Origin of the sequence: Pseudarthrobacter phenanthrenivorans Sphe3 (assembly GCF_000189535.1) — a bacterium.
Lineage (GTDB): Bacteria > Actinomycetota > Actinomycetes > Actinomycetales > Micrococcaceae > Arthrobacter > Arthrobacter phenanthrenivorans.
The window spans coordinates 3,177,489-3,288,602 of record NC_015145.1 but is presented as its reverse complement, the minus strand read 5'-3'; the positions used below and the strand labels follow the sequence as shown (position 1 = coordinate 3,288,602).

Below are 111,114 nucleotides of genomic sequence, written 5' to 3'. Positions count from 1 at the left end.
GGGCATGAAGTCCTACGGCCGGGCCCCCACGTTCCTGCTGGCCACCGGCTATGAGCAGGTCCGCTCCGTGGCCGCCGCCCTCGCCGGCGACCAGGACTCGGCCGACACCGTGCACCTTGAACTGCCCGAAACCGGGGTCTGCTCCACGGACGCAGGCAGCAGTTGCGACGTTCCGCTGGCGGCAGCGGCGGCGGATGCCACCGCGGACTCAGGCTGCTGCGCCTCGCCCGAACCTGTGCTGGTGGGCTTCCCGACGGGCCTGTCCCACGGGCGTTCCGGGGCAAGCACCTAAGTTCACCGCCCGCCGTCGTCCGCCCATCGCCGTCCGCAAACAAAAGGAAACAATCTCCCCATGCCCCAGGAAAAAACTCCGTCCGTCCTGTTCGTCTGTAGCAAGAACGGCGGCAAGTCGCAGCTTGCCGCCGGGCTCATGCGTGACCTCGCGGGCGGCAAAGTTGCTGTCTACTCCGCGGGCACCAAGCCCGCTAAGGGCCTGAACCCGCAGGCGGTGGAGTCCTTGGCCGAACTGGGCATCGACGTCTCCGGCGAGTACCCCAAGCCCATCACTGACGAGGCGCTGGACAGCGTGGACGCCGTCGTCGTCCTGGGCACGGAAGCCAAGCTGGAACCGCGGGAGGGCAAGCGCTTCGAGGTCTGGGAAACGGACGAGCCGTCCGAGCGCGGCATCGAAGGCATGGAGCGGATGCGCCTGGTCCGGGATGACATCAAGGCCCGGGTCCAGTCGCTCTACACGGAGCTCACCGGCAAGTAGGCGGGGGCCCGGGCGGACGCCCTCCCAACGCGGGCGCTACCCCCTCCGCCGGCCGAGCTTCGCCGCCGCCGAACTCCAGCCCTCGCGGTGGAGCTTGTCGAACCCCTCCAGGAGCAGGTCCAGCGCAAACTCGAACTCGAACTGGTCGTCGCACCCGTACCCCACCACGGAGTCCGGATCGTGGGGAGTGGCGGTGGCAATGGTGACGATATTGGGGTACCGCTGGGCCATCTGTGCGAACATCTCCGCCTGCGCCGCCGGGTCGGGCTGCGGCGCGTCAGGCTGCGGGGCCGCCGAGGCCGCTGAAGGTGCCGGCGCCGGGGCGTCAAACAGTTCCTGGGTAAATCCCCACATCCGCCCGCCGAGGGCATGCATGGCGTGGTGCGCGAGGTCGGGGGTGAACCCGCCCGCCAGGAACATTCCGGCAAACGACTCCTGGTAGTCGAGAACCGCGGCGGTGGGCTTGGTGCGGGTCTCGATCGCCTGCCGCGCCCAGGAGTGCCGCTGGAGTGCCCGGCGGGCAGACAACACCCGGTCGCGGATGGCCGTCTTCCAATCGGTGTTGGTCCGGGGCGGATCGATCTTGCGGATGATCACCTCCACCATCCCGTCCAGGAGGTCTTCCTTGTCCGACACGTGCTTGTAGAGCGCCATGGGGACGACGTTGAGCTCCTGTGCCAGGCGGCGCATGCTCAGCGCATCAATCCCGATGGCGTCCGCCAGCGCCACCGCAGCCACCAGCACACGGTCCCGGTTCAGCCGGGTACGTTCCGCCGCCTTCGCCTGCCGGGCCATCGGACTCCTTTGCTGAATCGACAGATCAACCATTGACAAGTGTACGCGGTACACCTTACGTTTCTCTTATCAAAGGTGTACGCCGTACACCTTGATCTTCACAAGGAGAAAGACCATGACCGCTCTCCAGCCGGGGACCGCCGCCCGCCGTCCCATGGCTTCACACCGGAAGACTTCCCTGGCCGCCGGCGTGCTCTACCTGCTGACCTTCGTGTCCATCCCCACCCTCTTCCTCTACGGCCAGGTCAAAACAGACCCCGCGTACATCACCGGCCCCGGCCCCGACACGTTGGTGGTGGCCGGCGGACTGCTGGAGGTCGTCGTCGCCCTGGCCTGCATCGGCACCGGCGTGGCCCTGTATCCGGTGGTTAAGCGCCAAAATGAAGGGCTCGCACTCGGCTTCGTTGCGGCGCGGATCCTGGAAGCCGGCGCCATCTTCGCCGGGGTTGTGGCGCTGATGTCCATCGTCACCCTGAGGCAGGCCGGCGCCGGAGACGATGCACTGGTCACCGGCCAGGCGCTGCTGGCCCAGCACACGTGGACCACCCTGCTGGGTCAAGGCCTCATCCCAGCGTTCAACGCACTGCTGCTCGGCTCGCTGATGTACAAGTCCCGCCTGCTGCCCCGGGTGCTGCCCGTGCTCGGCTTCATCGGGGCGCCGCTGCTCATCGCAGGTGCAGTCGGAATGCTCTTCGGCCTCTGGGGTCCGGTGTCGCCGCTGTCCGGATTCGGAGCCCTTTTCCTGGCCAGCTGGGAGTTTGGGATGGGCATCTGGCTGGTGGTTAAGGGATTCAATGCCGACGCCGTCGCCCGGCTGACCGCGCCAGGTACCGATGCGACGGGCGGGGCAGGGCGATGAGGGCCGCCGTCTACCGCCGCTTTGGTGGTCCGGACGCAGTGCGCATCGAGGAACGGCCCAAGCCTGCCCCGGGACCCGGCGAACTGCTGGTCAAGGTCCGGGCGGTCACTGTCAGCGCCGCGGATTACAGGGCCCGTACCAAGAAGGTTCCCAAGGGGCTGAAGCTGCCCACTTCAATCACCCTGGGCTTCGTCAAGCCGCGCATCCCGGTTCTCGGCATGGACCTGGTCGGCATTGTTGAATCAGTCGGTGCCGGCGTCACCCGCTTCAAGCCCGGCGACGAGGTCATGGCGATGCTCGGCGCCAAGTTCGGCGGCCACGCCGAGTACGCCACCGTCCCTGAGGATGGAGCTGTCACAGCAAAGCCCCGGAACCTGACCTTCGAGGAAGCCGCGGCGCTGGTGTTCGGCGGGATCACCGCCCAGGCATTCATGGGCCGGGCGGCCCTCCGGCCGGGGGCGAGGGTGCTCATCATCGGGGCGTCGGGCGCCGTCGGGACTGCCGCCATGCAGCTCGCCACCCTCGCAGGCGCCCACGTCACTGCGGTCTGCAGCGGCAGCAACGCGGACCTGGTGCGCTCCCTCGGCGCGCAGCGCGTGATCGACTACGCCACCGAGGACTTCACGGCCGTGGGGGAGACGTACGACGTCGTCATGGACTGTGTGGGCAACGTACCGTTTGGCCGGTTGGAGCCAGTGATCAAACCCGGGGGATCGCTGCTGTCCGTGGTCGCCGACCTGGCAGCGATGCTCACCGCGGGCAGCCGCTCCCGCAGGACGGGCAAGCGCGTCACTGCCGGCAACGTTCCCTTCACGGCGGCTGATCTCGCGCGCGTGGCAGAGCTGGCGGAGACCGGCCGGCTCAGGCCGGTCATCGACCGCATCCTTAGTCTCCCGGACATCGCCGAGGCGCACCGCTACGTGGACGCAGGGCGCAAGGTGGGCAACGTCGTCGTACAGATTGCCGGGGCGGAAACGGCAAACCCGTCTCAGACCTCGCCGCTCATCTGCGCAAGGTATCCCACGCAGAGCCCGCCGCCGAGCAGTGTGAAGATTCCCAGGCCCATGAGCAGCCCCGCACCCAACGGGGACGTGCGTGGCCGGACCGCCAGCACAATCGCCACCACCAGATAGACGGCGATTGGAAGGAATGCTGCGGGCCCGGCAAGGAAGGTCTTGTACCCTTCATCCGGAGCGATACCCCTTGTTGTCCCAAAATAAAGCGCATAAAGGGCAGGAGTCCCCAGCAGGATTCCGAGCACCATGAGGCCGAGCCCCCATTCAGGGCGCCGCTCCTCTTCGCCGGGCCAATTGTCATCGCTCATTCCACTGTTCCTTCCACCTTCGGGCGGAACGGAAATGCCTTCTTCAGAGGTCGTGGGGACATATTTCCGTGCCCGCCAGCTCAGGCCTTCCCTGCCCGAAGGAGGTGTCGTCGTCGCTTCCGGCCCAGACCAAACCGCCCTTGGGGCAGGACATCACAGCGAACGCCCGGCCATCGAGGTGCGCCCGGAGGTGGCGCCCGTCATCCTCCACCACTTGCCAGCCCGCCGCGGGCAGAGCCGCACGGTAGTGCTGCAGCACATCGGCGTCTCCCGGGAGCACAAACCCACGGCTGCAACCGCCCACGCCGCTCATGCCGCCACCGGTGAACTGGCCGATGTGAGTGATGGAATCGAACACCTGCTGGGACTCCCGGTCCGCGCTGGCCATCGGCTCATCCGTGCCCTCGATCACGCATTGCGGGGTCGAAGCGAACTGCGCCTGGAGCCGCTGCCCCAGGGCCGCGGGGGTGACAGCGAACATCCCGATCAGCATGAGGACCGGGATAGCCACGGCCGCAAAACGCATCCACCGCCGGGTCGCGATCATGAAACCGATGATGGCAATCACCGCCACCAGGCCCAGCCCCAATCCGGAGGGTCCGGCCGTGAGACCCCACGTGAGCCCCTCCAGTGCGGTCCCGCTAATATCGCCGTAAATTCTCATGAATTCGTAGTGGACCAGCACGGCCAGAAGAGCCAGGCCTGCCCCAATGACGAGCAGCACCGCGGCGGAAACGGCTCGGCCGGTCACGGGCATGGCTCAGTGTAGTCCTGGGCCGTCGCGCGTCAACAGGTGCCGATCGCGAAGGCTATATCGGGTGAGTTTTGCGGGTGGCCGGGCCCGGACCGGGCGGGCGATCTCGAGCTCCTGCTCGCATCCATCAGCTACATGCAGCATCCGCTTCTTGACCTCTATCTCTCATGTTTCCTAAGGGCGGCCAGGCCTTTGGCGCATGCGTTGAGCTGGTTGTCGATGGCCTGCTCCGTGCCCGCAGGTATGGAGACTGGGCGCGTTTTTTGCGGGTGGACCGTTCTTGGCGCAATAACGCCGCAGTAACGGCGGTAATGGTGCACTGTGGCTCATTGTCGGCACATCGCTGTTCTGGGCCAAAGCATGTCTTTCGGGAAGGGGCTGGACATGGAATCACCCGCAACGGAAGGGAATCCGGCCACGAATGATGGCAAGAAGCGTTTCTCCCTAAGCCATCTGTTGGAGAGTAGTGGATTCTGGGGAGCGACGGGCGCACTTCTGGGCGCCCTTGTTGGTGGCATCTTTACCTTCATGGCGGCGGCGATGTCCACGTCGGCGGAAGCGGAAAGAAGCCGTCACGCTTTTTTTCTGGCCGAACGGGTGGCGGTCTACTCAGGCCTTCTGGGCGATGCGCAGGCCTTTCAACTGTCCGCAACCCGGTACAACAACCTGGTGCGGCTGAACACCGAGGACACGCCGGAGGCGAAAGCTGTCCTCGAAGAAGCCAAAGCCGACTATGACGATGCAGTTGCTGCATGCTGGCAGGTAGAAGTTATCGCCACAGAAGCCGTCCAGGAAGCCAAGCAATCCATCGCGCGGGAATTGGATAAAGCCTGGAACTATCTCGATGATGAGACCACGGAGGCTGCCGAGTACTTCCAGACTGTTGACAAGGCCATGACCGGTCACACCACGCAGTTCGCCCAGGCTGCGGGCCAGGAGCTGGAAGCCGGGCGTTGAGGGCCGAGGCGGGCAACGCCCGACCATTCCCTGAGGTGCTTCTGGGTATTGGCTCGCACGTGAGTGTGTGGGAATGGTGCCCGCGTGTTGAGCGAGGGAACGGCATGTCCTGCCAAGGTGAGCGGGTCCTTGGAGGCGCCTCGGGCAGGAACGTACGACGACGGCACGCGCCTCGGGCGCTAACGGCAAGGGCCGCGGGGGAGGGTGAGAGAGCGTCAGGGGAAAAGCGACATCGAGTGAGAGAGCGTCGCAGGGAAACCGACATCGAGTGAGAGAGCGTCGCAGGAAAACCGACATCGAGTGAGAGAGCGTCGCAGGAAAACCGACATCGAGTGAGAGAGCGTCGCAGGGAAACCGACCTTGAGTGAGAGAGCGTCGCAGGGGGAGGGCACGCTTGACGGCCCCGCGGGCTTCCGCATATCCTGAACGAACGGTCGGTAAATAATTCCGCACGTCCCTGAAGGTCTTTGCATAGGAGCAACCATGGCAGCGCAGAACTTGCAGTCAGTGCCCGCTGAGCTAACCCCGGAAGAGGAGGCGGCAGGCCAGGCCAACTTCGACCGCGTCATTGCCGAGGACTCACGCATCGAGCCCAAGGACTGGATGCCGGCGGCCTACCGCAAGACCCTCCTGCGCCAGATCTCCCAGCACGCGCACTCGGAGATCATCGGCATGCAGCCCGAGGCCAACTGGATCTCCCGCGCCCCGAGCCTGAAGCGCAAGGCCATCCTCATGGCCAAGGTCCAGGACGAAGCCGGCCACGGCCTCTACCTCTACTCAGCCGCCGAGACCCTGGGCCAGAACCGGGACGAGATGACCGATGCGCTGATCGCCGGCAAGGCCCGCTACTCCAGCATCTTCAACTACCCGGCGCTGACCTGGGCTGACATGGGTGCCATCGGCTGGCTGGTGGACGGCGCAGCCATCTGCAACCAGGTCCCGCTGTGCCGCGCCTCCTACGGCCCGTACGGCCGCGCCATGGTCCGCATCTGCAAGGAGGAGAGCTTCCACCAGCGCCAGGGTTTCGAGATCCTGCTGGAACTCTCCAACGGCACCCCCGCGCAGAAGCAGATGGCCCAGGACGCCGTGAACCGCTGGTACGCCCCGGCCCTGATGATGTTCGGCCCGCCGGATGACGATTCGCCCAACTCCAAGCAGTCCATGGCCTGGAACATCAAGCGCTTCAGCAACGATGAGCTCCGCAGCCGCTTCGTGGGCATGATGGTTGAGCAGGTCAGGGTCCTGGGCCTCACCCTCCCGGATGACCAGGTCCGCTTCAACGAGGACAGCAAAAAGTGGGAGCATGGCCCGCTGGACTGGGAAGAGTTCCACGAGGTCCTGGCCGGCCGCGGCCCTTGCAACTCCCAGCGCCTTGAGCGCCGCAGGCAAGCGCACGACGACGGCGCCTGGGTCCGCGAGGCAGCCGCCGCCTACGCAGCAAAACAGTCAATGAAGACGAAGGAATACGCAGCATGAGCCCGCACGGCAACCCGGAAGTTCCCGCCAGCTCGGCCACCGAGATCAACCGCGAAGCCCCGAAGGCGTCCCCCGCACCGCAGGAGCACCACGACCGCAGTGCCTGGGGCCTGTGGGAGGTCTTCGTCCGGTCCAGCCGCGGCCTTAGCCATGTCCACGCCGGCTCCCTGCACGCCCCGGACGCCGCCATGGCCCTGCGCAACGCCCGCGACCTCTACACCCGCCGCAACGAGGGCGTGTCCATCTGGGTTGTCCCCGCTGACGCCATCGCCGCCAGCGACCCCGACTCCAAGGGCGCGTTCTTCGAGTCGCCCCAGGGCAAGGACTACCGCCACGCCACGTACTACACCAAGAGCGAGGGAGTGAAGCACCTTTGAGCACTACAGGCCACGGCGACATCTCCACCGGTGTGGCGGGCGGCGACTCCAACGCCTCCGCCACCCGCATCACCCCCGGCAACGCCCTGCGCCCGGAGGACATCGCACTCGAGGTCCGCACCGGCCTGGCCAAGCCCAGCGAGGACACGGCAGAGTACGCACTCCGCCTGGGCGACGACGCCCTGATCCTCGCCCAGCGCCTGGGCCACTGGATCTCCCGCGCCCCCGAGCTGGAGGAGGACATCGCCCTGGGCAACATCGCCCTGGACCAGCTGGGCCACGCGCGCAGCTTCCTCAGCTACGCCGGCGGCGCCATGACGCACGACGACGGCTCTGCCAAGTCCGAGGACGACCTCGCCTACTTCCGCCGCGAGCACGAGTTCCGCTCCGTGCAGCTGTTCGAGCAGCCCAACGGCGACTTCGCCGCCACGATTGCCCGCCAGTTCGTGGTGAGCTACTACCAGTTCCTGCTCTACAGCCGCCTCACGGAATCACAGGACGAAACCTTGGCCGCCATCGCCGCCAAGGCCGTAAAGGAAGTGGACTACCACCGCGACCACGCAGCCCAGTGGGTCCTCCGCCTGGCCGGCGGCACCGAGGAATCGCGCACCAGGATGATCCACGGCTTCCGCATCATGTGGCCGTACGTGGAGGAACTCTTCCGCGACGACGAGCTGACGGGCCGCCTCGCCGGGGCGGGCATCGCCGTCGAACCTTCCTCGCTCAAAGAGGACTTTGACCGGCTCACCGCAGAAGTCCTCACCGAGGCCGGACTCGAGGTGCCGGACGTTCCGGCAGCCCCGGGCGGCGGCCGGCAGGGCAGGCACTCGGAGTACCTGGGCTACATCCTGGCCGAGATGCAGGTGCTGGCCCGCGAGCATCCCGGAGCAAGCTGGTGACCGTCATGGACATTTACGTGTCGGACTTTGAGCCAAAGACCAAGAGCCCGCAGCAGAAGGCGTGGGACATTGCCGCCACCGTGGTGGATCCGGAGATCCCGGTGCTCAGCATCGCGGACCTGGGCATCCTGCGGGACGTGGAGGTGGCAGGAGACCACGTAAAAGTCACCATTACCCCCACATACTCGGGCTGCCCGGCCATGGACGCCATCCGCGACGACGTCAAGACCGCCTTCGAAAAGGAGGGCTACACCGACGTCGAGGTTGACCTGGTGCTCTCCCCGGCCTGGACCACGGACTGGATGACCGAAGAGGGCAAAGCGAAGCTGCAGGAGTACGGCATCGCCCCGCCCACCGGCCACTCAAAAGCAGCCCGCCACGCCGGCCCCATCCGCCTGAGCATGGCGGTGAAGTGCCCGCAGTGCGCCAGCCTGAACACCAAGGAACTCACCCGCTTCGGCTCCACCTCCTGCAAGGCGCTCTACGTCTGCCAGGACTGCAAGGAACCGTTCGACTACTTCAAAGTGCTGTAAGGAAGCCCCATGCCTGTTGTCCGCCAGACTGCCGCCGAGGAGGCGCAGGCCACCGGCCGCCGTCGTCCGTCCTTCCACACCCTCGCCGTGAAGGAGGTGCGCCGGCTCACCGAGGACGCCATCGAGGTTTCCTTCCATGTGCCCGCGGAGCTCGCCGGCCATTTCGACTACCTGCCCGGCCAGTACGTGGCGCTGCGCACCACGCTGCCGGACGAGACGGGTGAGCCCAAGGAAATCCGCCGCAGCTACTCCATCTGCGCCGAGCCGCGCAGCTTCGAGGACGGCACCAGCGAGATCCGCGTGGCCATCAAGAAGGACCTGGGCGGGCTGTTCTCCACCTGGGCCAACGCCGAGCTGAAGGCCGGAGACACGCTGGACGTGATGAGCCCCATGGGCGCGTTCGTGTCCAAGTTCGGCCGCGACGGCCAGGCCATGGAGCAGAACCGGATGAACTCCATGAACAACCCGGAGGAGCTGGCGGGGGACGTCGCCTCCCAGGGGGAAGCCAGCTTCGTGGCTATCGCCGCCGGCAGCGGGATCACCCCGGTGATCGCGATCGCCCGCACCCTGCTGGCCAAGAACCCGGACTGCCGGTTCGACCTGATCTACGCCAACAAGGCCGCCATGGACGTGATGTTCCTGGAGGAGCTGGCGGACCTGAAGGACAAGTACCCGCAGCGGCTGGCCATCCACCACGTGCTGTCCCGCGAGCAGCGGATCGCGCCGCTGCTGTCCGGCAGGATCGACGCCGAGAAGCTCCAGCAGCTGCTGGGCACCGCTATCCACGCGGACGACGTGGACGAGTGGTTCCTGTGCGGGCCGTTCGAGCTGGTGCAGCTGTGCCGCGACACCCTGGCCGAGCGCGGCGTGAAGCCGGAGAACATCCGGTTCGAGCTGTTCACGTCCGGCAAGCCGGACAAGCCCGAGGGGAACGCCGGCCGGCCCGTGCTGGTGGACGAGTCCAAGGAGACGTACAAGATCACGTTCAAGCTGGACGGCCTGCAGGGCGAGGTGGCCAGCCCCACCCACGCCCGCGAGTCCATCCTCAACGCCGCGCTGCGGGTCCGCCCGGACGTGCCGTTCGCGTGCGCCGGGGGAGTGTGCGGGACGTGCCGGGCCAAGGTGGTCACCGGCAGCGTGACCATGGACGAAAACTACGCGCTGGAGCAGGATGAGCTGGACAAGGGCTACGTGCTGACCTGCCAGAGCCACCCCACCAGCAAGGAAGTCACGGTCGACTTCGACGTCTAAGCATCACCAACCACCACAAGGAGTCCCATGATTTCCCTCTCCATCAACAACGGCGTTGCCGAGGTGGTGCTGGACGCACCGTACAAGCTCAACTCGCTGGATGAGCAGGCGCTGGCGGAGCTGTCCCAGGCGTACGACGACGCTGCTGCCGCCGCCTCGCGCGGTGAGGTGCGGGCGCTGCTGCTGAGGGGAGAGGGCAGGGCCTTCTGCGCGGGCCGGGACATCCAGAACGTGACCCCGGAGAGTGACGACGCCGCCGCGTACCTGGGCGGGCTGGTGGCTCCGCTGTTGAAGAAGATGGCGGCTTTCCCCGCACCGACGTTCGCCGCGGCGCACGGTGCGTGCCTGGGCGTGGGGCTGGGGCTGCTGCTGGCCACGGACGTGGTGTACGTGGCGGAGAACGCGAAGTTCGGCTCGCCGTTTGCCAAGCTGGGGGCCACGCTGGACTCGGGCGGGCACTGGTACTTCACCGAGCGGCTGGGCATGCACCGGACGCTGGACCTGATCTACACCGCGGACCTGATCTCCGGGGCCGAAGCCGTGGCGCAGGGACTGTTCAGCCGGGCCATGCCCGCGGAGTCTTTGCTGGAGATCACGCGCGGGATCGTGGGCCGCGTTGCCCAGGGTGCCACGGGGGCATTCACCGCCAGCAAGGAACTGGTGGCGCACATCCGGGACCAGCGCCTGGGCCTCTGGGAGGCCATGCAGGAGGAGAACGCCGAGCAGGCCCGGCTCTGCAAGACCGACGATTATGCCGAGGGTTTCCGGGCGTTCCAGGAGAAGCGCGAGCCGCAGTTCGGAAACCGATAGCAGGGCGAACTCGAGGTCCGCTGCCACAGGTCAGCGGACCTCCAGCCCCCCAAAGGGTGGGACAGCCTCCTACCGGGCCGCCATTTCTGATTCCAGTACCTCGTAGGCCGGTGTGGTGAGGAAGTCGGTGTAATCCTCGGAGAGACAGATCTCCGAAATGATGCGGGATGCCGGCTCGTAGTACCGGCTGAACAGTTCCTCGCCCACCTCGTTGCGGAGCTTTTCCGTTTCCTCGGCCAACAGACGTTCAACCAGTTCCCGGGTTGCCGTGTTCCCGGTGTCCGCGTAAACCACTTCGTTGCGGATCTGCTGCCAGACTTGCGACCGTGAGATTTCCGCCGTTGCGGCGTCTTCCATGAGGTTGTGGATGGCGACGGCCCCGTTCCCGGACAGCCATACTGCAGTGTAGGCGACAGAAACGTACAGGTTTCCGCGGAGACCGGCCTCGGTGGCCTCGCCGGGCGCCGACTCTATGTCGAGCAACTGTTCGGCGGTGACGTGGACCTCGGGGCGGGTTCGCTGCACTTGGTTTGAGGCGTCCCCGAGAACCCCGTCGAACACCTCCATACAGATGGAAACGAGGTCCGGGTGTGCAACCCAGGAGCCGTCGAATCCGTCGTTGGCCTCGCGGGTCTTGTCAGCCCTTACTTTTGCGAACGCCTCTTCGGTGACTTCCGGCTGGCGGCGGTTCGGAATGACGGCTGCCATGCCGCCCATGGCAAACGCGCCGCGCTGGTGGCAGGTCTTGACCAGCAGTTCGGTGTAGGCGCGCATAAAGGGAACTGTCATCGATACCGCGGCACGGTCAGGCAGCGTGAACTTTGAACCGGAATCGCGGAAATACTTAATGATGCTGAACAAGTAATCCCAACGTCCGGCGTTCAGCCCGGAGGCGTGGTCGCGGAGTTCGTACAGGATCTCGTCCATCTCAAAAGCGGCGGGAATGGTTTCCACGAGCACGGTAGCCCGAATAGTTCCCTGCGGGATGCCGAGGGCGTCCTGCGCGAAAACGAAGATTTCGTTCCACAGACGGGCTTCAAGGTGGCTTTCCATCTTGGGCAGGTAGTAATAGGGGCCATGGCCGTTGTCGAGGAGCCGCTTCGCGTTGTGGAAGAAATGTAGTCCAAAGTCCACCAGGGCGCCGATGGCGGGCTTGCCATCGAACTCCAGGTTCCGCTCATCCATGTGCCAACCGCGGGGGCGCATGATGACGACGGCGGTGGGCGCGTCGGTGCGCAGGGCGTAGGTTTTGCCCTCGGGCGAGGTGTAGGCCAGGGTTCCGCGTGTGGCGTCGTACAGCGAGAGCTGGCCGTCGATGACGTTGAACCACGTTGGGCAGCTGGCGTCCTCGAGGTCTGCCAGCCAGACTTTGGCTCCCGAGTTAAGGGCGTTGATCGCCATCTTCGCAGGAGAACAGGGGCCGGTGATTTCCACCCGGCGGTCCTGAAGGGCGGGCGGCACCGGGGCGACGGTCCAGTCACCCTCCCGCACTGCTGCTGTCTCCGGCAGGAAGTCCAGGGTGCCGGTCTTTCCGGCCTCTGCGCGGCGCTCCTGACGCGCAGCAAGACGCGTATCCCGTTCGGAGGCGAAGCGCCTGTGGAGTTCGGCCAGGAACTCAAGGGCTTCCGGCGTCAGGATTTCCGCCGCGCGGTGGAAGGGCAAGTGGGCGGGTGAGGTCAGGGGCATTACAGAATCCTTTCGAGCGAGTTTCACGATACGGACATTATGTTCTACAAAACGAAAAAACAAGGGTTTCGAATAAATCGGTCAGACCATTGACGATTGGTCAGACCGATACGTAGGGTTTGTCCACGAGGTAAAACTTATTTCTCACATGGTGGAATCTTGTTTTCGCCCCACGTGTGAACCTCGAACCCGTGCCCCATCCTCCCCGCTCCAAATACAAAGGAGTTTTTTGTGAGCACCTACCAGCAAGTAGTGGACCCTCTTTGGGGTTCGCTCGGCCTGTCCGCGATGTGCGCGGCCCTGCCGTTGATTCTCCTGTTTGTCCTGTTGGGCGTTTTCCGCGTGAAAGCGGCCAAAGCCGCACTCGCCAGCCTGGCACTGTCCATCATCCTTGCCCTGGCGGTCTGGCGGATGCCTCTGGACCAAGTGTTCAGCGCTACGGCCGCCGGGGCGTTTTACGGATTGTTTCCCATCCTGTGGATCTTGATCAACGCCCTCTGGGTATACAAGCTCACTGTGGCAACGCCTTGGTTCGATGCCTTGGGCCGGACCATCCGCTCCATTTCCAACGACCTCCGGATCCTTTCGATCCTGATCGCGTTCTGCTTCGGCGCCCTCCTGGAATCGCTCGCAGGGTTTGGTGCGCCCGTTGCCATCACAGCGGCGATGATGATGGCCGCGGGCATGAAGCCGCTGAAATCCGCGATCGTCTCTCTCCTGGCCAACACCGCTCCGGTTGCCTTTGGCGCCATGGCCGCGCCGATCATCGCCCTGAACGGCGTCACGGGCCTGCCGCTGGATGAGCTGTCCGCGATGGCCGGCCGCCAAACCCCCTTCATAGCACTAATCGTGCCACTGCTGCTCGTCTTCATCGTCGACGGAAGGCGGGGCCTGAGGCAGACCTGGCCCGTTGCGCTGGTGGCCGGCGCGGTGTTCGGCCTCTTCCAGTTCATTACGGCCAACTATTTCGCGGTGGAATTGACCGACGTCGTGGCGGCTGTGGCTACCGTTGCTGCCGTGCTCCTGATGCTTCGTATCTGGCAGCCGCGGGAAATTATCGATATGTCCGGGCAGGGTGGCGAGTCAGGCCAGCCGGAGGAGGAAGGGCCGCGGTCCGGCCACTCCCGGCCCGGCCGCGGCGCCTCCGGAAGGGTCCCGGCGTCGGCGTCCGTTACAGAGGCCGTGTCCGCGGCAGCCACCACGCGTGTCCTGACGCCCGCTGCAGGACCCGCGCAGCGGCCCGGCCGCCGGGAGATCTGGATGGCCGTAGCGCCCTACCTGATCATCATGACCATCTTCTCCATCGCCCAGATCCCGGCAGTCAAGACCTGGTTAAGCGCCGCTGGAAGCGTGAGCTTCGCGTGGCCGGGACTGGACGTCGTGGACGCCGACGGGAAGCATGTTGCCGCGCAGAAGTTCAAATTCGACCACCTCAAGGCAACCGGCACACTGCTCCTGATCTCCGGCCTCATCACCATGGCCTTGTACCGCATTTCGGCGGCCCAGGGCCTGCGCATCTACTGGGAGACCCTGAAACAGTTGCGCTGGACCATCCTCACGGTCACCACCGTGCTCGCCCTGTCCTTTGTCATGAACCTGTCCGGGCAGACTACGTCTCTCGGTCTTGCCCTTGCCTCGGCCGGCGGCTTCTTCGCCCTCCTCTCGCCACTGATCGGCTGGATCGGTGTTGCGCTCACTGGGTCAGACACCTCGTCCAACTCGCTCTTCGGCCAGATGCAGGCCACCGCCGCTGAACAGACCGGACTCTCGCCGGTGCTGATGGCAGCGTCCAACTCCTCCGCCGGCGTCATGGGCAAGATGCTCTCGCTGCAAAACTTGGCCGTCGCCTCGGCCGCGGTGGGCCTGGAAGGCGCCGAGGGCACCCTGTTCCGCAAGCTAATCGGCTGGAGCCTGGGCCTGCTGGCTCTCATCACGGTCCTGATCTTCCTGCAGTCCACTCCGATACTCGGCTGGATGATCCCCTAAACCCCCATCTCCATGAAAACTGCGGCCAATAAAACGGCGTGCAAGAAAACAAAGAGGTTTCCTTTCCATGAGCACAACCACAGCTGTCACAGCATCAGCAGCACTCCTCACTGCAAGCGCAAACGCCTCCACAGACCTGGATGAGCGAGTCAGGGTAAGTACGGACCGGTCCGGTTACGTTCCGCCGAGCCTTCCCGACGGCGTTGTGTATGCCACGAATGAAGAAGAGGTTGTGGCAACCATGAAGCTTGCCGCGGCCCACAACGTCCCGGTGGTTCCCCGCGGCGCAGGAACCGGCCTTGCGGCCGGAGCCTCGGCCCAGGCCGGCGAAGTGGTCCTCGACCTCGCCCGGATGAACCGGATCCTGCACATCGACCCCGTGGAGCAACTGGCAGTGGTTGAACCCGGTGTCCTCAACGCTCAGGTGAATGCCGCCGCCGGGGAACACGGACTCTTCTACGCGCCGGACCCCGCCAGCACGGCAATCTGCTCCATCGGGGGCAACATCGCCACCAACGCCGGCGGAATGTGGTGCGCAAAGTACGGCGTGACTCGCGAGTCCGTACTGGCGCTCCGCGTCGTGCTGCCCGACGGCCGGGTGCTGCGGACCGGGCGGAACACCATCAAGGGCGTCACTGGGTATGACCTGAATGCGCTGATGATCGGGTCCGAAGGAACACTCGGGGTGGTGGTCGAAGCAACCCTCCGCCTTCGACCCCGGCCCGTCCAGACTGCCACCGTCGCCGCCTATTTCCCCGATGTAGACGCCGCCGCCCTGGCCGCATCCGCGATCATCGCCGCCCGGCTGCAGCCCTCGGTGCTGGAACTCATGGACGGACCCACTTTGGAGGCCGTCGATACGGTGCACGGCACCAACCACCGGTCAAAGGGAGGCGCATTCCTACTGGCCCAAACTGACGGTTACGGTGCGTTCCTGGAGCAGGACGTCCTCCTCCAGGCCATCCAGCCGTTCGCCACCCACATCGAGAAGGCAGTGGATCCGGCGGAAGCAGACGCCCTCGTGGCCACCCGTCGGGAAGCGATCCCGTCGCTTGAAAAGCTCGGCCGCGTGTCCATCTGCGACATCGGGGTGCCGCGGAACCGGCTGGCCGACGTCTTCGCGGGACTGGAAGACATCTCCCGGAAAACCGGGGTCCGGATCTTCAACGTGGCACACGCTGCGGACGGAAACCTGCACCCCATGATCGTGGTCGATCCTGACCAGTCCATCACGGAAGGTCCCGCTAAGAAGGCCCTTGGCGACATGTTCTACCTGGCACAGCGCCTTGGCGGCACCCTGACCGGGGAGCATGGCGTCGGCCTGCTCAAGCGCGACTGGCTTGAGGACGAGCTCGGTGCCACTTCACTCGAACTCCAGCGCTCCATCCGCAACGTCTTCGACCCCCAGGGGATCCTGAACCCGGGCAAGGCTATCTAAGCCGACGCCTGCGCCAAGCACGAGGAGTTTTTGGGCGGGTAACGGGTCTTTCCCAATGGTTAGGCCTAGTTATCCGTCCAAAAACTCTTGCTGCGAGGGTTCCCGGGAGGCGGCGGGCGGAGCGGGGGCGCAGGTTGTTAGGGCAGGATGGAACCATGACCAAACCTTCGGTGGCTCCGGGAACCAGGCGGACGTACGACGTCCTGGTGGAGGACGTTGAGGCGGGGCTGCGTTCGGGCCGGTTCAAAATCGGGGACCAGCTCCCCGGGGAACGCATCCTGGCGGAGACTTACGGCATCTCGCGTGCTTCAGTGCGTGAAGCCATGCGCCTGCTAGACGCGATGGGGGTCCTCCGGAGTTCCAACAGGTCCGGCCCCAAATCCGGCTCGGTCATCGTTTCGGAGCCGTCAGCAGGCCTGTCTTCCACCCTCCGCCTGCACATCGCCAGCAACCGGCTTCCCGTGGAGGAAATCGTCGAAGCGCGGATCCTCCTGGAGACCTGGGCAGCCCGCACCGCGGCCCAGCATGACGACCCCGCCGGGATCCAGCACGCCAGGGAACTTCTCGAAGCGATGGATGCTCCGGAAATGGACCCGGAAACCTTCCACGCCCTCGATGCACAATTCCACCTTGCCCTCAGTGCCCTGGCTGGCAACACGGTTATCGAAACGATCATGGATTCGCTCAGCGGTTCAATCCGTGGCTATATCAAGGACGCCCTGGATTCCCTTGGACAATGGCCGGTTGTGCTGGAGGAGCTGAGGGCCCACCACCACGGGATCTTCGGGGCCGTGGAGGCGAAGGATGCTGACCGCGCCGCCGAGCTGCTACGGATGCATATCCTCTGGCTGTACGAGAAGGCGACCAACAAGGCCAGCTAGGCCGGTTTACCGGGCTGAGAGCTCGTAGGGGAGGTCTGCCTCCGGCCCGGCCTCGCCGCCCATCGCGGCCACCAGTCGCTCCCGGGCACGTCCCAGGTGCTGGTCGAGCAGTCGGGCAGCCTCTTCACCCTTGCCGGCCTCGATCAGTTCCAGGAGCTTCTGGTGCTCGGCCTGGATCAGGGCGGTGTCCAGCAGGTGCAGCGACTGCACCCGGGACATGCACAGACGCACTTCTGCAACCAAGGACGAGTACATCCTGCTGAGTCGCTCATTGCCCACGGCATCGATCAGGCTGGTATGGAACCGCATGTCCGGCTCCACCACGTCCAGCGGCGCGCCGGTGGTCAGCGCAGCGATATCCCGGTTGGCCTGCACGGCCCCAGCGGGAACGGTCCGCGCCGCGGCAAGCCGTCGGAGCACCTCGCTCTCCAGGTAGGCCCGCGCCAGGTAAATGTCGCGCACGGAGGACGGTCCCAGGTCCGCCACCCGGGCGGTCTTGTGTACGCCGCGGACCAGCAGCCCCTCGGCCACCAGCTTCTCGATGGCGGCTTTGGCTGTGGGGCGGGCCACCTCGTAGGACGTGGCCACCTCGGTCTCGGTCAGGGCCTGCGCAGAGGCCAGCTCGCCGGAGAAAATGCGCAGCCGCAGGTCGGAAGCCACGGCTTCCACAATGGATACAGCTGAAATACGGCCCGCCACGGAGTTCCTTTCGCAAGGGGTTATCCGGTTCATTTTGCCAGACAAGTGTTCACGCGTCTTGACGCACATGTGTACTTGTTAGACAATCATTGAGTCGTCACGCCGCTGTGGCGCTGCTCACGTTATGGAGTCCTATGTTTCAGCAGATCCTCGATCCCATTGCCGGATCCCTCCTGCTTTCCGCCTTGTGCGCCGCCCTTCCCCTGGTGCTGTTGTTCGTCCTGCTGGGCGTCTTCCGGGTCAAAGCCGCCAAGGCGGCCATCGCCAGCCTGGTCCTGTCCCTGGTCCTGGCCGTCGCAGGCTGGCAGATGCCGTTGGACCAGGCCCTCAGCGCCACGGCGGCCGGCATCTTCTACGGGCTGTTCCCCATCCTGTGGATCCTGATCAACGCCCTCTGGATCTACAAGCTCACCGTGGCCACGCCCTGGTTCGATGCCCTGGGCCGGACCATCCGCTCCATCTCCAACGACCTCCGGATCCTCTCGATCCTGATCGCCTTCTGCTTCGGCGCCCTCCTGGAATCGCTCGCCGGCTTCGGCGCACCGGTCGCCATCTCCGCGGCGATGCTGATGGCGGCCGGCATGAAGCCGCTCAAGTCGGCCATCGTCTCGCTCCTGGCCAACACGGCACCGGTGGCCTTCGGCGCCATGGCCGCACCGATTATCGCCCTGAACGGCGTCACCGGCCTGCCGCTGCATGACCTGTCCGCCATGGCCGGACGCCAAACACCCTTCATCGCCCTGATCGTGCCGCTGCTGCTCGTCTTCATCGTGGACGGCAAACGCGGCCTGAAGCAGACCTGGCCGGTAGCGCTCGTCGCCGGCGCCGCGTTCGCCGCCGCCCAGTTCGTCACCTCCAACTACTTCGCTGTGGAACTGACCGACGTCGTGGCCGCGGTGTTCACCGTGGCGGCGGTGCTGCTGATGCTGAAGGTCTGGCAGCCGAAGGAGTCGGTGGGCGTCGGGGGAGCGGTGCAGGACGCTGCCGTCCCCGCACTGGCCGGCGGGAAAAGTGCCGGCACCAGCGGAACACAGGGCAGCACGACGGCGGGTTCCCGGCTGGAGAGCACCGCGGCCGGTTCCGGAGTCCCCACGGACAACACCCGCCCGGCGCCCCGCGAGGTGTGGCTCGCCGTCGCGCCCTACCTGATCATCATCGCCGTGTTTTCCATCGCCCAGATTCCGGCCATCAAAACCTGGCTGGGGCAGGTGGGCAGCGTGACCTTCGCCTGGCCCGGCCTGCACATTGAGGACTCGGCCGGCGAAGCGGTAGCGGCCACGAAGTTCAAGCTGGACCACCTGAAGTCCACGGGAACGCTGCTGCTGCTCTCCGGCATCATCACCATGGCGCTGTACCGGATCTCCGCGGGCAAGGCACTGGGCATCTACCGCGAGACGGTTGTCCAGCTGCGCTGGACCATCGTCACGGTCACCGCCGTGCTGGGCCTGTCCTTCGTGATGAACCTGTCCGGGCAAACCACCACGCTGGGATTCGCGCTCGCCTCGGCCGGCGGCTTCTTCACCCTGCTCTCGCCACTGATCGGCTGGATCGGTGTTGCCCTCACCGGCTCGGACACATCCTCCAACTCGCTCTTTGGCCAGATGCAGGCCACCGCCGCCGAACAGGCCGGACTCTCGCCGGTGCTGATGGCGGCCTCCAACTCCTCCGCCGGCGTGATGGGCAAGATGCTTTCACTGCAGAACCTGGCCGTGGCCTCGGCAGCGGTTGGGATGGAAGGCTCGGAAGGAACGCTGTTCCGCAAGCTGGTGGGCTGGAGCCTGGGCCTGCTGGCCCTCATCACGGTCCTGATCTTCCTGCAGTCAACCCCCGTACTCGGCTGGATGGTGCCCTGATGCAAACACTCGACCGTTTCCGCCAGGCTGTGGCCGATCCGGCGCAGGTGAAGACCCGCGCGATTGACCTGCACGCCAACGCGCACGACGCCTCCCACTTCCTGCTCATCCCGCAGGCCGTTGTGATGGCAAAGGACGCGGCGGAGGTGGGCGGCCTGCTCCGCGCCAGCGCCGCGCAGGGCCTCCCGCTCACCCTCCGGTCCGGCGGCACCAGCCTCAGCGGCCAGGCTGTCACGGACGGCGTGCTGGTGGATGTGCGGCGCAACTTCCGGGACGTGGAAGTGCTCGACGGCGGTGCGCGGGTCCGCGTGCAGCCGGGGGTCACGGTGCGGGCCCTGAACGCGCGGCTGGCGCCGTACGGCCGAAAGTTCGGACCGGATCCTGCCAGCGAGGCCGCGTGCACCATCGGCGGCGTGGTGGCGAACAATTCCTCCGGCATGAACTGCGGCACGGTGGACAACGCCTACCAAACGCTTGAGTCCCTCACCGTGGTGCTGCCGTCCGGCACGGTCATCGACACCGGAGCGGCGGACGCGGACCAAAAGCTGCGGACGCTGGAACCGGAACTCTATGAAGGCCTGGTACAGCTCGCGGCAAGGGTGCGGGGCAATCAGGATTCCGTGGACCGCATCCGCCAGCAGTTCAGCATGAAGAACACCATGGGCTACGGACTGAACTCCCTGCTGGACTACACCAGCCCGGTGGACATGCTGGCGCACCTGATCGTGGGCAGCGAAGGCACCCTGGGCTTTGTGGCCGAGGCGGTGTTCCGCACAGTCCCGCGCCTGCCGCACGCCGCCACGGGCCTCCTCGTCTTCCCGGACCTGCAGGCCGCCAACGCGGCCTTGCCGGCGCTGGTGGACACCGGCGCCGCCACGGTGGAACTCCTGGACGCCCTCTCGCTCAAGGTGGGCCAGACGCTGAAGGGGACGCCCGCCGTCGTACGCGACCTGGCAGTCCGGGAGCACGCGGCGCTGCTGGTGGAATACTCCGCCGGGCAGCCGGATGAAGTTGCGGCACTGCGGGAGGTGGGCGAACGCGCCTTGGCCGGCCTGAACCTGGCTGCACCGGCGCAGTTCACGGATGACACGTCCGCGCGGGCTCAGCTGTGGCACCTGCGGAAGGGCCTGTATGCGTCGGTGGCGGGTGCCCGGCCGCAGGGGACCACGGCGCTGCTGGAGGACATTGTGGTTCCGGTGCCGGTCCTGGGCCGCACGTGCCGTGAACTGATCAGGCTGTTCGAGAAGTACCGGTACGAAAACAGCGTGATCTTCGGCCACGCGAAGGACGGCAACGTCCACTTTATGCTCACGGACGGCTTCGCCACGGGGGAGGAGCTGGACAGGTACAGCGCCTTCACCGAGGACATGGTGGACCTGGTGTTGGGCGAGGGCGGGTCGCTCAAGGCGGAGCACGGCACCGGCCGGGTGATGGCCCCGTACGTGCGGCGGCAGTACGGCGACGAGCTGTACGGCGTGATGCGCCGGATCAAGCAGCTGTTCGACCCTGCCGGCATGCTCAATCCCGGCGTCCTCATGGACGACGACCCCCAGGCGCACCTGCGCCATATCAAAACAGCCCCGCCGGTGGCCGAGGAAGTGGACCGCTGCGTCTCGTGCGGGTACTGCGAGCCGGTCTGCCCCAGCAAGGACATCACCCTGACACCGCGGCAGCGCATCGTTACCCTGCGCGCCATCGAGGCCGCCCGGCTCGCCGGCGACGCGGCGCTGGTGAAGGAGCTGGAGAAGGACTACGACTACGAGTCCGTGCAGACCTGCGCCGTGGACGGGATGTGCCAGACGGCCTGCCCCGTAGACATTAACACCGGCCTGCTGGTCAAGCGGATCCGGCGGTCCGAGGCCGGCCCGGTGGCCAACGGCGCGTGGAACGCCGCGGCCAAGCACTGGGAAGGCGTGACCCGCGGAGCCTCACTGGCCCTGACCGTGGTGAACAAGCTGCCAGCCCCGGCGGTCGTGGTGCCCAACAAGGCGGCGAGGGTTGTGCTGGGCACGGATACGGTGCCGCTGTACTCGCCGGAGCTGCCGGGCGGCGGTTCCTTGCGGAAACGTCCGACGCCGGATGGGGCGCCGGACGCCGTCTACTTCCCTGCGTGCGTGGGGACCATGTTCGGGCCGGCCGGTCCGGGCAAGGCTGGTTCTGCCGGTGCCTCCGGCAGCGGGCCTGACGGGCGCGGCGTCCAGTACAGCTTCGAGCAGCTGTGCGGGCGCGCAGGCATCACGCTGCTGGTGCCGGAGGGCATCGACGGGCTGTGCTGCGGAACCCCGTGGTCCTCAAAAGGCATGGTGGCCGGCCAGGAGACGATGCGCCAGAAGACCCTGGCCACCCTTAGGGAAGCCACCCGCGATGGTGAACTTGCCATCATCTGCGACGCCTCGTCGTGCACGGAGGGGCTGCGCCAGGCGGTGGAATCGGATGTTCCGCTTGTGGGCCAGCGGCCGCTGCGGATCGTGGATGCCGTGGACTTCGCCGCCGAGCACATCCTGCCTCACCTGCCGGACCACGCAAAGCTTGAGTCCCTGGCCCTGCACCCCACCTGCTCCTCTACGCGAATCGGGATTAACGGATCCCTGGACGCGGTGGCGGCTGCAGTTGCGGAGAGGGTGGAAGTGCCGCTGAACTGGGGCTGCTGTGCTTTCGCCGGGGACCGGGGCATGCTCCATCCCGAGCTCACGGCATCTGCCACCCGGAAACAGGGCGAGGAGGTTGCGCAGCTGGGGTCCGCCGCCCATGCCTCCTGCAACCGCACCTGCGAGCTGGGCATGACCCGCGCAACCGGAGCCGACTACCGGCACGTGCTGGAGCTGTTGGAGGAAGTCACCCGCTAAACGCCCGTGACCAGGACAGCCGTGCCCAGGAGGATCAGCAGTTCGGCGAGGATTCCGGGCAGGATGTTGCCCAGCAGCACGAGTGACAGGATCTGGCCGGCCCAGGACAGCGTGACGGCGATGACCACGAAGGCTGCCACCGGATGCCGCTTGATGAGTGCCAGGGGAGCGGCAGGGGAGGCGTTCATCAGCCCGCCCCGGACAGCGGGCGGATGTTGTTGACCATCTCGTCGATAAACACGTCCTGGTTGTCGGCGCTGCCGAGGCCGTGCCCGCCTTCAAGCCAGACCAGCTTCTTGTCCGGGGCGTTCAGGGCGTTGTAGTACTCCTCCACCAGGGCGGCCATGGCGTTGACGTCGTGCCGGCCGACGAAGAAGTACACCGGCACCTGCAGTTCCCGCGCCTGTTCCTTGAAGTCCAGGCCCTCCAGCTGCGGGTACACCACGTTGAACGTTTCGATCAGTCCGCGGGTGTGGTTGATTTTGTCGATGTAGCCGTATTCGGGGACGAAGAACGGGATGAGGGGCACGATGACCGTGAACCGCGGCGTGCCCATGATTTCGTTGAGCACGTTCAGGAAGTCGACGTAGGGGGAGACCACGTTGTCCCCGCGGTAGGGCGGTGGGCCGTTGCGGCGCAGCTGCTCCGCCCGCCCGGTGTCGCCCTGCTGGTCGAGGTGCCGCAGGGCCAGTTCGTAGCCCATGCGGTCGTTCTCGGTGGTGTTCACCATTTGGCCGCTGCTGACGAACGCGTGGTAGAGCTCCGGGTGTTCCTGGACCAGCCAGATGCCGATGATGCTGGACCAGGACACCCCGTAGATGAAGATCTTCTGCTGCCCGAACCGGTCCCGGAGCAGGTTGGTGAGGGCCACGGCGTCGGCCACGTACCGTTCCTTGTCCAGCTCGCTGAAGGGCACGGCGCCGTAGGATTTCCCGGTGCCGGGCTCGTCCCAGCTGACCACGGTGAAGTGCTCCTCGAGCGGCCGGAATTCCGGGGCGTTGAAGAATCCGCCGCCGCCCGGGCCGCCCATGCCCAGGTTGAGCAGCACCGGGTTGGAGGTGTTGCTGCCCCGGACCAGGATCGACTGCTCGCTGCCGTTCAGCTCCACTTTCTCGACGCTCGCGATGCTGCCGGGCAGGGGGCGGCCGTCCGCGCCGGTGATTGGCGCCGTCGTCGTGAAGACCTGCGAGGCGAGGACGGCAGCGGCAGCGATGAGCACCAGGACCCCCAGACCGGCCGGCTGGGCGTAGGGCTGCCGGCGGCGGACCACCAGCCAGGCCACCGCCGCCAGCGCCAGCAGCAGCAGGGGCAGCCACGCCAGGACCGGCACCCCCGTGGTGAGGGGCAGCAGCACCACCGGCAGGAGCAGGATGACGGCGGCCACCAGCGCGAGGGCTGTCTTCCAGCCAATAGCACGACGGCGCCGCGGCGGGACGGGCGCTTCCGTGGCGGTGGCGCCGTGGGCTGGCATTGTCTGATGGGGGTTCATGGCATAGGGGGAGTTCGCTCGGGGAAGGGTGGCAGGGGATGGAGCGGGTGGACCCCAGCAGGTCTTCTTTCGAGGATCCGCCCACCGGAAGCCAGCTTCTAGGGCTGAAGGTCCTGCTGTTCCCGGCGCAGGCTTTCCGGGGCGAGAATTGCCTTTGTCCGCTGCTGATTTGTAAGGTTCACCTATGACTACGGGGAAAGCTATCACCAAAGCCGTCATTCCTGCTGCCGGATTGGGGACTCGCTTCCTGCCCGCCACCAAGGCAATGCCGAAGGAAATGCTGCCGGTTGTTGACCGGCCGGCCATCCAGTACGTCGTTGAGGAAGCCGTGAAGTCCGGCCTCACCGACCTGCTGATGATCACGGGGCGCAACAAGCGCTCCCTGGAGGACCACTTCGACCGTGAGCCGGGCCTGGAGCGCGCCCTGGAGCTCAAGGGCGACAAGGACAGGCTGGAGTCGGTGGAGCACGCCTCCGAGCTGGGTCCCATCCACTACGTCCGCCAGGGCGAGGCCAAGGGCCTGGGCCATGCGGTGCTGTGTGCCAGCCAGCACGTGGGCAACGAACCGTTCGCTGTGCTGCTGGGCGACGACCTCATTGACGAGGCCGAGGACCTGCTCACCACCATGATGGAGGTGCAGCAGAAGACCGGCGGTTCGGTGATCGCCCTGATCGAGGTGGACCCGTCCCAGATCAGCGCTTACGGCTGCGCGGACATCACCCCTGTGGACGGCGAGGATTACGTCCGCGTCAACAGCCTGGTGGAGAAGCCGGCCGTGGGGGAGGCCCCGTCCAACCTGGCCGTGATCGGCCGCTACGTGCTGCACCCGTCCGTGTTCGGCATCCTGGAGAAAACGGAGCCGGGCCGTGGCGGGGAGATCCAGCTGACCGACGCGCTGCAGACCCTGGCCGCAGCCGAGGGCGAAGGCTCGGGCGTGTACGGCGTGGTCTTCAAAGGCCGCCGCTTCGACACCGGAGACAAGCTGAGCTACCTCAAGGCCGTCATCACGCTGGCTTCCGAGCGCGTTGAGTTCGGCGAGGACCTGAAGACCTGGATGAAGGGCTTCGTTAACTAGCTCTGAGCTTTCACTGACCTACTGGAGGTCCGCTGCCGGAAGGTGGCGGGCCTCCATTTTTGTAAGTGCCGCAGCGGCCAGCAGGGCGCCGATCACAGCGCCTGACGCGTTTGTCACAAGATCTTGTGGGGTTGCAGAGCGGTTGTGAAGAAACAGGAGCTGTCCCAGTTCCATGCAGCCGGAGATCAGCAGTCCAAAAGTAGCAATGTGCCACCATTGCTTTTCAGGAAAAGAAAGCTTGCTGACAATTCCGAGGGGTACGAAGAGCAGTACGTTCGCCGAGGCTTCGACGAATCTGTAATTAAACCAGGTTGGAATTCCGATTTCGTGCAGGGATTGCAAGATGTCCGCCAGTTGGCCTTGAACGGGCTGATCAACAGGGGTGGGCCAAAAGGCGATGAATGCCAGCGGGATCAACATAGCCGCAAGGAGCGCCTGCCAGAGCCTGCGGTTGTGGAGGTACCTCAAGCCGGGCCTCAGGAGGTCCGTAGTAGGGCTATTGCTGCGGTGCCCAGGGCGGAGACGGCGAGCAGAAAAAGAAGGGCGTAGCGGAGAACCTGGGGGCGGGGGAGTGGTATCGAGAAATCGTACTGTCTTGGTGCTTTTCGCCAATGTCTCCCCATAGTCCTAATTGATACCACAGCAAGCTCGGTGCCTGAGCCAGTTGGCGCCCTTAAACGCAGAAGGTGGGTGGGTCTCCGATTCCGGAGACCCCCCACCTACTTTGGTATTTGTTCGGGGTTTGCCGCTACGCAGCAGCCTCGGCCTTGGCGCGGCGGCGGACAACAACAACGGAGGTTGCGCCGGCGGCAAGTGCGCCTGCGCCGACGAGGGTCCACAGGACCAGGCCGGAGTCAGCGCCAGTGTTGGCGAGACCTGCACCGGTGTTGGCCAGTGGTGCGCCCCCGGTGTTAGCGAGTGAAGCCATAACGGTGACTGAGACCGGACCGACGACAACACCAGAAGTGTTACCCGTTGCCGTAATGGAGTAGGTACCCGGTTCGCTAATGGAGATCGGCAGCGAGAACTTGCCCTGTGCATCGGCGGTGGTGGTGAGGGTGCTGGGCGCCATGTACAGGCTGATCTTCCCAACCACTGCAGTGCCACCTGCAATGCTTGCGCCGTCAGAGGCAGGGGCGTCGCCCGGAGTCACGGTGATTGTCAGAGTTTCGCCAGCCAGAAACCCCTGACCGCTAAAAATGAAATCTTCACCCGGGCCCACGACGCCATCGGAGACGGCAGCCTGAGGCGGCAGAGCAGGGTAGGTTGCGGCCATGGCGGGTGCCGAGCCAATGAGTGCAATGGAGCCCGCAAGTGCGAGTGCAGCGAAAGCCTTCTTCATGTGTCCCCCCGGAGACGTTTATTTTTTGATATCCGATTTTGGGGAGTGCCCCCTCTGCACGAGACCTGTGCAGAACTACGGATGATTATCCCAAAGAGACGGTACCACCCAAGACTCGTTGTGAGCAATCTCAATCAAGACGGTTTACATAGTGTTAACGCGCAATCCATTCACCTAGCCGCAGGTTTTCATTTCCGTCGGAAGTGTCACGTCTTTTACGTCCTGAACGGTAGGCGTGACAACTACGTTAGGTTCGGTGTGCTGAACGATTTTTCCGAAGGTGAACTCGACCGTCCGGCTTTCACCGGGAGCCAGGCGGACAGCCAGTATGCCGACAGGCCGATTGCCGTGGATGTGGGGGGCGAATCCCGTTTTCTGGCCATCCAGTTTGGCTGACTCCACGTGCGCCTGAACTGGACCGTAGGCGACGATGTTGGTTTGAACGCTGCCAGGAGGAACCCCGAAGATCCCATCTCCCGTTACATAAGCCGGCAGGGAGGTTGCAGCATCAGCCGGAGCATCGTTCGTGCTAATAACGCGGACCGTAGTCTGCTCATAGCCGTCCTTGGGGCATTCCTTTATCAGCTGGACCGTGCGCTTGACGTAGTAGTCCATCTTGGCTCCTGTCCCGTCATTGAAGTACACGCCGAATTCTGCTGGGGAAATGCTCGAGCCAGCTATCGACCCGCTGACTTTGTAGTTTGTAAGAACTGATTGCTCGTCCGAGACGCTAGACCAAACAAGAACGCGACCTTCCTCTGCTCCACGTGATACTGCTGCGATGAGGCTCTTCGCGTCCGCCCCGCCCTCGGAGATTGCCGTGAAGATCTGTTGGGCCACAGCGGCAAAGTACACGTCTTGCAGCTCCGGTTGATCGATTTTTTCGTACACATCTGACAGCAGGGTTCGAACGACATTTTGCCCATTCAACTCACTGGGGAGACCAAGTTTCTTATAAGAGTCGAATTCACTACTAAGCTCCACTGGTCCTGTCGACTGCAGAATGTAACTCAAGGCCACGGGATCGATTGACAAGACACCGTCAACCCGTTGCCCCATTTTCCGTTCCCACATGGCTTGAGCGTATTCCGCACCCGTTGGAAAATCAGGAGTGAGGTTGATGTCCTGCATGAATCGACCCAGCCGCGACGAATAAATTTGCTGCTGTTCTCGCTCCACTGGCAGCGCTGGCTCCATCACGCCGATCTCCCCAGCACTGCTCTGGGTACCGAGAGCTAGCTTTCCATCGTTTATGGACAGAATCGCCAACGCCCCAGGTATTCCACCAGAAGCGCGTGATTCTGCATTGTTCTGGATCATGAGGAGATAGTCTCGCTCGCCGTGTGCGCCGAGCATCGCAGGAAGTACATGAGCAGCATCGGCGGCCGAACTGATAGTGCCGGAGACAGAACGCAGCTGTTCACGCGCGGCTACCAATGGTTCTGCAACCTGCGACAGGAGAGTGTCCTCATCTATCGATTCGAGTCGTTCTGCCGACATTTTTACGGCATCTGCGGCGTTCGAGACGACGGGAGCTGCACCTACAAGGGGGCCAAAATCTGATCCATCAGCTTGGGGCAGTAACAAGTCCCAGTTCAAGGAATCGAATATGTTCACCAAGGGAGTGACGCCCAGGACAGAGATATCATCAGCTGACCGCGCTACTTCGGTCAGTGCAGCGAAGTTGGCGCCCAAACCAGGGATGTTGGCGGCAAATCGCCATAGCGGGTCCTCTGACGCTTCGCGGGCAGCTTCTGTATGACGCCGGAGCTCCTTGGCGGACGCTATCGCCTTCTGCTTGTCGTTAGCGACGACCTCATCCTTTAGCTCTGCGACCACCTGGGAGGACGCGCGCAATGAGCTGCTGATGGTCGAGGCCTTGGCGGCCAGCCAACTTGTGGCCCCAATAAAAACGGCAAGGATTGGGGCGGTCCAGACCAGTATTATCAATAAGCGTTTCCTGTGTGCACGACGCATTTTGAATACTCGTCTAGGAGCCTGGGCCTGACTTGAGTAGTTGTTGCTTGGTTCTGGGCTGATAAGCACCATGGCGGCATCCCTTCCGGAGCTGGATGGTGGGGTGGCAGGCGGGAGATTCTAATAGGCCCCGGTGCCATGAAATACAGCACGAACTGTCCGTAAAAGAATCACCAAATCGGCTGCCAGCGACCAGTTCTCTACGTAATACAGATCTAGTCTTACCGAGTCCTGCCAGGACAGATTGGAGCGGCCGCTCACCTGCCAGAGCCCAGTTAGTCCCGGCTTCACCAAGAGCCGGCGGCGCACGTCGCTTTCGTACGCCTCCACTTCACTTGGAAGTGGTGGGCGGGGTCCCACGAGACTCATGGCGCCGAGAAAAATATTGAAAAGTTGGGGCAGTTCGTCCAAGCTGAATTTTCGCAAGAACCTTCCTACCCGAGTGACGCGAGGATCGTCCTTCAACTTGAACAGGACGCCGTTGCCCTCGCTCTTGTCCATTAGGCCGGGGAGCAGCCGTTCCGCGTCCACAACCATTGTTCGAAATTTCAGCATCTTGAAGCGTGCACCTTCAATTCCCACACGATCTTGCCGAAATAGGACGGGACCGGGACTGTCAATCTTCACCAGTAGCGCCAAAAGGGTCATCAGCGGAAGAGCGAATATAATCAAAGCAGCTGAAACAATTACGTCGAACAACCTTTTTACCACCCGCTGGCCGCCCTCTAGGGTCGGAGTGGTTACGTGTATAAGTGGGAGTCCCGCCACCTGTTGTGTGTGTATTCGGGGACCAGCTATGTCCGTGAGCGCTGGCGCCATTATGAGACCAACATTTTTGGCAGCTAACTCCCACCCTAGGTGCCGGAGTGTTTGGGGATGCAGCTGCACCCCCGCTGATACCGCGACAGCGTCCGCTTGAGATTTATCAATCGCTTCGAGGATGGACGATATCTCGCCTCGTAGCCCCAGAACCGGCAGTCCGGAGATTTCCCGTTGTGCTGACCCTTCGGAAACGCCTGGGGTATACGCGGCGATGGGGAGATAACCTGCATGGGGCGCTTCAACCAGTGTCTTTGCCAGATGTGCCACCGCGCTCGGGCCCCCTAGAAGCAGTAAGCGGGAAACGCGGTCACCGCGGAGACGATCGACATTAAGGTGCTGACGTAGCAGCCACCGCGCTAGTAACAGCCCCGTTAGGCCTACGGGAAGTGCGAATCCTACATATCCACGAGCAGTGTCAATTCTCAGGACGTACGAAAAAATTGCTACGAGACCAAAGAGCCAAAGTGAGGCGGCGGCGACCCGTTTGTATTCCTCCGGACCCGATCCCAAAATTCTACTTTGTCGGCTGTTCCAGGCCCCTAGCATGAACCACCAAGCGATTATGAGTCCTAGAGAAAACAGTCCATAGGCTGCGTCACTTCCCAGAGTTTCGAAATTAGGTTCCAGGCCGAACCGTACGATGTAAGCACCTGTCACCGCCCACACCACGACGAAGGCGTCGACTACACTTAGTAGGCGGGCAGTGCGCACACGCCAACCGCCTTTATCCCCCATTACGGCTAAACCTTTCTTAGAACTCGAAAGTACTAATTGCTGATCTCGGATCGGCGTCCTTTAGACGCCGCAACTGAGCGTCGTTCGGGTGCAGGATAAGTTGACTTGTGGCCCTGAATATACGTAGAAGCCGAGGTTTCGGGCTCCGACTCGTAACTGCGGTAAGAGTAGGAATATGCATCGGTCCCTTTTGTTGGCACTAGATTCAGTACGACGCCCAACAAGTCGGCGGAAACCATTTCTAGTGCTGCAAGAGACTTCTCCACCTCTGGAAGCCGAACTCGTGAAGAGCCAACCACTAGAAGTACCCCTCCAACTTGTTGGGCGAGGACCGCCGCGTCTGTGACGGGAAGTAGCGGTGGAGCGTCGATTATAACGGTATCGAAGGCTTGTTCCAGTCGAGCGATGAGCTGACCCATCGCCTCCGAACCTAGAAGCTCGCTCGGATTTGGCGGAATTTGACCTGCGGTCAACACCTGCAATCCATCTTCACCCCAGGGTTGCATCAAATCGCCGACGTCTGCAGCGCCAATGAGAGCCGTAGTTAGTCCCGCATGCCGGTCTAGCCCTAGGTACTCGTTAACCCGCGGACGTCGCAGATCTGCGTCGATAAGGGCGACGGTTTGACCTGATTGAGCTAGAGCAATGGCCAAATTAGTAGCAGTTGTAGTCTTGCCCTCACCCGGTAGGGAGGAGGTAACCAAAGTAGCCCTGGACTCGTTGCCGACATGCGCAAACTGTAGGTTGGTGCGAAGCTGTCGGAATGATTCCGCTCTGGGGCTTTGCGGTTGCGCCTGGGTGAGGAGGGGCTTCTTGGCGGCATTGTTATCAAAAGCTATTCCGCCGAGAATGGGTGCATCAGTTGAGCGTCTCAGATCTGACTCGCTGCGAACTTTTGTGTCGAGCATGGCTCGAAGAACTGCTGCCACCAAACCAATGGCAAGTCCAAGAATGGCGCCGATCGCGAGATTCAACTTTGTGTTGGGCGTGGACGGCGAAGTGGGAGCCGTTGCTGGCGTGACTACGGACAGCTTGATAGGAGACGTTCCGCCTTGAGCCGGACTTTCCAATTCATTCACTGTTGCGACAAGGCTGGTTCCAACTGCTTGTGCTATTGCTGCTGCCTGTACGGCGGAGGTGTCCTCGGCGGCAATCGATATAATCACCGTGTTCAAGTCAGAGGAGGCCTTGATCTTCGATTTAAGAGCGGCCGGTGTCTGCTCCAGGCCCAAGCTTTCTATTGCTGGCTGGAGGACGGCAGGAGTACTGACGGTTTCGACGTAGGATCGAACACGGGACTGACTGAATGTATTGCCTTGCTGGAGTTCAGAAACCGAGCCTGATCCTTGAATTGCGACGAAGAGTTTGGTTTCTGCCGTGTATGTAGGTTTAACGATGAACGACACCCCGGCTGCCGCCAATATGCCGAGCAAGAAAAACGCCGAGATCAACATCCAAGTTCGACGCAGGACGCGCAGGTAGTCGCTCAAATCCAAGGGAATGGAACCTTTCTAGCCACTTGTCCGTGGTCCCTCGACCGAGAGCCCAGATTGCAAGATTCTATCGGCATTAACCGCTTACTGGTTTCACCCAGTCACAAAGCCCGTCTTCCGGCGACGCAGCGGGATGTGGACACACTGACAGCCCATCGGTCCGCTGTGGTTCAACAAGCCTGGCACTGGGCGCATGTTCGGCTGGCATCGGCCTGTTCTTCTTTCCCCTGGCGACGGAAACACGACTAATAACCGGGGAAGCCATGAACCCAAGGCGGTCCCCTCCCGCCTCACCTTTTCAACTCGATCGTTGTGGCAAACTTGATTCGACAGTTTAAAGGTTACGGGGATGTCATGGCTTGTTAAGAACAGCGAGCAGGGCGAGCTCTACTCTGTCAGAATATGGTGTCTGCGCAGGAGCGTCGGCCGGAGCTTTGGGGGATTAGTATTGTCAGAACGCGTGGTCGCCGTGATCCCGGCAAGAGGTGGATCAAAGGGAGTTCCCAGGAAGAACGTAACCCGAGTGGGCGGAGTACCACTTGTACATCGCTCTATCGACGCGGCCCTGAAGTCGGACATCGTTGATGCCGTATACGTCACAACCGACGATGCTGAAATTGCCGCGACGGCCAGGCGAGCGGGCGGAAAGATAATAGACAGACCCGCGGATATAGCGGGTGATACGTCCTCTTCAGAGGCTGCACTTTTGCACGCACTGAAAGTGCTAGAAGTAGCTGGCAATCTTCCTGAAGTCATGGTTTTTATGCAAGCTACTTCACCCTTCATCGACCCCGAAGACATCCATGCTGCTGTGACTCGTGTTTTGACTGGTCAAGAGGATGTGGTCTTTTCCGCCGTTGAAACTCACGCCTTCTTGTGGGAGGACACTGAAGACGGAGCAGTAGGCGTCAACCACGACCACAATTGGAGGCCGCGACGCCAGGAAAGAACCCCGCATTTTCAAGAGACGGGGGCATTCTACGTCCTGCGCGTTGACGGCTTCCTTGAGCGTAAATTCAGATTTTTCGGGCGTTTAGGGATGCAGATTGCCAAACACGAGGCCGCCGCTCTCGAGATCGACAATCCCGATCAGCTAAGGATTGCTCAAGCGTGCGCCGGCCTACTGGACGTTAGCCATGAAGCAATCGACGTCGACGCGCTTGTCATGGATTTTGATGGGGTCCACACTGATGACTCGGTCTCCGTCAATGAAACTGGCTCTGAATCCGTAAGGGTAAGTAGGTCTGACGGTATGGGCATAGAAATGCTGCGTAAAGCAGGTCTCCCCATGCTGATCCTGTCGAAGGAAAAAAATCGTGTGGTAGAAGCCCGCGCGAAAAAACTTCAAATCGAAGTGAGGCAGGGCATCGAAAATAAGATCGACACGCTCATGCTCTGGTGTGAAGAAAAAGGTATCGATATAAGACGAGTTGCTTACGTCGGCAACGATATAAACGATGCCTCCTGTCTTGAACGCGTCGGATGGCCTATCACTGTGGCTAATTCACACCCAGATGTAGAAAAGCTAGCGAGATTTCGGCTGCGCGCCCAGGGGGGGCGCGGTGCGATTAGGGAAATATGCGAGTTGATACTTGCCAGTCGAAGGGAACTAAAATGATCAAGTCTGTCAAAATTGGGGAAAATGTAATTGGTGACGAGTCTCCCGTATACGTGATTGCCGAAATCGGGCTCAATCACAACGGCGACGTCGATCTTGCCAAGCAGTTGATAGATGTGGCCGCCGAAGCTGGTGCACAGGCCGTCAAATTCCAGAAGCGAACGCCTGCCATCGCCACCCCTGAGCACATGAAGGACGTTCCCAGGGAAACACCGTGGGGTACCATGACTTACCTCGATTATCGCTATCGGGTTGAGTTCGAAAGTGAAGAGTACGGCGAAATTGCCTCCTACTCTAAAGCAAAGGGTTTGGACTGGTTCGCATCTCCATGGGACGAAGCCTCCGTTGATTTCCTCGAGGAAATGGGCGTCGTCACCCACAAGGTTGCTTCAGCGTCCGTTACTGACCTTGGCATGTTGCGACGGCTTCGAGACACAGGAAAGCCCATCATTCTGTCCACGGGTATGTCAACAATTGAGCAAATTGACACCGCAGTAGAAATCTTGGGTACAGACAACCTCGTCATCATGCACGCTACCTCCACCTATCCGCTTCCTGCAGAGGAGGCAAACCTTCGAATGATCGAGACACTCAAGGACCGCTACGCAGTTCCTGTCGGCTACTCAGGCCACGAGCCAGGTCTGCAAATTTCTATTGCGGCAGTTGCGCTTGGTGCGCAGGCACTCGAGCGTCACATCACACTCGATCGTGCCATGTGGGGTAGCGACCATGCTGCGTCGCTGGAGCCTAAAGGGTTCAGCGCCCTGATTCGCGATACTCGAATCATCGAAGAGGCCCTGGGTGACGGAGTAAAGCGAATCTTCCCCGGCGAACTGGCACCCCTTAGCAAACTCCGGCGAGTAGATGGGTAGCATGGCAGGCAGATCCCAGCCGAGTATGGCGCGACTTCTTTTCGTCGCCGTCGGAGAAAGCGAGGTGCCGGCCTTTGAGAGTATCGCCGAGCACCTAGGTGCCGAAGGTTCTGAAACGCGCTTGGTGACTTGGTTACCCCGACTGGCAGCGCCCAGGACGGAGTCTCTCGAGCGGATGTTGCCTTCCTTGCCGCCGCCACGTACGGATGCGGCAGAAGTCTTTGCCGGATGCGGTATTTCGGATCCCTCGATGGCAGCTGACTACGACAGGGATTGGCACTTTGCAACTGTCGGCCAGAAGACAAAACATGTTCGCAACGTGTATTCAGCGCTGGCAGACGTTTACGACGAGTTCAAGCCGGACTTGGTAGTCTCTTCGGTCGGTGGAGAGACTACCCGTGTTGTCAGCGATGTGATCGCAAGGGCACGCGGCGTGCAAACGGCATACTTCAACGCGGTGCCTATTCCGGGCCGATTCACCCTCCTGCGTTCCATGGATGCTCCATTTGTACCCTACGAGGGTTCCAACACAAGTTACAGGCCACTGAGAAGGGCGAGCAATGAACCCCGTCAAATTTCAGGGGTAAATGGCCAGTCGCCCCAGGCTTCATCCCCTCTCGAAGGGATTGAAAGATTGTGGGCGCAGACAGTCGGGCGGGAAAAGAGTTATCCAGTTTCTTGGATCCCTCGAAAGACTGCCGCGGTAGTCAAGCAGGCCGCATTGTCGCGATGGAAGACAAAGAGCGGCGAATACAAGGCAGAGCATGTAAAGGTTCTATATCCGCTTCATGATGAGCGGGACTTTCAGGTAGCGGTCCGAGAGCGACACGCGATACCACAAGCCAACTTGCTTGCTTACGTCAGCTCGAGCCTGCCCCCAGGCTTCCACCTGTACGTGAAACCCCATCCGGAACATGCTGCTGCCCATCACACCCTTCTTTGGAGGGATTTGGTGAACCGACCAAACATCACCTTTCTGCCTCCGGAAATGTCGGCGAAAGAAGCAATACAGAAGTCAGATGTGATTTTTACCTTGGCTTCTTCATTGGGGTTTGAGGCAATTCAAGCAGGAAAGCCTGTTGTTTGCTACGGTCGGCCCTTCTACGGCAACCGCGGCCTTACGCTGGATGTGGACGATCCGCGTCAGATCTCCAAGGCTATTCAAGAAGCGCAGAATACAAAGCCCGACCAACAAGCCGTTGATGAACTGAGGTCGACTATGACGTCTTGGTCTTGGCAAGGCAGGTTTACGCCGCTTGATCTAGCCCCCGCCAATCTACGAGAGCTTGCGGATGCGGTCAAGGAAGTGATTTTACAACTGTGAGAAACTTCGCACGACAACTCCGCGTTATTTTGCTTGCCCTGTATGTCTTTGTGGCAGCGAAAATTCTTGCCCTTACTAAGACCAAACGTATGCGCCGGGAACATGTTATGCCCCGAATTTTACTGATCGGCGCATACGGAAATGGCAACTTCGGCGATGACATCATTGGTCAGGCCATAGTGCAGAGCATAGGTGATCGAGGATCTGTCCTTATCGCCGCTCGATTGAAGGATACCGCTAGGTTAGTCGCTGATGTAGGTGATGCGGTCGAAGTTGGACAAGGACTTGGAAGTATCTTTAGGACCTGGAACCTCGCGCGGCATACCGATATGGCAATTTTGGGTGGTGGAGGCCTTCTTGAAGGCCGTCGCAACGATGTAAATGTGCACAGGCTAATTCTTGAATACCTAGGAAAGCTGGCAGCTTGCGGGCTACGCGGTCAACGAGTGGTTATTCATGGGATAGGGATCTCACCGAACCTTTACAGCAATCATATGGTCAATGCCGCAGTACGCGCCATGCTTCGAGCTGTCGATATAGTAGGCGTCCGCGACCCTGCGAGTGCGGATGCGGTCCGCGAAAATGGAGGGAGGGCGTCCCTGATACGGGATCCCGCCATAGCACTGTTTGAGGACTGGGCACCCTCCATACGACGCGAAAAGGAAAGCGTTGGGGTTGTTCTGTTGGATCATCATCGATGGCCAGCATTCATTAAGGCAAGCCCAGAAGAAGAAGCAGAACGGCAACAGGAACTGTCTCATCTTGTGGCTGAGCTACTGGTACATGCTTCCGGACGGAAGACGGTCAGACTATTTAGCTTTCACTGGAGCGATGTCCAAATTGTCGATGATGTCCGGTCTATGTACTTGGCAAACGGCGGCGATCCCGCTTTTCTTGCAATTGAGCCGTACGAGCAAAAGTCCTCTGCAACACCATTCAAGAGACTTATGGCATGCGAGGAAGTTATCACTATGCGGTTTCACCCGGCTCTGGCTGCGCTTTCCGCCGGGGCAAAAGTCAGAATCTTCGGAAAGCTGCAAAAGCTCGAACAATTACAATCGTCAACTGAGTTTGTGGATGGTAACTGGCATTATCCCGAAGTTTATGGCGATCCGGTTGCACAATTGAGTCGCGCACTGTTTCCGAATCATGCCGAACGAATTGTCGCCTCTTCAGAACCATTTGAAAACTCCTAATGAACCCTGGTGCTCTTGGCCGGCTGCTTTCCGTAATAGAATCCGGAAGGCGGCCGGTCTATTTCTCATTATTATCATCGGCAGTCCTCGCTAGTCTTACAGGAGTTAGGTTTCTTGTTCTCGTGGGCAGTATCCCCCCGAGTGAATACGGCATACTGAATCTGCTGACACTACTGTCGACGTTGATGCCGCTAGTGCTTAGCCTCGGCCTGTCACCCCAATATCAGCGTGTTGCTCACGTATTTGGCCCGCGCAAGGTTCCATCGCTCCTAAGGACCAGTGTGCAGGCGCTGGTCGTAGCAACGATACCTGGATACTTAGTTCTGTACTACATTAGTTCACCAGTGCTTGAAGGCGATGGGCTGCTTACAGCGTCGCTGTTCGTTCTTGTCATTTCGCTGGCAACAGCGATAGCGACATTTGCTTCGCAAATAATGCTCGGCTTGAATTATCGGTCAACCGCTGCGCTGATCATGTTCGGGGTCAATAGCGGCGCCACAGTCGCCTTGGTGCCAGCTCTAGCCTTTGACAATATTGAGGCAGTTTCCATCTTGGGGTGGTGGGCGCTTTTTAGTACTTGTGCTGCCTTGGCGTCTTACGCGGTAGTTGGATCACAGTCGACGCGGGTAAGAAGCAGGCGCCGAGTGGTGTCGTTTCGTGAAGGGATGTTCAGCATCCCTGCGCAAATTGGCCCCTGGCTTTTCATCTTCATGGTTCGCTATATGATCGGAATTAATATTGATCCTGACTCCGTGGCTGATTTTGCGATTACATCCACTGTCGTTGATATGGCCTTTCTGGTATCGGTGTCGATATTGAGCTATTTTTCGAATCGTGTTATGGTCGGGCAACAAAGTCCAGCCAAAGGTCTGCTATATACAATTCCGATATTTGTCGTTATGTCTTCGATTGGTTCGGTAGCGGTTTCGTGGATCTTGCCCCACGTAGGACGACCTGGTTATGACTTTAGCTTGGGATTAGCATTGGTTCTTACTCTCGCCGGTGTAGCGCGCATCCACATCAGCGCTTGGCGGGCGCGAGCTCTCGGCGCAGCGAAACTGCATATCTCATCCGTTGCGTATCTTGCAGTAGTTGGCGTTTCACTTCTTGGATTCCTGCTCTGGCCATCGACATCACTCGAGGTGTACGCCTGGGTAACGTTGGCTGGATTCGTTACTGTTGCAGTCATCCAGCAAGCTAGTGTTCATAAAAGATAGTTCGTGATGCTTCCCCCATATGAGCTTGGGGTTCTGCCGGCGCTGAAGTTATGCTAAGCCGATTCCTTGCGATCCGTTGAGTGTTCGCAGATTTCTTACCGGCCGTCTTCGAGGCGTTGCTATACATGGATTCCCTTGAAGGAAGATTGTAGGCGTAATAGGTTAGACTTGACGTCGTCGTCTCCCTCCTGATTTGAGCCCGTAAGGTGCCAGGAGATGCTGGCGGTTATTCTCGACTGAAATCCAGACAGGTACGGTCCCACTAGCGGGGTTCCTTCATTCAGACCTCCTGCTGGCGAATCGGCAAACTGTACGCCTAGGCGATCTGGGTATACGCCTGGAGGGCAAGGAAGAGATGGAACTGGATCGATTGCGGGTGCGCCGGAGGCGTAGTCGTACCGCATTGGTATTTGGTGCGGCACTCCTGGTTGCTAGTACAATCCAGAAGTTCCCCGTTCCGCTCGGCGGTGCTAACGTCTACCTTCCGCATTTGGTCGCAGTCGTTCTTTTTCCGATCTTCTTTTACGGCGAACGTATTGTTGGTAAAGTCCGCAATGTTCTTCTCTTCTTCGCTATTAGCGCCATCGTAGCTGCTTTGCCATCCCTGACTTTGGAACTGTGGGATGTTCGCCTTTCCCTCATCCTGCAGATACTTCTAAATGTTTTTACATTTATTGTTTCGTTTGCCCTCTTTCGGCAGTTGACCATCCGTGACCTCGAACAATTGATCATCGGGAGCTCCCTGGTACTTGTGCTAGCTGCTGGGGCCCAATTGGTGATTGCTCCAGGCGTCAATCCGAGGACGGAGACGACTTTCGGTTTAGCTCATCCGATTCTACTTTTTAATGAGGAGACGTGGCTTGCGCTTTTTGCAGCGCTTTTAGCAGTATGTGCATATGGTATCGGCGCCCGGAAAGCAGGTCACTTGCTGAGCTTGATGGTCATATTCATTGGTACTCGGTCAGCAATGATAGTCGTCGCTGTCTCTGTGGCTATGACCGTGCAAGGGCTTGCAACGCGAAAGTGGGTGCGATTTTTATGCGCTTCCAGCCCAATCGCTTTTGCTCTTTGGTTCGTGTTTGATTCAGTTTTTGCGACAACTGGCCGTGTTTACAACGACACGCTCGATACGCGGGCTGCCGATATATCTGCCGTACGACAGGCAAATAACGACGATTTCTTGCCCTTTGGTGGCGAAGTTGTATCTGTTTTCGATTTTTCCCGGTCGCGATTGGTCCCAGCGACGAGCAACGTTCAAAGTTTTGAGCTTTTTTGGAAGTTTGGCCTTGGTGGCTTAGCTATTGTCGCACTATTTGCGGCATTGGTTTCCGTAATTCTTCCCCGACTCGCGCTATCGTCTAGCTCCAAAGGGGGATGGCCGGTCTGGCTTCCCCTGATGGTTTGGCCCGCAATGTTGCAGTTCAACAATGCGTTCGGATTCCCTTGGATGTGGGTAATGTTGGCATTGTGTATAGCTGTTTTGGCAGTGGAAGCCCGGGAGGAGATATCAAACGCATCCACGCCGCAGACTATGACATTCGGGCGTAATCGGACGTAGATCCCCGTGCTCAAGGTGTTGAGCACGGGATTTCCGCGGGCCCGACAAAGTACTGAGGAATTTTATCCCAGTTCCAAGATCCGACGCGGATCATTGATGCCGACGTCTAATGCCTGGCTCTTATTCGTTTCTAGTTCATCCGGCAGTAGCGATACGCATTGCTGTGCGCCAGCTTGAGTCCACTTTGTCTCGGTATTCAATGAATGTTGAGCTGGCATCATTGCGATGTTCGACAGCGTACTCGAGCGCGCGGATGACATCATGCGTTGACCTCGCATCATCTATTATTGAGCGGCTGGCTGAGCCCATTAGGTCTTCAACGAAAGAGGTTCTAGGACTGACTGTTAAGGTCCCCTGCTCGAGAGCCCTGACAGCCACACCGCTTTGGAAGTAGAGGTTATATGGTAGTAGAACAGCCCAAGCTTCGCCCAACAGGACGTCCATTTCGTCCTCTGCTATGAAGGAGTCGGTTACTGTCCAGCCTGGTATATCGAGAGGCCATCCCCTTCCAATGATCTTTGGTTTTATACCTTGGGCGAGGAGCTTGGGACCCACTCGCCCCAGCATTGCGAGATCCCGTTCCGGCTTGTACTGCCCTGCCACGACCACGCTGGGTTCAGCAGATTTTTTATGGGTTCTTTGAGAGCTCAAAATTGGATGTAGGGCTTTGAGCGTCTGGTGTCTCGGGAGCAGTCCACGGGTAGCCCTCTGTGCATCCTCCGAATGAACCATGATGTATGGGGCGTTGATTCGGCTTCCGTTGGCACTCCAAAGCTTGGACAAAGCATCAAAACCCACTTGCTTTCTCAAGGGGACTGGATCATGGAGTAGGACGATGTTCTTGCTTTTCCTCGATTGCCATAACCTAGCTTCAAGAAGGCCAAGACTTGGCCAGGCCTGAAGGTGCAGCTGCTCCGAGTTTCGGTAAGCAACCACATTACGGAATGCATCACGAAGCATCCAAAGCTTGCCGATCACTCTTGCTCGGCCCTCAACCTGATGTGCCGGCACACTTTGAGCGCTTAGTCCGCAGCGAAGTAATGTGTCGGACAGTTCCCGTTCATAATGGGCCAGCGTGCGGCTGAGCGGGTTGCTGAACGTTACGTCGGGCTTCATGCGCTGGGTTCCTTTGCAACCACATGAACCAATTTCAGAAGACTCTTTTCGTACCTGCTGCAGACCGCATTCCAGGAATACTCGGCCGTGGCCCGGGCGACTGCGCGCGCGCTCAGCCGTTCTTGCTGGACATGATCCTCAAGCAGGTCCCGCAGGTTTTGTACTATGTCCGCTGCAGCGGGGCGTGTAAAGATGCCTGCATTTTGCAGAACTTCTCGGTTATAGACGGTGTCGCGGGCCACTGTAGGAGCCCCCACAGCCATGGCTTGCACTAGTGCTGGGTTTGTGCCGCCAACACTGTGACCGTGGAAATAGGCTCCTGCGTGTTGCCAGAGCGCAAGGAGCTTCTGATCGTCGCTTACATGACCGAGCCAGTGGATGCGTTCATAGGCGTCGGTTAGTTTTTTTACTCGCTCGTCGAGTTCCCCGCCGTAGCCGCTGGAACCAACGATGACGACGTGGTAATCCTTTGCCAGAACCTCCGCTGCTTCGATAAATTCAGGAACCGTATTCTCCGGTACAAAACGAGCAACCATGAGGATATATTTTCTGTGCTCGAGTCCCGGCTCGAGGGGGAGTGGCGGGGAAGGGTCACCGCCGTACGGAATGAAATCTCCTTCTACGCCGAATTCTGAACGCCAGCGAGCACCGATCGCTTCCGCATCGTAAACCATCCGAGTTCCAAAGATGGCAGTCAGCTTGGCACCTAAATGAAAAATCGCCTTGGCTAGGCGACCCCATTTGTCTCTATCCCATTCAATGCCATCCACATTCACAAGTGTCGGTATGCCGCGAGCCCACAGTATTGGGAGCCAAAAACCATTTGCCACATTCATGACCAACGCAACATCCGGCTTTCGCCACGCTGCGTCGAGGCAAGCAGTAAGCCCATACGTCAAAGTGCTTAGAGACTTTGTCTCCAGTCCATGGGTAAAACGACTAATGACGCGATTATCATACGTAGGGTCATTGGGCGTCGTCGCCCCCTTCCGGCCGTACACAGTTACCTTCCACCCTTGTTCTGCAAGGAACGGCGCAAGCTTTCTGACGGCCGTCTCAAACCCGCCGTAATAACTGGGATAACCGCGAGTTCCTATAATGGCTACAGTCGGTTGCACTCGATATCCTTTCGATTCGTATTGCGCTGCCCTACGCTGCCTTCGTGCACATCTGATTATGCATGCAACGATAGGGACAATACGAAACACTTCGAAGGAAGGCAGCCTATTGTGCAGGACAGATGGGGTGTTGTTTGCGCAGTGTGTTCGACAACAGCGCAAACTTCAGGCCCTTCTTGCACCTCTGGGGTGCCAGTTGAGCGGTGATTTGGTTCAGTGGAGCTGATTTTATCCTGTATCTACCACGCGACCAACTTTTTATAACTTCATGCGCAGTTCCATCAGAGTAGCTTCAGTAGTTCCGTGCTACGAGACCGAAACACTTCTAGTGCGCGAAGGACAGTTACTGCTGCCCCTGGGCGCGTCGGGCAGGGTGCGGGGTGAGCTGCTTCGTCCGAGCGTGACAAGACAGGGCGAGGTGGTCCAGGGAAGAACCAAGGCAAAACTTCCTGCCCAGCTTTGACGCTATCGCAGGAAATAGGCTTTTGATCCTGCAAGTCGCGGCTTGGAATGTTGATTCTACCCCGTCACATTGTTGGCTTTTACGGTGCCTAGGCCCCAATCGACAAGCCGCCCCTGTATACGATTTGCCTGAATAACGTTGTTTGTGGCGCCAGCGCTGATTGTAAGCTCGGACTTGATTCTATTGCCAACGAGCGCCCATCCCGAGGCATTGAGCACATACCCACCGGGCTTACGCATAAGGCAGCCGCGCAGTTCATTGTCCGTGTATGAAGCAAGCGTGCTGGAGGAATCATTAAAAAAATCTCCCTCAATAGTGCAGTCGGAAAAGAGGAACTCGGTGATAGATGTCTTGGCCGGCGATGTTACATCATCGAAATATATCGAGCCGTCAAATATATCACCGATAAACGTTATGAGCTGGTAGTTCGCTTCCGCATTCTCGGCGCGGGTCTGGAACTTAAGCACGCGTCGGCTCCTCGTATGGCGGTCTCGATAAACGTTACCGCGAGAGCGGATGTTGTGAATGCTGTAGGAACGGCCTACCGTTGGCTCTGTGCGAAGGAATATTGCGCCGTTGGAAACACTTGGATGTATTGCGTCGTCCGCTTCAAATGTGTTGCACACAATGTCGATGTCGTGGGCGCCAGCTGCAATGTTCAGGCCTGAGTCGGTATAGCTGACGTAGTTCTTCTCAAAGACTATGTTTTGTGAAAAAAATATGGCCTGTGGTCCCGCGTAGCAACGTATCATCCTGTTACCAACGCATCGCGCTCCGTTGGTTTCCGAGAATTCAACCATTTTGTTGCCACACAAAGTCAAAACACAATCCTGTACAAGCCAGTTCCGAAATTGGGCTTTAATGCGGTCCTGGCCTTCTTCTAGGCCATCGCCGCCGTCCTTCGAGGCGCAGACTGCAATCTGCGTGTCATGGATGTGGCACCGCCGGACTGTGATGTTGTTCGAGGATGCTAATTTGTTTCCTGTGTGACGTGCGCCTATTCCAAGTATGGATCCGCCGCCGATGGAGGCATGATTCGCCGTCAACTTCAGATCTTCAACAACCACGTTATCGGCGCCACTGTTCTCAGTCCCGATGCGCAAGACGTGGTATCTGGTTGGGCTTGGAGCGGTTCGCGGATCGAGGAACAGGTGAGTTACGGGGCCAGAACCACGTATGACGACGTTCGGCAGTAGGAGTAGAGAAGCGATGTCGTTGGAGCGCGTAAGCCGGAATTGTCCAGGCGGAATGCTTACAACGCCACCGCCTACCGCGCTCGCCATGTCGATCTTCGACTGGATGTGACTAGTGGCATCCATCACACCATCGGCGTACAGAGCGTCCACAGCAAATACTCGAGCATACGTGGCCGAAAGATCTGGGAGTTGGGCGAATGGAATTTTTGACTGTGTATCTAGGGTCGCTACACCTAACGCAGCGCCTTTCTCCGTCGTTGGGACGTAAGTGGTGATATCTGCGCCGTCGCCCGGGACAGCATTTGCGCTGGCGGCGGTACCCGCAGTAGTTGCGGCCGCTCCAGTGATTGCTGCGACCAGCGACCCCAGGCGGAAGAATTGACGGCGTTTGAGTGATTTTTTTTCGTTTTGCAACTGCCGGCCAGTTTCTTTAGTTTTTCTCATCGTTGTCCCCTACACGGCAAAGCAAATTAGCGGGCCTGTTCCGACGATGATCAGGGTCCTTTTCGCAATAAGTTCTTCGCACATTTTCCGGTTGCAGCAGTTGTCACTTGAGTCGGCGGATCAACCTGCTCCGTCTCCTTACTTCCACAAATTTGCAGCTAATGAGAAGAAGTTAGGTTCCTCGCCATGCCTGAAGCTACCGTGAAAGGTACCTAAATTTAGCTGGGGCAAGTACCCGTCTTTCGATTCTGTACTCAAGTCTGTGCTGAGTAGCTCTACAATCAAGATGGACAAGACGATGTTGAGCTGTTTTTAGCCAAATCTTGCATTTTGGTTATTGCACGTCGAAGGTATGCGAATAAACCGGGACGATTGAGGTTGTGTACAAAAGAGATTAGGCCGACTAAGTATCAAAGGTTTTTGCGGGAGCCCGTCGACTCTGGAAATCATGAATGGTCGTCATTCGGCTGCCGGGCTGCCGCAAAGCCAGCCCCGATGCTGGAAGGTGTATGCCCACCCATCGGAAGCAGCGGGGAGTCGACCGTCGAGGGGCCTCAGGACCGGAGTGCTTAGGCTCGGCGGATGTTCAACGTGCGATGAGAAGTCGTCGGCTCAGCCTGGACTCCTGCACGTGCACGTCTCCCGCCTGATCAACTGTCCACGATTTGCGGGGTAACCCGGCTCTTCACGGTTCGTGGTGAACGTTCTGCCGTGAGGGATGTTCATGCCGCTGTTCTGGCGGCACTGCGCAACAGGATACGCGTTTTGTAGTTGCGTGCGTTGGTGAATCCCCGGCCAGTCCTTTTTATGTGTTTGATCGCGGTGTTGTTGGCTTCCACTTTCGCGGTTGTCGCACCGGTGACAATGAGGACTTCGATCTCTTTCCACCACCTGCAGACCGTGCGCCAGAGCCGGTTCGTCTCCGGCTGCGCGGCTCGCTCGACCAGGACCTGCAACCGGTCTTTCGCGGCGGCTGCGTCGGCAAGAGAGCCGGTAGTCAGCAGGGCCCGGAGCTGTTCCTTGACAAGCCACGCTGCCTGCAATTTCCCGGTGGCATCGTCGGTTGCGAACACGGTGCTGAGCCTGTCCCGTGCCCGGTCCGAGAGTGTGTCCCCGGCGCGCAGGAGCAGTCGCCGGTTGGCCCAGACCGGGTCAACGGAGCGCCCCCGCCGACCATGGGTCTGCTGGGTGAGTCGTTGACGGACTTCGGTGAGCATGTCGTTGCCGAGCTTGACCAGGTGGAACGCGTCGACCGAGACAGCGGTGCGTGGCAGCCACATCCGCAGGGCCTTGCGGAACGCCGCCGAGGGGTCGATGGCAACGACCTGCACGCCCAGGCGCCACTGAAGCGGACGGGCGAACAGCCAGTCCCCGACGCCCTCACTGTCGCGGCCATCCACGATGCCAAGGACTTGTCCGGTGTCGAGATCGACAATGGTGGTCATCCAGGGTTCGTAGCGTTTCCAGGCCTTGGTGGCGGGGTCGCGGAAGAACCGCACGGACCGGTAGCGGTGTTCATCGATGCCGAGCATCCGCGGGGCCAGGGCATCTACATCAGGCAGCGTCAGCGCCGCCGAATCCAGAGCCCGCTGGACCAGCCACCACGAGACACCGAACGAAGCGGCGGCCTCCGCGGCGGCCCTGCCGGAGCCGATGACGGCAGCCACCAGGGCCTCACGGAGCCGGCGGGTGGACCGTGCCCGGCGCGGGACCTGGGTGGTCTCTTCAGTGAATGTCCGGCGGGGGCACAGGTACTCATCGCAGAAGAATCTCCGCTTGGCCCAGACTACTTCGACCGGCCCGGCGACAGGAATGTCCCGCAACCGTTGTGGCCGACGGGAATGAGCCCGGGTGCTGATCACGCCACACGACGGGCAACCGGCCTCTGTGGTGGCCACGACCCGGATCCGCCGCTGGCCGAAGGAGAGGACCTCGGTGCCGGTGACTCGGTAGTCGGGCAGGTTGAAAATGGCGGTGGCAGCATCGGGGCGCGGCGAAGTAGGCTCGATCAAGGCTCGTAGCTCCTGACTCTTGATGAATGCGTAGAGAACATCCATCACAGCAGGGCTACGAGCCCTTCAGCTTTCAAGACACGGAACCCGTTTCACCACCAACCGCGAAGAGCCGGTAACCCCAAGACCTTGCAGGCGCGTAGAGATCTCTAGGCGACTTGCTCAGTAGATCTGTCCCTCTCTGTTTTCAAAGGTAGCGAGGTTATCCCAGAAGATGGGACGGGACGGCGAGGGAACCTACCACTGTGAATGGCAAAGGTCCCGTGTTATCTCCTCGAACCGAGTGTTGAGAATGAACCGTGCATGTCTGTCTGTATGACTTGTCAGTTTCGCGGTCCCATGCTTAGGTCATGGTGATAAGTAAGCTGATGACCTAGGGAGGCTCCTGTGGCTTTTTCCGAGTATGGGCTCGCATTTGTGTGGTTCTTTGGTTCGCTTTTGGTGGCATTCCTTATCCCGCTGGGAGCCCTATCGCTGGAACAGTACGCCATGCAGGTATTCCGTGGCGTTGCATCAAGTCGAGAACGGGTGTCACGTGCCGTACGTTGACATCAATCCGCATCAACGCCGGCCCAGGTGGCAAGGGTATGTCGTTCTATCGGTTCTATTAGTCCTTACTGCCGCTCTGGTAGCTGCTGCACTAACCCGCGTCTAGTCATACGGACTTCTCTAAGCCCCTAGACTTAGTGTTCAACCAGTGCCGCATAACATTTTGCCGAAAGTCCCGGGGGGACAGACATGCCCGATCCGGCGGATCAGAACGCACGCGCCCATGCAGAGGATGCAGGGCAGCCGCAGCGCCGTCGCCGCGACCTTCGTCGCGTCGACAGTGAAATGGCGGATGTCCGGACAGGAACCATGCCAGCTGTAACACCCAGTACCTCAAGCCAGCCTGATGCCAGCCAGTCAGCTACCCCTCGGACCTCCTGGGCCGAGGCCGCGGCCGCAGCTGATGAAGCAAATCAAACTCCACGGGTACCGGCCCCAACGCGGGTGCCGGCGTCTGCAGAGCCAGCGGCTGCAGGCACCAATTCCTCCCGCCAGTCCGATGCTGCCCCGCAAGTACCGGCGATGCCTTTAGAGGCCCCTTCGGGCACTCCCGCCTTCCGGCGTAGCCGGCCCACTGTTGCTGACAGCATCGCCGACAGCCCCATGCCGGACTTCATTAACTCGCCGGGGCTGTTCGTCAAAGAACAAAAGCCGCGCCCCGTGGGCGGATTCCGTGGTGCCCTCTATAAGCTCACGGGCGGTGTCTGGAACCTGGGCCCGGGCGCGAAGCAGCGGCAGGAAGACGAACTGGCCCGCCGCATTTCGCGCCAGTTGCAGGGGAGCTACAACACGGCCGTGCTGAGCCTTAAGGGCGGAATCGGCAAGACCTCGACCACGGTGGGGGTCGGCCTGACTCTCGCTGAGTACCGCGGTGATGCCCCATGCGCAATTGACGCAAATCCGGATTCGGGGGATCTGGTCGAGCGTGCCCTGGGGGAGGGCATCTACCAGCAGTCGAGCCCCCATACAATTACAGATCTTCTCAAGAACATCGAGTCCGTTGACTCGCTGACCGCTTTGGCGAAGTACATGCATCACGCTGGCCGCCTGCATTTGATCGCGGGGGAGCAGGACCCCGAGGTGTCTGACTCTTTAACGGCGGAGGAGTATTTGCGGATCCGGAAGCTCGTGTCTAGCTACTACTCTATTGCGCTGACCGACTGCGGCACCGGGGTGACGCACAACGCGATGAGCGGGATCCTGCAGTCCGCCGACAACCTGGTCATCGCCGCCGGGTATGCGGTGAGCGGTGCCAAGCGCGCCCGCAGCACCCTGCACTGGCTGGCCAGCCACGGGTACGAGGACTTGGCCCGGAATGCCATCGTGGTGATCACCGACAAAGACGAGGTGTCGTCCCGTGTGGACAAGGAAGCCATTGAGGAGCACCTCGCCGGCATCTGCCGCGAACTGATCGCTGTTCCACACGACAGGGGTGTGGCTGACGGCGATTTGGTTACCTTGGACGTGCTGAAGCCTGAGACTCGACGCGCCTACAAGGAGATTGCGGCAGCGATCGTGGACGGGTACCGCTAAAGGTTGTTGGTGCGTCGGACGAGTAGCGCCGGTGCGAAAAGACAGGTAGTCGGTACCCGGGAGAATTTCCCGGGCAAAACCTAGTGTCGCATCATGATCAATCTCATGGATGGTGGGCGCCGACGTCGCCGCCCGTCGAAGCGGGAGCAACTGGAGATGGCGGGTTTCACAGTCCTGTCCGTGACCGGTGCTGTCATTCTGCTGCCTGTCATCGGGCTGAAAGCGGTGATGAGTGCCTTGCCGTTCGTTAGGACCCCTGCTATCGGGGACCAGCAGGGCCATGACGAGCACTACCTCATCAACTAACGCGTATCCAGGTCCTCAAAAACCAAAAACGTCTGGGTATCCAGCACCCCGGGCATGGACTGCAGCTGGTCGAAGATGACCCGGCGCAGGTCGATGTTGTCCACGGCACGGACCAGCAGAATCACGTCGAAGTCGCCGCCCACCAGGGCCACGTGGTGCACCTCAGGAATAGCTGCGAGAAGATCCCGGAGTTCCCGCCAGGCGTCCTGCTTCAGCTTCAGCGTCACATAGGCCGAGGAACGGAGCCCCGCCTTGATCGGGTCCACCAGCGCCGTGAACCGGGACAGCACCCCCTCTGACGTGAGCCGGGCAATGCGGGTGTAGGCGTGCGCCCGGGAGATGTGGACGTTCTCCGCCACCTGTGTCACGGACATCCGGCCGTCCCGGGTGAGCTCCGAAATGATCCTCCGGTCGATCTCGTCCAGCGGAACCGGCTCGGTCCCGGCGTCCCTCGTTGCCAATTTGTCCACGCACCCTGTCAGTAAGCTGGCTCACATTTACAATTCGTCTCCCAGTGTAGGCAGAATCAGGCAGCTTCTCCACGATTCCTCTAGATGCTGGATACGAAACCTCCCACAGGCGGATACTGGGAAGGAATAGTGGCAACAGAAGGACGGAACAATGACGATCTCCGCAGACCACACCGCGCCGGGCACCACCAGCCCAGGCCAGGCGGACAAGGCACCCCACGAGGACGCCCTCACCGAGGCGGTCAAGAAGTTCGGCATCACCGCCGAGGACTACATGCTCCCGGCCCGGCACCAGATCCAGATGGTGGCCCCGGACGGCCGGCTCATCCCGGAAGGCGAGCAGGGCACCGAACCCGGCCACGAATACCCGCTGCCCAGCGATGAGGAACTGCTGGCAGCGTACGAACAGCTCGTCGTCGGCCGCCGCGTCAACGACCAGAACTCAGCCCTGGTCCGGCAGGGCCGCATGGCCGTCTATCCCTCCAGCCACGGCCAGGAGGCCTGCCAGGTGGCCGCCGCCCTGTGCCTCTCCGGCGGCGACTGGATGTTCCCCACCTACCGCGACGCCGTCGCCGTGATGACCCGGGGCGTTGACCCCGTGCAGGTGATGACCATCTTCCGCGGCGACTGGCACGGCGGCTTCGATCCCCTCCAGCACAAGGTGGGCATCCAGTGCACCCCGCTGACCACCCAGCTGCTCCACGCCGTGGGCGTGGCCCACGCTGCCAAGCTCCGCGGCGAGGACACGGTGGTGCTGGCCATGTGCGGCGACGGCGCCACCAGCGAAGGCGACTTTCACGAGGCCCTGAACTTCGCCGCCGTCTTCCACCTGCCCGTCATCTTCTTCGTCCAGAACAACAAGTACGCCATCTCCGTGCCGCTGGCACACCAGTCCGTAGCGCCGTCGCTCGCGCACAAGGCCGTGGGCTACGGCATGGCCGGCGAACGCGTGGACGGCAATGACGTCGTGGCGCTCCTCGCCGTCCTGGACCGCGCCGTGAAGCTCACCCGCGAAGGCTCCGGCCCCCTCCTGGTGGAAGCCAATACCTACCGCATGCAGGCCCACACCAACGCCGACGACGACACCCGTTACCGCGAAAGCAGCGAGGTTGCCGAGTGGCGCGCCAAGGACCCCGTGAACAGAATGCGTGCCTACCTCACCGACCGCGGCCTGCTGGACGACGACGGCGAGGCCAGGATCGCTGTGCACGCTGAGGCGGTTGCCGCGCAGCTGCGTGACGGCCTCAGCGAGGACGTCCCCGTGGACCCGCAGGAGCTCTTCCGCCACGTGTTCGAAAAGCCCACGCCGCAGCTGAAGGAACAGTCCGCCCTGCTCGCCGACGAACTCGCCCGCGACGCAGCATCCCAGAACGCAGCACAGGAGGCCGGCAAGTGAGCCCCACCATCACCACCTCGTCCGAGGCCAACGGCAACGTTTCCGCCGCCACCGCCCGGGCGGCCGCGTCCGCCGCGGCATCAGCCGAAGCCGCCGGCCCGCAGCCGGTCACCATGGCCAAAGCCCTGAACACCGCGCTCGCCGACGCCATGCACGCCGACCCCTCCGTCCTGGTGTTCGGCGAGGACGTTGGCATGCTGGGCGGGGTCTTCCGCATCACCGACGGGCTCACCAAAACCTTCGGCGAGCAGCGCTGCTTCGACACCCCGCTGGCCGAGTCCGGGATCGTGGGCATGGCCGTGGGCATGGCCATCAACGGCATGCGCCCCGTGATTGAGATGCAGTTCGACGCGTTCGCGTACCCGGCGTTCGAGCAGATCGTCAGCCACGTGGCCAAGATGCACAACCGCACCAAGGGCGCCGTGAAGCTGCCCATGGTCATCCGGATCCCCTACGGCGGCGGCATCGGGGGAGTGGAGCACCACTGCGACTCCTCCGAGTCCTACTACGCCCACACCGCCGGCCTGAAGGTCTACACCCCCGCCACCGTGGCGGACGGCTACCGGATGCTCCGCGAGGCCATCGACTCGGACGATCCCGTCATCTTCATGGAGCCCAAGAAGCTCTATTGGTCCAAGGACCTGGTGGACCTTGGTGAGCTGCGGCGCCTTCACACGGAAGGCACGACGGCGGGACAAGGCACCGAGGGGCGCGCCGCCGTCGCGCGTCCCGGCACTGACGCCACGCTGATCGCCTACGGTCCCTCCGTCCCCACCGCTTTGGCTGCCGCCGAGGCCGCCGCTTTGGAGGGGCGGTCTTTGGAGGTCATCGACGTGCGGACCCTTGTTCCCTTTGATGATGAGACGGTCAGCGCGTCGGTGCGGAAGACCGGGCGGGCCGTGGTGATCGCCGAGGCCCACGGCTTCGCGTCCGTGTCCTCCGAGATCGTGGCCCGGGTGCAGGAGCGCTGCTTCCACTACCTGGCCGCCCCCATCCGCCGCGTCACCGGGTTCGACATCCCGTACCCGGCGCCCAAGCTTGAGAAGTACTACCTGCCCGGCGTGGACCGCATCCTCGACGCCGTCGACGACCTTCAGTGGGAGAACTGACCATGAGTGAAACACGCGTATTCCTGCTGCCGGACCTGGGCGAAGGCCTCACCGAAGCCGAGCTGGTGTCCTGGCACGTTGCCGTGGGCGACGAGATCACCGTGGACCAGCCCATCGCCGAGGTTGAAACCGCCAAGTCCGCCGTAGAGGTGCCGTCCCCGTACGCCGGCATCGTCGAGGAACTGCACGGGCAGCCGGGCGAGACGCTCGACGTTGGAAAGCCGCTGATCTCGGTGCGGCCGATCTCGGTGGGGGAACCTGCTGTTGCGCCTGCTTCTGCTCCCGAGCCCGCCGAGCCGGAAACCACCCCTGCCGAGAACGAGCTGGGCGAACCCGCTGAGCCTGAGGCAGAACCCGCTGGTGCTCCTGCCGCTGCCCAAAGCTACCGCGAGGAGGAAAAGGCCGGGTCCGGCAACGTCCTGATTGGCTACGGCACTCCGGGCGGTCACGGCGTCGCCCGGCGGACCCGCGCGCGGAAAGTCCCGGCGGCCGGTTCCGTGGACACCCTTCCCCTGGAGGACGGGGCGGCCGACGGCGGTCCTGCACCCGATGCCGATGTGGACCTCTCGCTCCTGCGCACCCGTGTTCCGGGCAAGCTCGGTGCAGTGATCTCCCCGCTGGTGCGGCGGATGGCCCGCGAGCACGGCGTGGACCTCGGTGCGATCCCCGGCTCGGGCGAAAGCGGACTGATCATGCGCCGGGACGTTGAAGCTGCCCTGCGGACAGCCGCCCCGGCAGCCCCTGCTGCGGCCGAGACCGCAGAAGCACCGGAAACCGCGGCACCCCGGGAAGCCCAGCCTGCCGCCGGCACGGACGCCAGGACCGGACTTCCTATCGCCGCCCGCACACCGGTCAGGGGAGTCCGCAAGGCCGTTGCCGCGAACATGGCACGCAGCCGGTCTGAAATTCCCGAGGCCACGGTCTGGGTGGACGTCGACGCCACGGCGCTTCTGGAGCTCCGCGAGGGATTCAAAGTTGGCGGCGCCCAGGTGCCCGGCCTGCTGGCGTTCATCGCGCGTTTTGTCACAGCTGGGCTAAAAAAGTACCCGGAGCTGAACACCAGGATCGAAACCGCGGAGGACGGGTCCCAGGAGATCGTCTCGTTCGACGGGATCAACCTCGGTATCGCAGCCCAGACCGACCGCGGACTGGTGGTCCCGTCCGTCCGGGCGGCGGAGAAGCTGACCGCCCGGGAACTGGACGCGGAGATCCGCCGGCTGACCGACGTCGCACGCCAGGGCAAGGCCACCCCGACTGAACTCGGCAGCGGCACCTTCACCCTGAACAACTACGGTGTGTTCGGCGTGGACGGCTCGGCGGCGATCATCAACCACCCGGAGGTGGCGATCCTCGGCGTGGGCCGGATTATCGACAAGCCCTGGGTGGTCAACGGCGAGCTGGCAGTCCGGAAAGTCACCGAGCTGACGCTAACGTTCGACCACCGGGTCTGCGACGGCGGCACCGCGGCCGGCTTCCTCCGCTTCGTGGCGGACGCCATCGAAAACCCGACCACTCTCCTCGCCGACCTCTAGCCGGTTTTCGAGGCGCAAAGTTGCTGGCGCTGCCCGAATCTGGGTAGCGCCAGCTTTTTGACGTGTCGAAATAACCGCGCCCCTTCCTTTGAACGCTCTCTCACTTGACGTCGGCTTTTCCCAAACCCTCTCTCACTTGATGTGGGTGTTACTGGAACCCTCTCTCACTCAACGTCGGTTTTTCCCACACGCTCTCGCACTCGATGCCGGGGCCCACCGCCGTGGAGAATCACAACCGCGCGGAACGTGACGGCGGACTTCCGCGGTACGGTGATCGACCGGCTACCAGGCCCCGATTCCCAACAGGAATGGAGTGTCTGGCGCACGGTTCCCAACTCGGTGTGGTCACATTTCTGGGGTCAGCTGTCCTTCAGCCGCCGCCCCTCGGGAAGGCCAATTGATGACCGTAGTCAACCGTCGGCTTCGCGTACGGTGATCGCCAGCTTGTCTGGTCCCTTGTCGTCGTAGTTGAGGGCACTGATGGTCACGCTGTACTCGCCGACGATTCCGGATGCCTCGCACTGGGCATGCTCAGAGCTCATATCTGGTGGATTTCGGCTGAGACATAGTCCTTCCACCGGGAAGTCGAACCCGGCCTCGGCCACGAGTGCCTGCAAGGTCTTCGGGGTGAACTGGATGTCGGTTTCCCACCTCCTTGTCGCGACCAGACAGGTGTCGCTGATCGGCCAGCAGTAAAGGCTCTCGCCCACGAAATGCGTGTACGTCTCCTCCCAGTGGTCTTGGACCACGGCAGCCTCAAACTCGTTGGTGATGCCGTTAACGGCATCGTTCTGCCGGCCCAGGTAGCCGTCCTCCAGCCACAGCGAGAGGACAAGTGCGGCAGCCATGCCAACAGCCAAGCCGCCTGCAAACTTGAACGACTTGCGGGACCGAAGATTCTGCTCCGAGTCATCGAGCAGGACATGGCCCAACAGCACGAGCGCGATGAACAACAACGCAGCGGACAGCCAGATGGAAAGCAGAAGCGCCGAGTTGTATAGACCCTCCTGTTGATAGGCCTGCTCCGCGACCCCGTACGCATTAAACAGCACGAACAGCCCGATGATGACAGCGAGCGGCCACGCCAGGATGCGGAGAATTATCGCGACGTAACGGCGCGCCTTGGGCTTCACGCGGGCCCGAGCGCTGTCAGGCCTGCTCCGGTGCCCGCCAGCGCCAGGATCAGCGTGCCGCGGGGTGTGTCTTCACCCGGCTGAAGCCGAAGAGGCATGCCGCCTCCCCGGGGATGCCGTTTGCATACTTCGCGTTGCACCTCACTCAGCCAGCCACTATGTCCTTCCATGTGTTCTGCTTATCACGAGGATGAGGTTTCGCTCGTACGTCTCCGCCCCTATCTTTTTGGGTTGTGAGCCCTGTGGCGGAGGGCGACGTGCCGCCCCGGCAAGAGTCATTTTTCTGCCAAACTTGCCAAAACGATTCTTCAATCCAGGATGAGCTCCACGCTAGGGCCGGCAGACGCGAACCGTCAATAGCAAAAACTCTTCAAAGTGACGCTTGACACGTGCATGAGAGCGGCCCTAACGTAAGTGCCAAGTCGTTTTGGCAAAACGATTTTTCACCCCGATCATTCTCATCCTTTCCGTTCGAGAGAAAGTGAGTCGACAGCGATGTCCACTCGTAAATACATCAGCAGGCTCGCCATCGGCGGCATCTGCACCGCCGTCGCACTGGCCGCCTCCGCCTGCGGCGCAGGGGCCCCTGCCAGCACTTCAGGAACCGCCGGCACCAACACAGTCAACGTTTTGGTGGAAGCCGGCGGCCACGCCGAGCTGACCGGCGTTGCCGAACAGTGCAAGAAGGACGCCGGCGTCGACGTGAACTTCGTGGAACTGCCCTACGACGGCATGTTCAACCGGCTCTCCAGCGAATTTTCCTCCGGCAACGTCTCCTTCGACGTGGCGGCCCTGGACTCCGTTTGGCTCCCCAGCTTCAAGGACGCGCTCCAGCCCATTGACGAGATCTTCACGGACGAGGCCAAAAAGGACATCTTCCCGGCCCTGGTCAAGGAAGCAAACGTGGACGGCCACTTCATCGGCCTGCCCGCGTGGACCAACGCCGAGATCATCCTCTACCGCAAGGACCTGTTCGAGGACGCCAAGAACAAGGCGGACTTCCAGGCCAAGTACGGTTACGAACTGGCGGCACCCACAACCTGGAAGCAGTACCAGGACATCTCCGAATTCTTCACCAAGGACGGCATGTACGGCACGGACGTCAAGGGCGGGGTGGAAACCGAATGGCTGGCCCACGTCCTGCAGGCCGGCTCGCCCATGGTCCTGGACGGCGACAAGGTTGTCATCGACAACGCGGCCCACAAGGAAGCGCTGGACTTCTACGTCAGCCTCACCAAGTCCGCACCGTCGGGCGCCGCACAGGTGGACTGGGCCGCCGCGCAAAACCTCTTCAACCAGGGCCAGACCGCCATGACCCGCTTCTGGGCCCACGCCTACCGGCAGATCCCCAAGGACTCCCCGGTGGCGGGGAAGGTGGGAACCGCCCCCATGATCGCGGGCTCGGCCGGCATCGGCGGCGTCCCCGGCCCCTGGTACCTCACGGTTCCCAAGGCCACCAAGAACACCGAGGCCGCCAAGAAGTTCGTCCAGTGCGCCTACGACCACAACAGCCTGGGCGTCGAATCCAGCCTTGGCCTGGCCTCCCGCATCTCCGCCTTCGAGAAGTACCAGGACAAGGAAGGCTACGAGAGCTTCGGGCCGCTGATCGAAACCCTCAACGGCGAGGCCACCGCCACCCGCCCGGCCACCGAGAAGTGGCAGCAGATCGTGGACACCGTCCTGGTACCCATGCTGCAGAAGGCCGTGGCCGGCGGTGACTCCGCAACGCTGCTCGCAGACGCCAAGAAGCAGATCGAGGACCTCCTCAAGTAAGACCCCCGCGGCCGGCACCTGACAACCGGTGCCGGCCGCGGCCCCAACCAGCGGAAGAGAAAACCGTGCGCATCTCCGATCGCCGCTTCGCATTGTTCCTGATGACACCAGCGGCGCTGTTCCTGGCAGTATTCGTGGCCTTCCCGCTGTTCCGCCTGGTGGCGGACAGCTTCTTCAAAATCTCCCCGATCGCCGGCGGCCCCCGCGACTTTGTGGGCCTGGACAACTACTTCAGGGCCTTCGCCTCCGAGGCCTTCACCGGCGCCGGCTGGCGGACCCTGGCCTACACCCTGGTGGTGGTCACGCTCGAGTTCGCCCTTGGCCTTGGCATGGCCCTGCTGTTCACCATGCTGGGCCGCAGCTCCCAGATCTGGCGGACCGTGTTCATGTACCCGCTGATGATCGCCCCCATCGTGGCTGGCCTGCTGTGGAAGTTCCTGATGATCGACAACTTCGGCCTCATCGGGACCCTCCTGCACCAGGCGGGCATCCTCTCCAACCCCAACCAGATCGGCTGGCTCTCGGACCCGAACATCGTGCTCTATTCCGTTGCCATCCCGGACATCTGGCTGACCACCTCCTTCATGTGCCTGGTGCTCTTCGCCGGGCTGCAGAACATCCCGGGGGACCTCATCGAGGCCGCGCGGCTTGACGGTGCGAGGGCCCCGGCCATGCTGTTCCGGATCATCCTCCCGCTGCTCCGGCCCGTGATCGCCGTGGCCCTGGTAGTGCGCGGCATCGATGCCGCCCGGGCCTTTGACACCATCCTGATCCAAACCAATGGCGGCCCGCAGTCCGCCTCGGAAACCATGAGCCTGCTGATCTACCGCACCATGATCCGCTTCGGCGATCCCGGCCTGGCAAGCGCCATGGGCACCATCTACCTGCTGGCCATGCTCGCCGTCGCGTTCTTCGCGGTGGCCACCATCTGGCGGCCAGGAAAGGACACCTGATGCGCGTCGCAGAAAAGACAACGTACGACGGCGGGACCCCGCCCAAGGCGGTCGCGGCACCTTCCGCACCTTCCGCCGTCGTCCGTCCCCGCCGGCGCCGCGGCGTCAACCGGGAAGGCCTGGAAGCAGGCCGGCGCGGCACCCGGACCCTGCTGTGGATCCTGCTCGCCGCGGCCATGGTGCTGTACGGATTCCCGTTCCTGTACCTGCTGTTGACGTCCTTCAAGACGCCGATCGACACCATCGCGGTGCCGCCCACCATCCTTCCCCGGGAATGGACGCTGGAAAACTACACCAACGCGCTGGGCCGGAACGGGGTCCTGGCCTCCTTCATCAACAGCATCCAGACGGCCATCATCAGCACCGTGCTGTCCCTGGTCCTGGCGGTACCCGCCGCTTACGGCATCACCCGGTACAAAACCCTCAGCGGCAGGATCTTCATCATGGCCGCCCTGGTGACCCGCATGGTGCCCCCGGTGGCGATCGGCATTCCGCTGGCCTCGATGATGGGCGCAGTCGGCCTGTCCGATACACCCATCGCCCTGTCCATCGCGCACACCACCATCTCGCTGCCGCTCTCCATCTGGCTGATGGCCAGCTTCTTCGAAGCGGTGCCGAAAGACCTGGAGGAAGCTGCCACCGTGGACGGCTGCAGCCGGCTCGGAGCCCTGTGGCGGGTGGTGATCCCGGTGGTTTCCGGCGGCATCGCCGTCACCGCGATCTTCGCCTTCCTGGCCTCCTGGAACGAGTTCCTGTTCGCGCTCCTGATGACGGCCATCCGCTCCCAAACAACGCCCGTGGTGATCGCCAACTTCCAGACGCAGTTCGGCCTGGACTGGGGATCGATGACCGCGCTGGCCGCCGTGTACTCCATCCCGGTCATCCTCCTTACCCTGCTCCTGCAGCGCAAGATCGTGGCCGGCATGACCCTCGGCGCCGTCAAGGGCTGACCCACCACCAACGGAACGAAGAAGATGAGCAACAGGAACATCGGCATCAAGGACGTGGCTGTGGCCGCCGGCGTCTCGGTAACAACTGTGTCCCACGTCCTGAACCAGGTTGCCTACGCCCGGGTCAGCCCCGAAACCAGGGACAAGGTCCGGTCCGCTGCCGAGGAGCTGGGTTATGGCCCCAACCGCTTGGCCCAGGCCCTGCGCACGCAGCGGACCGGGATGCTGGGGCTGGTGAGCGAGGATATCGCCACCACGCCGCACGCAGGCCGGATCATCCTCGGCGCGGACGAGGCCGCAAAAGCCCGGGGCTACAACCTCATGATCATCAACACTTCAGGTTCGGCCAGCCTCGACTCCCGGCAGGCCGACGTCGAGGCCCTCCTGGAACGCCGCGTGGACGGCATCCTCTACGCCACCATGTACCACCGCAACGTGGAACTGCCGGCCAACCTAGCCAGCCTGCCCTCCGTCCTGGTGGACTCGGTGGCCACCGGGGGAAAGATCACAGCCGTGATCCCGGATGAGGAAGGCGGTGCGCGGGCGGCCGTGGGCGCACTCCTCGAAGCGGGCCATACCCGGGTGGGCTTCCTCAACAACACTGATGACGTCCCCGCAACCCGCCAGCGGCTTCAGGCCTTCCGGGCGGCGCTGACGGAAGCAGGGCTCGACGGCGATGCGGCACCTGTGGAGTCCGAGGTCTCCGAGGTGGACGGCGGCTACGCGGCGGCCAGGCGAATCCTGTCACGCCCCGACCGGCCCACCGGCCTGTTCTGCTACAACGACCGGATGGCCATGGGAGCGTACCGTGCCGCGGCCGAGCTGGGGCTCAGCATCCCTGGCGACCTCTCAGTAGTGGGCTTCGATGACCAGGAACTGATTGCGGCCAACCTCTACCCGGGCCTCACCACCGTGGCCCTGCCCCACTACGAAATGGGTGTTTGGGCCACCGACCACCTGATAGATGCCGTGGAGGGGAAGACCGATCTTGCCCTCATGGCACTCCACCCGACCATCCTGGGCTGCCCCCTGGTAAGCCGCGATTCCATCGCGGCTCCCCGGCGCTAGGCCGCCAGTCCCTTCGACTTCCCAAAAGGAACGCCATACATGTCCAGCTGCCTTGACGCCGCAATCCCGGAAACCACCCCGCTTGTGACCTCCCGGTTCCGGCCTGCCATCCATTTCACGGCAAGGGATACCTGGCTTAACGATCCCAACGGCCTGGTGTACTACGGCGGCCTGTACCACCTCTTCTTCCAGAACAACCCGTACGGCAGCGTCTGGGGGAACATGTCCTGGGGCCACGCCACCTCCCGCGACCTGCTGCACTGGACGGAACACCCTGTTGCCATTGCCTGCGACGAGGAAGAGGACATTTTCTCCGGGAGCGTGGTGGTGGACCACGGCAACACCACCGGTTTGGGTACCCCGGACGCACCTGCACTGGTAGCCATCTACACCAGCGCCTACAAGGCCGCGTCCGAACACAACGGGACGCAGGCCCAGTCCCTGGCCTACAGCACGGACGGAGGAATGACGTGGCGGAAGTACCGCGGAAACCCCGTCCTTACCAGGAACTCCGCGCACTTCCGTGATCCCAAAGTCTTCCGCTACGACGGGGAGCAGGGCGTTTGCTGGGTCATGGTCGCCGTGGAAGCACAGCATCAAAAAGTGGTCATCTACCGTTCCGATGACCTCAAATCCTGGGAGTTCCTCAGCGAGTTTGGCCCGGCCAACGCTGACGCCGGCGAGTGGGAGTGCCCGGACCTCTTTCCCCTGGCGGTGGACGGGGACCAGGAGGACATCAAATGGGTGCTGATCGTCAACGTTAACCCCGGGGCGGTGGCCGGCGGCTCCGGCGGCCAATACTTCGTGGGGAATTTCGACGGCGTCCGCTTCGTTCCGGACGGCTGCTCCCTCCCGGTGCCGGGAGGCATCAGCGCCCTGGGCGACTCTGCTGCAGCCGCTGCGGCGTTGCAGCAATGCCTGTGGCTGGACTGGGGACGCGACTGCTATGCCTCGGTGTCCTTCAGCAACGTCCCGGACGGCCGGTGCATCATCATGGGCTGGATGAACAACTGGGACTACGCCAACCAGCTGCCCACCGCCCCCTGGCGGTCCTCGATGACCCTGGCCCGCGAACTGCGCCTCACCACGGTCAACGGCTCCTCCCGCCTGGTCCAGCAACCGGTCCTTCCCCCTGTCCGCGCGGAAGAAGCTGTTCCCGCGGTGAACGGGCACATGCACTCAGGCGCCTTTGACCTGCGGGATTCAGTGTTCCGGCTGCCTGATGCGGTACCCGGCAGCGCCCAGGTCATCGAGGCGGAGATCCTGCCCGGAAGCGCCGAATCTGTGTCCTTCCACCTGTTCGGGAATGACGACGGCAGCGCCGGCACCCTGCTGACCTACAACGCCGCCGCCAACCAGCTCGTCCTGGACCGCCGGCTGTCAGGAAACACGGGTTTCCACGAGAAGTTTCCCTCCGCGGAGGCAGCCCCGCTGGTCCTGGAGGACGGCGCACTCAAGCTGCAGATCGTCGTCGACCACTGCTCGGTGGAGGTGTTCGCGCAGGGCGGCAAGGTGGTCCTGACCGACCTTGTTTTCCCTGACCGGGGACAGACGGAGAACCGCCTGACGGTCACAGGCGGGCAGGCAACCGTCCGGACGCTCACCGTCACGGCACTCAACTAAGCATTCTCCGGATCCAGAGGAAGGCCCACCATGCCAGCAGTCCAGCAAACCGACCAGGACCACACAGCGCGCTTTGACGTGGTTGTTGTCGGTGAAGCCCTCGTGGACATCGTCGTCTCGCCGCGGGGCACCGTGGAGCACCCGGGCGGGTCACCCGCCAACGTTGCCTACGGGCTCGGGCGGCTGGGTCTGGACACCGGACTGTTGACCTCGATCGGCAACGACCACTATGCCGCCCTCATCGAGGACCACCTGCGGAGCGCCGGTGTGACTCTTCTCCCTGGTTCCTGCCACCAGGGCGGAACCGCCACGGCAACCGCGGTCCTGGCGTCCGACGGTTCAGCACAGTACGACTTCGACGTCCGGTGGGACCTCCCGCGGATCGCTCCGGCGACCCTGCCCAAAATCCTGCACACCGGCTCGATAGCTACGTTCCTGGCACCGGGAGCGGCAGTTGTGAGGGAGCTTTTGGAGCAGTCACACCAGCGGTGCGTGGTCACCTACGATCCCAACATCCGCCCTTCACTGCTCGGCAGTCACCTCGAGGCGAAAACCGTCTTCGAGGAACTGGTGCCGTTCACCGACGTGGTGAAACTCAGCGACGAGGACGCCGGGTGGCTCTATCCACGTCTGTCCCTGGAAGACACCGCACGGCGTATCCTCGGACTCGGGCCGCGGCTGGTCGCCGTCACCAGGGGAGCGGAGGGATCTCTGCTCGCAACCCGGGACGCGCGCGTGGACGTCCCCTCCGTCCCGTCAGTCGTGGCGGACACCATCGGCGCAGGCGACTCGTACATGTCCGCGCTGATCTACGGGCTCCTCATGCGTGGAGCAGAAGGGCTGGCACCATCAGTGCTCGAATCGCTGGGACGGATGGCAGCCAAGGCAGCGGCCATCACAGTACGCCGCCCGGGCGCCCACCCGCCAACATCAGAGGAACTGCAGGCTGACCTGCCGGAACACCAGCCGGTGGCCCTGTAAATCCTGATACCAGGCTGAAGAACCACAACATCAAGGGAAGAAAGCATGCCAAGCAACAACTACTACGACGTGACGGCATGGCCCGTCGGCAACCCGTTCAAGGACGTCGGCGAAGTCATCAACAGCATCATCGCCGACATCAAGGAGCGGCAGTCCGCCACCGACGTAAACGACGGCGGCAAGCCTGGTGCAGTGATCTACCTTCCGCCGGGGGACTACCACCTCCGCACCCAGGTGGTGATCGACATCAGCTTCCTCCGGATCCAGGGATCGGGGCACGGCTTCACGTCATCAAGCATCCGCTTCAACGTTCCCGAAGACGAATGGCCGGACCTGCATGAGCTGTGGCCCGGGGGGAGCCGCGTCATCGTTGACCTTCCCGCCGGCGGGGGCGGATCGGACTCCACAGGGGCCGCCTTCTACGTGGAGCGGAGCGGGAGCCCGCGGATCAGCTCCGTGGAATTCTCCAACTTCTGCATCGACGGGCTGCATTTCACCCCGGACGGCTCCGGAATGCCCGCGGAGAACACCTACGTCAACGGCAAAACCGGCATCTACGTCGCCAGCGCCAATGACTCCTTCCGCGTGAACGGCATGGGGTTCATCTACCTCGAGAACGCCCTCACCATCCACAACGCGGACGCACTGTCCATCCACGACAACTTCGTCGCCGAATGCGGAAGCTGCATCGAGCTGCGCGGGTGGGGACAGGCATCAAAAATCACGGACAACCTGATTGGGGCAGGCTTCAAGGGACATTCGATTTACGCCGAAAACCATGGCGGCCTCCTGATCACCGCAAACAACATTTTCCCCCGCGGTGCCAGCAGCATCCATTTCAACGGCGTCACACGATCAAGCATCACCAACAACCGCTTGCATTCCTTCTACCCAGGGATGGTGGTTCTGGAGGGCAACAGTTCGGAAAACCTGGTGGCCACGAACCACTTCCTGCGTGACCATGAGCCCTGGACGCCGTTCCTGGGCGTTGACAATGGCCTGGACGACCTGCACGGGCTTCTCCGCATCAGCGGCAACAACAACTCTGTTATCGGCAACCATTTTTCCGAGGTCATCGATTCACAGAGCATCCGTCCGGCGGGCGCGGCGCCTGTCATCATCCGGGTGACGGCGGGTACCGGCAACTTCGTCTCCAACAACAACGTGGTGGCGATGGACGTCGACTCCAAGGCAAGCGACTCCTGCTTCGAGTCCCAGGTGGACGCCCTGCTGGCCACCGCAGCTACGGAGGGCCTGGCCGTTACTACCGTGATGGTCGATCCAGGTTCAGCCCGGAATACGATTCTTGATTCGGGAAGTGATGCCCAGATTGTGGCAGACAGGGCAGTAAACGCCTTCAGGCCCACACCCACGGTAGGTTTCTAAAAGGCAGGCGAACTTGTGGCACGGTACGCGAACTGCCGTCACCGACCATAAGGACGTGGGAGACAGATGAGCAACAAGAACATCGGCATCAAGGATGTGGCCCGGGCGGCCGGGGTGTCCGTGACCACTGTCTCCCACGTCCTCAATGACGTCAGTTACGCCCGGGTCAGTCCCGAAACCAAGGAGAAGGTCAGGGCGGTTGCCGAAGAGCTCGGCTACGGACCCAACCGGCTGGCCCAGGCCTTGCGGACACAGCGCACGGGCATGCTGGGGCTGCTGAGCGAGGACATTGCCACCACGCCGCACGCCGGCCGGATCATCCTGGGCGCGGACGAGGCTGCCAAGCGGCGCGGCTACAACCTCATGATCCTCAACACGTCCGCTTCCGCCAGCCTGGAGTCCCGGACGGCCGACGTCGAGGCCCTGCTCGAGCGCAGGGTGGACGGCGTCCTCTACGCCACCATGTACCACCGCAACGTGGAGCTGCCCGCCAATTTGGACAGCGTTCCGTCAGTCCTGGTGGACTCCGTGTCCACCAGCGGAAATGTCTGCGCGGTGATTCCGGACGAGGAGGGCGGCGCCCGGACTGCCGTGGCTGCCCTGCTGGATGCCGGCCACAGCCGGATCGGTTTCCTGAACAACACCGATGACGTCCCGGCAACCCGACTTCGCCTTCAGGGCTTCCGGAAGACACTGGACGAGGCAGGGCTCGACGGCGGAAGTGCGCCGGTGGAGTCTGCGCCGTCCGAGGTGCACGGCGGCTATGAGGCGGCCCTCCGGATGCTTGGCCGCAGCGACCGGCCCACGGCCCTGTTCTGCTACAACGACCGGATGGCCATGGGCGCCTACCGAGCGGCCGCTGAACTGGGGCTGGCCATCCCGAAGGAGCTTTCCATCGTGGGCTTCGATGACCAGCAACTCATCGCCGCTAATCTCCACCCGGGCCTGACCACCGTGGCCCTTCCGCACTACGAGATGGGTGCCTGGGCAACAGAGCAGCTCATCGACGCCATCGAGGGCAAAAACGAGCTTTCCCGCCTAGCGCTCAGCCCGACCATCCTTGACTGCCCGCTGGTAGTCCGCGATTCCATCGCAGCCCCCGGAGCCTAACCCCCACCCCGACGCTCTCTCACTTAACGTCGGCCTTTTTCACACCCTCTCTCACTTAACGTCGGTTTTTCCCAAACCCTCTATCAGTAGGACCGTGTCAGGCGGCCAGCCGCTGCGCCAGGGAACCGGGCCAGGTAGCGCAGCACCGGGAAGGCCAGGAGGGACAGGAAGAATCCCCTCGCCTTCACGATTCCGAGGCGTGGATGGAAGTCTGTTTCCGGGAAAGTGATGGACTACTTCCGGTCGATCGGCTCCGCGCACTTTGGGCGGAATCCCGGAGCTTGCCTAGTGGTGCCCCCGAGGTGATGACTCACGGTGATCTTATTCCCGGCAATCTCCGATCACTCGATCTTGTCGCCGCATGGCACATGCTCGACGAAAAGCACGCTCGGGAAGACCACCTTGGCGCGCATCCTCAGTGACCCAGTAGTCTCGGCGCTTATCTCCGATAGCCCCGGTGTCCGTTAGCCGATCGTCTTACGGCGAGTGAATTCCTGCGTGCTTGCTTAGGGCAGGGCCCAGGTCGCTCCGTTAGACCAAAAGCTTTTGCTTTTCAAGACAGCAATCATGAGGATTTTCCTGTTTAAGAACTCGAACAGGAAAGGCTCGTTCAGTCCGGACAAAGATGATCCGTGTCGATGTCCTGGTCAGTGCAGTCGGGTCAGGTTAGTTCTTCCATGAGCCGGGCGAGGATGTCATTCATGGCGAGCAGGCCGACGAGCTGATTGCCTTCGACCACGATGAGCCGGCTAAGGTGATAGCGGCTCATCAGGGCCGCTGCCTGACGGACGGACAGGTCCTCGTTGACGGTGATTGCGGGAATCGTGGCTGCGTCGTAGACGTTCAGGAGGTCCACATCTCCGTCCTGGGCAACGACAGTGTCCAGGAGTTCTCTGTAGCTCAGCATGCCGTAGGCGTCATGGGCGTGCTGGCGCTCCACCACCAGGCTCTTCACCTGGCGCTCCTTCATCATCGACAGCGCCTCCCGCAGGGTGCTGTAAGGGGAGATCGTGACGACCTCGGGGACCATGACATCTTTGACGGTCAGCATCTTTTTCCTCCTTGTTAGGTCCGGACAGGTTCAGGCGCCCTCGCGGCGTAGGTGCTCCTCGAACCTGACCACCTGGCGCATGTCGATCCCGGTCAGGTGCTCAATTGGGATCGCGAAGGCCAGGCCCCGGGATTCGGCCCCTCTGACCAGTATTTGGTGCAGTTCCTTCAGAATGGGGGCAGTCAGGTGGGTGCCGACGACCATCAACAGGACTGATTGCGTGCCTTCGAAGGTGAGCCCGAAAAATGTCTTCCTGGCTTCGCCTCCGATGCCCTTGCCCGGCAGGATGGTCACACCCGTGGCCCCGGCCCGCTGCGCATGTTCAATGACCCTCTCTTCAAGCTCATCGGGGGCGATCACGATGACTGCTGTGAATTTCATGCCGGTTTGCTCCTTAGAACGGGGACTCTCTCCATCACCATGGCGTACACCATGACGGCGATGACAGGGAAGATGGAGGCGTAGGCGATCAAACCAAACCCGTCGATCAGTACGTCCCTGCCCTCCACGGCGGCAGCAAGGCCGATTCCGAGTGCGGTTACTATCGGCACGGTCACCTCCGACGTTGTCACACCGCCCAGGTCGAAGGCCAGCGCAATGATGTATTTCGGGGCGAAGAACATCAGCACGATCGCGATGGCGTAGGCGGCCATGATGAAGTAGTGGAACGGGCCACCCACCAATATCCGGTAGGCACCGAAGCCGATCCCCAGGCCCACCCCAACGGCGACAATGACCCGGACGGCGAACGCGTTGATCTTGCCCGGTGACGCGTCCTGCGCCTGTTCCCCGATGGCCACCAAGGCAGGTTCGGCCATGGTGACCGCGAAACCGATCAGCAGCGCGAAGAGCAGTATCAGGGCAGGGGCTCCCTGCTCGATCAGCTGCTCCGCCATCAGGGTGCCGAGCGGGAACAGCCCGAGCTTGAGTCCGACCACGAAGGCATACAGTCCCACCAGGACCATGATGAAGCCGGTCACGACCCGCAGGGGATGGGGCAGCCTGCGCCCGAGAGCGACCCATTGAAAGAACAAGACGACGGCCACGATAGGAAGGACTTCCCGGATCATTGACGCGAGTCCAAGAATCATGCCAACCACCCAGTCCGTTGCACCCTCCCCGCCGTCAGTCACCGGCGGCGCCGGCGGCCCGGCGGAGCCGAAGGTGTAGACCCAGATACCGTAGAGCTGTACCCCGATCATGGGCACCATTACGCACAGCGCGACCAGCCCAAAGCCGTCCGTGAGCAGGCTGCGTCCCCTGATGGAATTGGCTAGCCCGAGACCGATCGCCGTGATCAGCGGGACACTGACGATGTTGGTGGTGACGCCGCCCGAATCGTAGGCAAGGCCAACGATCTCCGGCGGGGCGATATAGGTCAGCCCCAGCGCTATCGCGTAGCCTGCGATCAACAACTTGTATACGGCCCAGCCCCGAAGAACACGCAAGATGCCCAAGATCAGGACCAGACCCACCGACACCGCGATGACGAAACGCAGCACCAGTGCGTTGATCCGGCCAGCGCTGACCAACTGGGCCTGCTCCGCGACAGCGATCACCGCCGGCTCCGCGACGGAGGCAGCGAAGCCAATCGCAAATCCAAAGGGCAGCAACAGCCCCAGTGCCCCGCTCCGAACAAACTGATTCGCCAGGTTCTTACCGACCGGAAAGATACTCAGATCCAGGCCGTACAGGAACAGGGCAATGCCTGCAGCCACGATCAGAAGACCCGCCACCAGCTCCAGGGGGCCATCGGGCATGGAACGGAATACCAGCAGCTGGAACACCAGAACGACGACCACGATCGGTAGAAGGTTCTTGAGCGCCTTGAGGAATTCGCCGGCGAATCGACTGAGGTGCTCCATCGGGTCCTTTCCTGAAAAGATCCTGCGGGTACCTCGCCTATCAGCTCGCCGCTCCAGTCCAGGCGCCGCTATCAACTACGGCTCCAGCGGGAATCGACGACATGCGAATGACGGGGAAGGATGGCCCCGGGTCCACGATCGTCATTTCCCGCTCCCTGCCAGCCGGGCGACCCGGCGTTCAAGTTCAGCGATCCGATCGGTGAGCGGCTGGCTGTGCAGGAGTTCGGCGACCTGATCGGCCTCGTCTTCCTCGAGCACGATTCTTGCCACGACCCGGTCGGGCTCGGCCGAGTCGTAAACAAAGATTTCACGCCTGCCCGGACGGTCCGCAAGAATGCGGAATTGCTGGCCACCGCGGGTCTGGCAGTCGTGCAGCGAGCCAGCGCCGGGCACGGTGGAGTGGGTGGTCTCCATGGGCCCCTCCGTTCCCTAGGTTCTTTAGGGTGGATCCAGTCTCCCCCCGTGATAAGTGAGGTGCCATTGGGTCTGACACCCATTTCGGAATGACATGGGTGTGTGATTCCGCGGCCCGTGGGTGCGGGCCCTCATGGACAAAGGACGCAGGCCGCGTAAGGCTAGTCGGATGCGGACTCCGCTCGAAACCAGGGCCGCCGGCGCGACAGTCGGCCTGCCCCCGAAGGGACCGGCGCAGTTGCTGTTCTGGCGACTGTTCATCATCAACGGGTTGCTCTTTGCGGTTGGCACTCTCGTGTTGGCCCTGTCCCCGGCGACGGTGTCATCACCCGTCCTGCTGACCGAGGTGCCGGTCCTGATCATCGGACTGGCTCTCATCCTCGGCGCGAATGCCGCCCTGGTGCGGGCAAGTCTCGCACCGCTTGACGCACTGACGACTGTGATGCGCCGGGTGGGCCTGCTACGGCGCGGCGGCGACCGGGCAACCACTGAAGCCGGTAACGGCGACCTCGGGCACTTCATCCGCACCTTCAACGACATGCTGGATCGGCTCGAAGCGGAAACCAGCGCGAGCAGCGCCCTCGCCCTGGCCGCGCAAGAGGGGGAACGCCAGCGGATCTCGCGTGAACTGCACGACCAGATCGGCCAAAGCCTGACCGTTGCGCTCCTCAGCCTCAAGCGAGTTGTCGACCGGTCTCCCGACGATTTGCGCGAAGAGAGCCTCATCGCCCAGGAAGCGGTCCGCGCAAGCCTCGAGGAGGTCCGCCAGGTCGCGCAACGTCTCCGCCCCGGCGCCCTCGCGGACCTCGGACTGCGCAGCGCCCTGACTTCGCTGGGCACCGAGTTCTCCCGCTCGAGCGGGATCCCGGTGAACTGGGAGATCGATGACGAGCTTCCCGAGCTCAGCGGGGACGTCGAGCTGGTGCTCTACCGCATTGCACAGGAGGCACTCACCAATGTCGCCCGTCATGCACACGCGACACAAGTCGATTTCGCGCTCACGTCATCCACGACCGGGCTGACCCTTCGAATTCGCGACAACGGGCAAGGCGGCGACCTCCCAGAGGGGGCAGGCATCCGCGGAATGCGCGAACGGGCACTGCTCATCGGCGCCGAGCTCACAGTCTCCTCCCGCCCGAGCGGGGGAACCGACGTCCGCCTCGTCGTTCCCGGCACCCGGCGGGAGGATGTAAATTGATGGGCGCACCCACGCGTATCCTTCTCGCCGACGACCACGCCCTGGTCCGCCGCGGACTTCGCATGATCCTCGACGCGGAACCCGACCTCACCGTCGTCGCCGAGGCCGCAGACGGCACAGAAGCCGTCGCCGCCGCGACAGCCGGCGGAGTTGACCTCGCTATTCTCGACATCGCCATGCCACAGATGACCGGCATCCAGGCGGCACGACAAATATCCCGGAGCGCACCCGACGTGCGGATCCTCATCCTGTCGATGTACGACAACGAGCAATACTTCTTTGAATCGCTACGTGCCGGGGCCTCAGGCTATGTCCTCAAGTCCGTAGCCGACCGCGACCTGATCGAAGCGTGCCGGGCATCGATGCGCGGAGAATCGTTCCTCTACCCCGGCGCGGTCACCGCACTCATCCGCGACTACCTCGAACGCGACCGCCGCGGCGACCGGATGCCGAACAGCATCCTCACGCCCCGAGAGGAACAGATCACGAAACTCATCGCAGAAGGAAACTCCACCAAAGAAATCGCCGACGCCCTCAAGATCAGCATAAAAACCGTCGACCGCCACCGGGCTAACGTCCTGCAAAAACTCGGGCTCCGCGACCGGCTGGACCTCACGAGATTTGCGATCCGCACCGGGCTCATCGAGCCATAAGATCGCCCGACCAAAACCCAGAAACGACGGCGGCCGCGTGCCGCCGTCGTACGCGCGTTGCCAGGAAGCTATGCCGGCAGGTGGGCCAGGAACGAGAGGGACATGACCCCGTATGTTGTGGTGGCCGCTCGGGCCCTGCCGGAGAGGAATCCATAAGTGTTGCGCTCCTGCCGGTCCAGGATGAAACCTGCGTCAGCCATGGCGCCGCGGTACGAATCCGCCTGGGCGGCTCCGCCGATACAGGCCGCCCAGAGGTCGGCATCGCAGACAATCTGCGGGGTCAGCGGCCGCTCGGTGACGATATCGGCCAGTGCAAGGCGTCCGCCGGGACGCAGCACGCGCGCCGCCTCGCGGAATACAGCCGGCTTGTCGGCGGACAGGTTGATGACGCCGTTCGAGATGACGCAGTCGAAAGTGTGGTCCGGGAACGGGAGGTCCTCGATGTAGCCGCGGGTGAAAGAGGCCTGGGATATCCCCGCTTCCTGCCGGAGGCGCTCCGCCTTCTCCAACTGCTCTTCCGTCATGTCCACGCCCACCACTTTTCCGCCTGTGCCCACAGTTGCGGCTGCGGCAAACACGTCCGTCCCGGAGCCCGAGCCCAGGTCCAGCACTGCCTGACCCGGTGAGAGGGCCGCAAGTCCGAAGAAGTATCCGACGCCGGCAAAGGACTCGAGCGCCCCGGCAGGCACGCGCGCCAGCAGTTCGTCCGGGTACCCCAGCTCCCGGGCAAGTTCGCGTCCCATCCTGAAGTGGTACCTGCCCTCCGGGTGCGTGGCCACTGCCCGGTAGACGTCTTTGACCTTGGCCTCAAGCTCGGCACGCTCCACGGTCCCGGTGGTATCCATCACCATGCCCCTGGTCACCGGATGTGGAGCGTGGTTTCGACAGGAACCGGGTTCACCAGGCAGTCCCTGACGGGGGAGGTTTTCTGGACGTACCGGCAGAGGGCCTGCAGCTGTTCCTGGGTGGCGTTCGGGCTGGAGACCCTTGCCGTGGCGCGGATTGCCGTGAAGCCGGGACGTGGCCCGTCGAGGCCCAGGAATGGCCCCACATCCAGGTCCCCTTCCACGTCAAAATCCAAGGCGGTCAACTCGATTCCCTGCGCTGCGGCGTTCGCGGCGTAGCCCACGGCATAGCAGAAGCCGAGCGCCTGGAGAAGGAGTTCGACGGCGTTCGGCCCGGCGTTGCTTCCCAGGAGGACCGGAGGCTCGTCCCCCTCCAGCCGGAAGTCTTCCGTCCTGCTTTGGTCGGGCTGCCCTGCCTGGGTAAATCCGCGGATGACGCCGCTGTTGCGTGTTCCACCACGCCAGGTGCTGGTGGCCTTGAACGTGAAACTGCCCAGGGCCGGATTGGCTTTTACGGCGCCGATCGTGGCCATCAGCCCGTCCACGTCGATCCCGTTGTGCCGGGTGGTTGTCTCAGTCATCGCTGATGCTTCCTTTCTGCGGTCCGCATGCTCCACGAACACGAGATCCCCGCCGCACGGCTGGAGGCCGGCTTTCCGGAGTGGGCAGCGGCGGACTTGCCTGTCTCTAAGGGAGCCTCCTGAACGCGGAGGTGGACGACGGCGGCCGCCTGCCGCCGCCGTTATCCTCCGGATGCGGTCCTGCGCATAACCCCAATCACCTCACCCGTTTTCCGCCCGGTCGGCGTCGGCACCGTCGTCGACCCACTCGAGCAGGTCGCCCACCTGGCAGTCCAGGACCCGGCACATCGCGTCCAGGGTGCTGAAGCGGACGGCCTTGGCCCGGCCGTTCTTCAGCACCGCCACATTGGCAGGGGTAATCCCGACCCGCTCGGCAAACTCCCCAACGCTCATCTTGCGCTTGGCCAGTTCGACGTCGATCCGCACCACAATCGCCATCAGATCACCCCGTCCATGTCGGCGCGCAGCGACGTGGCCTGCCGCAACAGGTCCCGCATCACCACGATCAGCAGGACCAGCACCGCGCCGATCAGTGTAATGCCGATCAGCAGCGCAGGCGTCCCGGGGTCCCGCAGCTCAGGGGTGAAGTAGAGGTACGCGATGAAGGAGCCGGCCATGACCGCCAGCAGCAGCCATGCCGCGACGAAGGCCCACACGATCGCGTCCACCCAGCGCAGCGAGGCTGTGGTGAAGATCCGGTCGCGCTGGACCAGGGTCAGCAGCCGCCAGATGCAGACGATGACAACCTGCAGGCACAGGGCTTCGAATTCGAAGAACAGCAGCAGCGGCCATCGCCAGGGATCCATTCGCGGCCCCTCCTCGGTTGTGAAGAGAAATTCGCCGGGGAAGGACATCACCTGCGCCACCAGCAGCCCGAGGAACACCATTACCAGCAGAACCCGCAAGGGAAGGACCAATCGACTTACGATAGACATGCCCTTACTTTGAAGGTTTATCTATCGAAAGTCAATTGCCCATTTGCGTGTCGCCTGGGCAGTCTGCGGCCGGGGACGGCAGGAAGGTGACCTGCACGGCGGCAGCCGCGTGCCGCCGTCGTACGCCCGGCCTCCCGGGAACTCCAAGGCCCGCTGGGTAGAATCGACGCCTAGACGAACGCACACTGCTTTGCCGGAGGTACGGAGAAACAATGTCGGAATGGCTCGAAGTCGGCGCGGATAACTATGTGCTGGTCACCGAAGGATCGCTGCTGAACACCGGACTGGTGGTGGGATCCGAGCGGGCCATGGTGATCGATACCGGCTGCGGCCCCCGCCAGGGCCGGGAGATCCTGGACGCGGTGCGGGAGAAGACCCAGCTGCCGCTCGTCGTCGTCAACACCCACGCGCACTACGACCACTTCTTCGGCAACGCGGTGTTCGCCGAAGCCGGCGTCACCGAATTCTGGGCGCACCAGAACTGCGCCCGGGAAATCGAGGAGCGCGGGGACCTGCAGCGCCGCTTCGTGGGAACACTGGAACCGGAGATGTCCACAGGGGAGGGCGAGAACGTGGAGCTCGTGGTCCCCAACGCCATAGTCAAGGACCAGCCCGTCCTGGTGGACCTGGGCGGGCTGACCGCCACGCTGTTCTACCTGGGCCGCGGCCACACCGACGGCGACCTGCTGGTGGGCACCCCCACCACCCTTTACGTGGGCGACCTCGTGGAGCAGGGCGCACACCCGTCCTTCGAGGACTCGTACCCGGAGGAGTGGGCGGACGCGCTCCGGCACATCTCGGCGCTGCGGCACCGGTACGAGTTCCTGATCCCCGGCCACGGCAAGCCGTGCAGCGACCAGTTCGTCAAGACCATGGCGAACACCATGACCACCGCGGTCCGGCAGGCCCGCCAGTCCATCCGTGACACCCCCAGCGACGCCACCAAGGCCATCCCCGTCCTGCCCTACGGGCCGGAACAGTCGCGCTGGTTCATCAAGCGGCTGCAGGAGACCCGCCGCGAGCACTAGGCACCGCGAGCACTAGGCACACAGTCCCGCCAGCCGCAGGGGAGCGGACGACGGCGGGCGCGGGCCGCCGTCGCCCGCCCACCCGTCCCAGTGGTCAGGTTTAGTAAAACGAGTAGGCATTACGCGGGCGCCGGCGCCGGGGGCCGCATAGGTTCGATGCATGGCAGAAGTCATCAGTCGCAAGCACGGGCGCCGCAGGATGCCCACCGGACCCAAACGCGGCATCCAGCCCTACGTGATCGTCAACGTTGTCCTGGTGGTTGGCCTGGTCATTGCCGCCCTCGCACTGACGCTCTAGGCAGGCGGTTGCGGCAGCAGCCGGAACAGGGCCCAGGAAGTTCCCAGCCCGCTGCGCCTAATATGTTCCTCATGAAGTCCGCCCAGGAGGCCTCCTCCGCTGCCTTGGTGATCAACGCCGGGGCGCGCCGGGGAGCAGCCGCACCCAGCCTTGTGGTGGACACGCTGCAGCGGGCCGGCCTGCCCGTCTCGGCTGTGCACCAGGTGCTGTCCGGTGCCGAGCTCGCCGGAACCCTGGACCGGGTGGCCGCCGACGGGCACGACCTCGTGGTGGTGGGCGGCGGGGACGGGACGGTCTCCTGCGCGGCCGGCCGGTTTGCCGGGACCGGAACCGTGCTGGGCGTCCTTCCGCTGGGGACCGCCAACGACCTTGCCCGCACGCTGGAGATCCCGAACGATCTTGCCGGGGCCTGCGCGGCCCTCGCCGGCGGCAAGGTGGTGGACATCGACCTGGGCCGGGCGAACGGCCAGCCGTTCCTGAACGTCGCGTCCGTTGGCCTGTCGGTTGGGGTGACGGCGACGCTCAGCCCCCGGCTCAAGCGGTACCTCGGGCCGGTGGCCTACGGCGTCGCGGCCGTGCGCGCCTACGCCCGGCACAAGTCATTCCGAGCCCGCCTCGAGTTCCCGGACGGGGACCACGAAGCGCTGGAGCTTGAGGACATGCTGCAGGTGGCCGTGGGCAATGGCCGGCATTACGGCGGCGGCAACGCTGTCTCGCCGACGGCCGGGATCGATGACCACCTGCTGGACATCTACGCGATCCCCGGCGCGCCGCTCCGGGAGCACATGAGGATTGCGCGGCTGCTCAAGGACGGCAGCTTTGTGGAGCGCAGCGGCGTGTACCACCGGACCTGCCAGCGTGTCCGGCTGGTCACGGAGCCGCCCATGCCGGTAAACCTCGACGGCGAGATCGCCACCGCGACGCCCACCGACTTCTCCATCGAGCGGAACGCGGTGCATGTGGTGGTCCCGCAGGGCAGCACCAGTGCGAGGTTCGATGGCTAGGGGTTCGGTGGCCAGCAGGCAGGACTGGCTCAAATACGGCGGACTCGTGGTGCTGGCCGTGCTCGCGTTCGGGGTGGCAGCCATTGCCCTGATGGGACCCCGCAACCCGGACGGCCCGGCGCCGGTAGCTCCGGGCTCGGCGGCTTCTCCGCCGGCAAGCACTGCCCCCGCAAGCACCGCGCAGACTGGCGCTGCGCCGGCTGGCACGACGGCTGCTGCCACGGGCACCGCGTCCGTTACGCCGTCGCCCGCGCCCTCGGCTTCCGCCGGGCAGCCGGTCATTGAGCTGCCGGACCGGCCGGTCCTGCTGATTGTCGGTGACTCGTACACCGCCGGGGTCGGGGCGGACGAGCCGGATCAAGGGTGGGCATACGTGGTGGCCGCGGAGCTCGGGTACACCGCCAGCATCGACGGCGTCGGCGGCACCGGGTTCGCCTGGGGCGGCGGGGCGCAGGACGAGCAGGGCGGCGAGTATGAAGTCCGCTTGCGGAATGCCGCTGCCAACCGGTCCTTCGTGCCCAACGTCCTGATCCTCCAGGGCGGGCAGAACGATTCCCTGCTCGCCGATCCGGACGAGGTCCAGGCTGCCACGGCACAGACCATCGAGGCGGCCCGCAGGTTCTGGCCGGGCATCCAGGTGGTGGTGATGGGGCCGTCGGCACCCCAGCCCCTCGCTGAGGAGCTGCGGGAAGTGAACAACGCCGTCCGTGCCGGTGCGGCGGCTGCCGGCGCGCCCTTTATTGACGCCATCGAGGGCGGCTGGTTCACGAACGCCAACAGTCCTGCATTGGATGCCGACGGCGCCCATCCCAACACTGCCGGGCACGCTTACGTTGCAGAGAAGTTCCTGGAGTCCTGGGACCGTTTGACCGGATAGGCGGCGCGGCGAGCCCCCTCCTGCATGGGGTCCTTCGGCTCTGGCGCGCGGCCACAGCCGGGACGACCATGCATCCAAGGGGACGATGCATTCAAGGGTGGGGCACGAGCACCGCAAGGAGGACCGGAGATGCCGAGTACCGCAGGCCCTGGACCGGCGCCGTCTGCGACCGCCCGAGGGCGGCTGGTATTCCTGGACGTCCTGAGGGTCCTGATCATTTCCATGGTGATCATCCACCACGCGGCCCAGGCCTACGGGCCGAGCGGCGGGTTCTGGCCCGTGGAGGATTCCGCCACGAGTGACTGGTTCCGTCCGTTCTATACGGTGAACGCGGCAGTAGGACTTGGAATGCTGTTCCTGATCGCGGGCTACTTCACACCGGCGTCGTATGAGCGGAAAGGCCGACGGCGGTTCCTGCGGGAGCGGTGGGCGCGCATCGGGATTCCGCTGGTGGTCTTTGTGGTGGCGGTGAACATCCCGCTCGCGTACCTTGCCTCCGGGCGCCCGGATCCGGGAACGTTCATCAGCGGGCTCTACATCGGTGCCTGGCAGGGTGCCTACTTCCATCTGTGGTTCCTGGGACACCTCCTGATTTACACCGCCGTCTATGCGCTGTGGGCGGGGCGGAAGCGACCGGGTGGCAGGGCGGGAGGCCCGGCCGGCGCGGGGAAGCAGCTGCTGCCGCCGCCGGGCCTGCCGCGATCCTGGGGTTCGCGGCGGCCCTGATCCTGGTTACCTGGGTGGTGAGGTGGTGGTTTCCCGTTGACTCCTGGGTGCCGCTCTTCTTCCTGGTGCCGATGGAACCGGCGAATTTTGTCCAGTACGTGAGCCTGTTCGTGGTGGGCATCCTGGCCTACCGGAACCACTGGTTCACGCGGATGCCGAAGTCCGTTGGCCTGCCCTGGCTGGCCGCGGGCTTCCTCGCCACTGTTGCCATCTTCTCGCTCCAGGCGTTCGGCCTGTGGTTCACCCTGACGGCAACCGGAGGATTCGGCTGGCCTTCGCTGGTGCGCGTCTCCCTGGAGGCGCTGGTCTGCCTGGGGCTCTCCGCGGGGCTGGTGGTGGCATTCCGTGAGGTGTTCCACCGGAGCCGGCGGCTGCTGGCGGCGATGGCGGCGGCCAGCTACGCGGCCTACATCCTCCACGTCTACATCGTGGTGGGCCTGCAGGTCGCCGTTCTCCAGGCCGCCTGGCCCGCCGGAGGAAAATTCATCCTGGTGGCCGTGTTCGGGGTGGTCCTCTCCTTCGGCATTGGCCACCTTTCCCGCTTCGTGCCGGGACTGGGCCTGGTGCTGGGCACCCGGCAGGAACGACGCCGGCCGGCAGGAAGGGCCTCCGCGCATCCCGCCTAGGACCCGCGTCCGGGGGCACCGCATCCGGTCCCTGGCTGGCGCCAGTGTCCGTGACTGGGCAGGATGGGTTGATGGCGCCTGAACTGGACATTCCTCCCCGCTTCTACGGCCCGCTGCTCGAAACCACGGTCCGGATTGTCACGTGGAATGTCTGGGGGCGTTACGGTCCGTGGCAGGAGCGCGAGGCGGCGGTCATTGCCACGCTCACGGACGCCCGGCCGGACATTGTGGTGCTGACCGAATCCTGGACGACGGCGGAGGACAGCCAGTGCGCCAGGCTGGCGGGCCCGCTTGGGTTGCCGCACCACGCGTTCAGCGGCGTCCCGGCGCAGGAGGACGAGTCCGCCCTTTCCGGCGTCGCTGTGCTGTCACGGTGGCCCATCACCGCTCAGGCCGGGATGGACTTCGGGGCGCTGCGGGTCCAGCAGGCAACGATCGCCGGTCCGCGTGGGCCCATCACCGTGTACGGCGGGGTGATGGATGCCTGGTGGCCCGATCAGGGCCGTCAGCGCCAGGAAGCCGTGCGGGCACTCCTGGAACACCTCAAGACCTCCTGGGACGACAGGACTCCGCTGGTGGTGTGCGGGGACTTCAATGCCGATCCGGACAGCGACGAGATTCGCATGTTTACCGGCCGGGTTGCTGCGCCGGTTCCGGGCCTGTCCTTCTACGACGCGTGGGAGGCCGGCGGAACGGAGCGCGGCTGCACCTGGGCCAACACCAATCCCTGGGCCACGCAGCTGCTGTGGCCGGACCGCCGGATCGACTACGTCTTCACCGGCATGCCGCGCCGCGGGGGAGCGGGCCACCCACTGGCCGCGGAACTGCTGGGTACCCGGCCGCTGCACGGCATGTACCCCTCGGACCACTTAGCCCTGCAGGCGGACCTCCGCTACTGACAGGACGTACGACGGCGGCCGCGCGCCGCCGTCGTGCAGGCGCCCTGGGTGCCTGCACCCCAAGGCGCGGCTGCTGCCGTATCAGGTGCGGGCGTCGATGCGGTTCTGGACGATCCGGGCGAGCGTCTGGAGCACCTGCCGGTCCGAGGCGCTGAACGCCCGGGGCTGCTGGTCAATGACGCACAATGTTCCGATGTTCCAGCCGCGCGGTCCGTGGAGGGGATAGCCTGCGTAGAAGCGGATGTAGGGGTCGCCCACGACGAGCGGGTTGCTGGCGAAGCGTTCATCGGCAAGGGTGTCGTTGATGACCAGCATTGAGTCCTGCTGGACCGTCTGCGTGCAGAGCGCGATGTCACGTGGCGTTTCCTCACGGAGGGGGCCCACCACGGCCTTCAGGAACTGGGCGTCCTCGGCGATCAGCGACAGTGAAGCCGCGTCGACGCGGAAGTACTCCTTGGCGGTGGATACCACCCGGTCAAACATCTCCTCGCGGCCGGTATGGAGGAGGTGTGTCTCCCGAAGGGATCGCAGCCGCTCCATTTCACCCCTTTCCGGCGAAAGGAGAAATCTGCCCGCGGCCCCCAGGTCAGCGAGTGCATCCTCACCCGTCCGTCTTCCACTGTGCGGGCGGGACCCCGGAACGGCGAGCCCGAGGCCCTTGCCGGCGCCGTAGCCCTGTTCGAATTCGGGCAATGCCAAGGCGCCATGAAGGTAGGCCTGCAGCTCGAACTCGGAAAGCCGGGAGCGGCCAAAATAGGATGGCCAGACGTCGGCAGGGTTTATGCTGGCCACGACCATTGCCGCAAGCTCAAGGCGGCGCTCCAACTCGTCACTCATGCTTTCCACCCGGTCTGCGATGCGTTTCACCGGCCATCACGCACATACGTACTTTAGAAGCCATTTCATCAGCTTACTTACTACTTGGCGGTACGCGTAATCCCCTGACTGCAGCTGGTTTCCTACACCTCGAGGTGTAGGAAACGAAGTCGAGCTGGCGGTGGACGCGGTGCTTGCCAGGCCGGGGGCAATATGGGCTGATGCCAAGCGGTCAGGGCGGTGGAATCGGTGGCAGGCGTGCAGGGCCCAGGGGGCCGGCCGGATGGTGCACGGCAGTCCTTGCTGTTGCCCTGTCCCTGGCAGGCTGCATGCCCGGTGAGCCCGCAGCCGACGAAACCGCGCCCGTCCTGGTGACGGCGGAGCTTGAGGCCGCGGCCGGGGAAGCTGTAGAAAACGGTGCACCCGGACTGGTTTTTCACGTGCGGAACGGCGACCAGGTGGTGGCCAAGGCCGCCGGGACCCGGAACCTCGAATCCAGCGAACCGGCGGAGCCCGGGGACAAACTATGGATTTCCGGTGCCGGGGCACCGATGATGGCCGTCGCCGTCCTGAAGCTTGCCGAGAACGGCGCCCTGGGGCTGGATGACCCGGCAGCGAAGTACTTGCCCGAGTTCGCTGCCATCTTCCCCGCCTGGGAGCGGACCACAATCCGGGAACTGCTGGGCAGCCGGACCGGGCTCCCCGACTACATTCCTGCCCTGCTGGAATCCAAGGACGCCGAAGCACTGCGGACCACCGCGTTGTCGTTTGAGGAAAGGCTGAGGATCGCGGCCACGGCAGGAGGGGCGCCGGGTCCCTTGTCCCAGCCGGCATGGTCAGCCACCGACTGGGAAGTGCTGGCGTGGCTGGTGGAACGGATCCACAACCGGCCGCTCGCCGAGGTTCTGCAATCCGAAGTCTTTGAACCTGCAGGCATGGCCAGCAGCCTGCTGGCAGCGCCGGGAGCACCGCCGGAGCCCATGCTCCACGGCTATGTCCTGTCCGGTGGCAGCCGGCTGGACTTCACGCGGACGGACGCCGCAGCCGGTTCCGGCGATGCAGGCATCATCTCCACCGTTGAGGATCTCAACAGGTTCTTTGCAGCCCTCCCGGCAGGACAGTTGGTGAACGCCGAGACGTGGGAAGTAATGGTCGACGGCGATCCATATGACTTGGGCGGACTGCAGTGGACCGGCGCCATCTGTCCCGGCCAGCGCCACGTATTCATCTACGGTGGTGGCGGCGCGTACAACGTCCAGTCTGTCTCCTCGCTGGACGGCCGGCAGCAGGTTTCCGTGGGCATGGCCTTGCCGCCCGCGGAACTGGGCACGCCGGGCATCACCCCGTTGGTGGAGCGGATGCAGGAGGCCGCGGAAGCAACCGCCAAAAGCATGTGCCGGTAAGCAGGGCCCATTTCAGGCCGGTGGCGCCGTCCGCCGCCTAGTTCCAGGAAGTCCTGCTGAGTTCGTCCCGAGCCCGCTGCAGCACGTCAGGGGCTGCGTCCTGAAGATAGTGAAGCTCAGTGCTGAGCCTCGTGGCTTCCGCGCGGGCTTGCGCGAAGTGCCCAGCACGTACCAGTGACTCCAGTTCCCTGCAGCTGGCCGCTGTGTCCAGGGCACCACTCATGGATGAGGTGACCCTCAGACTGAGCAGGGCATCCAGCGCTACTTTCGCATCCTCCTGGTCAACAGCTCGGAGGATCCGCTTCAACCGGCCCGGCAGCATGCCCAGGTAATCGTCCACGAACCGGAGCGCGGCCTCGGCACTGAGATCCTCGGCGAGTTTCCTGATCGGTGCGGTGTCCAACTTCGTGCCAAAACCCACCAGGTGCACCCCGTTCCCGTAACGGGCCCAACCTCCGCGGCTCGGCCAAACCCCTCAATTGTGCTGATCCAACATCAAGAAGGGGGCGAGCTTACACTCAACGTTCCATCAATAAGGGGCGCTTTCAGCTTGGCTGGGTTTGCGCCTGCGGCTTCAAAAGCACATCGATGAACTCCGAGAGGCCGTCCGCTATATTCACGTCCTTGTCGTAGAGCCATTGCAGTTGCAGTCCGTCGGAGACGGCCACTGCCAGGCGGGCCAGATTCCTGGCGGGCAAGTCAGAGCGGATTTCTCCGGCGGACTGGCGGCGTTCGATGTCCACGGTGAGGACGCCAACCACCTCGGCGTAGCGTTCCTTGAAGTAGCTGTGCGAGTCGTGCCTAGGGTCATTTGCAGTGGCTGAAGCCACGGCGTACAAGGCAGTGAGTCCCGGTTCTTCGCGGTTCCGCTCAGCTGAGCGGACCATCACGTGCAGGGAGGCTTCCTTGTCCTCCATGGCTGCAAGGCTGCGGCGGTCCCTCTCGGCGAGCACCGCCGTCAGAAGTTCCTGCTTGCCACGGAAGTAGTGGAACAGTGTGGCTTCCTTCACGCCCACCAGCTCTGCGACCCGCTTCAAAGCGGTACCTTCGAAGCCTTCCGTGGCAAAAACATCGGTTGCAGTCTGGATGATCTGCTCGCGGCGTTCGGCTCCCTTGGCGTACTGCCCACGAGGCTTTGATGAGGTCATCATGCCAGTGTATTTCACGTACTTTTAACAAAATCTAGTAACACTCGGTTTTTGCCGTTAGGATCTTTCCTTAGACCCAACGGAGGGTCACTTTTGTCAGGAGGCAGCGTGGCCCACGAGACCACTACCGAAGAATCCGTTTCACTGCCCGTGAGCAGGACTTCTTCCAGCAGCAACACTTCAACGGTTCCCGCCCAGGGAGCACCCCCTAGAACACCGCGTGCCTATGTCATTGGCATGCCGATCGCCAGCGCGGGTTTGTGGATGGCCGTTCTGGCGCCGGCCCTGGTGGTCCTGGCCATCAAGGTTTCCGAGATCACCACTCCGGAAACCCGCGCTGGAGCACTCAGCCTGGTAGCCGGCGTTGGCGCCCTGATTGCGCTGCTGGCCAACCCGTTCTTTGGCCGGTTGAGCGACCGCACCACCTCCCGGTTCGGCATGCGGAAGCCCTGGATCATCGGCGGTTCTCTCGTGGGCATGGCCTCGCTGGTCCTGCTTGGATCAGCAACTGACGTCACGGGCGTGCTCGTAGCCTGGATTCTGGCGCAGCTGAGCTTCAATGCCGCGCTGGCAGCGCTGGTGGCGACCCTCCCGGACCAGACGGCCCCGGCAGAGCGTGGGCGCCTGTCCGGATTGATCGGAATGACCCTGCCGATCGGCCTGGTAGCCGCAGCTTACTTCGCCCAGCTCTTCGACAATGCATTCCAAATGGCGGTCGTCCCGGGTGCCGTAGGCACGGTTATCGCTATCGCCTTTGCCTTTACCTTCAAGGACCGCGTCCTCACCGGGAAGCCTGCACCGCTGAACCTGAAGGAAATCGCCGGGTCCTTCTACTTCAACCCCCGCACTTACCCAGGCTTGGGCTGGGCCTGGTTTACCAAGTTCCTGGTGTACATGGGCTACTGTGCGGGCCTGCTCTACCTGCCATACTTCTTCATCGATCACCTCGCGGTGCCTGAAGCTGAGGTTACCGGGCTGGTATTCCAAGCCACCCTTGTCAGCGCCGCGGGCACCGTGATCAGCAGCGTCGCGGGAGGATGGATTAGCGACAGGATCGGCAAGCGCAAGGGAATGGTCATCGCCTCTGCGATCATCATGATGGTGGGACTGATTGTCATTGCCACCAGCACGACCGCCGACCAGGTCCTGGTAGGCCAGGCAGTCACCGGTCTTGGGCTGGGCTGCTTCAGCGCTGTCGACGTCGCCCTTATTACGGATCTCCTGCCCAAAGACCAGAGCGAGAACGCCAAGACCTTCGGCGTCTTCAACATCGCCCAGGCACTGCCCCAGTCCCTCGTACCCGCCGTTGCACTTCCTGTGATCACCCTTGGCGGATACCCCGCACTCTTCATCAGCGGTGCTGTCGTCGGCATCATCGGCGCCGCTCTCGTCACTCGCATCAAAGGAGTCAAATAGATGAACCCCGCTCTTTCCCCGGCAGTCACGACTCCGGCCGCCGGTTCCCCCGATGCCGAAGCACGCATCCGCGAGCTCGCCGAAAGCCTCCCCCTTGAACAGCAGATCCAACTGCTGACAGGTGCCGATGTGTGGGCTACGCACGCACTTCCCTCCATCGGCCTTTCCCGCGTCGTCCTCTCCGACGGCCCCTCGGGTGTTCGGGGTGAAGACTTCGACGAACGGCACGACTCAGTTTCACTGCCGTCATCATCGGCGCTGTCCGCCACGTGGAGCGTGGACACGGCACGCCGCTACGGCCAGGTGCTGGGCCAAGAAGCCCGCCGGAAGGGCGTCCACGCAGTCTTGGGTCCCACCATCAACCTGCACCGTTCCCCGCTGGGCGGCCGGCACTTCGAATGCATGAGCGAAGACCCCCGGCTCACCGCAACACTGGCTGCGGGCTATGTGGCCGGCGTGCAGTCGATGGGCGTGGGGGCAACACCGAAGCATTACCTGGCCAACGAGGCCGAAACGGACCGTTTTACCGCCGACTCCGTCGTGGATGAGCGCCCGCTTCGCGAGCTTTACTTGGCAGCCTTCGAAGACGCCATAACCGAGGCACGCGCCTGGCTGGTGATGAGCTCCTATAACTCCATCAACGGCACTACGGCCAGCGAAAACGAACTGCTGAAGACCCCGCTGTCCACCGAATGGGGCTTTGACGGCGTCGTTGTCTCCGACTGGACAGGCGTCCGCTCCGTAAACGCCGCCAATGCACACCAGGACCTGGAGATGCCAGGTCCGGTAGGCCATTGGGGACCCAAACTGCTCTCAGCCGTTGAAGACGGGCGCGTCAGCAGGACCGCCATCCTGGAAAAAGTCAGCCGCATCCTCCGCCTCGCCGCCCGCGTCGGATCCCTCGAAGGTGTCACCCCCGCTGTGACCGAACTCCCGGCACCCCTGGATGCCGCCGCCGTCGCCCGTGAAGTGGCAGTCCGCGGCGCTGTCCTGGTCCGCAACAAGGACGGACTCCTGCCCCTGAACCCGGCAGCATTGAGCCGCGTGGCGGTGAGCGGCCACAACGCGGAAGAGGCACGCACGCAGGGCGGCGGCAGCGCCACAGTCATGCCTAAATACACAATTTCTCCCCTGGAGGGCCTGCGCCAAGCGCTCCCAGAAAGCGTCAGCCTCAGTTATGCCCGGGGAGCCAAGGTAGCCGAAGGCCTGCAGGCTTTCCCCCGTACCTCCCTCCATAACCCTGTATCCAATGTTCCGGGTATGCGGGTGACCTTCCTTGCCGAGGACGGCTCGGAAATCTCCGGGGAGGACCGGCTCGCGTCCCACCTGATCTGGTTCGGCATCGGTATCCCAGAGGGCGCTGCCGCCATCCGCATGGAAGCTGACTGGACCGCTGCTACCGCAGGCGTCCATCATCTGGGGGTCGGAACGGTGGGTCACATCCGGCTCTCCTTGCAGGGCGAAGAGGTGTTCAACGGCGAGATTGAGGATGACACCGACGTGCTCGGCGCCGCCCTCTTCGATCCTCCCAAGACCGTCCACCCAGTGGAAACCGCCGCAGGCGAAACAGTACGGATCGAGGCCGTCTACAAGCTGCCAAAAGACCAAGTCATCCCGTTCACAGCAATCCTCCTGGGCGAGGAGACCGTGGTGGAAGACCCACAGGCTGACATCGACGCGGCAGTGGAAGCGGCAAAAACCGCCGACGTGGCCATCGTTGTGGTGGGAACCAGCGCTGCCATTGAGTCCGAGGGCTTCGACCGCAAAGACCTTGATCTGCCCGGCCTGCAGAACCAACTGGTGGAAGCCGTTGCCGCGGTCAACCCGCGCACAGTCGTGGTGGTTAACTCCGGCTCTCCAGTCCTGATGCCATGGCTGGACAAGGTGGGCGCTGTCCTGCTCGGCTGGTTCGGCGGCCAGGAATTCGGCCGCGCCATCGCTGACATCCTGCTCGGAGCTGCGGAACCGGGCGGCCGCCTGCCCACCACCTGGCCCGCCGCCCTTGAGGACGTTCCAGTACTGAACACCACTCCCGTAGACGGAAAGGTGGTCTACTCCGAAGGTGTCCATGTCGGCTACCGGGCCTGGCTCAAGCAGCAGGCAGAAGGAGGCGCGGCCCCTGCGCTCCCGTTCGGCTTCGGCATGGGTTACACCACATTCGAACTGGGAACGGCCCATGCACCCCAGTCTGTAAGCGTGGGACAGGACCTCGTGGTGCATGTTCCGGTCCGCAACACCGGAAGCCGCATCGGACGCGAGACAGTGCAGGTGTACCTCGACCGCGCCGATTCCGCTGTGGAGCGCCCCGTCCGCTGGCTCGCCGGCTACGCGGGAACCCACTTGGCGCCCGGAGGCACGGAAAGCGTGGAAGTGCGGATCCCTGCACGGTCCTTTGGCCATTACGATGGCGGCTGGAAATTCGAGCAGGGCAAGTTCCGCCTGCTTGTTGGCCGCCACTCCGCCGACGCCTTCCAAACGCTGGAGGTTGAGCTGCGCTAATACCGCTGGGAACAGCTCAGCCGGGCCGGATCCGATAACTTCGGGTCCGGCCCGGCCTCCTTTACGGCGCCCCCGATGGCTGCTTGCCATGCAACCAACGCTGGCCCACGGCTACGCATGCTGTGGCTGGGCGATGCCAAGGGGCAGGTCAACATGGACCCGGAAACCGGAATCTTTGGGGCCATAGGTGAGGCTGCCGCCAACGATCGCCACCCGCTCCCGCAGGCCAATCAAGCCAAAGCCATGCTGGTCCTGTTCTGGGCGGTGCCCTTTGCCGCCGTCGTCCGTGATCTCTATGGTGAGTGCGCCTGGCTGCCAGTGCAGAACCACCTCCACCTGCGCTCCGGCCCCGGCGTGCTTGGCCACGTTGGTCAAAGCTTCCTGGACGACCCGGTAGGCGGTGTGGTTGACGCTGTCCGCCAGCACCTGCGGCCGGCCCTTCACGCGCCACTCCACCGCGAAGCCGGCACCCCGAAGCGATTCAAGGAGCGGCTGGGCCATGTCGATGCGGGCCAGGGAGGACGACACCGGGTAGGAAGTGATCCCGGCGCGCAAGGCTTCCAGCAGCCTCCGCAGTTCGTCCATCGCCTGGGTCCCGGTTGCCTCAATGACCGTCAGGGCCTGTGCCGCCCGCTCAGGATCGCCCTTGATGATCTTGCGGGCTCCGGCGGCATGGAGTGTCATGACCGTTACTGCATGGGAAACGATGTCGTGCAGTTCCGAAGCGATCAGTGCATGCTCCCTTGCTATTGCCGATTCCGCCTCGGACCGGAACCTCTCCAGGGTCTGGATGCGCTGCCCGCTGCGGCCGGCCATCCTGCCCACGAGCCATGACGACAGCAAGCCGGCAGCCAGGACCAGGATCAGGTTCGGCACATCCCAGACATCGTGCATCAGGAAAATTCCGGTCCATGCAGCAAAGGCTACGGCGGCCGCGGTGACTGACCACACCGGCGGGCGGTCCGCCGCCACCGCAACCAGCGCCACTAGGACTACCAGCCATGGCGTATACAGGTCAGCCAGCATGAGGTAGGTGGTCCCGAGGGACGGGTCAAGGGGCGTACGCCAGTTCAACGCAACGAACGGGAACGACAGCTGGATCAGCAGGGCCAGCGCATACACCGACACTGGAAAGTGGTGCCGCCATGCGACCACCACGCCTGCTGCTGCCGTGTACAGGAGGACCAGCCATGGAGGTTGGGGCATATCGCCGCTGAGCCAGGCAATCATGAACATGCCAAAGTCCAGGGCGGCAGCAGTCGCCGCCGTGAGAATGTCGCTTCGGGAGGGCATGGGCAGCTGCGAGGCCTGGCCCAGGCGGGCGGGGAGAAGGCCGCTCTTTTCCTGTGACGTCATTGCCGACTCCTTGATGCCATCCGGTCAATCGGACCGGATCAGTCCCGACCTGTACGCCACCGCCACGGCCTGGGACCGGTCGGACAGGCCAAGCTTCAGCAGAATGCGGTGGACATGGGTCTTGACGGTCGTTTCGCTGAGGAACAACTTGTTCGCGATCTCCGCGTTCTTCAGGCCCACGGCCATGGCCCCGAGGACTTCACGTTCACGGGCAGTGAGGACACTGATGTCCGCGGTGGGAACGCTCTGGCCGTCTGCGGCCCGGGAGCTGAAGTGGCGCAGCAAAGACCTGGTGATGGCGGGATCCAGCCAGCCGTCACCTTTGGCCAGGGCGCGGATTGCCGTGGCGAGGGTCTGCGGTGCCGAGTTCTTTAAGAGAAAGCCTGCTGCTCCGGCCCTCATCGCCGTGGTGACGTTGTGGTCCTCGCTGAAGGTTGTCAGGATGAGGACCGCCGGGACGCCATCTCCGCCGCCCAGCCCGTCCGCGGTCAGCCGGGTGGTGGCCTCGATCCCGTCCATTACCGGCATCCGGATATCCATGACCACAACATCCGGGCGGGTGGTGCCGGCAACCGCCAGGCACTCCGCGCCGTTCGCAGCTTCGCCCACCACCTCCAGGTCCGGCTCGGCAGCCAGCAACAGCGACAGTCCCGCGCGGACCAGCCGCTCGTCGTCGGCCAGGACGACGCGCACCTTCGCCTCTCCCGGCCCGGCCCAGGCCGGTCCGTACGGTCCCGGCTCATCCTCCATGACCGAAAGTATCCTCCCTGGCCTGCCTGCTGTCAGTAAATAAAACCCCGCTGCTCCACCCGGCGGTGTACTGCGGGAAGTAGAACCGGTGGTGGACGCGGTCCGGACAAGGGCAGGGCAAGCTGGCTTCACGTCACAACGTGAAAGGAAGGCGAATCCCAGTGCCGGCGTCAGCCGTGAAAGCGCCACGAGCCGCAACGTGGCGCAGGTTGATCTCTTCGGACAGACAGGCCTGCTGGGTGGCATGCTGTCTTCTCCTCCTGCCGCAGGCAGGAGGCACATACCAAACGGCGTCCGTCCAGGACCTGCAACCAGTGGGCCGGACCGAGGTCCTGGGTGTTCCGCCACTGGAAGGGAATCCCGCCAGTGGGTGCAGTGATCCTCTGCCGCTCTCCGGGTCGCCGGAGCTGTGGCGGTTCCGCCTGCTGAACGGAGGGATCGCAGGCCATTGACCCTGCACTCCCGCAAGCAATTCCATCCACAAAGAATTTCACCCACTAGGAAGGGGAGGACAGTGAAAGATCACCCTGAAGGAACCGCCCTGAAGCGTACTCCCGGCGGTAGTCCGGCTCTGGCGGCTGCGGTAGCCGCCGGTCTGGGCGGTCTCAGCCTGACCGCATCCGGGATTCTGCAGTCCATGCAGCCGCCCGGATGCATAGCAGCGGAATGCGTTGGCCGGACATATCGCTCGGCGGGCCCCCTGGAGTCATTCCTTTTCCTGGCAGGCGTGCTCCTGATCGCCGGGGCAACCCTTGGCTTCCTGGCGCTCCTTCCAGCCCGCATGCGGATGGTGCGGATCGCCGCGGCCACAGCGGCGGCGTGCATGTTCTTTGGGGTGGCGCTGATGGGCTCGGCACTGTACTTTGCCGGCGTTGCCCTGGTCCTCGTTGCCGTCGCCGCGTACATCGTAATGGGGGTGGGCCTCGCGGTCTCCCGGACTTTGCCTGCCTGGGCAGGGGTGGTCCTGGCTGTCTCCTCGCTGCTTCTGCTCGGCGCCAACGACCAGAACGAGCGGATCCTCTTCGTTGTACCCTTCGGCCTCGCCTGGCTGGCTCTGGGCACGCTGCTGTGGTCCGCGGAACCGGCCGTGACGCCCCGCGGCCATTCATCAGTCAAACCCATCTAAGGAGCAGGCCATGCCCACCATCGAGGAAAGCATCCTCATCCACAAAACACCACAGGAAGTCTTCGACTACGTGACTGCGCCATCCAGCCCTCCGGAATGGGACACCGCCATTATCGATTACCGGCAGGACGACGTGGTTCCCCATGTGGGCAGCCGGAGCACAGGGACAACCAAGGTGCTGGGGCGCAGGATCGAGTGGACCGTGGAGGTCAGAGAATACGACCCGCCCCACCGGATCGTTTCCCGCTCCGTCCAAAGCCCGCTTCAGTTCACGGTTGCCTTCTCCACCAAAGCGCAGGAAGGCGGCACGCTCTTTACCGTCCGACTGGAGACTGAATCAGGACTCGGCGGGGTCTTCGGCAGGATCGCAGATCCGCTCGTGGCGGCCGCCTACGCCCGCTCCACCCGGGCAAACCTGGAGACCCTGGCGGAGATCCTGACCGAGCACGAAAAGTAGCAGCCGTCCCGGCCTGCGGGACCCGCGCCCGGTGCCTTAGGCAGGGACGCGCGGCCGGTGCCTGGGCGGGGTCTGGCGGAATGGGCTAGTGGGAGTGGCCGAGCGGAGACACCCAACGGAAGGCGGCGGACAGCTGGTCGCTGGGGACCGGCACGTCCTTGTGCTCAGCACACTGGACCTCGGCAACCAGCGCGCCGCCGGCGTCGTCCTTCCGATAGTGGGTCACGTGCTTGGTGTCCCTGCCGCACGTGCCGCACGGCGCCTGGTGCTGTTTAGTCCACATGGATGAATAGTACGGCTGCGGCTGTTTCGGGGAAGTAAATCCCGGCAGAGGTGTGGATATCCGCACCCCCGGGAGTGTGCGCCGGGGACTACGTTAACCGGTAACGGGGACAACCGGCAGTTCAGCGGAGGGGCAACGATCAATGGTGGAGCAAGCAGTATCCCAAGCCAAGTCACCGTTGCCGCCCCGGCTGCGCCTGGTGCGGGGGCTGGCCTGGATCATGGTGGTGGTGGCCGCAGTTTTTCTGTTCGGCATCGCCGACCTCATGACCCTGCCCGGCTGGGTTGACCAGCGCTATGTCTGGGCCGTGTCGCTCGAAGCCAGCTGGGGCAGCCTGCTGACGTTTATCGTGGCGGGTTCCTATCTCAGCATCGCCCTCAGTCCGCGCCGCCCGTGGCCGGGCGCTGTCCTGCTGGCCGTGGTTGCGGCAGCGCTGGTGGTGGGAACCGTGGCCGGCGCAGACGTGCGGCCTTTGCTGCTGGCCGCTGCGGTGGGCGTTCCCGCCGCCGTCCTCCTTTGGCTGGCGAGGGACCACGCCGGACCCTTCCCCAGGACGGTGAGGGTGAGCTGGCCGTACCTGCTGCTGGCGCTCGCGGGCCTGCCGCTGTGGCTCTCCTACGCGGTCCACGCTTTCACCATGTCCCGGCTGACGCCGAACCCGGGACACGTCACCTGGGGAATCGAGCACTGGCCCGTCCAGGGCTCGGCCGGACTGGTGCTCGCCGCCAGCGGACTGCTGCTGGCCTGGTGGGTCCCGGGCCGCCCCCTGGTACGGGTTGCGGCGAGCCTGTCCGCTGTCTACATCGGGACCGCGATGCTGGCCTATCCGGACCGCGACGGCGCCATGGACGGCCCGCTCTGGGGCACCGCCATGGTCCTGTGGGGCACGCTGCTGGCCCTTCCGCTGCCCCGGCAAGGCGGCCCCGGGCACTAAGGGTACGCAGGCCAAGCCAGGCACCAGCACAGGGGAGTTACGACGGCGGACGCGCGCCGCCGTCGTACGCTTCAGTCCCTGCCGCGCGGCTGATCAGACGGCGGCCATGCCTCCGGCCGGCATTGTTGCGGCAGCGGATTCCTTGGCAGGTAATTCACTGGCAGGCGATTCCTGGCCGGACAGGCCGGGCATGCTCCCGGGCTCCGTCCTCGGCACGTCCATTGCCCCGGTGTCCGTTGGCCCCGAGTTCATTGGCCCCGCGTCCGCTGTCCCGATGTCCGTTGCCGCTGCATCCGCTGCTTCCGCGTTCGATGTCCCGGCGTCCATCGTCCCAGCGGGCATTTCCGGTTCCGCCGGCTGCCGGTGGCCGTTGGTGGTCACGCTGTCCGCCATGGTACCGGTGGGCATCTCGACCGTCTGGGGGACGACGCCCTCGGCAGCCGTTTCCCCGCCACCTTCCCCGCCCGTGGCGGCAGCGCCGGAAGAACCGGTGGACTCTTCCGTCAGGAACGGCGTGTTCTGCCACCTGTGCCACATGGCGTTGTCCGTGCCGCGGACGAAGACCTCGAGCCGGCCGTCGGCGTTGCTGCCCACAGTGATATTCGAGGTGAGGATGCCGCCCAGGGATGCCCAGCCGGACCAGCCGCTGTTGGGCGCGGTCTGCCATTTGTGCCAGAGGGCGTTGTCGGTGCCGCGGACGAACGCTTCGAGCCGGCCGCTCGCATTCCTGCCCACGGCAATATCCGAGGTGAGGATGCCGCCCAGCGAAGCCCAGCCGGACCAGCCGCTGTTGGGCGCGGTCTGCCACTTGTGCCAGAGGGCGTTGTCCGTGCCGCGGACAAAGACCTCGAGCCGGCCGTCGGCGTTGGTGCCGGTGGTGATGTTGGACGTCAGCACGCCGCCCAGGGAAGCCCATCCGGACCAGTTGCCGTTGGGGGCGGTCTGCCATTTGTGCCAGAGGGCGTTGTCCGTGCCGCGCACGAAGAGTTCCAGCCGGCCGTCTTTGTTCCCGCCGACGGCGATCTCGGACGTGATCACGCCGCCCAGGGAGTTCCAGCCGGACCAGTTGCCGTTGGGCGTGGTCTGCCAGCGGTGCCACACGGCGCCGTCGGTGCCGCGGGCAAACACCTCGAGCCTGCCGTCCGCGTTCCGGCCCACCGCCGCCGGCCCCGTAATGGTCCCCAGCAGGGAGTTCCAGCCGGACCAGTTGCCGTTGGGTGTGGTCTGCCACCGGTGCCACAAGGCGTTGTCCGTGCCGCGGGCGAAGAATTCCAGCCTGCCGTCCTGGTTGTTGGCCACCGCAATTTCCGTGGTGATCACGCCGCCCAGGGAGTTCCAGCCGGACCAGTTGCCGTTCGGGGTGGTCTGCCAGCGGTGCCACACGGCGCCGTCGGTGCCCTTGGCAAAGGCCTCCATGCGGCCGTCCTTGTTGTTGCCCACGGCCACGTCCGAGGTGATGACACCGCCCAGGGAGTTCCAGCCGGACCATGCCTGTGGAGCGGCGGGGTAGAGTGCCCGGAAACCGTCGATGTCGTCCTGGGTGAGGGCGCGTTTGGTGAAGTTGGCGGACACGGTGGGCGCCATCACGGCGTTCGCAACGCTGGAGTGGGCAAGCCCCACGATGTGCCCGAATTCGTGCAGGGCAACGGTCTCGATGTCGAAGGCGCTGGCCACGGCACCAATGCTCCACACGTGTTCGCTGTCATCGAAGTGGACCGGCTTGGGCAGCGTGTTGGTGACCACGCTGCAGCCCGGAGGGAAGTCGGCGTGGGCCAGGACGCCGCCCACCATCGAGTGGTCCGGGTCCGCTGCCGGCCGCCACCCGATGCGGATGTCCGGGCTCGACCCGACCGCCACCTCGGTGAAGGACAGGCCGCCCAGCACCTGCCAGGTCTGGATGGCACGCCGGATGGCGTCGAATTCGGCGGCGCCGGCAACATCGTCCGTCCCGGTATCGAACGCGTAGGTCAGCGTCCGGTCCACCCACGCGCAGGCGGTGGCGAAGGCGATCCCGTCCCCGCGCATGTCCGGGAGGCCGCAGCGCGGCTGCATCATGGCTTCGCGGGTGGCGTCGTCAAACACGCCGGTGACCGGAAGGTGGAAGAACTCCTGGAAACTCCTGAGGGCCCCTTCCGTGGGGTCGTCCAGAACACCGATTTCCCTGGCGGTGGTGGCCCCCAGGTACCCGAAGCGCTCCAGGTAGCTTTGCACCTTGTTGAAGCCCGGTTTCCGTTCACCGGGGGCGGTGTTTTCGACGGCGGCGAGATAAGGGGCCGCGCGGTACAGCTCTTCAGTCATTGGATTCTCCTTTATCGGTTCTGATGCTTCGCAGGATCTGCAGGGCGACGTCCCGGGGGGCGTCAGCGGGTTGATGGACGACGGCGGTGACTCGTCCGGGAATGTTGGCGGCAATGGTGCGGGTGCCCGCCTCCTCAAACAGGACGAAGTCCGCGATATTGCTCCCCACGGCTTCCCGCCAGTGCTCGTAGCCGGGCTTGGCGGCATAGCGGGTGAGGGGATCGGCGAACGGGCTCGCATCAACGGTCAGGCGCAGGCCGGCACCTTCAAGGACGGCTGCACCGCCCTCGATGCCGAACTCATTTGAGGATGCGAGCTGGTCCGGGACATCCAGCGCCAGGCCCGCAACCTTGAGGGAATTCCACCGCTGCCCCATGACACCGTCCTTACGCGAGGGAACACGAGAACGAGTGCATCACCCAGCGCGTTACTGCGCCGTTACTGCCCGCGCGGCGGCCGGGCACCCAGCCCGCGTCCAGCTCCCGCCCAGCGCAGTTACCGAAACGTTATGTAGGCTTGATAGGTGGTTTTGAGGTCAAGCAGCGGAAATTTGCCAGCACTGGAACGGCCTGCGATGCCCGGAAACGGGCTCATCTCGGGACGCAAACATGCCTTGGACGGGCTCCGGACCGTCGCGGTGGCGGGGGTGTTTTTCTTCCATACGGCCACCGCCCTGATGCCTGGCGGATCCATCGGCGTGGACGTGTTCTTCACCCTCAGCGGGTTCGTGATCACCCTGCTCATCATGAAGGAGTACCTGGCCCAGGGGCGGCTGCGGCTGGGCGTCTTCTACGCCAACCGGCTGGCCCGGCTGTGGCCGGCACTGCTGGCGGCGTGCGCGGTGATCGTGGCCGTAGGCGCTCTTTTCCCTTGGTCCAAGTGGGCCGGGCAGGAGGGTTTTGTCCTGCCGGCCGCCGCTTACGTGATGAACCTGGCACGCTTCGGGCTGTTCGGGGAGTCGATTGCCGGTGAAACGCTCGGCCCAACCTGGACCCTGGCGGTGGAGGAGCAGTTCTACCTGGTTTGGCCGCTGCTCCTGCTGGTGCTGCTGCGGTTCTGGAAGGTCCGCACGGTTGCCTGGGCCACGGCCGGCCTGGCTGCGGCGTTCCTTTTGGAGCGGACGGTCCTGGTCCTGCTCGGGGCGCCGCTGAACCGCCTCTACAACGGGCCCGACACCCGGGCCGACGAGCTGCTCATCGGATGCGCCCTGGCCCTCCTGTTCACCACAGTCGCTGAGGGTTCCCGCTTCCTCGCCGCCCTCCAGCGCGCCGCCCGGTGGGCCGGGCCGGCCGCGGGGCTTGCCCTCCTGGCCGCCATGGTGCTGCTGAAGGAGCCGGAGACCGCCGGCCCGTGGTTCAGTGCCTTCTGGTCAGCCGGGCCCACCGTCCTTTCCCTGCTGGCGGCCGTGCTGATCGGGTCGCTCGTCCTGCAGCCGGCAGGCTTCATGGGGCGGATCTTGAGCCACCCCTGGCTGGCCCGCCCCGGCCGCGAGCTTTCCTACGCCATGTACCTGTGGCACATGCCCGTTTATCTCCTGCTCATGCCGCTCGTCCCGTCGCTGTGGCTGCGCGTAGCGCTGTCGGCGGTGCTGACCATTCTGCTGGGCTTTGCGTCCCACCGGCTGGTGGAAACGCCCGTCCGCCGCTGGGCGAACAAAAGGCTGGAGGCCGCCGTCGTCCGTCCTTGTGCCGCGCGTGCCCCGGAACGCGAGCCTGAACTGGCCGCGGCCGGACGCGGCGCCTAACCCTTTACGAGTCCTGCCGGCCACAGCACTGGCTTACGGCGGGCGCCCAGGTCCTCCACCCAGCCCACGGAGAGGATGGTGAGGCCCAGGAGCGGCCAGGCCATGAGGAACAGCAGCCACTCACTTTCCAGCAGCCAGGGGACCGACTCGCTGAGCGTGGGGTTTTCCCAGGCCAGGTCGATCAGCGGGACCGCGGCCACAAGCAGCAGGTTGTGCCAGAGGTAGATGGTGACGGCCCGGTTGTTCATGAGCGTGACGGCGCTGTCCACGATCCGCAGTGCCCGGGGCCGCTGGAGCCCGGGCTGCGCGGGCTGCGGGGTCCAGACCGGGGACAGCCGGAGCAGCACGGCGCAGAATCCCAGCGACCAGAGGGCCTGGGCCAGCGGGATGGCGTTAAGGTCCCAGCCTTCCTCGCCCAGATGGGTGGCCGCCCATTCAAAGCCAAGCGCCATGAGCCCCAGCCCCAGGAGCACAACGACGGGTAGCCGCAACCTGCGCAGGTAGCCCCCCGAGTGGGCGAAACCCAGAAGCCAGCACGAACCGAAGGTGGCAAAATCGGTCACCGTGCTGTTCGCCCACTCGGGAAGAATCACGTTTTCCAAGGTCAGTGCCGTGATCAGCACCAGGGGAGCCAGCAGCGTAGGCCAGGGGAACCGCCGGAAGGCCCTGAGCAGCAGCGGCGAGAGCAGCATGAACCAGAAATACGCCCGGATATACCAAAGGATTTCCTCGGCCTGGAAACCCCAGCTGGAGTCCACCACCAGGTCATTGGTGGCAGCGTTCTCCGGGAATGGCGGGTCGCCCAGGGGCACGAACCACAGTGCCACCTGCAGCCAGCTGACATCCTCCTCCCACGGCCGCCAGCCTGCGGTGAACAGCAGGGCCAGCACCGTCAGGGCATACACCCAGAGGGGGAACAGCAACCGCCTGGTCCTGCTCTTCAACACCCCGACGGCGGGCCGGGCCAAGGATCGGGCCATTAGCGATCCTGCCAAGGCAAACATGACGCCCATGGACGGGAACACCAGGGTCAGCCAGACGGCGCCGGAGAAACTGTGGAACGCCACCACCCGGGCCAAGGCCAGGGCTCGAAGGGTATCCAGATAGCGGTCGCGGCCTGCCGGCAGGGTGGCTGTGGCGGCTGCGGTGCCGGCCTCCGGTCCGGGCACGGCGTCCTGTCCCGGCGACATACGGTTAACGCCGGATTGATCGCCGTGGTGGGTCATCAGATTCCCTGACAATGTGGGGGATCGGGCCTGTTCCGGGTGTCAGCAGAAGGCTCCGGGATGCGGGGTGGCTGCGGATGCTGCTTGCGCGCCTTACTACCGTACGGGCGGCGAAGACAATGGTGCACGGGTAGGCCGTACCTATTAAGGAATGGCGGCTTACTTGGTTGGGCGGCCTGTGTCCCCTTGGGCGGGAACAACGGGCCGGATTTTCCTTAGCACAACCCCTTTACTGGGCGTGGGTACAGGATTAAAGTCTGTTCTTGTCAGAGTCCGGATGGGCGCCGGGGGGGCGTCCGGGAAGGGGGAGCGCATCACCGCTGATCGATACCAGAAAGACGCAAAACCACTACGATGAAAGCCCCTCCCAGGAGGGGCTTTCCCCTTGCCCGTCCTGTTCCAGCTGTCAACGAAAGGGCTTTGACATGAAAACCACCCGGACACTGCGCGCCGCCGCCACCGCGTCTGCCGCCTCCGCACTCCTGCTTGTTGCCTCTGCCGGCGCGGCAGTGGCTGACCATACCCACGTCAAGGTGGTGGGCAACGGCGGCTGCGTAATAATGGCGCAGGGCGCGGGCGAAGCCGATGTTGACCTTCCCGGGGCCGTGTTTGAAAACAATCCGCATGCCGCCGACCTTCCCCAGACAGACGGCCGTACCCATCCCCTCCACGTCCTGGTGCACCAGGGCGTTCCGGGGGAAAACAATGCGCTGTATGTTCTCGGCAGTGACGCCGAAAAGGCGGCCTGTGGCGGAAAGTACGTCAACCGGTAGGGGAGTGGGCGGATGAGTCCGCCGCCGGGGATTACTCCGCCGCCGACGGACGGAAGGTCATCCCGCCGTCGGTGGAAACAATCACTCCGTCCGGGGTGGCCGCCCACAGCCAGGGGCGGCCATCCTGGCCCTTGACGGAGGCGATGGCCATCACCTGCGCGTCGATGCGCCCCTTCCTGGTCCACGTCATGCCGGCATCCGAGGAATAGTGGACGGTGCCGTCCGGCTCCACGCCTGCTGCCTCGGCCGGGCTGGCGAACGTCGCGTACTGGATCACCGGGCCGTTTGCCACCGGGCTCCAGGTGGCACCGGCATCCGCGGACCGCTGGATTCCCTCCGGCGTGGTGGCCAGCACGGTATCACTGTCCGGATGGCCGGCGAGGGCGGCCGGTGCGAACGCCGCCGCCACGGTGTTCCAGGTCCTGCCGTCAGTGCTGGTCCTCAGGGTTCCGTCGAAGGCCACGATCCCGGATTTTGTGGCAGTAAGGGCGTGGAAATCGGATTCGCCCTGCCGCGAGAGCTGTTCCCAGGTTTTGCCGCCGTCGGACGTCCTCACCAGGCCCAGCGGGTTGGGCAGGTCCGAGCCGGGACCGGGGTGGCCGGAAGCATAAAACTCTCCCTCGGAGGCGCCGGGCGTGAAGCCCATCAGATCATTGGTGCCACCGATCTTGACGGCATGGCCGCCGGTCACATCGAACAGGCCCTCATGCGTGGCCAGCAACACCTTGCTGCTCTCACCGCTGACGGCGAGTCCATGGACGTGGGCGCTGGGAAGCCCGCCCTCCGCATGTCCTGTGGTGTCCGGGGCCGGAGGCGGGGCGGCCGTGCAGCCGGCCAGCGCGATCACCAGTGCGGCCGCGCCGGCCGCCACTGAATGGTTCCTGGTCCTGTTGGCCAAAGGGAAAGGCATCTGAAACTCCGGGGTAAGGGAAAATACGGTCACTGACTCGGGGACTTCGGCCCTTGCAGCCGATGCCGCCTGCGGAAAACACTAAGTCCTATGATGCAGGAATGTGGCGGAGGGCAGCAGTGACAAGCAACCATTCCTCCCATGTGCATTCCGTTGCCGCCACCGCCCAGACGGGCGCACTTCCTGCCAGCCGGACCATCAGTTCAAGGGTTCAGGCGGTGTGGCATACGGTGGTGGGCGCCGTGGGTGTGGTCATGGGCCTGCTGCCGCATGTCCTGCACCACGTCGGGATCCTTGCCGGAACGGCCTTGGTGGCCGGGTCTGGCGGCACGGCGCTGTTCGGTGTACTGGGGCTCGTTGCGTCCATCCCCATGCTGGTCCGGCTCCGCCGGCGCTTCGGGAGCTGGATTGCGCCGGCGGTGGGACTGGTGGTTTACGCAGCCATGTTCTCCCTGTCCGCCTTCGTCATTGGCCCTGCAGTCAGCGGTTCTGACGCGGACGTGGCCCCGGGGCCGGTTCCCACCGTGGAGCATACCGCCGGCCACACCGGCGGCCATTGATGTTTTGGGGCAAGTACGGCCTTTAGCCCCTGCTGGTGGCCAGTTCCAGAACGGACAATTAACTGGAGTCGATCCCGGCCTCCCGGTCGCTTCAGGCGGGTGGCGGGGGATGGACTGATCCAGCGGGAGCTTTTTCATGCAGACGCCAGCACCACACCTGAACGGGGGGCGGTCCCAGGCCGCGTCCATCCGAGTTTTCGTTGTCACGGGGCACGCCATGGTACGGCAGGGACTCCGGGACCTGTTCGAAACCGAAGGGATTGAGGTGGTCGGTGAAAGCGGTTCCGCAGCCGAGGCCGCGTACCGCATTCCCGCCCTGAAACCCGACGTGGCAGTCCTGGACGACATGCTGCCGGACGGTACCGGCATCGAAGTCTGCCGCGATATCCGGGCCGTCGATCCAGGCATACGGTGCCTGATCCTGGCGAGCTATGACGATGAGCAGGCTGTGCGCGGAGCGGTGCTGGCAGGGGCCTCCGGGTACGTGCTCAAGCGGATTGGGGGCACCGAACTGGTGGACGGGATCCGCCTTATTGCGGCCGGCCACTCATTGTTCAGGCCCGGCGTCAAGGACCTCGTTGCCGAAAGCCTTGGCCGCACTGCCACAGCTCCGTGGATGGACTCCCTGGCTGCCCGGGAGCAGGAGGTGCTGGTCCTCATCGCCAGGGGACTGACCAACCGGGAGGTGGGGCAGCAGATGAACCTGCCTGAGCCAGTGGTGAAAAACTACGTGTCCTCCGTGCTGGAGAAACTGGGGTTCCGGCGGCGGCCGGCGGCTCCGCGGGCTGGGCCCGGCGAAACCGCGGCTAAGGAGCCGGGACTGCCCACGTCACCCTTGTTCCCTTACCAGGAGAGCTGTCAATGACGCAGTTGCCGCCGAGCTGCGACGCCCGGTGTTTGATATTGTCCAGGCCGCTGACCCGCGAGGGGTTTTCGAAACCGCAGCCGTTGTCCCGCACCCTGAGCTCCACCCTGCCGTTCTCGGCCGCCAGCAGGACGCTGATGTCGTCCGCCCCCGAGTGCCTGGCGGCGTTGCTGACGCATTCGGAGAGCACAGGCAGTAAGTGTTCGGCGACTTCATCGGGCACCGCCTCGTCAACGGCTCCTGAAAGCTGGACGGTCGGATTGACGTCGGCATCCCGGACTGCCGTCTGGACCGTGCGCAGTACGCGGCCACTGAGGAGTTCCTGTGCGGCTTCACGGGCCCGGAGGGAGTAGATGGTGTCCCTGAGCTCCCGGATGCTGTCGTCCAGTTCGCGGGTGACGCTGGTGATCCGGTCGTGGGCAGCCGGATCCATTGTGTAGCGGCGCAGGCTTTGCATGCTGAGTCCTGCTGCGAACAGACGCTGGATGACCAGGTCGTGCAAATCCCTGGCAATCCGTTCCCGGTCCATGAACAGGGCGTGTTCTTCCCTGAGCCGGTTCGCCTGGAGGAGATCAAGGGTCAGGCCCATCCGGGAGGCGAACACGGCGCTGGATGCCACGTCTCCCTCCGTGTACCGGCTCGCGCCGGCCGGCCTGGCGAGGATCAATACACCGTTGCGGTTGCCGCTGCCCTTGTGCCCCAGGGCGGCCACCAGGACGGGGCCCAGTTTCGCCGACGCTTCTGGCCCCAGGACGCCGGCCGGGTCTGTCAGGGCCTGGGAGACGCCGGACTCCAGCACAGCAGCCACTATTTTCGACGCCGGCAGTTCCTCACCGCCGGGCAGCGACTGTGCGCCCACCGACGTCCGGCACCGCAGGCTGCCGTCCCCGGCGGGAGTTGCGATGAGGGACAGCACTGAATCCGAGGCGCGCAGCGCCCGTTCGGCGATGAGGTCCAGGCCTGCTGAGTCGTTCGGTTGGGACTGCGCCATCAGGCGGTCGCTGACTTCCATGCCGGCTTCCAGCCAGCCCTGGCGGCGTTTGCTGTCCTCGAACAGCCGCGCGTTCTGGATCGCGACCCCGGCCGCCGCGGCGAGGGCGACCGCAAGGTCCTCATCGTCCGCCGTGAAGTCCTGCCCGTCCTTCTTTTCCGTCAGGTACAGGTTGCCGAATACTTCGTTGCGGACCCGGACCGGCACGCCCAGGAACGTCTTCATGGGCGGGTGGTTGGGCGGGAAGCCCGCCGCCATTGGATGCTCGCCCAGGTCATGGAGCCGCAGCGGTCTGGGCTCGCGGATCAGGTGCCCCAGCACCCCATGCCCGGTGGGGAGGTCGCCGATGAAGCGGACGCCCTCATCATCAATTCCCACCGTGATGAAGTGGCTGAGCTGCTGGTCTGTGCCGATCACGCCCAGAGCGCCATAACGGGCACCTACCAGCTCGCACGCCGACTGCACTACCCGGTCCAGTACTGCCTCGAGGCTCAGGTCCTCTGTCAGGGACACTACGGCGGTGAGCAGGCCCTCCATATGCTCCTGGGTCCGGACAAGTTCATCTGCCCTGCCAACGAATTCACGCAGGAGGTCCTGGGTGCGTTGTCGTACCGGTTCACGCCACATGAGAAACTGCCTCTGTGGAATCGACAGGTGGTCCCCGGCGGTCTGCTTCGCCTGGACCGGCTTCTTGGGGCCCCGGCTCCCCTTCCTTCCATGGTACTAACCCACGGCTGTAGCGGGGCGGTCGGTGCCCCCTGATCAGCGGGTTTAGGGCATCGGGGCACCTGCGGCTGACTGCGCCATATAGACGGCAGCCTGCGTCCGCCTCTCGAAGCCGAGCTTGGCCAGCATGGCGGAGACATAGTTCTTGACGGTTTTCTCGGCAAGGAAGAGCTCCTGGCCGATCTGCCTGTTGGTCATGCCCTGGCCCACGAGGGCCAAGACCTTCCGTTCCTGAAGGCTCAGGGACTCCAATCGCGGATCCACCGGGGCTGCTTCCAACAGCCCGTTCAGGGCCCGCTCCTTCACCCCGGGCGCGAACAGCGATTCTCCCCGTGCAACCCTGCGGATTGCGCCGGCGAGATCATTGTTCCCGATCTGCTTCAGCACGTATCCGGCAGCGCCGGCCAGGACGGCCCCCTGGAGGGCTTGGTCGTCGTCGTAGCTGGTCAGGATGATGCAGCTTATGCCCGGGTCAATAGCCCGGACCTCCCGGCAGACCTCTATCCCGGTTCCGTCACCGAGCCTGCCGTCAAGGATGGCCACATCGGGGCGGAGCGCCGGGATGCGGCGGATGGCCTCCACCGCCGACCCGCTCTCGCCCGCCACCTGCATGCCCTCTGCCTCCAGGAGGTCCCGCAGTCCGTAACGGACCAACTCATGGTCATCAAGGATGAAGACACTTGGGCCCTCCGTAACTTTGGAGTTCTCGTAAACCGGCAATGTCATGTTCAAAACGCTTCCTCGTATCCCTTCGACCCACACGCAACAGCGCACCATTCTTCCACCGGGGGGAAGCCTGCCGGCAGGGACGAAAGTCCGTATTCCGCGAACGGAAACCAGGCGGCCTCCTGTCTCGCTCCCTTCCCGGCAACTTGGCCCTCTTACCGTCGCTTTCCGGGACTTTCAGCCCTATGGGCGCCCCCGCAGCGCAAGCCATTCTTGTAAAGGCACTGTCCGGGTCCTCAGCATGCGAGGCCGGACGAGCTCTCCCCGTGAAGCCCGGCTGGCACCTCTGTCCCGGGCAGGGACAAGAAGCAAAACCCCTCGTAGTTCCTCCATGGGAGGCCGCGCAAGCGCAAGGGGCAGGACTTGAAAGGATCGGCATGGGCGCCGTCATTCACGCACTATCCACCGCCTTGGCACCAGGGGCGGAAGCAGCACGCCGCAGGGCCATGCTTCTCCATCCCTCCAACTACATTCCCGCAAACCCGGAGCCGTCCCCAGCAATCGCTGCGGCAGCAGACGCGGAGGACCATGCCGCACGGTTCGAGTACCTCTACAGAGAGCTCGTAGGGCAGGGACTTCCGAAGGCCGAAGCACGGACAGAGGTAGCACGAATCGCAGCCGGGGAAGTGTGGGACGGGTTCGCCGCCCGGCTCCGCCGCTGCCGGGCCGAAGGCCGCCAGATGGACGCCAACGTCCTGGCCGTGGCGCTCACCTCGATGCAGGGCATGACCCTTCCCCTGGTCCGCCGTCCGGGGAATGTGGCTTCAGCCTGCCGGGCGGTAGCCACGGCCCGCCGGCGACTCCTGCACAACGGCGGGCTGCTGCACCGCCTCCACCGGCACGTCAATCCTGCCTTCGGGGAGGCTGATGCCACCCTGCGGTCGCTGGAGGCGTTCCTGGTTCACGAGGAAGCGAAAGCGGCCTGAAGCTTCAGGACTCGAAACGTGCCGGCGGCGGCCCGGCGGGCATTGCCTTGAGGATGTTTTCCGCGACGTTGCGGACCTTCAGGTTCCGCTGCCGGGACGCGCCGGCCAGCTTGCTGAACGCTTCCGTATAGGAGCAGCGGTTCTGGGCCATGAGCACCCCGCACGCCACATCAATGGACGTCCGGCTTTCCAGGACCGCCTTCAGGTTGTCTCCGGCCGCTCGGACGCTGCGCACCTCCAGCGCCAGCTTCAGGCTCTGCGACGCCACCGCGGCAAACCAGGTTGCCTCTGCCACCAGCTCCTGCTTCAGTTCCACCCCGCCGCCCCGGCCCAGGAACAGCAGGGCAGAGGATGCTGACCCCTCCAGCCGCAGCGGCACAGCCAGAGCCCAGCCGTACCCCGCCGCCGCCAGGCGCCGCCGGCACCCCTCCCACCGTACTGACGTGCCGCCGTCGACCCTTACAGGGCCTGCCGTTTCCACGGCCTGGGCCATGGGACCATCGTCGTAACGGTCCTCGGACGCTGCCAGGCTTGCGGCATCCGCACTGTTGCCGGTGCTGAGTAGCGCCGTGTCGCCGTGCGTCAGGACGGCGCCGCAGTCAACGCCTTGCCCGGCCGTCCCGCTGAAAGTGCGTGCGGCGGCTTCGGTGAGGCGACGCAGCGAATCAAGGTCCGACTCCATTCCGGTGATCAGGTCCAGGAGGAGTCCCGGCCTCTGCAGCCTCCCGCTACTAATCGCCGGTTGTATTGCCACGGTGCTGCTCCCGTCCACGTCCGGGCCCGCGCGCCACCGCGGCGCGGGCTTTCCCCGAATCTATGGGCCCGTAACAGGAAGCGCACGAGTAGCGGGTACTCTACTTTTCCTGCCCGCCGCCGGCACTACTTGCCTCCAGCCAGTCCAGGAACGTCTGGCGTCCGACGGCGGCACCCGCCGCCGGGACCAGCGCACCGCTGCGCATGGCTTTACCCATGGCGCCGGGCAGCACTGCTTCCACCACCTTCTTGCGGCCGCCGGTCCTGGCGAGATAGGTGCGGACCAGGTTCGCCAGCTGTTCCGTCCGCGGCCCGCCCAGGTCCTTGACGCGTCCCTTCGGTCCCGCCTCAACCGCCTTCACCAGTGCCTCTGCCACCTCCCGTGCGGCCACGGGCTGGGTGAACATCCTGGGCACGGCCACCAGCGGGCCCACTGATCCGATCTTTGCCGCCAGCGGCACGAACTCATGGAACTGGGTGGAACGGAGCAACGTCCAGGGGATGCCGCCGTGGCGGACTTCCTCCTCCTGCACCAGCTTGCCCGCATAGAGGCCGGACGTGGCGCCGTCGATTCCGACGATGGACAGGGCCACGTGGTGCTGCACGCCCGCCTGCTTTTCGGCGGCCAGCAGGTTCTGGGTGGCGTTGGTGAAGAAGTCCACCGCCTTCTTGGTGGAGTTGGTCTGGATCCCGGACACATCGATCACGGCCTCCACGCCCGTCAGCGCCTGGGACAGGCCGCGGCCATTCACCAGGTCCACGCCCTCTGCGCGGCTCAGGCTCACTGCCTCGTGCCCGCGTTCCCTGGCTACCTCCATCACGTGGCGCCCTACGGTACCGGTTCCCCCTGCAACGGCAATCCTCATGCACAAAATCCTATGCCCGCCGGTGGCGGGGAAAAGGGACCAAGGGCACGTCCTGCCACGATGGTTTGGTGGCCCCGTTCAGCTTCGATCAGCAGGATACTTCCGATGCCGGCTTTCAGTGACCGCTTGGTCCTGCACTGGGTGGCTTTTCTGCAATATCTTGCGGTTTTCCGGTTTGTGGAGGATTGTGGCAGGGAGAAAGGCCGAAACCGGCAATATGTTGCGGAAGGGGAATGATGGAGGATGTGAAGGCGATTGGAGCCAGCATCCGGCGCGCCCGCAAGGAGGCCGGCATTACCCAAGGCACACTGGCCGACCTAGTCGGCACGTCCGCCCGCACCATCCACGCCATTGAGACCGGGACGGGAAACCCGTCACTGGTCACCGTGGCCGCCGCCGCCAACGCGGTGGGACTCCACCTCCGGGCTGCCGATGACTGAGGACCTGCGGCGCCTGAAGTTCGTCCGGGGCGCAGACGTGTACAAGGCCGGCATCCTGGCCGGGCAGTTGACCAGGACGGACCGCGGGAGCGTGACCTTCCGGTACGCGCACCAGTACGTGGGGCCCGACGCGCGGCCCGTCGCCACCACGCTGCCGGTGACCACCGAGCCTGTTGAATCGCCCAGCGGGGCCCTGCCGGCTTTTTTCTCGGGCCTCCTGCCGGAAGGCCACCGGTTGACGGTCCTCAAGGATGCCGTGAAGACGAGCCTGGGGGATGAGTTGAGCCTCCTCCTGGCCGTGGGGGCGGATGTTCCCGGCGACGTGCAGGTGATCCCCGCCGGCGAACAGCTGGTGGAGCAGCGGCCGCTGGCGGACACGTCCCGCCCGGAAGAGCTGGACTTCGCCTACCTGGCCGACGCGGTGGACCCGCACGGGCTGCCCGGGGTGCAGCACAAAGCCAGCGCCTCCATGATGACCACGCCGCTTGCCCTTGCCGGCCGCCGCTACCTGCTCAAGCTGGATCCGCCCCAGTACCCGCACCTGGTCCTCAACGAAGCAGTCCACCTCACCGGAGCCAGGGCCCTGAAGATACCCGTGGCCAGGCACAGCGTGGTGACTGACAGGAACGGCTTGCCGGGGTTGCTTGTGGAGCGGTTCGACCGCACCCACGACGGCGGGCTGGTCCGGCTTGCGCTGGAGGACGGGGCGCAGGTGCTGAACCTTCCGCCGGCGTCGAAATATGCCGTCAGCTCCGAGCAGCTGGTCCTGGCGCTGGCGGGCCTGTGCAAGGCGAAGGCCGTGGCCACCAGGAACCTCTACCTGCAGTTCGTTTTCGCCTGGCTCACCGGCAACGGGGACCTGCACGCCAAGAATGCCGCCGTGCTGGCAGGACGGAGTGGAGCGTGGTCCGTGGCGCCGGTGTACGACATTCCGTGCACGCTGCTGTACGGAGACGACACCCTGGCCCTTCCCGTGGCCGGCAAGGTCAAGGGGCTCAAAAGCAGGCACTGGGAAGAGTTCGCAGCCACCATCGGGCTACCCCCGCGCGCTGCGGCCGCGGCCAATGCCCTTGCCCTGAAGGCGGCCATGGGCATCGACCTGGACGCGTTGCCCTTCAGCGGATCGCCGCTCAACGGGGCCCGCCGGGAACTGCGGTTCCGCCGGGCTCAACTGGCCTCCTGATGGCGCACTGCCCCTATGCTGGGCGGATGGAAGCCTCGCAGCCCGCCGTCGCACGGCAAATCCTCACCCTGACAGTGAACCCCGCCCTGGATGTCAGCACGTCAACCGAAGAGGTGGTGAGCGTCCATAAGCTGCGGTGCGCGGCCAGCCGGGTGGATCCCGGCGGCGGGGGAGTGAACGTTTCGCGGGTGGTCCACCGGCTCGGCGGGCGCAGCATTGCCATGTACACCGCCGGTGGTCCCGTGGGCGAAGCCTACCGCCGCCTCATCGAGGCGGAGCATCTCCCCAGCCTGGTGGTGCCCATCCAGGGCAGCACCCGGGAGAACTTCACCGTGGACGAGACCTCCACGGGCAAGCAGTACCGGTTTGTCCTGGAAGGCCCCGAACTCAGCGAGGCTGAGTGGCGCGGGTGCCTGGACCTGGTTGCCCAAGCGGTCCCGACAGGCGGATATGTAGTGGCCAGCGGGAGCCTCCCGCCCGGAGTTCCGGACGATTTCTACGCCCGCGTGGTCCGCCTGGCCCGGCAGGTCGGGGCGCACTGCATCGTGGACACGTCCGGGCCGGCACTGCGCGAGGCGCTCGCCGAAGGCGTCTTCCTGGTCAAGCCCAGCAAGCGCGAACTGGGGGAGTACCTCGGGGCGAGCCTCGGCAGTGAACAGGAAGAGGTGGAAGCTGCATCTGAACTCGTGGCGGCCGGAGCGGCCCAGTACGTTGCACTCACCCTCGGCGACGCCGGGGCTGTGCTGGCTTCAAAGTCAGGCGTCCTCCGGTTGCCGGTTCCGGCCGTCCAGGTACGCAGCACCGTGGGCGCCGGGGACAGCTTCCTGGCAGCCTTCGTGCTCCGGCTGGCACAGGGGCGGACTGCGGAGGAGGCGTTCCGTGCTGCCGTTGCGGCCGGGTCAGCTGCCGTGATGTCGCCTGCCACCGAACTCTGCCACAGGGAGGACGTGGAACGCCTGGAAGCCGGGCTTTCCGCTTCCACCCCTTAGGTTTTCCCCTACTCACCCATGGGTTACCCCAAGTAGGGGAGGCCAGGGCCTTGACGGCGCGGGCTTCGGGCTACCTATTCTGAGAGTAGTCAAGCAGTTCGGCTATCTCGGATCGCTCACGGGAGGTCGCCTTGGCTTCCATTTCCTTTAACAGTTCCCGTTTCCACGGCCCCGACCAGAAGGCCGTCCAGGAATTGTTCCGCCGCTGGCCTTTCGTGCCCTCGCGCGAACTGCACCGAATCCGGACTGCGCTGCTTCAATGCCTGGACAGCGGCCACCGGGGCAAGGAGCAGCATCTGTCCGAGCCTGCCCGCGAGTTGCTCCACCTTGTGAGGGAGGAACTGGGACGCAGGCGCGCTACCGGGCAACGGGACATGCACGACGGCGGCAGGGGGTCTCCAGGGGACTCCCACCGTTTCACGAAGACACAAGGAGGTGCTGGCTGATGGCCGGTCGCTTTGAACTTTTCACAGACTCCGGCGGCAGCTGCAGGGTGCGGCTGGTGGACGGACACGGCAGGGAACTCGCCGTCTCGGTGCCCTACAGTGACAGCCGGCATGCTGTGCAGGGAATCGATGCCCTGCGCGAGGTGGCAGGTACTGCGCTGATTGAGGACCACACCTCGGATCCCATGCGGGTCCAGGCAGGTGGGCGCAGCCGCAGTGGTGGGGGCGGCCACAGCGCCAGGAGGGCAAAATGAAGGCCGGAAAGGCTGCCTCCGGGGAATCCGCCAAGCCGGAGGAGGAACGGGACAAGGAGCCCGGGCAGGAGCGGGAACCCACCTTCCCGGCGGACCGGTGGGATGATCCTCCGGCGTCCCCGCACGCCAGCAGCTTCAACCCGGACTACTGGCCGAAGTACTGACTTTGCCGTCCGCAGCCCTCCGCAGCCTGGGCGGGGCAGGCCGTTAACCTGCGGAGGGCCCAAAGACTCTGTGGGCCCCGGCCTCCTGGCGGGAGACTGGCCGTATGTGCGCGGATGCAATGGTGCAGTTGGTGGACCTCCGGAAGAGCTTTGGCAAGACCCTTGCACTGGACGGCGTGAGCTTCACCATCGGTGACGGCGAAGTCTTCGGCTACCTTGGCCCGAACGGGGCAGGCAAGACGACGACGATCCGCGTCCTCATGGGCATGTTGCGGCCAGGCGCGGGGCGGGCCGAAATCCTGGGCCGGGACTCATGGCGGCAGTCCGTGGAGGTTCGCAAAGTTGTGGGCTACGTGCCCGGGGAGCCCGCCCTGTATGACCGGCTGACCGGCCGGGACCACGTGACGTTCTGCTCCCACCTCCGCCACCAGGACGCCTCGCAGCGTGCAATGAAGCTGGCCGACCGGCTGGACCTGGACCTGAACCGGCCCGCCAGGACTCTTTCGCGCGGGAACCGGCAGAAGCTGGCGGTGGTCCTGGCCATGATGTCCGGCCCCAGGCTGCTGGTGCTGGACGAGCCCACCAGCGGCATGGATCCGCTGGTGCAGCAGGTGTTCCACGAACTGCTCCGCGAGCACACCGCGGGCGGCGGCTCTGTCCTGCTGTCCTCCCACGTTTTGGGCGAGGTGGAACGGGTGGCGGACCGGATCGGTGTGGTGCGTGAGGGACGGCTGTTGCCCGTGGAGCGCCTGCAGGAACTCGCCGCGCGGTCCCTGCACCGGATCCGTGCAATTTTCGCGGAGGATATAGCCGCCGATGACTTCGAGAACCTGCCGGGGCTCCGCGACGTGGTGGTCAGCCGGCGGGCCCTGACCTGCAACGCGCCACAGGCGTCGCTTGACCTTTTGTTGAAACGCGTCAGCGCGCACCAGGTGGTGGACTTCGAGTGTGCGGAAGCGCCGCTGGAGGAGACGTTCCTCAGCTACTACGGTGCCAACCATGCGGAGGAGGGCAGCCGCCGTGCTTAGTAGCGTCCTCACCAAAACGCTCCGCGACCAGCGGCGCGCGCTGTTGGGCTGGTCAATCTCCGTGGCACTGCTGATCGCTATGTACGTGGCGCTGTGGCCCACGGTTCGGGACCAGCCCTCCATGGCGGACATCCTGGAGCAGATGCCGGAAGCGTTCCGCGCCCTGTTCGCCTCCGCCGGGGCGGACATGTCCACTCCCACCGGCTACGTCCAGGTAGAGCTGCTCTCCTTCATGGGCCCCACGGCAGTCCTGATGTACGCGGTTGGTGCGGGCGCCGGGGCCATCGGCGGCGAGGAGGACCGCCACACCCTGGACCTGCTCCTCTCCAATCCCGTGAGCCGGAGCCGGGTGGTCCTGGACAAATTCCTGGCCATGGCCGCGGGTACCTTCCTGATCGCGGCGGTCATGGGCCTGGCCATCGTGGCCGAAGGCACCTTGGTGGACCTCGACCTTTCCGCCGGCACGGTGGCCGCAACCATGCTGCACCTTGCATTGCTCGGCGTGGTCTTCGGCAGCCTGGCGCTGATGCTCTCAGCAGCCACCGGGCGGACCGGAATCAGCAAGGGGATTCCTGCACTCGTGGCGGTCATCGCCTACATCGTCAACGGCCTGGCCCCCTTGGTCGACTGGCTGGCCGACATCCAGGAGTTCTCCCCCTTCTACCAGTACATCGGCCACGACCCCCTGCGGAACGGAGTCGATGCCGGAAGCGTGGCAATAGCGGCCGCGACCGCCGTCGTGCTTCTTGCCCTGGCCGTCCTGGGCTTCCGGCGGCGGGACGTGGACGCCTGAAAAACAGTGTGGCCGGCGAACCCGAAGTAATCCGCAGTAGCTAACTGTCAGCATGCTTACTATTGTGGTTGTAGGGTCACCCATAAGGGGTTGACCTGCAGCGGAAGGGCCGGCGGCGGGGTGTAGTCCCTCCGTAATCCGGCAGACAGGCGGGAGGGGCATGCGAACCGGAATTGGCGGGCCGATGATGCAAGGGTGCCGCAGGGCAGGCGTGGCCGCTGCTGCCATCCTGGCACTGCTGGCCGGGGCCGGATGCGCCCCGGACGGAAAGGCTCCCGCTGATGCTGCCCAAAGCTTCCACCACGCGCTTGCTGCTTCAGACTGGGCATCGGCGTGTTCAATGCTGCTGGAGGACACGCGCCAGAAGGCCGCACAAGAGCAGCACAGCAGCTGCGAGGACCGGCTCCAGAACCTGCAACTGGCGGACGTGGAAGCAGTCACCGGGACCGAAACCTATGGCCGCAACGCCATGGTGGTATTCGACAACGACACCGTTTTCCTCACCGCGGCACGTGGCGGCTGGAAAATCACGGCAGCCGGGTGCACGCCCGAGGGCGAGGCTCCCTATACCTGCGAAGTGGGAGGCAAGTAGCCATGCGCTGGAGCTTTGTCCTGTACCTGTTGCTGATCTTCGGCGGACTGGCGTACATGGCCGTCATCGGACTGTCCCACGGATAGGAGGTCCGCAGTGAAAACCGCATTGAGGAACAACGGACTCAGCCTGTTCTTTGGGCTGATATTTCTCCTGGCCCTGCTGGGGCAGGGGCTGACCGGTCACGCCCTGTTTAACGAGGAGCAGGTGACCGGCGGGCTGGAGGAGATCAGCCTCGCCACGTACCTCACGTCATCCCAGTTCGCCGTGGACGTCTCGGAAAACTGGCAGTCCGAGTACCTGCAGTTCCTGCTCTACATCTTCGCGACCATCTGGCTGGTCCAGAAAGGGTCCCCCGAATCAAAGGAACTGGACCAGGGCGGGCTGGAATCCGACGCTGATCAATTGGTGGGCGAGCACAGCAACGCCAAGTCACCGGCCTGGGCCCGGGTCTCCGGCTGGCGGCGGACCGTTTTTTCAAATTCCCTGGGCATGACCATGGGACTGATCTTCGTGCTCTCCTGGCTGGTGCAGTCCATTTCAGGCAACAGCGCCTTCAATGAGGAGCAGCTCAGGAACTTCCAGCACCCCCTGGGCTGGACGGAGTACGTGGCCTCTCCGGACTTCTGGAACCGCACCTTCCAGAACTGGCAGTCCGAGTTCCTGGCCGTGGGGTCCATGGTTGTCCTGTCCATCTACCTGCGCCAGCGCGGCTCACCCGAATCCAAGCCGGTGGGCTCGGCGCATGACGACACCGGCACCACGGGATAGGCCCTGGACGCGCCAAGTGAACCGCTTGCGGAGATGTGAAGGGCTCCCAGCAAACTGAGGGTGCAGCTACCCGTCTATTCGGATACGGCTGCACCCGCAGCCTGTGGAAAATCAGGAAGAAAAGTTGGTGTACGGCTGGCACTCTGGCCCGAGAGTGGGCGCTTCGAGAGCCGCTGCCTGGAAGGCCTTAGGCGGCCATCAATGCTGGCGAATGCATCCTGCGACCGGCATGGGCAGCAGCAGTACGGGGTGCCAGGACGCTGATGGTGCAAGGCGCCTGCTGCGGATCGATGAGCGGCGGCAGGTGATGGGATTCGGACGAGGTATGAAGCATGTCCAGGGCTTCCTGGTCCACCCGTGCATGTGAGACATCGAGTTGCAGGTCCAGGCCCTGCTTCAAGGAGTTTGCCCGCTTCAGTACTACCAAAAGGGCATTCACGCTGTGGACGGTGACGTGCCCCTTGGCAATCACCCGTGCGCTGGCGTGGTCGAGATCTACGCGGACAACAATGTTGAGCTTGGAGTTCAAGTTGTAAAGCCTTCCCCGGCATTGGCTGCGACGCTGCAGCTTCTTGCTATGGCCTGTTTCTTAAGCCTCAACCAGAGTAGGTGCCTAATGTGATGCACGCAACATAAGGCCATTTATTACATCGACTGTTGTTCCAAATGTTCTCCGCGGCTGAGGTGTTTTGCGCGGCCCCGTTAGGGGACAGGGCAGCCGGCCCCGGGCATGCCTTGGCTAGAGTGAAGGCTGAACGGAAGGCAGGGGCCGTATGACGGAAGAAACGCAGACCGGGATGGACGGAACCATCCTGGGCGGGCGCTACCGGGTGGGCGGGGTGCTGGGCCACGGCGGAATGGGCAGCGTCTACCGGGGAACCGATCTGGTCCTGGACCGTGAGGTGGCCCTCAAGGTGTTCCGCCCTGACGTGACTGACCAGGAGGAACTGGGCAGGCAGCAGTCCGAAGCCCGGATGCTGGCAGGGCTCAACCACCCGGGCCTGGTGACGCTCTACGACACCGGCACCATGGCGGCCGGCCCGCGCGAAGTCCCATTCCTGGTCATGGAGCTGGTCAGCGGAACCGACCTCCGCCGCCACCTCGCCGGAGCGCCGCTGCCCCCTGCGGAGGTGGCCCGGCTCGGCTCCGGGCTGGCGGAGGCCCTGCACTACATCCACCAGCAGGGCGTGGTGCACCGCGACATCAAGCCCGCCAACATCCTGCTTGCCCGGTACGCGGCAGATGCCCCGATGCGCGCCAAGCTGGCGGACTTCGGCATCGCACGCATGCTCGACGGCGTCCGCGTCACCGCCACGAACATGGTTCCGGGAACAGCGGCGTACTTGAGTCCGGAGCAGGCCAGCGGCGGACAGGTGGGACCTCCAGCTGACGTCTATTCCCTGGGACTGGTGCTGCTGGAGGCCCTGACCGGGGCGGTGGCCTTCCCCGGGCCGCCGCTGGAAGCCGCAGTGGCGCGCCTTTCACGGTCCCCGCAGATCCCGGCAACGCTGGGAGAACAATGGGCAGCACTGCTTGCCGCCATGACCGCCCGGCAGCCTCAGGACCGCCCCTCGGCAGCCCAGGTGGCAGCAGCCCTTGCCGGCGCCGGTGACTGGAAGGCGGCACCCGGACATCAGGGCGGGACAAGTGCCACCGAAGCCCTTCCACAGCCCACCAGGGTCCTGGCAGCGGGAACCCCCGAAAGCGGGCTCCCTCCTGCGCCGGCAGGAGGCCAAACCCGCAGGCTGCCCGCCCTCTCCGGCAGCGAGGTCACAAACGCCACCTCATGGCAGCCGGCGCAGCCGGTAGTGGCCCCGGATATCCCCGCGCACGAGCCCTCGTCAGCCCAGCCCGCGCCCACGGCCGGCAGGGGCGCGAAGAAACGGGGAATCACCATTGGCCGCCGGGCCTGGATCCTGGCCGCGGTCGCCGTGCTGGTGGTCATCCTCGCTGCAGTCCTGCTGACCTCAACCCGCCAGCCTGCCCCCGCCCCGGTGGAAACTCCCCAGCCGGTCATTACCGGGCCGCTGGGCGAACACTTCAAGGAACTGGAAGAAAGCCTCACACCATGAACCGGAAGAATCTTGCTGCCCGGATGGGTGCCCTGGGCCTTGGCCTGGTGCTGTTTACCGCCTGTTCCGGCGCGCCTGCGCTCGATCCCGGAACGGCGGCAGAACTGCAGCAGCGGGTGTCAGCCACAAAGCAGCTCACCGCCCAGCAGGACTTCGCCGCCGCGCTCGCCGAGCTGGACCGGCTGGGCCAGGATGTGGCGGCAGCTGCCGGCAAGGGCCTGATGTCTCCGGAACGGCGGGCCAGTGCGGAAGCGGCGATCAGCAAGATCAGGGCTGAACTGGAGGCGGCCCGGGCTGCCGCGGAGCCCCAGCCCGCGCCGTCGCCGGAGCCTACAGCGGACGAGGACCGGCAGGAGCAGGACGAGGACGCCCGGAAGGACGCCGAAAAGAAGCTCGAGGAGGCCCAGAAAGAGGCCGAGAAGGAAGCCGAGAAGGCGAAAGAGAAAGGCAAGGGCAACGGGTGAGCGCCGCCGTCGGACGCGGTTTCCCGGCCTGACCCGCACAGGCAGCGAACAGCGGACTCCCTTTCCCCCGTGCCCGCCCGGGTGGATCATGTAGCCATGGGCAAGCGCGCAGGCTGCAGCCCTGGCGACGCCGATGACGCCAGGGACCCGGATCATCCGGACCTGGATCAGCCGGAGCTGGATCATCCGGACCATGTGGTGGTGTTCGTCCACGGCATGGGCCGCGCACTC

108 protein-coding genes (2 of these 108 running past the window's edge) are annotated in these 111,114 nt (G+C 63.8%); 68 read left to right on the top strand and 40 right to left on the bottom strand.

Features of this window, described 5'->3' with window-relative positions:
- Together ASPHE3_RS15265 and ASPHE3_RS15260 are read left to right on the top strand one after the other, a co-directional pair.
- On the top strand, positions 1-292 hold the 3' end of the coding sequence (locus ASPHE3_RS15265) for an FAD-dependent oxidoreductase (RefSeq protein ID WP_013602094.1). 1,094 nt of this gene lie to the left of the window's left edge; the window shows 292 of its 1,386 coding nt (coding positions 1,095-1,386); the start codon falls outside the window, past its left edge; the stop codon is at positions 290-292.
- A 60-nt stretch (positions 293-352) separates the two neighbouring features.
- Positions 353-772 (top strand): arsenate-mycothiol transferase ArsC, encoded by a 420-nt coding sequence (locus tag ASPHE3_RS15260; protein ID WP_013602093.1) that lies wholly within the window; start codon positions 353-355, stop codon positions 770-772.
- Positions 773-808: 36 nt separating this feature from the next.
- Here the strand turns inward: ASPHE3_RS15260 and ASPHE3_RS15255 are convergent, their stop codons facing one another.
- Positions 809-1,567, bottom strand: a complete 759-nt coding sequence (locus ASPHE3_RS15255) for a TetR family transcriptional regulator (protein ID WP_013602092.1) — start codon at positions 1,565-1,567, stop codon at positions 809-811.
- Between the two features lie 115 nt (positions 1,568-1,682).
- Between ASPHE3_RS15255 and ASPHE3_RS15250 the strand changes: the two genes are divergently transcribed.
- Positions 1,683-2,426, top strand: a complete 744-nt coding sequence (locus tag ASPHE3_RS15250) for a DUF4386 domain-containing protein (protein ID WP_013602091.1) — start codon at positions 1,683-1,685, stop codon at positions 2,424-2,426.
- Positions 2,423-3,559, top strand: a complete 1,137-nt coding sequence (locus ASPHE3_RS15245; RefSeq protein ID WP_013602090.1) for an NAD(P)-dependent alcohol dehydrogenase — start codon at positions 2,423-2,425, stop codon at positions 3,557-3,559. Before ASPHE3_RS15250 ends, ASPHE3_RS15245 begins: the two co-directional genes overlap by 4 nt.
- Before the next feature lie 234 nt (positions 3,560-3,793).
- On the opposite strand, the gene ASPHE3_RS15240 is transcribed toward ASPHE3_RS15245, so the two are convergent.
- Complete coding sequence (locus tag ASPHE3_RS15240) at positions 3,794-4,501, bottom strand: hypothetical protein (RefSeq protein WP_148258119.1); 708 nt, start codon at positions 4,499-4,501, stop codon at positions 3,794-3,796.
- A gap of 387 nt (positions 4,502-4,888) precedes the next feature.
- Between ASPHE3_RS15240 and ASPHE3_RS15230 the strand changes: the two genes are divergently transcribed.
- The 7 genes from ASPHE3_RS15230 to ASPHE3_RS15200 all read left to right on the top strand — a co-directional run bounded on the left by ASPHE3_RS15230 (position 4,889) and on the right by ASPHE3_RS15200 (position 10,807).
- Positions 4,889-5,461, top strand: a complete 573-nt coding sequence (locus tag ASPHE3_RS15230; protein WP_013602088.1) for a hypothetical protein — start codon at positions 4,889-4,891, stop codon at positions 5,459-5,461.
- A gap of 483 nt (positions 5,462-5,944) precedes the next feature.
- Positions 5,945-6,937, top strand: a complete 993-nt coding sequence (paaA, locus tag ASPHE3_RS15225) for a 1,2-phenylacetyl-CoA epoxidase subunit PaaA (RefSeq protein WP_013602087.1) — start codon at positions 5,945-5,947, stop codon at positions 6,935-6,937.
- Positions 6,934-7,314 carry a 1,2-phenylacetyl-CoA epoxidase subunit PaaB gene (gene paaB, locus ASPHE3_RS15220; protein ID WP_013602086.1) on the top strand — a complete coding sequence of 127 codons (381 nt, stop codon included), beginning with the start codon at positions 6,934-6,936 and terminating at the stop codon, positions 7,312-7,314. The genes paaA and paaB overlap by 4 nt, the downstream gene beginning before the upstream one ends.
- Positions 7,311-8,213: a 1,2-phenylacetyl-CoA epoxidase subunit PaaC gene (gene paaC, locus ASPHE3_RS15215; protein WP_013602085.1), complete on the top strand. Its 903-nt coding sequence runs from the start codon at positions 7,311-7,313 to the stop codon at positions 8,211-8,213. Before paaB ends, paaC begins: the two co-directional genes overlap by 4 nt.
- A 5-nt stretch (positions 8,214-8,218) precedes the next feature.
- Entirely contained in the window at positions 8,219-8,746 is a 528-nt protein-coding gene (paaD, locus tag ASPHE3_RS15210; RefSeq protein WP_041653064.1) for a 1,2-phenylacetyl-CoA epoxidase subunit PaaD, read from the top strand.
- A 9-nt stretch (positions 8,747-8,755) separates the two neighbouring features.
- Entirely contained in the window at positions 8,756-9,997 is a 1,242-nt protein-coding gene (gene paaE / locus ASPHE3_RS15205) for a 1,2-phenylacetyl-CoA epoxidase subunit PaaE (RefSeq protein ID WP_013602083.1), read from the top strand.
- A 27-nt stretch (positions 9,998-10,024) separates the two neighbouring features.
- Complete coding sequence (locus ASPHE3_RS15200; RefSeq protein ID WP_013602082.1) at positions 10,025-10,807, top strand: enoyl-CoA hydratase/isomerase family protein; 783 nt, start codon at positions 10,025-10,027, stop codon at positions 10,805-10,807.
- A gap of 69 nt (positions 10,808-10,876) precedes the next feature.
- On the opposite strand, the gene aceB is transcribed toward ASPHE3_RS15200, so the two are convergent.
- Positions 10,877-12,493, bottom strand: a complete 1,617-nt coding sequence (gene aceB, locus ASPHE3_RS15195) for a malate synthase A (RefSeq protein WP_013602081.1) — start codon at positions 12,491-12,493, stop codon at positions 10,877-10,879.
- A gap of 288 nt (positions 12,494-12,781) precedes the next feature.
- Between aceB and ASPHE3_RS15190 the strand changes: the two genes are divergently transcribed.
- The 3 genes from ASPHE3_RS15190 (at position 12,782) to ASPHE3_RS15180 (ending at position 16,798) form a co-directional block, all read left to right on the top strand.
- Positions 12,782-14,479, top strand: coding sequence for an L-lactate permease (locus tag ASPHE3_RS15190; protein WP_049786140.1), 1,698 nt, complete (start codon positions 12,782-12,784; stop codon positions 14,477-14,479).
- Between the two features lie 67 nt (positions 14,480-14,546).
- Positions 14,547-15,917: an FAD-binding oxidoreductase gene (locus tag ASPHE3_RS15185; protein WP_013602079.1), complete on the top strand. Its 1,371-nt coding sequence runs from the start codon at positions 14,547-14,549 to the stop codon at positions 15,915-15,917.
- A gap of 155 nt (positions 15,918-16,072) precedes the next feature.
- Positions 16,073-16,798 (top strand): FadR/GntR family transcriptional regulator, encoded by a 726-nt coding sequence (locus tag ASPHE3_RS15180; protein WP_013602078.1) that lies wholly within the window; start codon positions 16,073-16,075, stop codon positions 16,796-16,798.
- A 6-nt stretch (positions 16,799-16,804) separates the two neighbouring features.
- On the opposite strand, the gene ASPHE3_RS15175 is transcribed toward ASPHE3_RS15180, so the two are convergent.
- Complete coding sequence (locus tag ASPHE3_RS15175; protein ID WP_013602077.1) at positions 16,805-17,497, bottom strand: GntR family transcriptional regulator; 693 nt, start codon at positions 17,495-17,497, stop codon at positions 16,805-16,807.
- Between the two features lie 134 nt (positions 17,498-17,631).
- Here ASPHE3_RS15175 and ASPHE3_RS15170 point away from each other — a divergent pair, with 134 nt between their 5' ends.
- Positions 17,632-19,350 carry an L-lactate permease gene (locus ASPHE3_RS15170; RefSeq protein WP_013602076.1) on the top strand — a complete coding sequence of 573 codons (1,719 nt, stop codon included), beginning with the start codon at positions 17,632-17,634 and terminating at the stop codon, positions 19,348-19,350.
- Positions 19,350-22,196, top strand: a complete 2,847-nt coding sequence (locus ASPHE3_RS15165) for an FAD-binding and (Fe-S)-binding domain-containing protein (protein ID WP_013602075.1) — start codon at positions 19,350-19,352, stop codon at positions 22,194-22,196. The genes ASPHE3_RS15170 and ASPHE3_RS15165 overlap by 1 nt, the downstream gene beginning before the upstream one ends.
- Here ASPHE3_RS15165 and ASPHE3_RS15160 read toward each other — a convergent pair.
- Together ASPHE3_RS15160 and ASPHE3_RS15155 are read right to left on the bottom strand one after the other, a co-directional pair.
- Complete coding sequence (locus ASPHE3_RS15160; RefSeq protein ID WP_041652259.1) at positions 22,193-22,384, bottom strand: hypothetical protein; 192 nt, start codon at positions 22,382-22,384, stop codon at positions 22,193-22,195. The genes ASPHE3_RS15165 and ASPHE3_RS15160 overlap by 4 nt on opposite strands.
- Positions 22,384-23,667 (bottom strand): alpha/beta fold hydrolase, encoded by a 1,284-nt coding sequence (locus ASPHE3_RS15155; protein ID WP_081459863.1) that lies wholly within the window; start codon positions 23,665-23,667, stop codon positions 22,384-22,386. The genes ASPHE3_RS15160 and ASPHE3_RS15155 overlap by 1 nt, the downstream gene beginning before the upstream one ends.
- Before the next feature lie 202 nt (positions 23,668-23,869).
- Here ASPHE3_RS15155 and galU point away from each other — a divergent pair, with 202 nt between their 5' ends.
- Complete coding sequence (gene galU / locus ASPHE3_RS15150) at positions 23,870-24,760, top strand: UTP--glucose-1-phosphate uridylyltransferase GalU (protein WP_013602073.1); 891 nt, start codon at positions 23,870-23,872, stop codon at positions 24,758-24,760.
- 18 nt (positions 24,761-24,778) lie between these two features.
- Here the strand turns inward: galU and ASPHE3_RS15145 are convergent, their stop codons facing one another.
- The 5 genes from ASPHE3_RS15145 to ASPHE3_RS21580 form a co-directional block, all read right to left on the bottom strand.
- Positions 24,779-25,180: a VanZ family protein gene (locus tag ASPHE3_RS15145; protein WP_013602072.1), complete on the bottom strand. Its 402-nt coding sequence runs from the start codon at positions 25,178-25,180 to the stop codon at positions 24,779-24,781.
- A 328-nt stretch (positions 25,181-25,508) separates the two neighbouring features.
- On the bottom strand, positions 25,509-26,102 hold the full coding sequence (locus tag ASPHE3_RS15140; RefSeq protein ID WP_013602071.1) for an LPXTG cell wall anchor domain-containing protein: 594 nt from the start codon (positions 26,100-26,102) through the stop codon (positions 25,509-25,511).
- Positions 26,103-26,276: 174 nt separating this feature from the next.
- Positions 26,277-28,151, bottom strand: coding sequence for a DUF4012 domain-containing protein (locus ASPHE3_RS15135; protein ID WP_254362895.1), 1,875 nt, complete (start codon positions 28,149-28,151; stop codon positions 26,277-26,279).
- Between the two features lie 48 nt (positions 28,152-28,199).
- Entirely contained in the window at positions 28,200-29,636 is a 1,437-nt protein-coding gene (locus tag ASPHE3_RS15130; protein ID WP_013602069.1) for a sugar transferase, read from the bottom strand.
- 32 nt (positions 29,637-29,668) lie between these two features.
- Positions 29,669-31,132 carry a tyrosine-protein kinase domain-containing protein gene (locus ASPHE3_RS21580; protein WP_081459862.1) on the bottom strand — a complete coding sequence of 488 codons (1,464 nt, stop codon included), beginning with the start codon at positions 31,130-31,132 and terminating at the stop codon, positions 29,669-29,671.
- A 346-nt stretch (positions 31,133-31,478) separates the two neighbouring features.
- Between ASPHE3_RS21580 and ASPHE3_RS15125 the strand changes: the two genes are divergently transcribed.
- The 6 genes from ASPHE3_RS15125 to ASPHE3_RS22085 all read left to right on the top strand — a co-directional run bounded on the left by ASPHE3_RS15125 (position 31,479) and on the right by ASPHE3_RS22085 (position 38,914).
- Positions 31,479-32,747 (top strand): acylneuraminate cytidylyltransferase, encoded by a 1,269-nt coding sequence (locus ASPHE3_RS15125; RefSeq protein ID WP_013602067.1) that lies wholly within the window; start codon positions 31,479-31,481, stop codon positions 32,745-32,747.
- Positions 32,744-33,619: an N-acetylneuraminate synthase family protein gene (locus ASPHE3_RS15120; RefSeq protein ID WP_013602066.1), complete on the top strand. Its 876-nt coding sequence runs from the start codon at positions 32,744-32,746 to the stop codon at positions 33,617-33,619. The genes ASPHE3_RS15125 and ASPHE3_RS15120 overlap by 4 nt, the downstream gene beginning before the upstream one ends.
- Before the next feature lies 1 nt (position 33,620).
- On the top strand, positions 33,621-34,943 hold the full coding sequence (locus tag ASPHE3_RS21575; RefSeq protein ID WP_013602065.1) for a capsular polysaccharide export protein, LipB/KpsS family: 1,323 nt from the start codon (positions 33,621-33,623) through the stop codon (positions 34,941-34,943).
- Positions 34,940-36,139 (top strand): polysaccharide pyruvyl transferase family protein, encoded by a 1,200-nt coding sequence (locus ASPHE3_RS21570; protein ID WP_013602064.1) that lies wholly within the window; start codon positions 34,940-34,942, stop codon positions 36,137-36,139. Before ASPHE3_RS21575 ends, ASPHE3_RS21570 begins: the two co-directional genes overlap by 4 nt.
- Positions 36,140-36,420: 281 nt before the next feature.
- The gene (locus tag ASPHE3_RS22090; protein WP_148258118.1) at positions 36,421-37,356 is read left to right on the top strand and encodes a hypothetical protein; all 936 of its coding nucleotides are present in this window, start codon (positions 36,421-36,423) and stop codon (positions 37,354-37,356) included.
- 355 nt (positions 37,357-37,711) lie between these two features.
- Positions 37,712-38,914 carry a hypothetical protein gene (locus ASPHE3_RS22085; RefSeq protein WP_013602062.1) on the top strand — a complete coding sequence of 401 codons (1,203 nt, stop codon included), beginning with the start codon at positions 37,712-37,714 and terminating at the stop codon, positions 38,912-38,914.
- A 135-nt stretch (positions 38,915-39,049) separates the two neighbouring features.
- On the opposite strand, the gene ASPHE3_RS22080 is transcribed toward ASPHE3_RS22085, so the two are convergent.
- The 4 genes from ASPHE3_RS22080 to ASPHE3_RS15100 form a co-directional block, all read right to left on the bottom strand.
- The gene (locus tag ASPHE3_RS22080; protein ID WP_013602061.1) at positions 39,050-40,030 is read right to left on the bottom strand and encodes a hypothetical protein; all 981 of its coding nucleotides are present in this window, start codon (positions 40,028-40,030) and stop codon (positions 39,050-39,052) included.
- Positions 40,027-40,800, bottom strand: coding sequence for a glycosyltransferase (locus ASPHE3_RS15110; protein ID WP_409372045.1), 774 nt, complete (start codon positions 40,798-40,800; stop codon positions 40,027-40,029). Before ASPHE3_RS15110 ends, ASPHE3_RS22080 begins: the two co-directional genes overlap by 4 nt.
- An 867-nt stretch (positions 40,801-41,667) precedes the next feature.
- The gene (locus ASPHE3_RS22075) at positions 41,668-43,251 is read right to left on the bottom strand and encodes a hypothetical protein (protein WP_013602059.1); all 1,584 of its coding nucleotides are present in this window, start codon (positions 43,249-43,251) and stop codon (positions 41,668-41,670) included.
- A 722-nt stretch (positions 43,252-43,973) separates the two neighbouring features.
- Entirely contained in the window at positions 43,974-45,263 is a 1,290-nt protein-coding gene (locus tag ASPHE3_RS15100; RefSeq protein WP_013601589.1) for an ISL3 family transposase, read from the bottom strand.
- A gap of 1,152 nt (positions 45,264-46,415) precedes the next feature.
- Between ASPHE3_RS15100 and ASPHE3_RS15095 the strand changes: the two genes are divergently transcribed.
- Positions 46,416-47,345: a MinD/ParA family ATP-binding protein gene (locus ASPHE3_RS15095; RefSeq protein WP_254362893.1), complete on the top strand. Its 930-nt coding sequence runs from the start codon at positions 46,416-46,418 to the stop codon at positions 47,343-47,345.
- Positions 47,346-47,438: 93 nt separating this feature from the next.
- Complete coding sequence (locus ASPHE3_RS15090; protein ID WP_013602057.1) at positions 47,439-47,651, top strand: hypothetical protein; 213 nt, start codon at positions 47,439-47,441, stop codon at positions 47,649-47,651.
- Here the strand turns inward: ASPHE3_RS15090 and ASPHE3_RS15085 are convergent.
- On the bottom strand, positions 47,648-48,112 hold the full coding sequence (locus ASPHE3_RS15085) for an Lrp/AsnC family transcriptional regulator (protein ID WP_013602056.1): 465 nt from the start codon (positions 48,110-48,112) through the stop codon (positions 47,648-47,650). The genes ASPHE3_RS15090 and ASPHE3_RS15085 overlap by 4 nt on opposite strands.
- 160 nt (positions 48,113-48,272) lie before the next feature.
- Between ASPHE3_RS15085 and ASPHE3_RS15080 the strand changes: the two genes are divergently transcribed.
- The 3 genes from ASPHE3_RS15080 to ASPHE3_RS15070 are packed head-to-tail and all read left to right on the top strand — an operon-like array spanning position 48,273 to position 52,158.
- Positions 48,273-49,517 (top strand): thiamine pyrophosphate-dependent dehydrogenase E1 component subunit alpha, encoded by a 1,245-nt coding sequence (locus ASPHE3_RS15080; protein ID WP_013602055.1) that lies wholly within the window; start codon positions 48,273-48,275, stop codon positions 49,515-49,517.
- The gene (locus ASPHE3_RS15075; RefSeq protein ID WP_013602054.1) at positions 49,514-50,626 is read left to right on the top strand and encodes an alpha-ketoacid dehydrogenase subunit beta; all 1,113 of its coding nucleotides are present in this window, start codon (positions 49,514-49,516) and stop codon (positions 50,624-50,626) included. The genes ASPHE3_RS15080 and ASPHE3_RS15075 overlap by 4 nt, the downstream gene beginning before the upstream one ends.
- Positions 50,627-50,628: 2 nt before the next feature.
- Positions 50,629-52,158, top strand: a complete 1,530-nt coding sequence (locus ASPHE3_RS15070; RefSeq protein ID WP_013602053.1) for a dihydrolipoamide acetyltransferase family protein — start codon at positions 50,629-50,631, stop codon at positions 52,156-52,158.
- 410 nt (positions 52,159-52,568) lie between these two features.
- Here ASPHE3_RS15070 and ASPHE3_RS15065 read toward each other — a convergent pair whose 3' ends face one another.
- Entirely contained in the window at positions 52,569-53,291 is a 723-nt protein-coding gene (locus ASPHE3_RS15065; RefSeq protein ID WP_013602052.1) for a hypothetical protein, read from the bottom strand.
- A 495-nt stretch (positions 53,292-53,786) separates the two neighbouring features.
- Between ASPHE3_RS15065 and ASPHE3_RS15060 the strand changes: the two genes are divergently transcribed.
- The 8 genes from ASPHE3_RS15060 (at position 53,787) to ASPHE3_RS15025 (ending at position 63,135) form a co-directional block, all read left to right on the top strand.
- Complete coding sequence (locus tag ASPHE3_RS15060; protein ID WP_013602051.1) at positions 53,787-55,064, top strand: ABC transporter substrate-binding protein; 1,278 nt, start codon at positions 53,787-53,789, stop codon at positions 55,062-55,064.
- 65 nt (positions 55,065-55,129) lie between these two features.
- Entirely contained in the window at positions 55,130-56,017 is an 888-nt protein-coding gene (locus tag ASPHE3_RS15055; protein WP_013602050.1) for a carbohydrate ABC transporter permease, read from the top strand.
- The gene (locus ASPHE3_RS15050; protein ID WP_013602049.1) at positions 56,017-56,967 is read left to right on the top strand and encodes a carbohydrate ABC transporter permease; all 951 of its coding nucleotides are present in this window, start codon (positions 56,017-56,019) and stop codon (positions 56,965-56,967) included. The genes ASPHE3_RS15055 and ASPHE3_RS15050 overlap by 1 nt, the downstream gene beginning before the upstream one ends.
- A gap of 24 nt (positions 56,968-56,991) precedes the next feature.
- Positions 56,992-58,035 (top strand): LacI family DNA-binding transcriptional regulator, encoded by a 1,044-nt coding sequence (locus tag ASPHE3_RS15045; RefSeq protein WP_013602048.1) that lies wholly within the window; start codon positions 56,992-56,994, stop codon positions 58,033-58,035.
- A 39-nt stretch (positions 58,036-58,074) separates the two neighbouring features.
- A complete protein-coding gene (locus tag ASPHE3_RS15040; RefSeq protein WP_013602047.1) occupies positions 58,075-59,658 on the top strand; it encodes a glycoside hydrolase family 32 protein in 1,584 nt (527 codons plus the stop codon).
- A gap of 30 nt (positions 59,659-59,688) precedes the next feature.
- On the top strand, positions 59,689-60,639 hold the full coding sequence (locus ASPHE3_RS15035) for a carbohydrate kinase family protein (RefSeq protein WP_013602046.1): 951 nt from the start codon (positions 59,689-59,691) through the stop codon (positions 60,637-60,639).
- A 45-nt stretch (positions 60,640-60,684) separates the two neighbouring features.
- Positions 60,685-62,025: a NosD domain-containing protein gene (locus ASPHE3_RS15030; RefSeq protein WP_013602045.1), complete on the top strand. Its 1,341-nt coding sequence runs from the start codon at positions 60,685-60,687 to the stop codon at positions 62,023-62,025.
- Positions 62,026-62,091: 66 nt separating this feature from the next.
- Positions 62,092-63,135, top strand: coding sequence for a LacI family DNA-binding transcriptional regulator (locus tag ASPHE3_RS15025; RefSeq protein WP_013602044.1), 1,044 nt, complete (start codon positions 62,092-62,094; stop codon positions 63,133-63,135).
- 661 nt (positions 63,136-63,796) lie between these two features.
- Here the strand turns inward: ASPHE3_RS15025 and ASPHE3_RS15020 are convergent.
- The 4 genes from ASPHE3_RS15020 to ASPHE3_RS15005 all read right to left on the bottom strand — a co-directional run bounded on the left by ASPHE3_RS15020 (position 63,797) and on the right by ASPHE3_RS15005 (position 66,465).
- Positions 63,797-64,186, bottom strand: coding sequence for a CBS domain-containing protein (locus ASPHE3_RS15020; RefSeq protein ID WP_013602043.1), 390 nt, complete (start codon positions 64,184-64,186; stop codon positions 63,797-63,799).
- A gap of 30 nt (positions 64,187-64,216) precedes the next feature.
- Positions 64,217-64,567, bottom strand: a complete 351-nt coding sequence (locus ASPHE3_RS15015; protein WP_013602042.1) for a P-II family nitrogen regulator — start codon at positions 64,565-64,567, stop codon at positions 64,217-64,219.
- The gene (locus ASPHE3_RS15010; RefSeq protein WP_013602041.1) at positions 64,564-66,051 is read right to left on the bottom strand and encodes a DUF1538 domain-containing protein; all 1,488 of its coding nucleotides are present in this window, start codon (positions 66,049-66,051) and stop codon (positions 64,564-64,566) included. The genes ASPHE3_RS15015 and ASPHE3_RS15010 overlap by 4 nt, the downstream gene beginning before the upstream one ends.
- A 141-nt stretch (positions 66,052-66,192) precedes the next feature.
- Entirely contained in the window at positions 66,193-66,465 is a 273-nt protein-coding gene (locus ASPHE3_RS15005; RefSeq protein WP_013602040.1) for a hypothetical protein, read from the bottom strand.
- A gap of 169 nt (positions 66,466-66,634) precedes the next feature.
- On the opposite strand from ASPHE3_RS15005, the gene ASPHE3_RS15000 reads away from it, so the two are divergent.
- Positions 66,635-67,663 (top strand): sensor histidine kinase, encoded by a 1,029-nt coding sequence (locus ASPHE3_RS15000; protein ID WP_013602039.1) that lies wholly within the window; start codon positions 66,635-66,637, stop codon positions 67,661-67,663.
- Entirely contained in the window at positions 67,663-68,316 is a 654-nt protein-coding gene (locus tag ASPHE3_RS14995; protein ID WP_013602038.1) for a response regulator, read from the top strand. The genes ASPHE3_RS15000 and ASPHE3_RS14995 overlap by 1 nt, the downstream gene beginning before the upstream one ends.
- 68 nt (positions 68,317-68,384) lie before the next feature.
- Here ASPHE3_RS14995 and ASPHE3_RS14990 read toward each other — a convergent pair whose 3' ends face one another.
- The 4 genes from ASPHE3_RS14990 to ASPHE3_RS14975 all read right to left on the bottom strand — a co-directional run bounded on the left by ASPHE3_RS14990 (position 68,385) and on the right by ASPHE3_RS14975 (position 70,677).
- A complete protein-coding gene (locus tag ASPHE3_RS14990; protein ID WP_148258115.1) occupies positions 68,385-69,161 on the bottom strand; it encodes a methyltransferase domain-containing protein in 777 nt (258 codons plus the stop codon).
- A 14-nt stretch (positions 69,162-69,175) separates the two neighbouring features.
- Positions 69,176-69,742 (bottom strand): OsmC family protein, encoded by a 567-nt coding sequence (locus ASPHE3_RS14985; protein WP_013602036.1) that lies wholly within the window; start codon positions 69,740-69,742, stop codon positions 69,176-69,178.
- A gap of 201 nt (positions 69,743-69,943) precedes the next feature.
- Entirely contained in the window at positions 69,944-70,180 is a 237-nt protein-coding gene (locus ASPHE3_RS14980; RefSeq protein ID WP_013602035.1) for a helix-turn-helix domain-containing protein, read from the bottom strand.
- Positions 70,180-70,677: a DUF2975 domain-containing protein gene (locus tag ASPHE3_RS14975; RefSeq protein WP_041652252.1), complete on the bottom strand. Its 498-nt coding sequence runs from the start codon at positions 70,675-70,677 to the stop codon at positions 70,180-70,182. Before ASPHE3_RS14975 ends, ASPHE3_RS14980 begins: the two co-directional genes overlap by 1 nt.
- A gap of 212 nt (positions 70,678-70,889) precedes the next feature.
- Between ASPHE3_RS14975 and ASPHE3_RS14970 the strand changes: the two genes are divergently transcribed.
- From ASPHE3_RS14970 to ASPHE3_RS14945, 7 genes are all read left to right on the top strand, one after another.
- Positions 70,890-71,705, top strand: coding sequence for an MBL fold metallo-hydrolase (locus ASPHE3_RS14970; RefSeq protein WP_013602033.1), 816 nt, complete (start codon positions 70,890-70,892; stop codon positions 71,703-71,705).
- A 160-nt stretch (positions 71,706-71,865) separates the two neighbouring features.
- On the top strand, positions 71,866-72,003 hold the full coding sequence (locus tag ASPHE3_RS22310) for a hypothetical protein (RefSeq protein ID WP_013602032.1): 138 nt from the start codon (positions 71,866-71,868) through the stop codon (positions 72,001-72,003).
- Positions 72,004-72,074: 71 nt separating this feature from the next.
- On the top strand, positions 72,075-73,007 hold the full coding sequence (locus ASPHE3_RS14965; protein ID WP_041653052.1) for a lipid kinase: 933 nt from the start codon (positions 72,075-72,077) through the stop codon (positions 73,005-73,007).
- Entirely contained in the window at positions 73,000-73,884 is an 885-nt protein-coding gene (locus ASPHE3_RS14960; protein ID WP_041652249.1) for an SGNH/GDSL hydrolase family protein, read from the top strand. The genes ASPHE3_RS14965 and ASPHE3_RS14960 overlap by 8 nt, the downstream gene beginning before the upstream one ends.
- Positions 73,885-74,013: 129 nt before the next feature.
- Positions 74,014-74,610 (top strand): acyltransferase family protein, encoded by a 597-nt coding sequence (locus tag ASPHE3_RS21265; RefSeq protein WP_049786081.1) that lies wholly within the window; start codon positions 74,014-74,016, stop codon positions 74,608-74,610.
- Between the two features lie 17 nt (positions 74,611-74,627).
- Positions 74,628-75,236 (top strand): acyltransferase family protein, encoded by a 609-nt coding sequence (locus tag ASPHE3_RS21870; protein WP_254362891.1) that lies wholly within the window; start codon positions 74,628-74,630, stop codon positions 75,234-75,236.
- A gap of 71 nt (positions 75,237-75,307) precedes the next feature.
- On the top strand, positions 75,308-76,135 hold the full coding sequence (locus tag ASPHE3_RS14945) for an endonuclease/exonuclease/phosphatase family protein (protein WP_013602029.1): 828 nt from the start codon (positions 75,308-75,310) through the stop codon (positions 76,133-76,135).
- Between the two features lie 81 nt (positions 76,136-76,216).
- Here the strand turns inward: ASPHE3_RS14945 and ASPHE3_RS21260 are convergent, their stop codons facing one another.
- Positions 76,217-76,972 (bottom strand): GAF domain-containing protein, encoded by a 756-nt coding sequence (locus tag ASPHE3_RS21260; protein ID WP_013602028.1) that lies wholly within the window; start codon positions 76,970-76,972, stop codon positions 76,217-76,219.
- A 200-nt stretch (positions 76,973-77,172) separates the two neighbouring features.
- Here ASPHE3_RS21260 and ASPHE3_RS14935 point away from each other — a divergent pair, with 200 nt between their 5' ends.
- A complete protein-coding gene (locus ASPHE3_RS14935) occupies positions 77,173-78,354 on the top strand; it encodes a serine hydrolase domain-containing protein (RefSeq protein WP_148258113.1) in 1,182 nt (393 codons plus the stop codon).
- A gap of 37 nt (positions 78,355-78,391) precedes the next feature.
- On the opposite strand, the gene ASPHE3_RS14930 is transcribed toward ASPHE3_RS14935, so the two are convergent.
- Positions 78,392-78,775 (bottom strand): Hpt domain-containing protein, encoded by a 384-nt coding sequence (locus ASPHE3_RS14930; RefSeq protein WP_148258112.1) that lies wholly within the window; start codon positions 78,773-78,775, stop codon positions 78,392-78,394.
- A 124-nt stretch (positions 78,776-78,899) separates the two neighbouring features.
- Positions 78,900-79,502: a TetR/AcrR family transcriptional regulator gene (locus ASPHE3_RS14925; protein WP_041653041.1), complete on the bottom strand. Its 603-nt coding sequence runs from the start codon at positions 79,500-79,502 to the stop codon at positions 78,900-78,902.
- A 237-nt stretch (positions 79,503-79,739) separates the two neighbouring features.
- Here ASPHE3_RS14925 and ASPHE3_RS14920 point away from each other — a divergent pair, with 237 nt between their 5' ends.
- A complete protein-coding gene (locus ASPHE3_RS14920; RefSeq protein ID WP_013602024.1) occupies positions 79,740-80,918 on the top strand; it encodes an MFS transporter in 1,179 nt (392 codons plus the stop codon).
- Positions 80,919-83,417, top strand: coding sequence for a beta-glucosidase family protein (locus ASPHE3_RS14915; RefSeq protein WP_013602023.1), 2,499 nt, complete (start codon positions 80,919-80,921; stop codon positions 83,415-83,417).
- Between the two features lie 111 nt (positions 83,418-83,528).
- Here ASPHE3_RS14915 and ASPHE3_RS21255 read toward each other — a convergent pair whose 3' ends face one another.
- Positions 83,529-84,773, bottom strand: a complete 1,245-nt coding sequence (locus ASPHE3_RS21255) for a sensor histidine kinase (RefSeq protein ID WP_013602022.1) — start codon at positions 84,771-84,773, stop codon at positions 83,529-83,531.
- A 24-nt stretch (positions 84,774-84,797) separates the two neighbouring features.
- Positions 84,798-85,523, bottom strand: coding sequence for a response regulator (locus tag ASPHE3_RS14905; RefSeq protein WP_013602021.1), 726 nt, complete (start codon positions 85,521-85,523; stop codon positions 84,798-84,800).
- Between the two features lie 514 nt (positions 85,524-86,037).
- Here ASPHE3_RS14905 and ASPHE3_RS21865 point away from each other — a divergent pair.
- Both ASPHE3_RS21865 and ASPHE3_RS14895 read left to right on the top strand, forming a co-directional pair.
- Positions 86,038-86,649 carry a hypothetical protein gene (locus ASPHE3_RS21865; protein WP_013602020.1) on the top strand — a complete coding sequence of 204 codons (612 nt, stop codon included), beginning with the start codon at positions 86,038-86,040 and terminating at the stop codon, positions 86,647-86,649.
- Positions 86,650-86,659: 10 nt separating this feature from the next.
- Complete coding sequence (locus ASPHE3_RS14895; RefSeq protein WP_013602019.1) at positions 86,660-87,106, top strand: SRPBCC family protein; 447 nt, start codon at positions 86,660-86,662, stop codon at positions 87,104-87,106.
- Between the two features lie 85 nt (positions 87,107-87,191).
- Here ASPHE3_RS14895 and ASPHE3_RS14890 read toward each other — a convergent pair whose 3' ends face one another.
- Positions 87,192-87,389 (bottom strand): hypothetical protein, encoded by a 198-nt coding sequence (locus ASPHE3_RS14890; RefSeq protein WP_041652245.1) that lies wholly within the window; start codon positions 87,387-87,389, stop codon positions 87,192-87,194.
- Positions 87,390-87,531: 142 nt separating this feature from the next.
- Here ASPHE3_RS14890 and ASPHE3_RS14885 point away from each other — a divergent pair, with 142 nt between their 5' ends.
- Complete coding sequence (locus ASPHE3_RS14885; RefSeq protein ID WP_013602018.1) at positions 87,532-88,323, top strand: hypothetical protein; 792 nt, start codon at positions 87,532-87,534, stop codon at positions 88,321-88,323.
- A gap of 93 nt (positions 88,324-88,416) precedes the next feature.
- Here ASPHE3_RS14885 and ASPHE3_RS21250 read toward each other — a convergent pair whose 3' ends face one another.
- Positions 88,417-90,621, bottom strand: coding sequence for a matrixin family metalloprotease (locus tag ASPHE3_RS21250; protein WP_013602017.1), 2,205 nt, complete (start codon positions 90,619-90,621; stop codon positions 88,417-88,419).
- A complete protein-coding gene (locus ASPHE3_RS22305; RefSeq protein ID WP_013602016.1) occupies positions 90,614-90,997 on the bottom strand; it encodes a hypothetical protein in 384 nt (127 codons plus the stop codon). Before ASPHE3_RS22305 ends, ASPHE3_RS21250 begins: the two co-directional genes overlap by 8 nt.
- A gap of 174 nt (positions 90,998-91,171) precedes the next feature.
- Between ASPHE3_RS22305 and ASPHE3_RS14870 the strand changes: the two genes are divergently transcribed.
- On the top strand, positions 91,172-92,365 hold the full coding sequence (locus ASPHE3_RS14870) for an acyltransferase family protein (RefSeq protein WP_254362889.1): 1,194 nt from the start codon (positions 91,172-91,174) through the stop codon (positions 92,363-92,365).
- Here ASPHE3_RS14870 and ASPHE3_RS14865 read toward each other — a convergent pair.
- Entirely contained in the window at positions 92,362-93,591 is a 1,230-nt protein-coding gene (locus tag ASPHE3_RS14865) for an acyltransferase family protein (protein WP_013602014.1), read from the bottom strand. The two genes, ASPHE3_RS14870 and ASPHE3_RS14865, sit on opposite strands and share 4 nt — an antisense overlap.
- 425 nt (positions 93,592-94,016) lie before the next feature.
- On the opposite strand from ASPHE3_RS14865, the gene ASPHE3_RS14860 reads away from it, so the two are divergent.
- Complete coding sequence (locus ASPHE3_RS14860) at positions 94,017-94,364, top strand: hypothetical protein (protein ID WP_013602013.1); 348 nt, start codon at positions 94,017-94,019, stop codon at positions 94,362-94,364.
- A gap of 31 nt (positions 94,365-94,395) precedes the next feature.
- Here the strand turns inward: ASPHE3_RS14860 and ASPHE3_RS14855 are convergent, their stop codons facing one another.
- Complete coding sequence (locus ASPHE3_RS14855) at positions 94,396-95,274, bottom strand: F510_1955 family glycosylhydrolase (protein ID WP_041652243.1); 879 nt, start codon at positions 95,272-95,274, stop codon at positions 94,396-94,398.
- A 119-nt stretch (positions 95,275-95,393) separates the two neighbouring features.
- On the opposite strand from ASPHE3_RS14855, the gene ASPHE3_RS14850 reads away from it, so the two are divergent.
- A complete protein-coding gene (locus ASPHE3_RS14850; RefSeq protein ID WP_013602011.1) occupies positions 95,394-95,834 on the top strand; it encodes a hypothetical protein in 441 nt (146 codons plus the stop codon).
- 136 nt (positions 95,835-95,970) lie between these two features.
- Positions 95,971-96,699, top strand: a complete 729-nt coding sequence (locus tag ASPHE3_RS14845) for a response regulator transcription factor (RefSeq protein WP_013602010.1) — start codon at positions 95,971-95,973, stop codon at positions 96,697-96,699.
- Here the strand turns inward: ASPHE3_RS14845 and ASPHE3_RS14840 are convergent.
- A complete protein-coding gene (locus ASPHE3_RS14840) occupies positions 96,641-98,317 on the bottom strand; it encodes a GAF domain-containing sensor histidine kinase (protein ID WP_013602009.1) in 1,677 nt (558 codons plus the stop codon). The genes ASPHE3_RS14845 and ASPHE3_RS14840 overlap by 59 nt on opposite strands.
- A gap of 144 nt (positions 98,318-98,461) precedes the next feature.
- A complete protein-coding gene (locus tag ASPHE3_RS14835; RefSeq protein ID WP_013602008.1) occupies positions 98,462-99,142 on the bottom strand; it encodes a response regulator in 681 nt (226 codons plus the stop codon).
- Positions 99,143-99,519: 377 nt separating this feature from the next.
- Between ASPHE3_RS14835 and ASPHE3_RS14830 the strand changes: the two genes are divergently transcribed.
- On the top strand, positions 99,520-100,068 hold the full coding sequence (locus tag ASPHE3_RS14830) for a hypothetical protein (RefSeq protein ID WP_013602007.1): 549 nt from the start codon (positions 99,520-99,522) through the stop codon (positions 100,066-100,068).
- A gap of 4 nt (positions 100,069-100,072) precedes the next feature.
- On the opposite strand, the gene ASPHE3_RS14825 is transcribed toward ASPHE3_RS14830, so the two are convergent.
- Together ASPHE3_RS14825 and ASPHE3_RS14820 are read right to left on the bottom strand one after the other, a co-directional pair.
- On the bottom strand, positions 100,073-100,822 hold the full coding sequence (locus tag ASPHE3_RS14825) for an ANTAR domain-containing protein (protein WP_041653024.1): 750 nt from the start codon (positions 100,820-100,822) through the stop codon (positions 100,073-100,075).
- A 100-nt stretch (positions 100,823-100,922) separates the two neighbouring features.
- A complete protein-coding gene (locus ASPHE3_RS14820) occupies positions 100,923-101,687 on the bottom strand; it encodes an SDR family oxidoreductase (RefSeq protein ID WP_013602005.1) in 765 nt (254 codons plus the stop codon).
- Positions 101,688-101,920: 233 nt separating this feature from the next.
- Between ASPHE3_RS14820 and ASPHE3_RS14815 the strand changes: the two genes are divergently transcribed.
- The 9 genes from ASPHE3_RS14815 to ASPHE3_RS14775 all read left to right on the top strand — a co-directional run bounded on the left by ASPHE3_RS14815 (position 101,921) and on the right by ASPHE3_RS14775 (position 108,347).
- Positions 101,921-102,127 carry a helix-turn-helix transcriptional regulator gene (locus ASPHE3_RS14815; RefSeq protein WP_246084615.1) on the top strand — a complete coding sequence of 69 codons (207 nt, stop codon included), beginning with the start codon at positions 101,921-101,923 and terminating at the stop codon, positions 102,125-102,127.
- Positions 102,120-103,310 (top strand): type II toxin-antitoxin system HipA family toxin, encoded by a 1,191-nt coding sequence (locus tag ASPHE3_RS14810; RefSeq protein ID WP_013602002.1) that lies wholly within the window; start codon positions 102,120-102,122, stop codon positions 103,308-103,310. Before ASPHE3_RS14815 ends, ASPHE3_RS14810 begins: the two co-directional genes overlap by 8 nt.
- Positions 103,311-103,336: 26 nt before the next feature.
- Positions 103,337-104,299 (top strand): 1-phosphofructokinase family hexose kinase, encoded by a 963-nt coding sequence (locus ASPHE3_RS14805; RefSeq protein WP_013602001.1) that lies wholly within the window; start codon positions 103,337-103,339, stop codon positions 104,297-104,299.
- A gap of 445 nt (positions 104,300-104,744) precedes the next feature.
- Positions 104,745-104,999, top strand: coding sequence for a YegP family protein (locus ASPHE3_RS14795; protein WP_013601999.1), 255 nt, complete (start codon positions 104,745-104,747; stop codon positions 104,997-104,999).
- A complete protein-coding gene (locus ASPHE3_RS22300; RefSeq protein WP_013601998.1) occupies positions 104,996-105,163 on the top strand; it encodes a hypothetical protein in 168 nt (55 codons plus the stop codon). Before ASPHE3_RS14795 ends, ASPHE3_RS22300 begins: the two co-directional genes overlap by 4 nt.
- Positions 105,164-105,267: 104 nt before the next feature.
- Positions 105,268-106,191, top strand: coding sequence for an ABC transporter ATP-binding protein (locus ASPHE3_RS14790; protein WP_013601997.1), 924 nt, complete (start codon positions 105,268-105,270; stop codon positions 106,189-106,191).
- Complete coding sequence (locus tag ASPHE3_RS14785) at positions 106,184-106,984, top strand: ABC transporter permease subunit (RefSeq protein WP_013601996.1); 801 nt, start codon at positions 106,184-106,186, stop codon at positions 106,982-106,984. Before ASPHE3_RS14790 ends, ASPHE3_RS14785 begins: the two co-directional genes overlap by 8 nt.
- Before the next feature lie 160 nt (positions 106,985-107,144).
- A complete protein-coding gene (locus ASPHE3_RS14780; protein ID WP_148258109.1) occupies positions 107,145-107,576 on the top strand; it encodes a hypothetical protein in 432 nt (143 codons plus the stop codon).
- Positions 107,577-107,672: 96 nt separating this feature from the next.
- Positions 107,673-108,347, top strand: coding sequence for a DUF6766 family protein (locus ASPHE3_RS14775; protein WP_013601994.1), 675 nt, complete (start codon positions 107,673-107,675; stop codon positions 108,345-108,347).
- Positions 108,348-108,534: 187 nt separating this feature from the next.
- Here the strand turns inward: ASPHE3_RS14775 and ASPHE3_RS14770 are convergent, their stop codons facing one another.
- Positions 108,535-108,876, bottom strand: coding sequence for a hypothetical protein (locus tag ASPHE3_RS14770; protein ID WP_013601993.1), 342 nt, complete (start codon positions 108,874-108,876; stop codon positions 108,535-108,537).
- A 244-nt stretch (positions 108,877-109,120) separates the two neighbouring features.
- Here ASPHE3_RS14770 and ASPHE3_RS14765 point away from each other — a divergent pair, with 244 nt between their 5' ends.
- The 3 genes from ASPHE3_RS14765 to ASPHE3_RS14755 form a co-directional block, all read left to right on the top strand.
- The gene (locus tag ASPHE3_RS14765) at positions 109,121-110,419 is read left to right on the top strand and encodes a serine/threonine-protein kinase (RefSeq protein WP_013601992.1); all 1,299 of its coding nucleotides are present in this window, start codon (positions 109,121-109,123) and stop codon (positions 110,417-110,419) included.
- A complete protein-coding gene (locus tag ASPHE3_RS21245) occupies positions 110,416-110,883 on the top strand; it encodes a hypothetical protein (protein WP_013601991.1) in 468 nt (155 codons plus the stop codon). Before ASPHE3_RS14765 ends, ASPHE3_RS21245 begins: the two co-directional genes overlap by 4 nt.
- A gap of 96 nt (positions 110,884-110,979) precedes the next feature.
- Positions 110,980-111,114, top strand: the start of a protein-coding gene (locus tag ASPHE3_RS14755; protein ID WP_013601990.1) for a hypothetical protein. Its footprint extends 1,734 nt past the window's final position; only the first 135 of its 1,869 coding nucleotides appear in the window; it begins with the start codon at positions 110,980-110,982; its stop codon lies beyond the right edge, outside the window.

What these genes read in the sequence shown, in the direction of transcription:
- ASPHE3_RS15260 (WP_013602093.1), top strand. Translation starts at nt 353, where the DNA reads ATGCCCCAGGAAAAAACTCCGTCCGTCCTGTTCGTCTGTAGCAAGAAC.
- ASPHE3_RS15255 (WP_013602092.1), bottom strand. Translation starts at nt 1,567, where the DNA reads ATGGCCCGGCAGGCGAAGGCGGCGGAACGTACCCGGCTGAACCGGGAC.
- ASPHE3_RS15250 (WP_013602091.1), top strand. Translation starts at nt 1,683, where the DNA reads ATGACCGCTCTCCAGCCGGGGACCGCCGCCCGCCGTCCCATGGCTTCA.
- ASPHE3_RS15245 (WP_013602090.1), top strand. Translation starts at nt 2,423, where the DNA reads ATGAGGGCCGCCGTCTACCGCCGCTTTGGTGGTCCGGACGCAGTGCGC.
- ASPHE3_RS15230 (WP_013602088.1), top strand. Translation starts at nt 4,889, where the DNA reads ATGGAATCACCCGCAACGGAAGGGAATCCGGCCACGAATGATGGCAAG.
- paaA (WP_013602087.1), top strand. Translation starts at nt 5,945, where the DNA reads ATGGCAGCGCAGAACTTGCAGTCAGTGCCCGCTGAGCTAACCCCGGAA.
- paaB (WP_013602086.1), top strand. Translation starts at nt 6,934, where the DNA reads ATGAGCCCGCACGGCAACCCGGAAGTTCCCGCCAGCTCGGCCACCGAG.
- paaD (WP_041653064.1), top strand. Translation starts at nt 8,219, where the DNA reads ATGGACATTTACGTGTCGGACTTTGAGCCAAAGACCAAGAGCCCGCAG.
- paaE (WP_013602083.1), top strand. Translation starts at nt 8,756, where the DNA reads ATGCCTGTTGTCCGCCAGACTGCCGCCGAGGAGGCGCAGGCCACCGGC.
- ASPHE3_RS15200 (WP_013602082.1), top strand. Translation starts at nt 10,025, where the DNA reads ATGATTTCCCTCTCCATCAACAACGGCGTTGCCGAGGTGGTGCTGGAC.
- aceB (WP_013602081.1), bottom strand. Translation starts at nt 12,493, where the DNA reads ATGCCCCTGACCTCACCCGCCCACTTGCCCTTCCACCGCGCGGCGGAA.
- ASPHE3_RS15190 (WP_049786140.1), top strand. Translation starts at nt 12,782, where the DNA reads ATGTGCGCGGCCCTGCCGTTGATTCTCCTGTTTGTCCTGTTGGGCGTT.
- ASPHE3_RS15185 (WP_013602079.1), top strand. Translation starts at nt 14,547, where the DNA reads ATGAGCACAACCACAGCTGTCACAGCATCAGCAGCACTCCTCACTGCA.
- ASPHE3_RS15180 (WP_013602078.1), top strand. Translation starts at nt 16,073, where the DNA reads ATGACCAAACCTTCGGTGGCTCCGGGAACCAGGCGGACGTACGACGTC.
- ASPHE3_RS15170 (WP_013602076.1), top strand. Translation starts at nt 17,632, where the DNA reads ATGTTTCAGCAGATCCTCGATCCCATTGCCGGATCCCTCCTGCTTTCC.
- ASPHE3_RS15165 (WP_013602075.1), top strand. Translation starts at nt 19,350, where the DNA reads ATGCAAACACTCGACCGTTTCCGCCAGGCTGTGGCCGATCCGGCGCAG.
- ASPHE3_RS15160 (WP_041652259.1), bottom strand. Translation starts at nt 22,384, where the DNA reads ATGAACGCCTCCCCTGCCGCTCCCCTGGCACTCATCAAGCGGCATCCG.
- ASPHE3_RS15155 (WP_081459863.1), bottom strand. Translation starts at nt 23,667, where the DNA reads ATGCCAGCCCACGGCGCCACCGCCACGGAAGCGCCCGTCCCGCCGCGG.
- galU (WP_013602073.1), top strand. Translation starts at nt 23,870, where the DNA reads ATGACTACGGGGAAAGCTATCACCAAAGCCGTCATTCCTGCTGCCGGA.
- ASPHE3_RS15145 (WP_013602072.1), bottom strand. Translation starts at nt 25,180, where the DNA reads ATGTTGATCCCGCTGGCATTCATCGCCTTTTGGCCCACCCCTGTTGAT.
- ASPHE3_RS15140 (WP_013602071.1), bottom strand. Translation starts at nt 26,102, where the DNA reads ATGAAGAAGGCTTTCGCTGCACTCGCACTTGCGGGCTCCATTGCACTC.
- ASPHE3_RS15135 (WP_254362895.1), bottom strand. Translation starts at nt 28,151, where the DNA reads ATGGTGCTTATCAGCCCAGAACCAAGCAACAACTACTCAAGTCAGGCC.
- ASPHE3_RS15130 (WP_013602069.1), bottom strand. Translation starts at nt 29,636, where the DNA reads ATGGGGGATAAAGGCGGTTGGCGTGTGCGCACTGCCCGCCTACTAAGT.
- ASPHE3_RS15125 (WP_013602067.1), top strand. Translation starts at nt 31,479, where the DNA reads ATGTCATGGCTTGTTAAGAACAGCGAGCAGGGCGAGCTCTACTCTGTC.
- ASPHE3_RS15120 (WP_013602066.1), top strand. Translation starts at nt 32,744, where the DNA reads ATGATCAAGTCTGTCAAAATTGGGGAAAATGTAATTGGTGACGAGTCT.
- ASPHE3_RS21575 (WP_013602065.1), top strand. Translation starts at nt 33,621, where the DNA reads ATGGCAGGCAGATCCCAGCCGAGTATGGCGCGACTTCTTTTCGTCGCC.
- ASPHE3_RS22085 (WP_013602062.1), top strand. Translation starts at nt 37,712, where the DNA reads ATGGAACTGGATCGATTGCGGGTGCGCCGGAGGCGTAGTCGTACCGCA.
- ASPHE3_RS22080 (WP_013602061.1), bottom strand. Translation starts at nt 40,030, where the DNA reads ATGAAGCCCGACGTAACGTTCAGCAACCCGCTCAGCCGCACGCTGGCC.
- ASPHE3_RS22075 (WP_013602059.1), bottom strand. Translation starts at nt 43,251, where the DNA reads ATGAGAAAAACTAAAGAAACTGGCCGGCAGTTGCAAAACGAAAAAAAA.
- ASPHE3_RS15095 (WP_254362893.1), top strand. Translation starts at nt 46,416, where the DNA reads ATGCCGGACTTCATTAACTCGCCGGGGCTGTTCGTCAAAGAACAAAAG.
- ASPHE3_RS15090 (WP_013602057.1), top strand. Translation starts at nt 47,439, where the DNA reads ATGATCAATCTCATGGATGGTGGGCGCCGACGTCGCCGCCCGTCGAAG.
- ASPHE3_RS15080 (WP_013602055.1), top strand. Translation starts at nt 48,273, where the DNA reads ATGACGATCTCCGCAGACCACACCGCGCCGGGCACCACCAGCCCAGGC.
- ASPHE3_RS15070 (WP_013602053.1), top strand. Translation starts at nt 50,629, where the DNA reads ATGAGTGAAACACGCGTATTCCTGCTGCCGGACCTGGGCGAAGGCCTC.
- ASPHE3_RS15060 (WP_013602051.1), top strand. Translation starts at nt 53,787, where the DNA reads ATGTCCACTCGTAAATACATCAGCAGGCTCGCCATCGGCGGCATCTGC.
- ASPHE3_RS15050 (WP_013602049.1), top strand. Translation starts at nt 56,017, where the DNA reads ATGCGCGTCGCAGAAAAGACAACGTACGACGGCGGGACCCCGCCCAAG.
- ASPHE3_RS15045 (WP_013602048.1), top strand. Translation starts at nt 56,992, where the DNA reads ATGAGCAACAGGAACATCGGCATCAAGGACGTGGCTGTGGCCGCCGGC.
- ASPHE3_RS15040 (WP_013602047.1), top strand. Translation starts at nt 58,075, where the DNA reads ATGTCCAGCTGCCTTGACGCCGCAATCCCGGAAACCACCCCGCTTGTG.
- ASPHE3_RS15035 (WP_013602046.1), top strand. Translation starts at nt 59,689, where the DNA reads ATGCCAGCAGTCCAGCAAACCGACCAGGACCACACAGCGCGCTTTGAC.
- ASPHE3_RS15030 (WP_013602045.1), top strand. Translation starts at nt 60,685, where the DNA reads ATGCCAAGCAACAACTACTACGACGTGACGGCATGGCCCGTCGGCAAC.
- ASPHE3_RS15025 (WP_013602044.1), top strand. Translation starts at nt 62,092, where the DNA reads ATGAGCAACAAGAACATCGGCATCAAGGATGTGGCCCGGGCGGCCGGG.
- ASPHE3_RS15020 (WP_013602043.1), bottom strand. Translation starts at nt 64,186, where the DNA reads ATGCTGACCGTCAAAGATGTCATGGTCCCCGAGGTCGTCACGATCTCC.
- ASPHE3_RS15015 (WP_013602042.1), bottom strand. Translation starts at nt 64,567, where the DNA reads ATGAAATTCACAGCAGTCATCGTGATCGCCCCCGATGAGCTTGAAGAG.
- ASPHE3_RS15010 (WP_013602041.1), bottom strand. Translation starts at nt 66,051, where the DNA reads ATGGAGCACCTCAGTCGATTCGCCGGCGAATTCCTCAAGGCGCTCAAG.
- ASPHE3_RS15005 (WP_013602040.1), bottom strand. Translation starts at nt 66,465, where the DNA reads ATGGAGACCACCCACTCCACCGTGCCCGGCGCTGGCTCGCTGCACGAC.
- ASPHE3_RS15000 (WP_013602039.1), top strand. Translation starts at nt 66,635, where the DNA reads ATGCGGACTCCGCTCGAAACCAGGGCCGCCGGCGCGACAGTCGGCCTG.
- ASPHE3_RS14995 (WP_013602038.1), top strand. Translation starts at nt 67,663, where the DNA reads ATGGGCGCACCCACGCGTATCCTTCTCGCCGACGACCACGCCCTGGTC.
- ASPHE3_RS14990 (WP_148258115.1), bottom strand. Translation starts at nt 69,161, where the DNA reads ATGGATACCACCGGGACCGTGGAGCGTGCCGAGCTTGAGGCCAAGGTC.
- ASPHE3_RS14985 (WP_013602036.1), bottom strand. Translation starts at nt 69,742, where the DNA reads ATGACTGAGACAACCACCCGGCACAACGGGATCGACGTGGACGGGCTG.
- ASPHE3_RS14980 (WP_013602035.1), bottom strand. Translation starts at nt 70,180, where the DNA reads ATGGCGATTGTGGTGCGGATCGACGTCGAACTGGCCAAGCGCAAGATG.
- ASPHE3_RS14975 (WP_041652252.1), bottom strand. Translation starts at nt 70,677, where the DNA reads ATGTCTATCGTAAGTCGATTGGTCCTTCCCTTGCGGGTTCTGCTGGTA.
- ASPHE3_RS14970 (WP_013602033.1), top strand. Translation starts at nt 70,890, where the DNA reads ATGTCGGAATGGCTCGAAGTCGGCGCGGATAACTATGTGCTGGTCACC.
- ASPHE3_RS22310 (WP_013602032.1), top strand. Translation starts at nt 71,866, where the DNA reads ATGGCAGAAGTCATCAGTCGCAAGCACGGGCGCCGCAGGATGCCCACC.
- ASPHE3_RS14965 (WP_041653052.1), top strand. Translation starts at nt 72,075, where the DNA reads ATGAAGTCCGCCCAGGAGGCCTCCTCCGCTGCCTTGGTGATCAACGCC.
- ASPHE3_RS14960 (WP_041652249.1), top strand. Translation starts at nt 73,000, where the DNA reads ATGGCTAGGGGTTCGGTGGCCAGCAGGCAGGACTGGCTCAAATACGGC.
- ASPHE3_RS21265 (WP_049786081.1), top strand. Translation starts at nt 74,014, where the DNA reads ATGCCGAGTACCGCAGGCCCTGGACCGGCGCCGTCTGCGACCGCCCGA.
- ASPHE3_RS14945 (WP_013602029.1), top strand. Translation starts at nt 75,308, where the DNA reads ATGGCGCCTGAACTGGACATTCCTCCCCGCTTCTACGGCCCGCTGCTC.
- ASPHE3_RS21260 (WP_013602028.1), bottom strand. Translation starts at nt 76,972, where the DNA reads ATGAGTGACGAGTTGGAGCGCCGCCTTGAGCTTGCGGCAATGGTCGTG.
- ASPHE3_RS14935 (WP_148258113.1), top strand. Translation starts at nt 77,173, where the DNA reads ATGCCAAGCGGTCAGGGCGGTGGAATCGGTGGCAGGCGTGCAGGGCCC.
- ASPHE3_RS14925 (WP_041653041.1), bottom strand. Translation starts at nt 79,502, where the DNA reads ATGACCTCATCAAAGCCTCGTGGGCAGTACGCCAAGGGAGCCGAACGC.
- ASPHE3_RS14920 (WP_013602024.1), top strand. Translation starts at nt 79,740, where the DNA reads ATGCCGATCGCCAGCGCGGGTTTGTGGATGGCCGTTCTGGCGCCGGCC.
- ASPHE3_RS14915 (WP_013602023.1), top strand. Translation starts at nt 80,919, where the DNA reads ATGAACCCCGCTCTTTCCCCGGCAGTCACGACTCCGGCCGCCGGTTCC.
- ASPHE3_RS21255 (WP_013602022.1), bottom strand. Translation starts at nt 84,773, where the DNA reads ATGACGTCACAGGAAAAGAGCGGCCTTCTCCCCGCCCGCCTGGGCCAG.
- ASPHE3_RS14905 (WP_013602021.1), bottom strand. Translation starts at nt 85,523, where the DNA reads ATGGAGGATGAGCCGGGACCGTACGGACCGGCCTGGGCCGGGCCGGGA.
- ASPHE3_RS14895 (WP_013602019.1), top strand. Translation starts at nt 86,660, where the DNA reads ATGCCCACCATCGAGGAAAGCATCCTCATCCACAAAACACCACAGGAA.
- ASPHE3_RS14890 (WP_041652245.1), bottom strand. Translation starts at nt 87,389, where the DNA reads ATGTGGACTAAACAGCACCAGGCGCCGTGCGGCACGTGCGGCAGGGAC.
- ASPHE3_RS14885 (WP_013602018.1), top strand. Translation starts at nt 87,532, where the DNA reads ATGGTGGAGCAAGCAGTATCCCAAGCCAAGTCACCGTTGCCGCCCCGG.
- ASPHE3_RS21250 (WP_013602017.1), bottom strand. Translation starts at nt 90,621, where the DNA reads ATGACTGAAGAGCTGTACCGCGCGGCCCCTTATCTCGCCGCCGTCGAA.
- ASPHE3_RS22305 (WP_013602016.1), bottom strand. Translation starts at nt 90,997, where the DNA reads ATGGGGCAGCGGTGGAATTCCCTCAAGGTTGCGGGCCTGGCGCTGGAT.
- ASPHE3_RS14865 (WP_013602014.1), bottom strand. Translation starts at nt 93,591, where the DNA reads ATGACCCACCACGGCGATCAATCCGGCGTTAACCGTATGTCGCCGGGA.
- ASPHE3_RS14860 (WP_013602013.1), top strand. Translation starts at nt 94,017, where the DNA reads ATGAAAACCACCCGGACACTGCGCGCCGCCGCCACCGCGTCTGCCGCC.
- ASPHE3_RS14855 (WP_041652243.1), bottom strand. Translation starts at nt 95,274, where the DNA reads ATGCCTTTCCCTTTGGCCAACAGGACCAGGAACCATTCAGTGGCGGCC.
- ASPHE3_RS14845 (WP_013602010.1), top strand. Translation starts at nt 95,971, where the DNA reads ATGCAGACGCCAGCACCACACCTGAACGGGGGGCGGTCCCAGGCCGCG.
- ASPHE3_RS14840 (WP_013602009.1), bottom strand. Translation starts at nt 98,317, where the DNA reads ATGTGGCGTGAACCGGTACGACAACGCACCCAGGACCTCCTGCGTGAA.
- ASPHE3_RS14835 (WP_013602008.1), bottom strand. Translation starts at nt 99,142, where the DNA reads ATGACATTGCCGGTTTACGAGAACTCCAAAGTTACGGAGGGCCCAAGT.
- ASPHE3_RS14830 (WP_013602007.1), top strand. Translation starts at nt 99,520, where the DNA reads ATGGGCGCCGTCATTCACGCACTATCCACCGCCTTGGCACCAGGGGCG.
- ASPHE3_RS14820 (WP_013602005.1), bottom strand. Translation starts at nt 101,687, where the DNA reads ATGAGGATTGCCGTTGCAGGGGGAACCGGTACCGTAGGGCGCCACGTG.
- ASPHE3_RS14815 (WP_246084615.1), top strand. Translation starts at nt 101,921, where the DNA reads ATGATGGAGGATGTGAAGGCGATTGGAGCCAGCATCCGGCGCGCCCGC.
- ASPHE3_RS14810 (WP_013602002.1), top strand. Translation starts at nt 102,120, where the DNA reads ATGACTGAGGACCTGCGGCGCCTGAAGTTCGTCCGGGGCGCAGACGTG.
- ASPHE3_RS14805 (WP_013602001.1), top strand. Translation starts at nt 103,337, where the DNA reads ATGGAAGCCTCGCAGCCCGCCGTCGCACGGCAAATCCTCACCCTGACA.
- ASPHE3_RS14795 (WP_013601999.1), top strand. Translation starts at nt 104,745, where the DNA reads ATGGCCGGTCGCTTTGAACTTTTCACAGACTCCGGCGGCAGCTGCAGG.
- ASPHE3_RS22300 (WP_013601998.1), top strand. Translation starts at nt 104,996, where the DNA reads ATGAAGGCCGGAAAGGCTGCCTCCGGGGAATCCGCCAAGCCGGAGGAG.
- ASPHE3_RS14790 (WP_013601997.1), top strand. Translation starts at nt 105,268, where the DNA reads ATGTGCGCGGATGCAATGGTGCAGTTGGTGGACCTCCGGAAGAGCTTT.
- ASPHE3_RS14780 (WP_148258109.1), top strand. Translation starts at nt 107,145, where the DNA reads ATGCGAACCGGAATTGGCGGGCCGATGATGCAAGGGTGCCGCAGGGCA.
- ASPHE3_RS14765 (WP_013601992.1), top strand. Translation starts at nt 109,121, where the DNA reads ATGACGGAAGAAACGCAGACCGGGATGGACGGAACCATCCTGGGCGGG.
- ASPHE3_RS21245 (WP_013601991.1), top strand. Translation starts at nt 110,416, where the DNA reads ATGAACCGGAAGAATCTTGCTGCCCGGATGGGTGCCCTGGGCCTTGGC.